At 60.2% G+C, this 111,988-nt stretch carries 104 protein-coding genes, 4 tRNA genes, 1 pseudogene and 1 riboswitch (2 of these 110 running past the window's edge); of the genes and pseudogenes, 33 read left to right on the forward strand and 76 right to left on the reverse strand.

Annotated elements, in window-relative coordinates; all coding sequences use genetic code 11:
- Together sbcB and AACQ43_RS00740 are read left to right on the forward strand one after the other, a co-directional pair.
- Window positions 1-831 carry the 3' portion of an exodeoxyribonuclease I gene (gene sbcB / locus AACQ43_RS00735; protein WP_168965434.1) on the forward strand. Its footprint begins 597 nt before the window's first position, so 831 of the gene's 1,428 nt are visible here — the last part of the coding sequence; its start codon lies beyond the left edge, outside the window; it ends in the stop codon at window positions 829-831.
- 154 nt (window positions 832-985) lie between these two features.
- The gene (locus AACQ43_RS00740; protein WP_167825122.1) at window positions 986-1,492 is read left to right on the forward strand and encodes a hypothetical protein; all 507 of its coding nucleotides are present in this window, start codon (window positions 986-988) and stop codon (window positions 1,490-1,492) included.
- Between the two features lie 72 nt (window positions 1,493-1,564).
- Here AACQ43_RS00740 and AACQ43_RS00745 read toward each other — a convergent pair whose 3' ends face one another.
- A complete protein-coding gene (locus AACQ43_RS00745; protein WP_168965436.1) occupies window positions 1,565-3,274 on the reverse strand; it encodes a glycoside hydrolase family 36 protein in 1,710 nt (569 codons plus the stop codon).
- A gap of 159 nt (window positions 3,275-3,433) precedes the next feature.
- Between AACQ43_RS00745 and AACQ43_RS00750 the strand changes: the two genes are divergently transcribed.
- The 3 genes from AACQ43_RS00750 (at window position 3,434) to cdd (ending at window position 5,542) form a co-directional block, all read left to right on the forward strand.
- On the forward strand, window positions 3,434-3,790 hold the full coding sequence (locus tag AACQ43_RS00750; RefSeq protein ID WP_011705771.1) for a CidA/LrgA family protein: 357 nt from the start codon (window positions 3,434-3,436) through the stop codon (window positions 3,788-3,790).
- Complete coding sequence (locus tag AACQ43_RS00755; RefSeq protein ID WP_011705770.1) at window positions 3,787-4,473, forward strand: LrgB family protein; 687 nt, start codon at window positions 3,787-3,789, stop codon at window positions 4,471-4,473. The genes AACQ43_RS00750 and AACQ43_RS00755 overlap by 4 nt, the downstream gene beginning before the upstream one ends.
- 187 nt (window positions 4,474-4,660) lie before the next feature.
- Window positions 4,661-5,542 (forward strand): cytidine deaminase, encoded by an 882-nt coding sequence (gene cdd, locus AACQ43_RS00760; protein ID WP_124252890.1) that lies wholly within the window; start codon window positions 4,661-4,663, stop codon window positions 5,540-5,542.
- Window positions 5,543-5,626: 84 nt separating this feature from the next.
- Here the strand turns inward: cdd and AACQ43_RS00765 are convergent, their stop codons facing one another.
- The 3 genes from AACQ43_RS00765 to AACQ43_RS00775 form a co-directional block, all read right to left on the reverse strand.
- Window positions 5,627-7,291 (reverse strand): AMP-binding protein, encoded by a 1,665-nt coding sequence (locus tag AACQ43_RS00765; protein WP_168965438.1) that lies wholly within the window; start codon window positions 7,289-7,291, stop codon window positions 5,627-5,629.
- A 97-nt stretch (window positions 7,292-7,388) separates the two neighbouring features.
- Window positions 7,389-7,667, reverse strand: a complete 279-nt coding sequence (locus AACQ43_RS00770) for a YfcL family protein (protein WP_011705767.1) — start codon at window positions 7,665-7,667, stop codon at window positions 7,389-7,391.
- A 110-nt stretch (window positions 7,668-7,777) separates the two neighbouring features.
- Entirely contained in the window at window positions 7,778-8,893 is a 1,116-nt protein-coding gene (locus tag AACQ43_RS00775) for an ATP-NAD kinase family protein (RefSeq protein ID WP_168965440.1), read from the reverse strand.
- Window positions 8,894-9,011: 118 nt separating this feature from the next.
- On the opposite strand from AACQ43_RS00775, the gene AACQ43_RS00780 reads away from it, so the two are divergent.
- On the forward strand, window positions 9,012-9,746 hold the full coding sequence (locus AACQ43_RS00780; RefSeq protein ID WP_016350476.1) for a TerC family protein: 735 nt from the start codon (window positions 9,012-9,014) through the stop codon (window positions 9,744-9,746).
- Between the two features lie 57 nt (window positions 9,747-9,803).
- Here the strand turns inward: AACQ43_RS00780 and AACQ43_RS00785 are convergent, their stop codons facing one another.
- The 11 genes from AACQ43_RS00785 to pspA all read right to left on the reverse strand — a co-directional run bounded on the left by AACQ43_RS00785 (window position 9,804) and on the right by pspA (window position 19,305).
- On the reverse strand, window positions 9,804-10,292 hold the full coding sequence (locus AACQ43_RS00785; RefSeq protein ID WP_168965442.1) for an OmpA family protein: 489 nt from the start codon (window positions 10,290-10,292) through the stop codon (window positions 9,804-9,806).
- Window positions 10,293-10,294: 2 nt separating this feature from the next.
- On the reverse strand, window positions 10,295-11,563 hold the full coding sequence (locus AACQ43_RS00790) for a diguanylate cyclase domain-containing protein (RefSeq protein WP_076362743.1): 1,269 nt from the start codon (window positions 11,561-11,563) through the stop codon (window positions 10,295-10,297).
- Window positions 11,560-12,141: a YfiR family protein gene (locus AACQ43_RS00795; RefSeq protein ID WP_175610091.1), complete on the reverse strand. Its 582-nt coding sequence runs from the start codon at window positions 12,139-12,141 to the stop codon at window positions 11,560-11,562. Before AACQ43_RS00795 ends, AACQ43_RS00790 begins: the two co-directional genes overlap by 4 nt.
- A gap of 165 nt (window positions 12,142-12,306) precedes the next feature.
- On the reverse strand, window positions 12,307-13,854 hold the full coding sequence (gene tyrR / locus AACQ43_RS00800; RefSeq protein WP_016350472.1) for a transcriptional regulator TyrR: 1,548 nt from the start codon (window positions 13,852-13,854) through the stop codon (window positions 12,307-12,309).
- Between the two features lie 134 nt (window positions 13,855-13,988).
- A complete protein-coding gene (locus tag AACQ43_RS00805; RefSeq protein WP_017409651.1) occupies window positions 13,989-14,327 on the reverse strand; it encodes a 4a-hydroxytetrahydrobiopterin dehydratase in 339 nt (112 codons plus the stop codon).
- A gap of 54 nt (window positions 14,328-14,381) precedes the next feature.
- Window positions 14,382-15,176: a phenylalanine 4-monooxygenase gene (phhA, locus tag AACQ43_RS00810; RefSeq protein WP_168965446.1), complete on the reverse strand. Its 795-nt coding sequence runs from the start codon at window positions 15,174-15,176 to the stop codon at window positions 14,382-14,384.
- A gap of 171 nt (window positions 15,177-15,347) precedes the next feature.
- Window positions 15,348-16,379: a YcjF family protein gene (locus tag AACQ43_RS00815; RefSeq protein WP_168965448.1), complete on the reverse strand. Its 1,032-nt coding sequence runs from the start codon at window positions 16,377-16,379 to the stop codon at window positions 15,348-15,350.
- A gap of 66 nt (window positions 16,380-16,445) precedes the next feature.
- Window positions 16,446-17,852: a YcjX family protein gene (locus AACQ43_RS00820; RefSeq protein ID WP_168965450.1), complete on the reverse strand. Its 1,407-nt coding sequence runs from the start codon at window positions 17,850-17,852 to the stop codon at window positions 16,446-16,448.
- Between the two features lie 131 nt (window positions 17,853-17,983).
- A complete protein-coding gene (gene pspC / locus AACQ43_RS00825) occupies window positions 17,984-18,388 on the reverse strand; it encodes an envelope stress response membrane protein PspC (protein ID WP_017409654.1) in 405 nt (134 codons plus the stop codon).
- Window positions 18,385-18,621, reverse strand: a complete 237-nt coding sequence (gene pspB, locus AACQ43_RS00830) for an envelope stress response membrane protein PspB (RefSeq protein ID WP_005300084.1) — start codon at window positions 18,619-18,621, stop codon at window positions 18,385-18,387. The genes pspC and pspB overlap by 4 nt, the downstream gene beginning before the upstream one ends.
- A 3-nt stretch (window positions 18,622-18,624) precedes the next feature.
- On the reverse strand, window positions 18,625-19,305 hold the full coding sequence (pspA, locus tag AACQ43_RS00835) for a phage shock protein PspA (RefSeq protein ID WP_011705754.1): 681 nt from the start codon (window positions 19,303-19,305) through the stop codon (window positions 18,625-18,627).
- Window positions 19,306-19,501: 196 nt separating this feature from the next.
- Here pspA and pspF point away from each other — a divergent pair, with 196 nt between their 5' ends.
- The 6 genes from pspF to AACQ43_RS00865 all read left to right on the forward strand — a co-directional run bounded on the left by pspF (window position 19,502) and on the right by AACQ43_RS00865 (window position 25,952).
- Window positions 19,502-20,536, forward strand: a complete 1,035-nt coding sequence (pspF, locus tag AACQ43_RS00840) for a phage shock protein operon transcriptional activator (RefSeq protein ID WP_168966454.1) — start codon at window positions 19,502-19,504, stop codon at window positions 20,534-20,536.
- A gap of 90 nt (window positions 20,537-20,626) precedes the next feature.
- Window positions 20,627-22,222, forward strand: a complete 1,596-nt coding sequence (gene sapA / locus AACQ43_RS00845) for an ABC transporter substrate-binding protein SapA (RefSeq protein ID WP_045790036.1) — start codon at window positions 20,627-20,629, stop codon at window positions 22,220-22,222.
- 2 nt (window positions 22,223-22,224) lie between these two features.
- A complete protein-coding gene (locus AACQ43_RS00850; RefSeq protein ID WP_011705751.1) occupies window positions 22,225-23,184 on the forward strand; it encodes an ABC transporter permease in 960 nt (319 codons plus the stop codon).
- 35 nt (window positions 23,185-23,219) lie between these two features.
- Complete coding sequence (locus tag AACQ43_RS00855; protein ID WP_101149247.1) at window positions 23,220-24,113, forward strand: ABC transporter permease subunit; 894 nt, start codon at window positions 23,220-23,222, stop codon at window positions 24,111-24,113.
- Entirely contained in the window at window positions 24,113-25,111 is a 999-nt protein-coding gene (locus tag AACQ43_RS00860; protein WP_005300065.1) for a peptide ABC transporter ATP-binding protein, read from the forward strand. Before AACQ43_RS00855 ends, AACQ43_RS00860 begins: the two co-directional genes overlap by 1 nt.
- A 55-nt stretch (window positions 25,112-25,166) precedes the next feature.
- Window positions 25,167-25,952, forward strand: coding sequence for a peptide ABC transporter ATP-binding protein (locus AACQ43_RS00865; protein WP_011705748.1), 786 nt, complete (start codon window positions 25,167-25,169; stop codon window positions 25,950-25,952).
- A 154-nt stretch (window positions 25,953-26,106) separates the two neighbouring features.
- Here the strand turns inward: AACQ43_RS00865 and miaE are convergent, their stop codons facing one another.
- From miaE to lrp, 8 genes are all read right to left on the reverse strand, one after another.
- Complete coding sequence (miaE, locus tag AACQ43_RS00870) at window positions 26,107-26,865, reverse strand: tRNA isopentenyl-2-thiomethyl-A-37 hydroxylase MiaE (protein WP_168965452.1); 759 nt, start codon at window positions 26,863-26,865, stop codon at window positions 26,107-26,109.
- A 184-nt stretch (window positions 26,866-27,049) separates the two neighbouring features.
- Window positions 27,050-28,570: an amidophosphoribosyltransferase gene (gene purF / locus AACQ43_RS00875; protein ID WP_011705746.1), complete on the reverse strand. Its 1,521-nt coding sequence runs from the start codon at window positions 28,568-28,570 to the stop codon at window positions 27,050-27,052.
- Between the two features lie 21 nt (window positions 28,571-28,591).
- The gene (locus AACQ43_RS00880) at window positions 28,592-29,080 is read right to left on the reverse strand and encodes a CvpA family protein (protein ID WP_011705745.1); all 489 of its coding nucleotides are present in this window, start codon (window positions 29,078-29,080) and stop codon (window positions 28,592-28,594) included.
- 186 nt (window positions 29,081-29,266) lie between these two features.
- Window positions 29,267-30,562 carry a serine--tRNA ligase gene (serS, locus tag AACQ43_RS00885; protein WP_168965454.1) on the reverse strand — a complete coding sequence of 432 codons (1,296 nt, stop codon included), beginning with the start codon at window positions 30,560-30,562 and terminating at the stop codon, window positions 29,267-29,269.
- Between the two features lie 339 nt (window positions 30,563-30,901).
- Complete coding sequence (locus AACQ43_RS00890) at window positions 30,902-32,239, reverse strand: replication-associated recombination protein A (RefSeq protein ID WP_168965456.1); 1,338 nt, start codon at window positions 32,237-32,239, stop codon at window positions 30,902-30,904.
- Window positions 32,240-32,312: 73 nt separating this feature from the next.
- Window positions 32,313-32,921 (reverse strand): outer membrane lipoprotein chaperone LolA, encoded by a 609-nt coding sequence (lolA, locus tag AACQ43_RS00895; RefSeq protein WP_042066569.1) that lies wholly within the window; start codon window positions 32,919-32,921, stop codon window positions 32,313-32,315.
- Between the two features lie 77 nt (window positions 32,922-32,998).
- A complete protein-coding gene (locus tag AACQ43_RS00900; protein WP_168965458.1) occupies window positions 32,999-35,521 on the reverse strand; it encodes a DNA translocase FtsK in 2,523 nt (840 codons plus the stop codon).
- Between the two features lie 201 nt (window positions 35,522-35,722).
- Entirely contained in the window at window positions 35,723-36,214 is a 492-nt protein-coding gene (lrp, locus tag AACQ43_RS00905) for a leucine-responsive transcriptional regulator Lrp (protein WP_005300047.1), read from the reverse strand.
- Between the two features lie 149 nt (window positions 36,215-36,363).
- Between lrp and AACQ43_RS00910 the strand changes: the two genes are divergently transcribed.
- The 3 genes from AACQ43_RS00910 to AACQ43_RS00920 all read left to right on the forward strand — a co-directional run bounded on the left by AACQ43_RS00910 (window position 36,364) and on the right by AACQ43_RS00920 (window position 39,450).
- Entirely contained in the window at window positions 36,364-36,594 is a 231-nt protein-coding gene (locus AACQ43_RS00910) for an alanine dehydrogenase (protein WP_075384527.1), read from the forward strand.
- 600 nt (window positions 36,595-37,194) lie between these two features.
- The gene (trxB, locus tag AACQ43_RS00915) at window positions 37,195-38,145 is read left to right on the forward strand and encodes a thioredoxin-disulfide reductase (RefSeq protein ID WP_168965460.1); all 951 of its coding nucleotides are present in this window, start codon (window positions 37,195-37,197) and stop codon (window positions 38,143-38,145) included.
- A gap of 57 nt (window positions 38,146-38,202) precedes the next feature.
- Window positions 38,203-39,450 (forward strand): response regulator, encoded by a 1,248-nt coding sequence (locus AACQ43_RS00920; protein ID WP_011705738.1) that lies wholly within the window; start codon window positions 38,203-38,205, stop codon window positions 39,448-39,450.
- Window positions 39,451-39,560: 110 nt separating this feature from the next.
- On the opposite strand, the gene AACQ43_RS00925 is transcribed toward AACQ43_RS00920, so the two are convergent.
- Window positions 39,561-40,031 carry an outer membrane lipoprotein gene (locus AACQ43_RS00925; protein WP_011705737.1) on the reverse strand — a complete coding sequence of 157 codons (471 nt, stop codon included), beginning with the start codon at window positions 40,029-40,031 and terminating at the stop codon, window positions 39,561-39,563.
- A gap of 19 nt (window positions 40,032-40,050) precedes the next feature.
- On the opposite strand from AACQ43_RS00925, the gene aat reads away from it, so the two are divergent.
- From aat to infA, 3 genes are all read left to right on the forward strand, one after another.
- Window positions 40,051-40,758, forward strand: a complete 708-nt coding sequence (gene aat, locus AACQ43_RS00930; protein WP_017409664.1) for a leucyl/phenylalanyl-tRNA--protein transferase — start codon at window positions 40,051-40,053, stop codon at window positions 40,756-40,758.
- Window positions 40,755-41,471, forward strand: a complete 717-nt coding sequence (locus AACQ43_RS00935; protein ID WP_011705735.1) for an arginyltransferase — start codon at window positions 40,755-40,757, stop codon at window positions 41,469-41,471. The genes aat and AACQ43_RS00935 overlap by 4 nt, the downstream gene beginning before the upstream one ends.
- Before the next feature lie 69 nt (window positions 41,472-41,540).
- A complete protein-coding gene (infA, locus tag AACQ43_RS00940; RefSeq protein WP_005300033.1) occupies window positions 41,541-41,759 on the forward strand; it encodes a translation initiation factor IF-1 in 219 nt (72 codons plus the stop codon).
- A gap of 69 nt (window positions 41,760-41,828) precedes the next feature.
- Here infA and clpA read toward each other — a convergent pair whose 3' ends face one another.
- Both clpA and clpS read right to left on the reverse strand, forming a co-directional pair.
- Window positions 41,829-44,081 carry an ATP-dependent Clp protease ATP-binding subunit ClpA gene (gene clpA / locus AACQ43_RS00945; RefSeq protein WP_118881399.1) on the reverse strand — a complete coding sequence of 751 codons (2,253 nt, stop codon included), beginning with the start codon at window positions 44,079-44,081 and terminating at the stop codon, window positions 41,829-41,831.
- A gap of 59 nt (window positions 44,082-44,140) precedes the next feature.
- The gene (clpS, locus tag AACQ43_RS00950) at window positions 44,141-44,458 is read right to left on the reverse strand and encodes an ATP-dependent Clp protease adapter ClpS (protein WP_005300028.1); all 318 of its coding nucleotides are present in this window, start codon (window positions 44,456-44,458) and stop codon (window positions 44,141-44,143) included.
- A gap of 228 nt (window positions 44,459-44,686) precedes the next feature.
- On the opposite strand from clpS, the gene cspD reads away from it, so the two are divergent.
- Window positions 44,687-44,905: a cold shock-like protein CspD gene (gene cspD / locus AACQ43_RS00955; RefSeq protein WP_005300025.1), complete on the forward strand. Its 219-nt coding sequence runs from the start codon at window positions 44,687-44,689 to the stop codon at window positions 44,903-44,905.
- A gap of 107 nt (window positions 44,906-45,012) precedes the next feature.
- Here the strand turns inward: cspD and folD are convergent, their stop codons facing one another.
- Window positions 45,013-45,876 (reverse strand): bifunctional methylenetetrahydrofolate dehydrogenase/methenyltetrahydrofolate cyclohydrolase FolD, encoded by an 864-nt coding sequence (gene folD, locus AACQ43_RS00960; protein WP_168965462.1) that lies wholly within the window; start codon window positions 45,874-45,876, stop codon window positions 45,013-45,015.
- A gap of 203 nt (window positions 45,877-46,079) precedes the next feature.
- On the opposite strand from folD, the gene AACQ43_RS00965 reads away from it, so the two are divergent.
- From AACQ43_RS00965 to AACQ43_RS00980, 4 genes and pseudogenes are all read left to right on the forward strand, one after another.
- Window positions 46,080-46,156, forward strand: a tRNA-Pro gene (locus AACQ43_RS00965).
- Between the two features lie 35 nt (window positions 46,157-46,191).
- A tRNA-Arg gene (locus AACQ43_RS00970) sits at window positions 46,192-46,268 on the forward strand.
- 49 nt (window positions 46,269-46,317) lie between these two features.
- A tRNA-His gene (locus AACQ43_RS00975) sits at window positions 46,318-46,393 on the forward strand.
- 127 nt (window positions 46,394-46,520) lie between these two features.
- Window positions 46,521-47,119 (forward strand): annotated as a pseudogene (locus AACQ43_RS00980) (IS481 family transposase); the annotation flags it as partial.
- A 174-nt stretch (window positions 47,120-47,293) separates the two neighbouring features.
- Here the strand turns inward: AACQ43_RS00980 and AACQ43_RS00985 are convergent.
- The 27 genes from AACQ43_RS00985 to AACQ43_RS01115 all read right to left on the reverse strand — a co-directional run bounded on the left by AACQ43_RS00985 (window position 47,294) and on the right by AACQ43_RS01115 (window position 83,552).
- A complete protein-coding gene (locus tag AACQ43_RS00985) occupies window positions 47,294-47,782 on the reverse strand; it encodes a hypothetical protein (protein WP_126882635.1) in 489 nt (162 codons plus the stop codon).
- A 166-nt stretch (window positions 47,783-47,948) separates the two neighbouring features.
- The gene (locus tag AACQ43_RS00990; RefSeq protein WP_211162435.1) at window positions 47,949-50,564 is read right to left on the reverse strand and encodes a glycoside hydrolase family 19 protein; all 2,616 of its coding nucleotides are present in this window, start codon (window positions 50,562-50,564) and stop codon (window positions 47,949-47,951) included.
- 40 nt (window positions 50,565-50,604) lie between these two features.
- The gene (gene tssI / locus AACQ43_RS00995) at window positions 50,605-52,653 is read right to left on the reverse strand and encodes a type VI secretion system Vgr family protein (RefSeq protein WP_168965464.1); all 2,049 of its coding nucleotides are present in this window, start codon (window positions 52,651-52,653) and stop codon (window positions 50,605-50,607) included.
- 10 nt (window positions 52,654-52,663) lie between these two features.
- A complete protein-coding gene (locus AACQ43_RS01000) occupies window positions 52,664-52,951 on the reverse strand; it encodes a type VI secretion system PAAR protein (protein WP_017411057.1) in 288 nt (95 codons plus the stop codon).
- A gap of 257 nt (window positions 52,952-53,208) precedes the next feature.
- Window positions 53,209-54,639, reverse strand: coding sequence for a VasL domain-containing protein (locus AACQ43_RS01005; protein WP_168965466.1), 1,431 nt, complete (start codon window positions 54,637-54,639; stop codon window positions 53,209-53,211).
- A gap of 46 nt (window positions 54,640-54,685) precedes the next feature.
- Window positions 54,686-58,171, reverse strand: a complete 3,486-nt coding sequence (tssM, locus tag AACQ43_RS01010; RefSeq protein WP_168965468.1) for a type VI secretion system membrane subunit TssM — start codon at window positions 58,169-58,171, stop codon at window positions 54,686-54,688.
- 41 nt (window positions 58,172-58,212) lie between these two features.
- Entirely contained in the window at window positions 58,213-59,658 is a 1,446-nt protein-coding gene (gene tssA, locus AACQ43_RS01015) for a type VI secretion system protein TssA (protein ID WP_168965472.1), read from the reverse strand.
- An 8-nt stretch (window positions 59,659-59,666) separates the two neighbouring features.
- Window positions 59,667-60,272: a type VI secretion system-associated protein VasI gene (gene vasI, locus AACQ43_RS01020; protein ID WP_168965474.1), complete on the reverse strand. Its 606-nt coding sequence runs from the start codon at window positions 60,270-60,272 to the stop codon at window positions 59,667-59,669.
- The gene (gene vasH / locus AACQ43_RS01025; protein WP_168965476.1) at window positions 60,272-61,810 is read right to left on the reverse strand and encodes a sigma-54-dependent transcriptional regulator VasH; all 1,539 of its coding nucleotides are present in this window, start codon (window positions 61,808-61,810) and stop codon (window positions 60,272-60,274) included. The genes vasI and vasH overlap by 1 nt, the downstream gene beginning before the upstream one ends.
- A gap of 2 nt (window positions 61,811-61,812) precedes the next feature.
- Window positions 61,813-64,455, reverse strand: coding sequence for a type VI secretion system ATPase TssH (gene tssH / locus AACQ43_RS01030; RefSeq protein ID WP_168965478.1), 2,643 nt, complete (start codon window positions 64,453-64,455; stop codon window positions 61,813-61,815).
- Window positions 64,456-64,475: 20 nt separating this feature from the next.
- Window positions 64,476-65,255, reverse strand: a complete 780-nt coding sequence (gene icmH / locus AACQ43_RS01035) for a type IVB secretion system protein IcmH/DotU (protein ID WP_010634228.1) — start codon at window positions 65,253-65,255, stop codon at window positions 64,476-64,478.
- A gap of 22 nt (window positions 65,256-65,277) precedes the next feature.
- Window positions 65,278-66,612, reverse strand: coding sequence for a type VI secretion system baseplate subunit TssK (gene tssK / locus AACQ43_RS01040; protein WP_029301183.1), 1,335 nt, complete (start codon window positions 66,610-66,612; stop codon window positions 65,278-65,280).
- A 2-nt stretch (window positions 66,613-66,614) separates the two neighbouring features.
- Window positions 66,615-67,130, reverse strand: a complete 516-nt coding sequence (gene tssJ, locus AACQ43_RS01045; protein WP_168965480.1) for a type VI secretion system lipoprotein TssJ — start codon at window positions 67,128-67,130, stop codon at window positions 66,615-66,617.
- Complete coding sequence (tagH, locus tag AACQ43_RS01050; RefSeq protein WP_168965482.1) at window positions 67,130-68,380, reverse strand: type VI secretion system-associated FHA domain protein TagH; 1,251 nt, start codon at window positions 68,378-68,380, stop codon at window positions 67,130-67,132. Before tagH ends, tssJ begins: the two co-directional genes overlap by 1 nt.
- Before the next feature lie 56 nt (window positions 68,381-68,436).
- Complete coding sequence (tssG, locus tag AACQ43_RS01055; protein WP_128272053.1) at window positions 68,437-69,435, reverse strand: type VI secretion system baseplate subunit TssG; 999 nt, start codon at window positions 69,433-69,435, stop codon at window positions 68,437-68,439.
- Window positions 69,399-71,165 carry a type VI secretion system baseplate subunit TssF gene (gene tssF / locus AACQ43_RS01060; protein ID WP_168965484.1) on the reverse strand — a complete coding sequence of 589 codons (1,767 nt, stop codon included), beginning with the start codon at window positions 71,163-71,165 and terminating at the stop codon, window positions 69,399-69,401. The genes tssG and tssF overlap by 37 nt, the downstream gene beginning before the upstream one ends.
- A 3-nt stretch (window positions 71,166-71,168) precedes the next feature.
- Window positions 71,169-71,600: a type VI secretion system baseplate subunit TssE gene (tssE, locus tag AACQ43_RS01065; RefSeq protein ID WP_011705714.1), complete on the reverse strand. Its 432-nt coding sequence runs from the start codon at window positions 71,598-71,600 to the stop codon at window positions 71,169-71,171.
- Between the two features lie 6 nt (window positions 71,601-71,606).
- Entirely contained in the window at window positions 71,607-73,085 is a 1,479-nt protein-coding gene (tssC, locus tag AACQ43_RS01070; protein WP_043163044.1) for a type VI secretion system contractile sheath large subunit, read from the reverse strand.
- Between the two features lie 38 nt (window positions 73,086-73,123).
- The gene (gene tssB / locus AACQ43_RS01075; protein ID WP_049048588.1) at window positions 73,124-73,627 is read right to left on the reverse strand and encodes a type VI secretion system contractile sheath small subunit; all 504 of its coding nucleotides are present in this window, start codon (window positions 73,625-73,627) and stop codon (window positions 73,124-73,126) included.
- Window positions 73,628-74,300: 673 nt separating this feature from the next.
- Window positions 74,301-75,674: a tetratricopeptide repeat protein gene (locus AACQ43_RS01080; RefSeq protein ID WP_168965486.1), complete on the reverse strand. Its 1,374-nt coding sequence runs from the start codon at window positions 75,672-75,674 to the stop codon at window positions 74,301-74,303.
- A gap of 135 nt (window positions 75,675-75,809) precedes the next feature.
- Window positions 75,810-76,193: a DUF6630 family protein gene (locus AACQ43_RS01085; protein ID WP_248280948.1), complete on the reverse strand. Its 384-nt coding sequence runs from the start codon at window positions 76,191-76,193 to the stop codon at window positions 75,810-75,812.
- A 285-nt stretch (window positions 76,194-76,478) separates the two neighbouring features.
- Window positions 76,479-77,468 (reverse strand): type VI secretion system immunity protein, encoded by a 990-nt coding sequence (locus AACQ43_RS01090; protein WP_076362875.1) that lies wholly within the window; start codon window positions 77,466-77,468, stop codon window positions 76,479-76,481.
- 9 nt (window positions 77,469-77,477) lie between these two features.
- Window positions 77,478-78,797, reverse strand: coding sequence for a type VI secretion system polymorphic nuclease effector (locus tag AACQ43_RS01095; RefSeq protein ID WP_168965490.1), 1,320 nt, complete (start codon window positions 78,795-78,797; stop codon window positions 77,478-77,480).
- Window position 78,798: 1 nt separating this feature from the next.
- Window positions 78,799-81,030 (reverse strand): type VI secretion system effector VgrG, encoded by a 2,232-nt coding sequence (gene vgrG, locus AACQ43_RS01100; protein ID WP_168965492.1) that lies wholly within the window; start codon window positions 81,028-81,030, stop codon window positions 78,799-78,801.
- Window positions 81,031-81,307: 277 nt separating this feature from the next.
- Complete coding sequence (gene hcp1 / locus AACQ43_RS01105; protein WP_010634822.1) at window positions 81,308-81,826, reverse strand: type VI secretion system effector Hcp1; 519 nt, start codon at window positions 81,824-81,826, stop codon at window positions 81,308-81,310.
- Between the two features lie 1,036 nt (window positions 81,827-82,862).
- A tRNA-Ser gene (locus AACQ43_RS01110) sits at window positions 82,863-82,950 on the reverse strand.
- Window positions 82,951-83,096: 146 nt separating this feature from the next.
- Window positions 83,097-83,552: a YbjN domain-containing protein gene (locus AACQ43_RS01115; protein ID WP_161969062.1), complete on the reverse strand. Its 456-nt coding sequence runs from the start codon at window positions 83,550-83,552 to the stop codon at window positions 83,097-83,099.
- 158 nt (window positions 83,553-83,710) lie between these two features.
- Between AACQ43_RS01115 and AACQ43_RS01120 the strand changes: the two genes are divergently transcribed.
- A complete protein-coding gene (locus tag AACQ43_RS01120) occupies window positions 83,711-85,048 on the forward strand; it encodes a flavohemoglobin expression-modulating QEGLA motif protein (protein ID WP_168965494.1) in 1,338 nt (445 codons plus the stop codon).
- A 68-nt stretch (window positions 85,049-85,116) separates the two neighbouring features.
- On the opposite strand, the gene AACQ43_RS01125 is transcribed toward AACQ43_RS01120, so the two are convergent.
- Both AACQ43_RS01125 and AACQ43_RS01130 read right to left on the reverse strand, forming a co-directional pair.
- Window positions 85,117-85,698: a thymidine kinase gene (locus AACQ43_RS01125; RefSeq protein ID WP_076359622.1), complete on the reverse strand. Its 582-nt coding sequence runs from the start codon at window positions 85,696-85,698 to the stop codon at window positions 85,117-85,119.
- Between the two features lie 86 nt (window positions 85,699-85,784).
- Window positions 85,785-87,365, reverse strand: a complete 1,581-nt coding sequence (locus AACQ43_RS01130; RefSeq protein WP_076359624.1) for a Na+/H+ antiporter NhaC family protein — start codon at window positions 87,363-87,365, stop codon at window positions 85,785-85,787.
- A gap of 86 nt (window positions 87,366-87,451) precedes the next feature.
- Window positions 87,452-87,623, reverse strand: a riboswitch (Lysine riboswitch).
- Window positions 87,624-87,944: 321 nt separating this feature from the next.
- Between AACQ43_RS01130 and AACQ43_RS01135 the strand changes: the two genes are divergently transcribed.
- Window positions 87,945-88,349 (forward strand): H-NS family histone-like protein, encoded by a 405-nt coding sequence (locus tag AACQ43_RS01135; protein WP_011705701.1) that lies wholly within the window; start codon window positions 87,945-87,947, stop codon window positions 88,347-88,349.
- Between the two features lie 66 nt (window positions 88,350-88,415).
- On the opposite strand, the gene AACQ43_RS01140 is transcribed toward AACQ43_RS01135, so the two are convergent.
- From AACQ43_RS01140 to AACQ43_RS01160, 5 genes are all read right to left on the reverse strand, one after another.
- Window positions 88,416-88,979: a cob(I)yrinic acid a,c-diamide adenosyltransferase gene (locus AACQ43_RS01140; RefSeq protein ID WP_168965496.1), complete on the reverse strand. Its 564-nt coding sequence runs from the start codon at window positions 88,977-88,979 to the stop codon at window positions 88,416-88,418.
- Window positions 88,976-89,206, reverse strand: coding sequence for a DUF3820 family protein (locus AACQ43_RS01145; protein WP_005299948.1), 231 nt, complete (start codon window positions 89,204-89,206; stop codon window positions 88,976-88,978). The genes AACQ43_RS01140 and AACQ43_RS01145 overlap by 4 nt, the downstream gene beginning before the upstream one ends.
- A gap of 1 nt (window position 89,207) precedes the next feature.
- Window positions 89,208-89,879, reverse strand: coding sequence for a 7-carboxy-7-deazaguanine synthase QueE (queE, locus tag AACQ43_RS01150; RefSeq protein WP_168965498.1), 672 nt, complete (start codon window positions 89,877-89,879; stop codon window positions 89,208-89,210).
- A 61-nt stretch (window positions 89,880-89,940) separates the two neighbouring features.
- Complete coding sequence (gene queC, locus AACQ43_RS01155) at window positions 89,941-90,648, reverse strand: 7-cyano-7-deazaguanine synthase QueC (protein ID WP_017410180.1); 708 nt, start codon at window positions 90,646-90,648, stop codon at window positions 89,941-89,943.
- A 22-nt stretch (window positions 90,649-90,670) separates the two neighbouring features.
- Window positions 90,671-91,357, reverse strand: a complete 687-nt coding sequence (locus tag AACQ43_RS01160; protein WP_211162437.1) for a tRNA-uridine aminocarboxypropyltransferase — start codon at window positions 91,355-91,357, stop codon at window positions 90,671-90,673.
- Here AACQ43_RS01160 and rrtA point away from each other — a divergent pair.
- Window positions 91,287-91,865 carry a rhombosortase gene (gene rrtA, locus AACQ43_RS01165; RefSeq protein ID WP_236662836.1) on the forward strand — a complete coding sequence of 193 codons (579 nt, stop codon included), beginning with the start codon at window positions 91,287-91,289 and terminating at the stop codon, window positions 91,863-91,865. The two genes, AACQ43_RS01160 and rrtA, sit on opposite strands and share 71 nt — an antisense overlap.
- A gap of 47 nt (window positions 91,866-91,912) precedes the next feature.
- On the opposite strand, the gene pyrF is transcribed toward rrtA, so the two are convergent.
- The 6 genes from pyrF to cmk form a co-directional block, all read right to left on the reverse strand.
- Entirely contained in the window at window positions 91,913-92,614 is a 702-nt protein-coding gene (gene pyrF, locus AACQ43_RS01170; RefSeq protein WP_168965503.1) for an orotidine-5'-phosphate decarboxylase, read from the reverse strand.
- Between the two features lie 101 nt (window positions 92,615-92,715).
- On the reverse strand, window positions 92,716-93,882 hold the full coding sequence (gene lapB, locus AACQ43_RS01175) for a lipopolysaccharide assembly protein LapB (RefSeq protein ID WP_118881421.1): 1,167 nt from the start codon (window positions 93,880-93,882) through the stop codon (window positions 92,716-92,718).
- Between the two features lie 9 nt (window positions 93,883-93,891).
- A complete protein-coding gene (locus tag AACQ43_RS01180) occupies window positions 93,892-94,176 on the reverse strand; it encodes a LapA family protein (RefSeq protein WP_011705692.1) in 285 nt (94 codons plus the stop codon).
- A gap of 156 nt (window positions 94,177-94,332) precedes the next feature.
- Window positions 94,333-94,617 (reverse strand): integration host factor subunit beta, encoded by a 285-nt coding sequence (ihfB, locus tag AACQ43_RS01185; RefSeq protein WP_011705691.1) that lies wholly within the window; start codon window positions 94,615-94,617, stop codon window positions 94,333-94,335.
- A 95-nt stretch (window positions 94,618-94,712) separates the two neighbouring features.
- A complete protein-coding gene (rpsA, locus tag AACQ43_RS01190) occupies window positions 94,713-96,383 on the reverse strand; it encodes a 30S ribosomal protein S1 (RefSeq protein WP_011705690.1) in 1,671 nt (556 codons plus the stop codon).
- 93 nt (window positions 96,384-96,476) lie between these two features.
- Complete coding sequence (gene cmk / locus AACQ43_RS01195) at window positions 96,477-97,169, reverse strand: (d)CMP kinase (protein WP_011705689.1); 693 nt, start codon at window positions 97,167-97,169, stop codon at window positions 96,477-96,479.
- A gap of 249 nt (window positions 97,170-97,418) precedes the next feature.
- Here cmk and ribA point away from each other — a divergent pair, with 249 nt between their 5' ends.
- Window positions 97,419-98,012, forward strand: coding sequence for a GTP cyclohydrolase II (gene ribA, locus AACQ43_RS01200; RefSeq protein ID WP_010634253.1), 594 nt, complete (start codon window positions 97,419-97,421; stop codon window positions 98,010-98,012).
- A 78-nt stretch (window positions 98,013-98,090) separates the two neighbouring features.
- Here the strand turns inward: ribA and cysB are convergent, their stop codons facing one another.
- Both cysB and AACQ43_RS01210 read right to left on the reverse strand, forming a co-directional pair.
- Entirely contained in the window at window positions 98,091-99,065 is a 975-nt protein-coding gene (gene cysB, locus AACQ43_RS01205) for an HTH-type transcriptional regulator CysB (RefSeq protein WP_010634254.1), read from the reverse strand.
- A 73-nt stretch (window positions 99,066-99,138) separates the two neighbouring features.
- Entirely contained in the window at window positions 99,139-100,014 is an 876-nt protein-coding gene (locus tag AACQ43_RS01210) for a LysR family transcriptional regulator (protein ID WP_076359642.1), read from the reverse strand.
- 93 nt (window positions 100,015-100,107) lie between these two features.
- On the opposite strand from AACQ43_RS01210, the gene AACQ43_RS01215 reads away from it, so the two are divergent.
- Window positions 100,108-101,316 carry an MFS transporter gene (locus AACQ43_RS01215; RefSeq protein WP_168965505.1) on the forward strand — a complete coding sequence of 403 codons (1,209 nt, stop codon included), beginning with the start codon at window positions 100,108-100,110 and terminating at the stop codon, window positions 101,314-101,316.
- Between the two features lie 46 nt (window positions 101,317-101,362).
- Here AACQ43_RS01215 and AACQ43_RS01220 read toward each other — a convergent pair whose 3' ends face one another.
- From AACQ43_RS01220 to AACQ43_RS01235, 4 genes are all read right to left on the reverse strand, one after another.
- Window positions 101,363-101,917: a VOC family protein gene (locus AACQ43_RS01220; protein ID WP_168965507.1), complete on the reverse strand. Its 555-nt coding sequence runs from the start codon at window positions 101,915-101,917 to the stop codon at window positions 101,363-101,365.
- Window positions 101,911-102,675, reverse strand: a complete 765-nt coding sequence (locus AACQ43_RS01225; protein ID WP_146061895.1) for a DNA repair protein — start codon at window positions 102,673-102,675, stop codon at window positions 101,911-101,913. The genes AACQ43_RS01220 and AACQ43_RS01225 overlap by 7 nt, the downstream gene beginning before the upstream one ends.
- Window positions 102,676-102,863: 188 nt before the next feature.
- On the reverse strand, window positions 102,864-103,589 hold the full coding sequence (gene nfsA, locus AACQ43_RS01230; RefSeq protein ID WP_168965509.1) for an oxygen-insensitive NADPH nitroreductase: 726 nt from the start codon (window positions 103,587-103,589) through the stop codon (window positions 102,864-102,866).
- Window positions 103,590-103,677: 88 nt separating this feature from the next.
- A complete protein-coding gene (locus AACQ43_RS01235; protein WP_016350432.1) occupies window positions 103,678-105,615 on the reverse strand; it encodes a putative bifunctional diguanylate cyclase/phosphodiesterase in 1,938 nt (645 codons plus the stop codon).
- Window positions 105,616-105,781: 166 nt separating this feature from the next.
- Here AACQ43_RS01235 and AACQ43_RS01240 point away from each other — a divergent pair, with 166 nt between their 5' ends.
- From AACQ43_RS01240 to AACQ43_RS01255, 4 genes are all read left to right on the forward strand, one after another.
- Window positions 105,782-106,483 carry a DUF2982 domain-containing protein gene (locus AACQ43_RS01240; RefSeq protein WP_076359648.1) on the forward strand — a complete coding sequence of 234 codons (702 nt, stop codon included), beginning with the start codon at window positions 105,782-105,784 and terminating at the stop codon, window positions 106,481-106,483.
- 73 nt (window positions 106,484-106,556) lie between these two features.
- Window positions 106,557-107,495 (forward strand): LysR family transcriptional regulator, encoded by a 939-nt coding sequence (locus AACQ43_RS01245; RefSeq protein ID WP_146061892.1) that lies wholly within the window; start codon window positions 106,557-106,559, stop codon window positions 107,493-107,495.
- Window positions 107,496-107,549: 54 nt separating this feature from the next.
- Complete coding sequence (locus AACQ43_RS01250) at window positions 107,550-108,584, forward strand: response regulator (RefSeq protein WP_076359652.1); 1,035 nt, start codon at window positions 107,550-107,552, stop codon at window positions 108,582-108,584.
- A gap of 8 nt (window positions 108,585-108,592) precedes the next feature.
- Window positions 108,593-109,024 (forward strand): PAS domain-containing protein, encoded by a 432-nt coding sequence (locus AACQ43_RS01255; RefSeq protein ID WP_005346525.1) that lies wholly within the window; start codon window positions 108,593-108,595, stop codon window positions 109,022-109,024.
- 60 nt (window positions 109,025-109,084) lie between these two features.
- Here the strand turns inward: AACQ43_RS01255 and ltaE are convergent, their stop codons facing one another.
- The 3 genes from ltaE to AACQ43_RS01270 form a co-directional block, all read right to left on the reverse strand.
- The gene (gene ltaE, locus AACQ43_RS01260) at window positions 109,085-110,104 is read right to left on the reverse strand and encodes a low-specificity L-threonine aldolase (RefSeq protein ID WP_146061890.1); all 1,020 of its coding nucleotides are present in this window, start codon (window positions 110,102-110,104) and stop codon (window positions 109,085-109,087) included.
- A 90-nt stretch (window positions 110,105-110,194) separates the two neighbouring features.
- Window positions 110,195-110,896 carry a short-chain dehydrogenase gene (locus AACQ43_RS01265; RefSeq protein ID WP_168965511.1) on the reverse strand — a complete coding sequence of 234 codons (702 nt, stop codon included), beginning with the start codon at window positions 110,894-110,896 and terminating at the stop codon, window positions 110,195-110,197.
- Between the two features lie 81 nt (window positions 110,897-110,977).
- Window positions 110,978-111,385, reverse strand: coding sequence for a helix-turn-helix domain-containing protein (locus AACQ43_RS01270; RefSeq protein WP_011705676.1), 408 nt, complete (start codon window positions 111,383-111,385; stop codon window positions 110,978-110,980).
- Window positions 111,386-111,499: 114 nt separating this feature from the next.
- Between AACQ43_RS01270 and AACQ43_RS01275 the strand changes: the two genes are divergently transcribed.
- Window positions 111,500-111,988: the 5' portion of an aldo/keto reductase gene (locus AACQ43_RS01275; RefSeq protein WP_168965513.1), read on the forward strand. 411 nt of this gene lie beyond the right edge of the window; only the first 489 of its 900 coding nucleotides appear in the window; it begins with the start codon at window positions 111,500-111,502; the stop codon falls past the right edge of the window.

Below are 111,988 nucleotides of genomic sequence, written 5' to 3' on the forward strand. Positions count from 1 at the left end.
AAAAAGGCCCAGCCCAAGCTGTTCGGCTACCTGTTTGACCTTCGCAACAAGAACAAGGTGAAGGCCCTCATCGACGTGGTGACCATGAAACCGCTGGTGCACGTCTCCGGCATGTTCTCCCCCTGGCAGGGGTGCGCAAGCTGGGTCTCGCCGCTCGCCTGGCACCCCAGCAACCAGAACGCGGTGATCATGGTGGATCTGACCCGCGACCCCACCCCGCTCATCGAGCTCACCAGCGAGGAGATCCGCGAGCGCCTCTACACCAAGAAAGAGGAGCTGGGGGATCTGGCCGGTATTCCGGTGAAGCTGGTGCACATCAACAAGTGCCCGGTGCTGGCGCCGGCCGCCACCCTGACGGCGGAGCGTGCCGACCAGCTTGGCATCGATCGGGAGCAGTGCCGCAAGAGCCTGGATCTGCTGCGCGCCCACCCCGAGGTGCGGGAGAAACTGGTGGAGGTATTCAATCAGGAGTTTGCCGGCAACAATGACGGCGATCCGGATACCCAGCTCTACGCCGGCTTCTTCGGTCACGGCGACAAGTCCACCATGGATCTGGTGCGCGCCACCCCGGCGGATCTGCTGGGCGAGCGGGAGTTTGCCTTCACCGACGCCCGGCTGCCGGAGATGCTGTTTCGCTACCGTGCCCGCAACTGGCCGCACACGCTGAGCGAAGCGGAGCAGAAACGTTGGCGACTGCACTGCAGCGACTACTTCAGCCGCCGTCTGCCCGACTATGTACCGCGCCTCGAGGCGCTGGCCGAGCAGAATCAGGGTAACGAACGGAACTTTGCCATCCTCAAGAGCCTCTATCACTACCTCGAAAATCTGTGAGATGTGACCCGCCTCACGGTTAAATGACTGTACGCTCCCCCGCCCCGCGACATAATGGGAAGGGGAGCAAAGACTCCTGATGTTTCAATTATTTGTGCGCTAACATTGCACTCACGGCCGGTTGGCCTATCGACCCTTGGGGATGCCTCATCCGATGCGTTCAGGATTATCCGGTTTTGGTTTGCTCATCTGCGCCCTGCTGCCATCGGCCAGCATGGCGGGTGTGCGTTTTGATGTCCCCGACTATCTGCTGCAGTTGCCGCAGCAGACCTATCAGCTGATCGAGAGCAACTTCAGCCGCCTCTATCAGCAGACCGACTTTACCCCCCAGATCACCAACAGCTATTTCAATCGCTCCGATCTCTACAACTTCGTCGGCGTGCCCCTGGCCATCACCCCCCAGGCCGGTTTCCAGCTGGAAGTGTTTGGCCAGCTCTACAACCGTGCCTCCCAGAGCTATGTGCACATGAGCCAGGACATGTCGCTCTATCGGATGATCCGGGCCGACATGATGGGCAACACCAACGACGAGGTGGCCCTCGGCATGGGGCTCGGCATTCCGCTCACAACGCAGCTCACCTTCAAGGCCCTGCTCTCCAGCAACGAGATCCCGGGCTATGGCGCCGCCAATTACGCCATCGGCTTCGAGTGGCGTTACTGACTCCGGCATAGCAGCGCCTTTCGCAATACATTCAGGCTCCCGTGGGAGCCTGAATCATGATTGCCAGCCTGCTCAGCGGTAGCGGATCACCCGCCCCTCGCCCCCCTGCAGGGTGAGCGCGGTACCGACGGCCCCCTCATCCCAGAAATCTTCGCCCCCTGCCGGCAGCAGGAACTCCTGAGGCTGCGCCTCCCAGTTGAAGAGGCAGAGCAGGGTGCCACCCTCGGGCAGGCTCACCTCACCGCAGGCAAAGTCCATCGATTCGAAACGGGCGCCAGGGGCTCGCGCAGCGCAGAGCTCGAGCAGCTTGCGCAGTTGCGCCGCCTGAACCTCGTCGAGATCCTGCAGCCGGTCTCCGGCCAGCATCATGCCGCCGCTTGCCACCAGCGCCGCCAGATGGAAACGGTACTCGGCAGGGCTCGCCTGCTGGCTTGGCAGATCCCGCAGGCAGATGCAGTCGGGATCCAGCGCCCACAGTCGGTCGTTCTGCCAGGCGCGGCAGAAGGTCTCGCGAGCGATCTGTCGATAACGATGGCCATTGCGCTCCACGTCATCGCTCACTCGCATGCCGTGCACCAGGCCGAGGCTTGGCCAGATGGGGGCGTTGCAGCCAAGCAGAAAGATCCCCTCGCCCGCCCCGCGCAGGATGGCGGCCATGCCGCGCCGGTAGGCCTCGACCCGGGTGGCATCCGGGTCATGGAAGCGACCGCCGTGGATGGCCCCCCAGAAGTTGGCGTCGAGTTTGAAGTAGTGGATGCCCCACTGTTCGCGCAGGGTGCGAAACACCCGTTCGAGGTGAGCCTGCACCTCGGGGTGGGTGCCATCCAGCACATACCAGGGGGTGCAGCGCCAGCCGCCGTAGGTAACCCGCTCGGAGGGCAGCGGCAGCCCGTCATCCCCCTTCACGAACCAGTCGGGGTGATCCTGAAACACTTGGGAACCGGGCTCGGCGATAAAGGGGGCCACCCAGAGCGCAGGCTCGCAGCCAGCTCCTTTGATCTCGGCGGCCAGGGACGCCACCCCCTGCTCGAACTTAGCCGACGGGGTAAGCCAGTCGCCCATCTTGGCCTGATAACCGTCGTCGATCTGCACGTAGCGCAGCGCCGGGAATCGCTCGGCACGCACCTGCAGGTTCTCGCGAATGTCGGCGGCGCTCACGTCCGCGTAGTAGTGATACCAGGAGCACCAGCCGCTGGGGCGCTCGCCAACCTGACCGATCAGCGAGCCATGCTCAGCCTCGATCCGCTGTGCCAACTCGGCCAGCAGTGCCTCCCGATCTTTCCCCTCAAGGCAGAGCAGCGCCTCGCTCTGCCAGAACTGGCCGGCAGGGAGCGCACGCCCCTCACCGTTCATCAGGATCTGCAGCCGGCCATCGGGGTAGAGCCGAAACTCCCCGCCAAAGCGCTGACAACTGGCAAAGGCGAGCAGCAGCCAGCCCTTGTCATGCTCCACCAGCAGCAGGTTGTGCACCGTGTGATAACCCTGATCATCGGTGATGCGATAGACACCGGCATCGGGACAGCGACCGACCGGTTGCGGCGCTTGCCAGCTGCCCATGGTCTGGGCCAGCATCTGGAAGCCTTCGCCGTAGATGGCGCACGCGGGCGAGAGACCGAGCTTGCCATCAAACAGCGTCCAGTGCTCGACCCGGGCCTCGCTGCTGCCGGTGTTGTCGAGCCGCACCCGGCACAGGGGCCCCTCCCACTGGCGAGTTTGCAGCAACGAAGGGGGCAGATGGTGGTCGTCCGCCAGCTGGCGCAGGCGGGACAAGAGAGATGTCATGGCGACTCCTTGTGGTTCGAATAGGGTTCTATCTGAAAATCTTCAATTAAATCAGCCTCAAACGAACTGATTTCAGCTGTTATTGTTTTAATGCCGCGACCCGGCCTCTCTGGTAGACTGGCGTATTCCTTAGTTCACCGTTACCAAGATGGGGCTACTGTGATCGCGCAACGTGCCTTGCTGTACCTTCGTGACTTTCTGGTCATCGTCGCCTGCCTGCTGGCGGGCAAAACCCTGGCAGCCATCCTGCCGTTCGCCTTCCCCGGCAGCATCATCGGCATGCTGCTGCTGTTCGTGCTGCTCTCCCTTCAACTGGTGAAACTGCACTGGGTTGAGCAGGGCGCCGGCCTGCTGCTGCGCCACATGGGGGTCTTGTTCGTGCCGGTGGCAGTCGGGCTGGTGGCCTGGCTGGAGCCACTGCGCCAATCTTTCGGCCTCATCATGCTCTGCATCGTGCTCGGGATCGTGCTGATCCTCGGCACCGTCGGCCGCCTCTACCAGAGGATGAACAAATGATCTTCTGGCTGGCCATTCCCTTGACCCTGGCGCTCTATTTCGCCACTCGGGCCCTCTATCGCAAGTTGCCCTGGCCCATCATCAACCCGGTGCTGGTACCCACCGCCGTCATCATCGGCCTGCTGCTCTGGTTCGATCTGCCGCTGGAGCAGTACGAGAGCGGCACCCGCCCCATCACGGCGCTGTTGGAGCCGGCGGTGGTGGCGCTGGCTCTGCCCCTTTATCAGCAGGCCCGCCAGATCCAGGCCAGGCTCAAGCCCATCCTAATCTGTACCCTGAGCTCGGTCTTGATCTCGGTCTGCACTACCTTGCTGATCGGTCATTTTATGGGCGCCGATCCGGCATTGCTGGCCTCCCTCGCCACCAAATCCATCACCACGCCGCTCGCCATGAGCGTCAGCCAGTCCCTGGGCGGCATTCCCGCCATCGCCGCCGCCGTGGTGGTGGTGGTGGGGATCGTCGGCGCCCTGATCGGCTTCCCCCTGCTCAAACTGATGCGGGTCACCGACCCCGAAGCCCAGGGGCTGGCCATGGGGGCCTGCGCCCACGCCATCGGCACCGCCACCTCCGCCGAGCAGGGCATCACCCAGGGGGCCTTTGCCTCGCTGGCCATGGTGGTGTGCGGCATCCTCACCGCCGCCGTCGCCCCCCTGCTGTTTGCCATCTACCACTGGTTGAGCTGAAGAGCACCCTTTTCCGCGATGGCGGGCCTGCGGGCCCGCCGATGTGCGACCTGCCGCACAATTTGCACAAGACAAACGTTTCCATTACCATCCCTCTCCGTTTGCCCGTCAGGGCGTGAGCACGCTCACACATTTGCCCGAGCTTGCTCCCTACAATGGCCCCCCAATTGGCCTTTGAGGACACATTATGCATCCCCGTTTTGCCAAGCCACTCGATACCCTGTCCGCCCCGCTCAAGGCGGCGCTGCTGCCCATGCTGGGCGATGATTTCCAGGCTCGCTTCACCCCGGATCAGGTCGCCACGTTGAAGGCCGCCACCGGTCTTGACGATCGCGCCCTGCGCCTGGCCCTGCTGCCGCTGGCCGCCGCCTGCTCGGTGGCCCCCATCTCCAAGTTCTTCGTCGGTGCCATCGCCTGCGGCCTGAGCGGCAACTGGTATTTCGGCGCCAACATGGAGTTTGCCGGTCAAGGTCTGTTCCACTCGGTCCATGCCGAGCAGTCCGCCATCTCCAACGCCTGGCTGGGTGGCGAGACCGGCATCTCTGAAATCACCGTCAACTACACCCCCTGCGGTCACTGCCGCCAGTTCATGAACGAGCTGAGCACCGCCAAGACCCTCAAGGTTTCCCTGCCGGATGACTTGAGCGCCCTGCAATCCTTCCTGCCCCACTCGTTCGGCCCGGCGGATCTGGACATCACGGACGCGCTGATGAGCCCGCAGGCCCACGACGAACTCACGCTTGAGAGCGATGATCCGCTATGGCAGGCCGCACTGGCCGCCGCCCGCCAGAGCTACGCCCCCTACAGCCAGGGCTATGCCGCGGTGGCGCTGCAGTTCGCCGACGGTCGCATCTTCTGCGGTCGCTACGCCGAAAACGCCGCCTTCAACCCCAGCCTGCCACCGATGCAGATGGCCTGTGCCCACGCGGTGCTGGGCGGCGAAGATCTCGCCACCATCCGCCGCGCCGTGCTGCTGGAGAGCAAGGATGGCCAGATCAGCCAGCAGGACTCCGCCCGCGCCACCCTCAAGGCGCTCGGCTCGGTCGAGCTGGAGTATCAGGCGGTCTGACCTGCCGTTGCCTGAAACAACAAGGGGAGCCAGTGGCTCCCCTTGTTGTTTCGTGGTGATCGACAGCAAGCCTGCCGAGCCCCGTCAGGACTCCCAGATGATGCTCTGGGAAGAGGACCAGGCGTCGCCGATATCGGCATACTTCTGCTCCAGCAGGTGGCGGCGGATCTTCATGGTCGGGGTGAGCACCCCGTTCTCGATGTTCCAGGGGCTCTTCACCACCAAGATGCCGCGAATTTTGGCGTGGGACTCCAGCTGCTCGTTGACCCGGTTGCGGGCCGCCTCCAGCTGGGCGTTGACCTGATTGCGATCCCCCTTCATGGCGCGCTCCGCCAGCTGCACCAGCGCCACCGGCTGCGGCATGCCGTAGCCAATCACGCACAGCTGTTCGATGATGGGCTCCTGGCCGAGCAGCCCCTCGATGGGCACCGGCGCCACATACTTGCCCTTGGCGGTCTTGAATACGTCCTTCATGCGGCCGGTGATGGTGAGATACCCCTCCCGATCCAGCTTGCCCATGTCGCCGGTGTGCAGCCAGCCCTCTTCGTCGATGGCTTCACGGCTGTGCTCGGGATCCTTGTAGTAACCCAGCATCATCCCCTCGCAGCGACAGAGGATCTCCCCTTCGTCGGAGATCTTGATGGTGACCCCCGGCCCCGCCTTGCCGACCGTGCCTATCTTGTCGGCCCTAAACGGGTAGTTGAGGGTGGAGAAGGCGTGGTTCTCGGTCATGCCCCAGGCTTCGGTGATCTCGATGCCGATGCTGTGATACCACTCGAGCAGGGCCGGTGCCACCGGCGCCGAGCCACAGCCCAGCACCCGCGCCTGATCCAGCCCCAGCCCCTTTTGCAGCTTGCGCTTGATGAGGCCCGACACGAACGGGATCTTGAGCAGCAGCTCGAGTTTCTTCTGGGGCAGTTTTTCGTGGATCTTGATGCGGAACATGGCCCACAGCCGTGGCACCGAGATGAACACGGTGGGACGGCAGCGCTTGACGTCCTCGATGAAGGTATCGAGGGATTCGGGGAAGGCGATCTCGGCGCGGCCATAGAGGCTGCCGCCATAGACATAGACTCGCTCGGTGATGTGGGCCAGCGGCAAGTAGGAGAAGCCGCGATCCTGCTCGCACAGCCCGACCGCCTCCACCAGCTTCTCGCACGACCAGGCGTAGCGCTCGACGCTCAGCATGGCCCCTTTCGGCTTGCCGGTACTGCCGGAGGTGTAGACCAGGCTCAGCAGGGAGTCCGGAGCCTGCACCGGGCTGTCCGGGATGGGCTCGTGCTGCTCCAGCAGATCGTCCCACTGGTGGGCCGCCGGCATGGTGTCATAGGGAAAGGCGATGCGCAGCAATTCGGCGGGCACCCCCGCCTCCTGGCTCTTCCAGTCGTCGAGCTTGCCGACGAAAATCGCCTTGGCCTCGCTGTGACGCAGCACGTATTCGATGGTGTCGACGTTGGCGGTGGGATAGATGGGCACGCTCACGTACTGCCCCATCTGCATGGCGAGATCGGCGATAAACCACTGGGCGCAGTTCTTGGAGAGCAGCGCCACCTTGTCGCCGGCCACCAGCCCCAGCTGACGCAGCGCGGTCACCATGCGGCGGGCCTCGTCAGCCACCTCACCCCAGGTGAAGTCCAGGTATTCGCGGTTGATGGTCTGACGCAGATAGACTCGGTCAGGACACTGCCGCTCCCATTGGTAGAGCATTTCGAGCGGCAGTTTATTGGCAATACGCGAGGAGGAAGCCATAGTTTAATCCCTGAAACAAAAGGCGAAACTTATTATTAACCTTTCACTAACTTCAGGGAAGAATAAACTCAAACTTCTGTTTGAACTGTGTAACCGATCAAGCTTCTGCTTGTTGTTGCAAACGAATCCACATTGCCTGCACCAGCTTCTCATCCTGCTCGGAAAGCTCACCCTGCAGGATGGCCTCGTTCAGGCTGCGCAGCACATAACTCTTTACATCCCGCACCAGGGTCTTGCCTTCCAGCTCGGCCCGCGCCACCGCCAGCGAGATGTGGCCACGCAGATAACCCCCGGCAAACAGCTCATCGTCGGTCGCCGTGGCCACCATGCCGTCTATCAGTCCCAACAACTTGTGCTCAAAATCATGAATCGTCATTTAACGCAGCCTCATTTTCCGGGGTTGCCGGCAAAATAATTCGGGGGAGTGGAACCGCGATCCGGTTGATCACGGCTCTCTGGCGCCAGGCCAGCCGCATCCTTGATGTCCTATTCCGGGTTGGCCACCGGGTAGATGACCTGATCCTTGTATCCCGTGGTGATCCGCAGATAACCACTTAACGACCGGTTCAGCGCCGGGTCATCGGTATCCACCAGCAAGGGCCTGCCCGCAAGGGCCGCCAGCTTGGCTTTGGTGGCCAGGACCTGGATCTGGTCCCGCCCGACAGCCCGCAACACCTCTGGACTCAGTTGCTGATTTCCGCGCCCGAACAGATGTCCCTGACCACCGATCAGGGTAATGATCAGCCGGCAGCGACGGCCACGGATCCGGGTCAGGATCTCGGCGGCGGACAGATCCTGCCCGATAAGCCGGCCATTTTCCACCAGATCCACACCGAGCAGGGTATTTTCGAGGCCGAGCTCCGCCATGCAGGCCGCCACCGTGCTGCCGGAGCCCATCAGATAGAGGGTATCAGGCTCCATCTGCTCGACCACGCCGGCGGCGATGTCTGCAAGCACCAGCTCTTCAGACTCGCGCCCCCCCTGCTTGACCGCCTGCACATAGCGCAGATCGCCGGGCACCTGCAGCTGGCCGTAATGGCGGGCGCGCACCTTGCCGGCGCGAAACGCCTCCTCGTCGATGTCCATCACCTCGGCATCCACCAGACTCAGCAGCTCGCCGGCAATCATCCGGGCCGCCACCCGGCCGCTGGCAGCGGGCGTCACCCCATAGACCCCGGAGTGGATCTTGCAACCGGCCGGAATGCCAAGCACGTGACACGCCTCCCCCACCGCCGCGCAGATGTCCCGCGCGGTGCCGTCACCGCCGGCAAACAGCAGCAGATCGACGCCCGCCTCGCGCATCCGTTCGGCGGCGATGCGAGTATCGGCCGCCGTGGTGGCTGCTGCCGCGGGCTGATGGACAATGCGGCAAGGCAGGCCGAGCTCGCCGGCAAGCTCGGCCCCCATCTCGCCCGCCACCGTCAGCAGCTCGAAGCGGTCCGCCAGTTCACACAGCGGTAGCAGCGCCTGCCGGGTCCGCTCGCGGGCCTTGGGGATGGCGCCACGGGCCAGCGCCTCGGCCACCATGCCGTCACTGCCCTTGAGACCGACCGCGCCGCCGATGCCGGCGACCGGATTGATGATGAGTCCTAAACGAAACATGTGTCCCTCCCGTTGGATGGCCGCCATTTTTATCTTTTCCTGCCACTGGGACAAGCCATAACCCCCTGTTAGAATGCGCGGCTTCAACCCTCAATCAAAGTTCAACCAAGGTTCAATCATGCTGGAATGGATTGCAGACCCCTCCGCCTGGGTCGCGCTCGCCACCCTGACCCTGCTCGAGATCGTACTGGGCATCGACAACATCATCTTTATCTCCATCCTGGTCGGCCGCCTGCCGGAAGCACAGCGCCAGAAGGCGCGGATCCTGGGGCTGGGTCTCGCCATGGGTACCCGCATCCTGTTGCTGCTCTCTCTGGCCTGGGTGATGCGTCTCACCGAGCCTCTGTTCACCGTGCTGGGCGAAGCCATCTCTGGCCGCGATCTCATCCTGCTGCTGGGGGGTCTGTTCCTCATCGGCAAGAGTGCCCACGAGATCCATGCCACCCTGGAGGGCGCCGCCGAGCCTGAGAGCGTGAGCGCCGCCGCGTCCGGCTTCATCAGCACCCTGATCCAGATCGCCATTCTCGACATCGTCTTCAGCCTGGATTCGGTCATCACCGCCGTGGGCATGGCGGATCACGTGCCGGTCATGGTGCTGGCCATCATGATCGCCGTCTTCATCATGATGTTCGCCGCCAAGGCCATCGGTGATTTCGTCGACAACCACCCCACCATCAAGATGCTGGCCCTTTCTTTCCTCACCCTGGTCGGTTTCGCGCTGATGGCCGAGGGGATGGATCTGCACATTCCGAAGGGCTACATCTACTTCGCCATGGCCTTCTCGCTGACGGTGGAGATGATCAACATCCGCCTGCGCAGTCACCACGACCGCGAAAAGCTCAAACAGGAATAACCGCGAGCCACAAAAAAGAGCGCCATCAGGCGCTCTTTTTTTATCTACACAACCATGTCATTCATTGCTGATGACAATCGCCACGCGGCGGTTCTCAGCTCGACCGGCAGCCGTCTTGTTGTCGGCGATCGGATCGCGTTCACCACGGCCCCGGATGTCCAGGTTGGCCTGCGGCATACCCACCGAGACCAGCACATCGGCCACCGACTGCGCCCGCTTGTACGAGAGCTGATCGTTATAGTCCGCCGCCCCGTTGGAGTCGGTATGACCATCGATCCGCGCCCGGTTCAAGCCAACCTCCTGCAGGGTTTTGCCCAGTTTTTCCACCACCACACGGGTCTTGGCGGTCAGGGCACCGGCGTTGTTGGCAAACAGCACACGGTTGGAGAAGTCCAGAGTCCAACCCTCATCGGTCAGGCGAAAGCCTTGCTCCTTGAGTACGGCGATCTGCTCTGCGGTCAGGCCATGGGGGGCACTTTGGCACCCCGCCAGCACGCTCAACAGCAGGCCGGTCAAGCCGGTTTTCATCAGGACATGGATCTTCATTGTTATTTTTCCTCAGCAGAGACATCAAATTCCAGCTGGTCATGGAGCGCAAGCTCCCGACGCAGCCGTTTGGCTTGGTACATGGCATGGTCCGCCTGCTGCAGCAGATCGGCGGCGGTCAGCCCCTGATCCGGATACAGCGCGATCCCGATGCTGACGGCAGCCACCAGCTGGCTGCCATCCCCCAGTACCACGGGGTCTGCCATGGCCTGCTGGATGCGGGCAACCACATCTTCCGCCTCGCCCACCTGGGACAAGGGGGTCAGCAGGATGGCAAACTCGTCACCCCCCAGACGGCATACCAGATCCATCGGCCGCAGCTGATGTTGTACCCGTCTGGCCAGGGCGATCAGCACGTCATCCCCGGCGGCATGGCCCAGGGTGTCGTTAATCTGCTTGAAGCGATCACAATCGAGGTAGAGCAGTGCAAAGCGCTCATCATGCAGCCGGCCGGTGGTCACCGCCTGATCCAGACGAGCCTCAAACAGAGCACGATTGGGCAAGCCGGTCAAGGCGTCATGGGTGGCCTGGTGCAGCAGGCTGGCATTCTCCCGCCGCTGGTGAGCCTGCCAGGCTTCCAGTTCGTCGAGCAGGGAGTTGAAATCCTGGCCGAGCGCGTGCAGCTCGGCAATGTTGGCCTCCGGCACCCGCATGGCGAGGATCCGCTGGCGGCTGACGCTGTGGGCCACCTGGGCCAGCTCTTTGAGCTGTGCCGTGAGGGAGTTTTGCATCCGGCGCGCCACGTAAAGGGCCCCCAGGGTGCTGAGCACCAGGCAGAGCAGCATGGCCAGCAGGGTCTGCAACAGGAACAGCAGCAGGTATTGGCCGTGCCCCACCAGATGAATGCGGGCGATCTCCACCCCGCCCCGCAGCATGGGCTGATCCACCGGCCCCGGCAGGATGAGCCGCGCCAGATACTGCTCAAGACCGGACCAGGGGGTGCTCATGGCCCGGCTCCAGCTGGCCAGCAGCTGGCCGCTCGGCAGATAGATGCTGGCCCGCGCCACATCCTCGTGGGTGGTGATGGCCTGCAGCGCCTCGCGGGCCGCCTCTTCGTCGTGGAACACCACGGCCGCTTCGCTGGTATAGCTGATAGCCCGTGCCACCAGCTCCAGGTTGTGATCCGCATAGAGCCGCAGCGCCAGCAGGGCGATGCCAGTCAGCAGCAAACCGGCCATGCAGACTGCCGTCAGGGACGTCACCAGGTGGGTGCGTCCCAGACTCTGTCGCAAGGTGAGGCGCTGGTTGGGGGGGCGAAACAAGCCTATCATGAGCCCCCCTCATTGGCCTTGGCCAGCTTGAGCACGGCGGGGTGTACCCGCACCCCGCTCCTGGCCAGGGCATCCAGATTAACCCGAAAACGGATCCGCTCCTTGCCGATCTGCAGGCAGAAGACGGAGTCGGCCACGCACTCGGTGCTGTGTTCACTGATGCTGAGAATGGGGTAGCCGCGCAGATGCTCGAACAGCGGCAGCCGTCGCTCGGGGGACAACACCCCCAGATAGAGCACGTCACACTGGGGGCCGATTGCCTTGTCCTCGACGTCGTAGCGATGGACGCTGACCGGCCGGCCGTTGGCCTGCTGCTTGATGGAGAAGAGTGCCGTGGCATACTCCGTCGGCGCTGCCACGCACAGGCGCAGCTCGCTCGGCTCGGTCGGCCAGCGGGTGTAGCTGAGAATGTCGAGCACGGTCTGGCGCACCTGCTCGGCCCGCAGCTCGGCCGAGGTCAAGGGGGGCGGCTCGGTGGAGAGAGCCAGCGTGCAAACCAGCGGCGCCAACCACACCAGGATCCGGATCAGTGAAAAAGAGTGCATCATGCCTGCGCTTAAGCCCACATCAGCACCCATGAAGGGCGGTTGCCCGCGAGGGGTGAGCCGGATGGAAATAGTATTGAACTTATCAGCAGCATGACAAGGCGCAGCCGACAGAGCAAGGGGCTGAGCGGGCCGGCATCACAATAATGACGAGGGCCCACCCGTGCGTGAGCCCTGCAATAAAGTGTATTCATGGGGTTACTTCTTGTTGATCCCGTATTCCCGCAACTTGTTGGCGATGGCGGTGTGCGACACGCCCAGCCGTTTGGCCAACTGGCGGGTGGAGGGGAACGCCGGGTAGAGCCGCTCCAGCAGCCGGCTCTCGAAGCGCTTAACCGCCTCATCGAGCCCCCCTTCGAACCACTCGTCGATGAGCGGCATGGCGTCGGCTGCCACCGGCAGATCCACGTGCTCAGGGCCGATCTCGTCCCCTTCCAGCAATGTCATGGCGCGGTAGAGGCAGTTGCGCAGCTGGCGCACGTTGCCCGGCCAGCGGTAGGCGGTCAGGTATTCCGCCATGTTGCGGGTAAAGCGCGGGCGCGGACGCTGCAGTTCACTGGCAAAGCGGGAGACGAACTGCTGCGCCAGCGCCATGATGTCCGCCTTGCGCTCGCGCAGCGGCGGCAGCGCCAGGCTCAGCACGTTGAGGCGATAGTAGAGGTCTTCCCGGAACTTGCCCTCGTGCACCAGATCCAGCAGCTGCTTCTGGGTGGTGCAGATAAAGCGCACGTTGACCTTTACCTCCTGCTCGTCACCAACCCGGCGGAACACACCATCTTGCAGAACCCGCAGAAACTTGGTCTGCAGATGGGGGGACATGTCGCCGATTTCGTCCAGCATCAGGGTGCCGCCACTCGCCAGCTCCAGTACCCCGCGCTTGCCCTCGGTGTTGTTGCCAAAGGCGCCAGGGGCGTAACCGAACAGCTCGCTCTCGGCCACGTTGTCCGGCATGGCCGCACAGTTCAGCGCCATGAAGGGATGGCTGGAGCGCAGGCTGGCACCATGGCAGGCGCGGGCCAGCAGCTCCTTGCCGGTGCCGGTCTCGCCGACGATGAGCAGCGGGGCATCCTGCATCGCCAGCTTGCTCGCCTGGGCCAGCACCTGTTTCATCTTCTGGCTCTCGGCCTGCAGGTGTTCAAAGCCCCCTACTTCCACCGCGTGCAGCGCACTGAAGTGCATGCCGACCCGACGGGCAGATTTGAGCACCACCACGGCGCCGGCCAGGGCCTGTCTGCCCTTCTCTTCGGCCACGAACAGCGGCATCAGGTCCGCCAGATACTCTTCGCCATTGATGCTGAGCTTGCAGGTCTGCGGCCGGATCTCGCTCGCTTCCAGCCAGCGGCTGAAGGAGAAGCCCTTGACCAGGGAGCCGAGCGCCGCGCCACGCACCTCCTCCACCGGCAGGGCCAGGGTGGTGAGGGCGGACTGGTTGGCCTGGGTCACCTTGCCCTTGGCATCGAGGGAGAAGACCAGATCCGGCAGCGCCTTGAGCAGCGCCTCAATCTCGTGGTGTTCGCGCTCGGAGGGCATGTAGGGGATGGTCTTGACGTCATAGACCCCGGGAATGCGGCGGATCTCCGGCATCAGGTGCTGGAAATCACGAAACTCCAGCTCGGGAAAGTTGAGATAGATGATGCCTGAGGTATCGATTTCGATGCCGCGCAGATCGATGTTGTGCTCCACCAGACGGTCGAGCAGTTCCCGGGTCAGGCCCAGGCGGTCTTCACAGCTGACTTCAAGACGCATTCGGGACACACTTCCTAGCTAACTCTATGAATGACCGGATAATACAGACTCGATCCCGCCAGTGCGAGCGCCAGCCCATAAAAATGCGGGCCCGCCCCGCTTTCACCGGGCAGGCCCGCGCCATCTACAGACGTTTATTTGAGCAGCTGGTCGGTGCGTGCCGCCATGATGAAGTCGTTGCGGTGTAATCCGCCTATCTTGTGGGTCCACCAGCTTACTGTCACCTTCCCCCATTCGGTCAGGATTGCCGGATGATGAAACTCCGCCTCCGCCAGTTCACCCAGCCGGTTGGTAAAGGCGAGCGCCTCCTTGAAGTTGCGAAAGGTGAATTCGCGCCGCAGCTGCAGCTCACCTTTTACCACCAGCGGCTGCCAGTCGGGGATGAGGCGCATCAGTTCGTTCAGCTCCTGCTCGCTCACCTTGGGGGCATCGGCGCGGCACGCTTCACACTGCTGGCTGGCCAGTTCGGACATGGGACTCTCCTTGTGTATCGATGAAAAGGGGGTAATCAAACACCGGCGGGCGGCTCAGCTCGCCTGCTTGCCGCCAGCCGGTGCAAAACGGGGGGGACGCAGCCCCAGACGGCGCGCCTCAGCCACTATGGCCATGATGTCCTGCTCCGCCAGACGATAAAGCTCGCCAAGCTCGGGCAGCACGAAATAGGTGGGCTGCATGATGTCGATGCGATACGGGGTGCGCAGCACCTCGATGGGATCAAAAGGTTGCAGCACCGGTTGGCCACCAAGGGCATAGGCGGTCTCGCCGATGGAGGAGAGAATACCGCCGCCATAGATGCGCAGCCCGTCCGCCGTGGCCAGCAGGCCAAACTCCACCGTGAACCAGTAGAGCCGTGCCAGAAAGACCCGCTCCTCCTTGCCAGCCCGCAGGCCAAGCTGGCCGTAGACATGGGTGAAGTGGGCGAAGGCGGGGTTGGTCAGCATGGCGCAGTGGCCGAAGATCTCGTGAAAGATGTCGGGCTCCTGCAGGTAGTCGAGCTCGTCTCGACGGCGAATGAAGGTGGCTACCGGAAACTGGCGATTGGCCAGCAGGGCAAAGAAGCGGTCAAAGGAGATGAGCGCCGGCACCGCCGCCACCGACCAGCCGGTGGCCGGTTGCAGCACGGCGTTGATCTGGGCCAGCTGGGGGATCCGATCCCGGGGCAGGTCGAGCCGCGCCAGCCCGGCCTGGTACTCGTCGCAGGCCTTGCCCTCGAGCGCCGCCAGCTGGCGCGCGATCAGGATCTGCCAGGTGCCGTGCTCCTCGTCCGAGTAGTGGATCGTGCCCGCTTCGTCCGGCTGGTGGGCGGTGTAGAGACTTGCCATGGGTGACTCCATCCTCTGGGTTGCAACCCGCCATCCGGGCGGTCAGGCGCCATTGCGCGATGGGATCACTGTAACGGTTTGTCCCGCAAAAAAGCAGCCGACCCAAGGGTCGGCTGCGGCGGACAATTGTAAATAATTTGTGACAACCACAATCGAGCCCTGGCCGGCCGCTCACCCCTTGTTGAGGTAGCCCGCCAGCTGACCGATCAGCCGCTTGCGCAGCTCGCCGAGCCTGGGTTTCTCGTCCGCGCACCAGGGCAGCGGGCGACACGCTTCTATGGTGCGCAGGCCGAGGCGGGCGGTGAGCAGGCCGGCCCCCACCCCTTGCGCCGCGCGGGCGGAGAGCTTGGCGGTGAGCTCGGCCCCCAGCAAGTCCATCCCCACCTCGGTCACCAGCTCGGTGGCGCCGGCGTAGAGCATGTTGCGAAACACCTGACGGATGAGGCGAATGCGGCTCCAATAGCCGAGCTCGATGGCATAGACATCGGCGATATCCTCGATCATCCGCAGGTTGCGCCACAGCATCAGCATCATGTCGACGGTGGCGAGCGGGCTCAGGGCCACCAGCACGGCGGCCTCCCCCGACCATTTGGCCACACGCGCCTGGGCCAGCTTGTCGCGCTCGCCGAGCACCAGCTGGCTGTAGAGGGTCAGCACCTCCCGATCGCTGTGGCTCTCATCGAGCTGGGCCAGCCAGGTCTGATACCCTTCGCGCCCCTTGTCACCGCTACGCTCGGCCAGCCCTTCGCAAAAGGCCTGGCCCTGGCCGACCCCCTGATGAGCCAGCAAATCTTCGGCTCGCGAGCGCACATCCTGGCGCCGTTTGAGGGTACGCAGCCGCAGCCACTCGCGCCCCACCACGCCGGCGGTGCCCGCCGCCACCAGCGCCGAGGCCGCCAGCCAGGCGCCGCCCCACAGCGGAGTAGTGAGAAATTGCTCGTAAAGGAAGGCGCCATATTGGCCCAACGAGAGCACACCGACCGCCCCCAGCCCCCAGGCCAGCAGCCGATGACGGCGACGCGGCTTGATGACGAGGGCGCTCTCCACCTCGGTGAGCTCTTCCAGCTCATCGAGGCGCTCGAAGCTCGCCTCCTCCAGTCGCTGGGCTGGCGCCGGCGTCCGCTCCTTCTCGGCTGCCGTCAACGCGGGCTCCAGGATCACCTTGCCCTGCAGCGGTGGCCGCGCTTTTATCTGATCGTTCATCGCCTTGTTCTCCTGAAAACAGTCTCCCGGGTACGGCACAGGCAACAAACCCGTGCCGCACACCGCTTATTCGAGGTGATCCCCGAGCAGAAACTCCAGCGCCGCATCGAGCCGGATATGGGGCAGCGCCTGATGGGCGCTCATGGGCAGTGGACGAAACGCCTGAAAATCAAAGCCCTGATTGTTCCACCACTGGGCGGGGGGAATATGGGACGGCACCTCGCCTGGAAACAGCAAGAGCGATTCACCGCTCAGGCTGGTGCCACGGATGGCGGGGAACTCGCGGCCATCGGCCACTCCCTTGCCCACCTCGGTCGCCTTGATGGCGGCCAGCGCCAGACACTCGGTGGCAATCCCCTCAAAGCGGGCCTGGCCGCGGCCGCTGCGCACCAGATGCTGCAGCAGGGAGACCATGGGGCCATGCTGCTCCGGGGTAACGTGATCGGCCTTGCTAGCCACGAACAGCAGCTTGTCGATGCGCGGCGAGAAGAGCCGCCGCCACCAGTTACTCTTGCCGTAGGCAAAGCTCTCCATGATGCGGGCGATGGCCTGCTGCATGTCGCCAAAGCTGGCAGCCCCGGCATTGAGCGGCTGCAGGCAATCCACCAGCACGATCTGGCGATCGAAACCGGCAAAGTGCTGCTCATAAAAACCCTGCACCAGGTGCTGCTTGTACTGCTCGAAGCGCTGCTTGAGGGTGGCGTAGAGGGTGCCTTCGGCGGGCTCGCTGGCAGGCATCGCCCACACCCAGGGCACGAACTGCAACATGGGGGCACCGGCATACTCCCCCGGTAGCACGAAGCGACCTGGCTGGATCAGGTGCAATCCCAACTCTTGTTTGCAGGCATGCAGATAGTCGGTGTAGCGCTCGGCCAGCTGGGCCACCGGCCGCTCCTCGAAGCCCTGATCCGCCTGCCACTCGGGTGCCAGCCAGCCGGCGGCAAGGGTCTGCAGCTCGGGGCGGCGCAGCTGCTCGCGCACCTGCTCGCTCCACTGCTCGTAGCTCATCTCAAGCAGCGGCAAGTCGAGCAGCCACTCCCCGGGATAGTCCACCAGATCCACGTAGAGGGTGGAGATCTCCCCCAGGTGCTTGCGCAGGGGATGGCGGGTGCGATAGCGAATTTCGAGGCGTACCTCGGCCACGCCGCGGGTCGGCTCGGGCCAGGCCGGCGGATCGCCAAACAGGGCGTCGAGGCCGCGTTCGTAGGCAAAGGTGGGAATGTGGGCATTTTGCTGGGGCACCCGGCGGGCACCGAGGATGCGCCCCTGGCGCAGGGCATCCCACAGGGGCAGGCGGCCGTCGATGGCCGCGTGTTCCAGCTGGTTGACCAGCGCCGTGATGAAGGCTGTTTTGCCGCTGCGAGAGAGGCCGGTGACTGCCAGCCGGATGTGGCGATCCCGTACCCGATTGACCACATCGTTCGCCCTGTGCTGCAGGCGATTGAACTGCTGTTCCAGTTTATTGAGTATCAAGGCTTGTCCTGTTCTCCCGTTCATCCAGAGCGAAGGGGGATGGCCGCTGCCACCCCGCGCCATGGCCCCCTGGCGCGGTGCCCGCCATCAAAGGCCAGGACGTGCCGGCGGGGCCATCGCGCCGCTCAGGGTTACAAGTTGCGAAACTCCCGCTGCAGGGTGAACTCCTTGGAGGTCACCAGCTTCTCGATGCGCTGCAATCTGGGCTCCAGCCCATCCAGCTCCTGGCCAATGCGGACAAGGGCCTGATGAGGAGTGATGCCCGCCTGCCAGCTGCGCGCCTTCATCCTCACCTCGGCAAAGTCGGCATCCTCCTGGGCGTAGAGGGTGACTGGCTTCTTGTCGAGCAGAAACCAGGCGGCCACGTAGGCGGTGAAGGTGATGAAACCAGCGAAGATGAGGCCGCTGATGGCTAACAGCCGCACGATCCAGGTTTCCACCCCGAAGTACTCTGCCAGACCGGCACAGACCCCGGCTATCTTGCCGCGCTGGGGGTCACGATAGAGGTTGCGCCCTTCACGACTGATGCTGCTCATACCTTGTTCCTCCAGCCCGGGACTTCCGCATCCAGAATCGACTCCAGGGCGCCTACCCGCTCCTGCATCTTCTCGGCACGTACCAGCAGTCCCTGCAGCTGTTCACGCTCACCATCGGCGAGACCGGCACCAATGCGCCCCTTGGCGCGGTAGTGCAGCACCAGCCAGATGGGGGCCACCACCACCATGAAGACCACCATGGGAACCATCAATACACCCAGCAGATCTTCCATCTGTTACTCCCCCTGTTTCGGCGTGGTATCGCCTTGACCCAGCTTCTGGCGCATGGCCTCAAGCTCTTTGCTGATCTGATCGTCCGCTTCCAGTTCGGCAAACTGCTGGGCCAGCGCCTTGTCAGATTGTCCCAGATCGGCGCGGGCCTCCATCTCGTCGATGCGGCGCTCCATGCGCTCGAACTTGCTCACCACCGCCTGGCTGTCGCCACGGGCGACCTGGCTCTGCACGTTGAGACGGCTGCTGGCCGCTTCGCTGCGAATGGCCATCGCCTTCTGACGGGCACGGGCATCTTCCAGCTTGGCTTCCAGCTGACGGATCTCCTCCCCCAGCTTGGCGATGCCGCTGTCCACCGCCTGCTGCTCGCGCTCGAGGCCGTCGGCCAGCTCGGCCTGCTTCTTCTTCTCGATAAGCGCCGCGCGGGCCAAGTCTTCCCGTCCCTTGCTCAGGGCCAGCTCGGCCTTGCCCTGCCACTCGGCGACCCGCTCCTGATGGCGGCTGACCTGGCGGCCGATCTCTTTCTGGTTGGCGAGGAAGCGGGCCAGATTGGAGCGCTCCTTCACCAGCTCGTCTTCCATCTCCTGGATGATCAGGCGCACCATCTTCTGGGGATCTTCTGCCTTGTCGAGCAGGGCCGTCAGGTTGGAATTGATGATGTCGGCCAGGCGGGAAAAAATACTCATGATTGTACTCCTGTGGTTGGCATACGTTGTTTCTCCATTGACAATGGCAACTTGTGTGCCAATCTGGAACAGAATTTAACTTGTTGATTTATATGGGGCAGATAAGTCGAGTTTCAAGATGCGCCACACAAGTAATGATTAGAATCACCAACTTTTGGTAAGATTGACCAGCTTTCAACGATTCACGGGGATGACTATGACCACGGCCACGGAAAGCCTGTTGGGGGAATCCAACGCATTTCTCGAGATCATTGAGCAGGCCTCCCGCCTGGCGCCGCTGCGCAAGCCCGTGCTGATTATCGGCGAACGGGGGACCGGCAAGGAGCTCATCGCCCACCGCCTACATTATCTCTCGGCGCGCTGGGATCAAAGCTTTGTCACCGTCAACTGCGCCACCTTGAGCGAGAGTCTGCTGGAGACCGAGCTGTTCGGCCACGAGGCGGGCTCCTTCACCGGCGCCGCCAAACGCCACCAGGGCCGCTTCGAGCGGGCCGACGGCGGCACCCTCTTCCTTGACGAACTGGCCACCACCAGCGCAAGGGTGCAGGAAAAACTGCTACGGGTCATCGAGTACGGCGAGTTCGAGCGGGTGGGCGGCGCCAAGGCCCTCAAGGTGGATGTGCGACTGGTGTGCGCCACCAACGAGGATCTGCCGGCGCTGGCCGACAAGGGGCAGTTTCGCCACGACCTGCTCGACCGGCTCGCCTTCGACGTCATCACCCTGCCCCCCCTGCGGGAGCGGCGCGAAGATATTCTGATGCTGGCAGCGCACTTCGCCCACGGCATGACCCGGGAGCTCGGCTATCCGCTGTTTGCCGGTTTCTCGCGCAAGGCGACCCAGTTACTGCTGGATTACCCCTGGCCCGGCAACGTGCGGGAGCTGAAAAACGTGGTGGAGCGCAGCATCTACCGCCAGGGCAACCCCCAGTTGCCGCTGGCCGAGCTGGTGCTCAACCCGTTCGATTCCCCCTGGCGCCCCCGGGCCCCGGTGGCGGTCACGGCCCCCCTCCAGCTGGGGCAGGCGCCGGCGGTGACACCGGACTCCCCCGCCTTGCCGCTGGATCTCAAACAGGCGGTGGCGGGCTACGAGATTAATTTACTCAAGCAAGCGCTGCAGCAATCCCAGTATAATCAGCGCAAAGCCGCCCAACTGCTGGCCCTGAGCTATCACCAGTTCCGCGGCATGCTGCGCAAATACCAGCTGCTGGACAGTGACAACGATGCGGATTAATCACCCGGGCAGCCTGCCCCAGAGCGGCGCCCACCCCTTGCCGGCCCCGTTGCCGGCAACTTCGTATAAAAACATGGTTCGACAATGAGAATGCTCAAACCCTTGCTGCTTGGAATGCTGGTGCTGCTCACCGGTTGTCAGAAACAAGACGACGCGTCCAGGACGGGACTCATCTATTGTGCGGAAGGCTCCCCCCAGACCTTCAATCCCCAGGTCTCCAATTCCGGGGTGACCCTGGATGCCAGCTCACGCCCGCTCTACGACCGTCTGCTGGAGGTGAACCCCAACACCCTGGCGCTGGAGGGAGGGCTCGCCACCCGCTGGACCGCCAGCGAAGACGGCCTCTTCTATACCCTGACCCTGCGCAAGGGCGTCACCTTTCACCACACGCCCTGGTTCAACCCCTCTCGTCCCCTCAACGCCGACGACGTGGTGTTCACCTGGCAGCGGCTGCTCAACAAGCAGCACCCCTATCACGACGTCTCCGGCGGCGAGTACCCCTACTTCTACAGCCTGGGGCTGGATCAGCTGATCAAGCGGGTCTACAAGAAGGGCACGGATCAGGTGGTATTCGAGCTGAACCGACCCGATGCCTCCTTCCTCGCCACCCTGGCCAGCGACTACGCCATCGTGCTCTCCGCCGAGTATGCCGGGCAGTTGCAAAAAGCCGGCACTCCGGGGCTCATCGACAGCCGTCCGGTGGGCACCGGGCCGTTCAGCTTCAAGGAGTATCGCCACAACGAATACGTGCGCTACCTGCGCCACCCCGGTTACTGGGGCGGCGAGGCCAAGATTGAGCAACTTATCTACGACATCACCCCCAAATCGTCCAAGCGGCTGGCCAAGCTGCTGACCGGAGAGTGCGACGTGATGAGCACCCCCTCCGCCAGCCAGCTGTCGGTGATCGACAAGGATCCCGACCTCAGCCTGGCGGTGCAGTCCGGCATGAACGTCGCCTTCCTCGCCCTCAATACCCGCAAGGCGCCGTTCAACAAAGTGCAGGTGCGCCAGGCCATCGCCAGCGCCATCAACATCGACAACCTGCTGCAGGCGGTCTATTTCGAAACGGGCCAGCCCGCCAACAGCCTGCTGCCGCCGCTCTCCTGGGGTTACAACCCCTCCCTGCCGATGCGCCAGCCGGATCTCAAGCGGGCGCGCCAGCTGCTCAAGGAGGCAGGTCTCGAACAGGGGTTCGAGATGCAGGTACTGGTGCAGCCGGGCTCGCGCGCCTACAACCCGGATGCCCTCAAAACCGCCCAGCTGATGCGAAGCGATCTGGCCAAGGTCGGCATCAAGCTCAAAATCGTGCAGCAGGAGTGGCCGGTCATCGAGGCCCGCCTCGCCCAGGGCCAGTACGACAGCCTGCTCTCCGGCTGGATTGCCGACAATGCCGACCCGGACAACTTCTTTCGCCAGCTGCTGAGCTGCGCCGCCGTCGAGCGCGGCAACAACTACAGCCGCTGGTGCAGCCCGGCGTTTGATCAGCTGCTGGACGACGCGGTGACCACGCCCCAGCTGGCATTTAGGCTGCGCAACTACTACTACGCCCAGACCCTGCTCAACGAGCAGATGCCGCTCATTCCGCTGGCCCATGCCCTGCGCACCCAGGTCAGCCGCAGCGACATCGAGGGGCTCTCCCTGATGCCCTTTGGCGGCACCGTCTTCAACCAGGCCTATCGGGAGTAAGCATGTTTCTCTATATCCTGCGTCGCATCAATCTGCTGCTCATCACCCTGCTGGCGCTGACCTTCGTCGCCTACCTGCTGGACGTGCGCCTCATCGGCCAGCAGGCCAGCTTCTGGAGCGGCTACCCCGACTTCCTGCGCCGCATTCTGGACGGGGATCTGGGGCTCTCCAGCGTCTCCGGCCTGCCGGTACTGGACGAGATCCGTCACTACTTCCCCGCCACCCTGATCCTCTGCGTGGCGGCCTTCGCCATCTCGCTGCTGGTGGGCATTCCGCTCGGCACCCTGGCGGCCCTCTCCCAGGGCAAGCCGCTCGATCTCACCATCATGACCGCCGGCCTCATCGGCTACGCGGTGCCGGTGTTCTGGCTGGCGCTGCTGGTGGTGATGTTCTTCTCGCTGGATCTGGGCTGGCTGCCCGCCTCCGGCCAGATCAGCCTGCTCTATGACGTGCCCTCCATCACCGGCATCGCCCTCATCGACGTGCTGATGAGCCACGAGCCCTGGCGCCAGGCCGCCCTGCACGACGCTCTGCGCCACCTGATCCTGCCCTCGCTGGTGCTGGCGGTGGTACCCACCACCGAGGTGATCCGCCACGTGCGCAGCTCCCTCATCGACGTGATGAAGCAGAACTACATCAAGGCGGCGGCCAGCCGCGGCCTCTCCCGTCGCCAGATCGTCTGGCGTCACGGCCTCAAGAACGCCCTGCCACCGGTGCTGCCGCTGCTGGGCCTGCAGCTGGGCAGCGTGCTCACCTCCGCCATGATCACCGAGGTGGTGTTCGAGTGGCACGGTATCGGCCGCTGGCTCATCAACAGCATCGCCCTGCAGGATTACGCCGCCATCCGCGGTGCCACCCTGGTGGTGGCCAGCTTCGTCATCTTCATCAGCGTCAGCACCGAGCTGCTCACCACCATCATCTACCCGGCGCGGCGCAAAGAACTCTATGCAAAACAAGACTGAACGTGCTCATGGCATGACCCGGAGCCAGGAATCCTATGCAAGACAAGACTAGCCTCTACCCCGAGCTCAAGATCCTCTCGCCGCTGGAGCAGACCTGGGCCTCCTATCGCCGCAATCCGCTGGCGATGGCAGGGCTCTGGTGCTTCGTGATCCTGCTGCTCATCACCCTGTTCGGCCCCCTGGTGGTGCCCTACGGCATCGACGAACAGCACAGCGCCCGTTTGCTGCTGGCACCCTCCTGGGCCAACAGCGGCAACATCGATTATTTCCTCGGTACCGACGATTTGGGCCGCGACATCCTCTCCCGGCTGGTGGTCGGCGCCCGGCTCACCTTTGGCAACGCCCTGCTGGTAGTGGTGATCGCCATGGTGGTCGGCACCGCCATCGGCATCCTCGGCGGCATGAGCAAGGGGCTCAAGTCGAGCGTGTTGCACCACCTGCTCGATACCCTGCTCTCCATCCCCTCCCTGCTGCTGGCCATCATCATGGTGGCCATCCTGGGGCCGGGTCTGTTCAACACCCTCATCGCCATCACCCTGGCGCTGATCCCTCCCTTCATCCGGGCCACCTACAACGCGGTCCACACCGAGATGCAAAAGGAGTACATCATCGCCAGCCGGCTCGATGGCTCGCCCCCCTTGCGCATCATGCGGCTGGCCATTTTGCCGAACATCGTCGAGACCCTGGTGGCCCAGACCACCCGCACCCTGTCGGCAGCCATCCTCGACATCTCGGCGGTGGGCTTTCTCGGCCTCGGCGCCCAGTCACCGCAACCGGAATGGGGCGCCATGCTGGCCGACTCGAGCGATCTCATCTATCTCGCCCCCTGGACCGTGACCCTGCCGGGCATGGCCATCCTGTTCAGTGTGCTGGTCACCAATCTAGTAGGTGAAGGCATTCGCGAAGCACTCAAAGAGGGGAACGACTAATGCCTCTGCTCGACATACGCAATCTCACCATCGAGATCGACACCCCGCAGGGCAAGGTCAAGGCGGTGGACAAGGTGAGCCTGACCCTGGCCGAGGGGGAGATCCGCGGCCTGGTGGGCGAATCCGGCTCCGGCAAGAGCCTGGTGGCCAAGGTGATCGTCGGCATCCAGAAGGACAACTGGACGGTGCGCGCCGACCGGATGCGCTTCAACGACATGGATTTGCTAACCATGGCGCCCCGCGAGCGGCGCCGCATCATGGGCCGCGAGATCGCCATGATCTTCCAGGACCCCATCAGCTGCCTCGACCCCTCCGAGGAGATCGGCACCCAGCTGGAAGAGGCGATCCCAACCGACTCCTTCGAGGGGCAGTTCTGGCAGCGCTTCCAGTGGCGCAAGAAGAAGGCTATCGCCTTGCTGCACCGGGTCGGCGTCAAGGATCACCGCAAGGTGATGCGGGCCTACCCTCACGAGCTGTCGGACGGCATGTGCCAGAAGGTGATGATCGCCATGGCGATTGCCAACCAGCCGCGCCTGCTAGTGGCGGACGAGCCCACCAGTGCCATGGAGTCCACCACCCATTCCCAGATCCTGCGGCTGCTGGACAAGATGAACAAGCTGGGCAACACCACCATCCTCATCATCAGCAACGACATCGCCGCCATCGCTAACCTGACCGACACCATCAACGTGATGTATTGCGGCCAGATGGTGGAGGTGGGCACCCGGGAGCAGATCCTGGAGACGCCGCACCACCCCTATACCGATGCGCTGCTCAAGTCGATCCCCGACTTTGACAAGCTGGTGCGCCACAAGTCGCGGCTCGAAACCCTGCCCGGCGTCATTCCGCCGCTGCAGCACCTGCCCATCGGTTGCCGGCTTGGCCCCCGCTGCCCCTACGCCCAGAAGCAGTGCGTGCAGACCCCGCTGATGAGCAAGATCAAGGGGCACCAGTTCAGCTGCCACTTCCCGTTGAACATGGAAGAACCCAAAAAGTGAATTCAATCCCGTATCAGAGCGTGGCAGCATGCCCTCTCACCAAGGAGCCAGGACAGTGATCGAACCCTCCCTGTTGCAGGTCAGGGGCCTGTGCAAGACCTATCAGAACCGCACCGGCCTGTTTCGACGCCGGGCGGTGGAAGCCATCAAGCCGCTCTCCTTTGATCTCGAGGTGGGCCAGACCCTGGCCATCGTCGGCGAGGCCGGCTCCGGCAAGAGCACCCTGGCTCGCATTCTGGCGGGCATGATAGAGCCGAGCGGTGGCGAGATTGCCATCGAGGGGCAGCCGATGATCCACGGTGACTATCAGACCCGCTGCAAGCTGTTGCGGATGATCTTCCAGGACCCCAACTCCTCCCTAAATCGCAAGATCCGGGTCGGCCAGATCCTGGAGACGCCGCTGCGCCTCAACACCGAGATGACCGAGGAGGAGCGTCGCGACAAGGTGGTGCAGACCCTGCGCATGGTGGGCATGCTGGCGGACCACGCCCTCTTCTATCCGCAGATGCTCTCCGCCGGTCAGCAGCAGCGAGTAGCGCTGGCACGGGCGCTGATCCTCAACCCCAAGATCGTGGTGGCCGACGAGGCGCTCTCTACCCTGGATATCTCGGTGCGCTCCCAGATCATCAACCTGCTGCTGGAGATGCAGGAGACCATGGGGCTGAGCTATGTGCTGGTAGCCAACGATCTGGGGGTGGTGAGCCACATCAGCGACGAGGTGCTGGTGATGCACGAAGGGCGGGTAGTGGAGCGCGGCAAGACTCTCAAGGTGTTCGCCGATCCTCAGCACGAAGTGACCCGGCGCCTCATCCAGAACTACAACAACGAATACCGCCGCTGATCCGCGCCCGGCGGCTCGCCGCCGGCCCTTGCCCGCCGTTGTCGCGCCTGAAAAAGAGACAAAAAAATCCCGGCTCAGGGGCCGGGAATTGCGCTCAAAAATGAATGCGTCGCTCGTAGTAGGAACGCTGCAATGGTAGGCAGCGCCCTGCCCGTCAACAACTGTCAGATCTGACAGGAAGACCGCTATGGAACCGGAACTGCGGATCCGGCGAGCGGATCAGCTCCGCCTCCACCTGGCCGAAGAAGGCCACCCGTTCACTGATGTCCTCCCCCGCATATTGCTCGGCCAGCGCCAGATAGTCCTGATAGTGGCGCGCCTCGGAGCGCAGCAAGGAGACATAGAAACGGCCCAGCTCCTCGTCCAGATGGGGCGCCAGCTTGGCAAACCGCTCGCAGGAGCGCGCCTCGATATAGGCGCCGATGATCAGCTTGTCGACGATGGTGGCGGGTTCGTGGGTGCGCACATGCTGCATCAGGTTGCGAGCATAACGGGAAGCGGTCACCGGACCGTAGGGAATGCCGCGGGCCTGCATGATCTCCAGCACCTGCTCGAAGTGGTGCAGCTCCTCCTGGATGAGTCGCACCATGGGAAACAGCAACGGATTGCGGGACAGCTCCTCGAACACGGTGCGATCAGACTCCCCCATGCTGCGCTTGCCCAGGATCTCGGCTTTCTCCGGAATCGCGTCCAGTTCTCGATAGAACTCCAGCTTGGGCAACAGATGACGCTTGCCCTTGGGCAGGCAGTAGCGGCGCACCAGGCTGTGGGCGGTGAGCGCGGCCTTGTTCTCGCAGTTGGCGTGATCGATGAGCAGGGTCGGCAACCAGGCGGGATCCCGCGCCATCTCGATCCACGCATCCGGGGTCTCGCAGTGCAAAAACTGGCGCACGGGGGCTAGCAGGTCATCCATCTGAATTCTCGTCTGTTCGGGTTGATACGGCGGCGGCCCATGCTAGCGGATCCCGCCGCCACTGCCCATAGCTGCGGATACAAACGCTGCTTTTTCAAGCAGATGCGGGCCCTTTTCGGCGAGCGGAAACAACAATGGGGGCCAGGGCCCCCATCTCGTTGCAACACGTCAGCTTGGAAAACGTTTAACTACCTTCGTTAAAAATTTCCAGGTTGCTGGTGCCTTCCTGCCACTCGCGCACCGCCTTGTTGTCATCGCTGCGCATGGCGTTGAGGTGGTCGAGGTAGGATTGATCCACGTCGGAGGTGACGTAGTGGCCGTTGAACACCGAGGTTTCGAAGTGGCGCAGTTCGGGGTTGATCTCCCGCACCGCCGCTTCCAGATCTTCCAGATCCTGGAAGATGAGACCGTCGGCGCCAATCAGCTTGCACACCTCTTCCACTTCCCGGCCGTGGGCGATCAGCTCGTTGGCGGTGGGCATGTCGATGCCGTAGACGTTGGGGAAGCGAATTTCCGGCGCCGCCGAGGCGAAGTAGACCTTGGCTGCCCCCGCTTCACGGGCCATCTGGATGATCTGCTCGGAAGTGGTGCCGCGCACGATGGAATCGTCCACCAGCAACACCTTCTTGCCCTTGAACTCGGAGCTGATGGCATTGAGCTTGCGGCGCACCGACTTCTTGCGCTGGGTCTGGCCCGGCATGATGAAGGTACGGCCGATGTAGCGGTTCTTCACGAAGCCCTGACGGTACGGCAGGTCCAGGGTGTGGGCGATCTCCAGCGCCACGTCGCAGGAGGTCTCGGGGATGGGGATGACCACGTCCACGTCGAGATCTTCCCACTCGCGGGCAATCTTCTGGCCCAGCTTGCGACCCATGTTGAGGCGGGCGGCGTAGACCGACACCTTGTCGATGCACGAATCAGGGCGGGCGAAGTAGACGTATTCGAAGATGCAGGAGCTCATCTGCGGGTTCTCCGCACACTGCTCGGAGAAGAGCTGGCCCTGCTCGGTGATGTAGATGGCCTCCCCCGGCGCGACGTCGCGCACCGTCTCGAAACCGATGGCGTCAAGTGCCACGCTCTCGGAGGCGAGCATGTACTCCACCTGCCCCTGCTCGTCGACCCGGCGACCCAGGATCAGCGGGCGAATGCCGTTGGGGTCGCGAAAACCGATGAGGCCGTGGCCGATCACCAGGGAGACCACAGCATAGGCACCGCGGATCTGCTGGTGCACCTTGCGCACCGCCGAGAAGATGTCTTCCGGGCGCAGCGCCATCTTGTCGCAGAGATCCAGCTCGTGCGCCAGCACGTTCAGCAGCACCTCGGAATCCGAGGTGGTGTTGATGTGGCGACGGGCCACCTTGAACTGCTGCTCCTTGAGCTCCTTGGCGTTGGTAAGGTTGCCGTTGTGGGCCAGCACCATGCCGTAGGGGGAGTTCACGTAAAAAGGTTGGGCTTCAGCGGCACTGGAGCTGCCTGCGGTGGGATATCTGACATGTCCTATGCCGATATGCCCTTTCAAGCGCTGCATGTGACGCACTTCAAACACGTCCTTCACCAGGCCGTTGGCCTTGCGTTGCCGGAAGTTTCCACTGTCAATGGTCACGATCCCGGCGGCATCCTGTCCCCTGTGCTGCAACACCGTCAAGGCGTCGTAGAGGGCCTGATTGACGGGGGTGGTGCCAACTATACCGACAATACCACACATGTCTTTGCTACCTCGAAGTCACTATACCTGTTTAAGAAAACTCGATGAGTTCAGCATGAACCCGAAAAACCACTGGATGACCGGCTTGAACTCGGGCACCAGCTTGGACGCCGTCCACCAGTCGCTCTGAGAGAGATTGGTGAAGGTATCCATGAAAAAAAGCAGGGCACTAACGATCAGTACCCCGCGAATAGCGCCAAAACAGATGCCGAGCACCCGATCGGTGCCGGACAGCCCCGTCTTGTCCACCAGCAGCCCCACCACGTAGTTCACCACGCTGCCGAGGATCAGGGTCGCCACGAACAGGGCGGCGATGGCCAGGCCGTTGCGTACCAGCGGGTCGCTGAACGAGGTGAAGTAGATGGCGAGATCCGAATAGAAATGGCTGGCGATGAAGAAGGCGACGAACCAGGTGACAAGGGACATGGCCTCCTTGACGAAGCCGCGCACCAGGCTGATGAGAGCAGAGAAACCGACGATGCCGATGATGGCGTAATCAATCCAGACCATAGAAAAAGATGTCCTGCGAAATTGCGGCGCAGTCTAACAAAAACGATTGCGCAATGCTTGATAAAAATGTGTTAACGGTTCAAACAGGCGGTGAACCAGCGCATTCACGACCCATTGAAACGGTTGACCGACGCCAGAATGCACAACGCCATGGCATGCCATGGCGTTGTCGTCTGCAATGAGCGCTTACCCGATGTGGGTCAGGCCGCCCATGTAGGATTGCAGCGCCGCCGGGATGGCGATGCGGCCGTCTTCCTGCTGGTAGTTCTCGATCACCGCCACCAGGGTGCGACCCACTGCCAGGCCGGAGCCATTCAGGGTGTGCAGCAGCTGCGGCTTGCCATCGATGCGCACGCGAGCCTGCATGCGGCGTGCCTGGAAGTCGGTGCAGTTGGAGACGGAGGAGATCTCGCGGTAGGTGTTCTGGGCCGGCAGCCACACTTCCAGATCATAGGTCTTGGCGGCGCAGAAGCCCATGTCACCAGTGGAGAGCGCCATCACGCGATACGGCAGCTCCAGCAACTGCAGCACCTTCTCGGCGTGACCCGCCATCTCTTCCAGCGCTTCCCAGGATTTTTCCGGGTGAACCAGCTGTACCATCTCGACCTTGTCGAACTGGTGCATGCGGATGAGACCACGGGTATCACGACCGTAGGAGCCCGCTTCGGAACGGAAGCAGGGGCTGTGGGCGGTCATCTTGATGGGCAGTTCCTGCTCGTCAAAGATCTCGTCGCGGGCCATGTTGGTGAGCGGTACTTCGGAGGTCGGGATCAGGGAGAACTTACGTACCTTGCCCTCTTCTTCCCCTTCGCCGTCGATGCCGGTATTGAACAGGTCCTGGGAGAACTTCGGCAGCTGGCCGGTGCCGTACAGGCTGTCAGGGTTGACCAGATAGGGCACGTAGCACTCGGTGTAACCGTGCTGCAGGGTGTGCAGGTCCAGCATGAACTGGGCCAGGGCACGGTGCAGACGGGCAATCTGGCCCTTCATCACCACGAAGCGGGAGCCGGAGAGCTTGACGCCGTTCTTGAAGTCAACGCCCTTGGCCGCTTCACCCAGATCGATGTGATCGCGTACCGGGAAGTTGAACTCGCGCGGGGTGCCCCAGCGGCGCACTTCCACGTTGTCGTTCTCGTCACGACCGACCGGGGTGGTGTTGCTCGGCAGGTTGGGGATGGCGTCCGCGATGACCTTCAGCTCGGCCAGCAGGGCATCCAGCTCGACCTTGCTGGTCTCGAGCTCTTCGTTGATCTTGGTGACCTCGGCCTTGAGCGGGGCAACATCTTCGCCGCGACGGGCAGCCTCACCGATGGATTTGGAGCGGGCGTTGCGCTCGGCCTGCAGCTCCTGGGTACGGGACTGCAGATCCTTGCGTTTCTCTTCCAGAGCATTGACAGCCGCTACGTCCAGAACGTAGCCACGTGTCGCCAGACGAGCGGCAGCTTCGGCGATATCGCTGCGCAGATATTTGGGATCCAGCATGGTTTACCTACTTTTTTAAAATGGGATCTGGGCCTGAGTCATCATGACGGGCTGGAAAACAGATCCGGAAGTTAACATCGGTTGGCACACCCCTGTCGTCTTTCAGAATCGGGCCTATGGTGAGCAGGCCTTCGAAATCAAGAAGATGGCACCAGGCCAAGACAAGCGGGGTCAGAGGGCCAGTGTATCAGACCGCCCCCCCGCCCGAACAGGGACTATTGCGCCCGTTTTGCCCTGTTTTCCGGGGGATGACGACCTGGATCAAATCGGCTGACCAATTAACGCGCAACCAGGCAAGACAGACCCGGGAGAGCCTCGCTACCAGCCGCCATCGCACCACTATTTGTCCCGTTGCCGCGGGCTCTGCCGATCCAGTTCATGCAGATAGTCGAGCTTCTGGCCAATCTGCTTCTCCAGCCCCCGCTCGGTGGGCTGATAGTATTGCTTGCCGGCCAGCTCGGGCGGGAAGTACTGCTCGCCGGCGGCATAGGCACCTGGCTCGTCGTGAGCGTAACGGTACTCGGCGCCATAGCCCAGCTCGCTCATCAGCTTGGTCGGTGCGTTGCGCAGGTGCGGCGGCACCTCGAAGTCAGGCAGGTTCTTGGCGTCGTGAAGCGCCGCCTTCCAGGCGGTGTAGACCGCATTGCTTTTGGGGGCGCAGGCGAGGTAAACGATCGCCTGGGCGATGGCCCGCTCCCCTTCCGCCGGCCCGATGCGGTGGAAGCAGTCCCAGGCCGAGAGCGCTACCTGCATGGCACGCGGGTCGGCATTGCCCACGTCCTCGGAGGCAATCGCCAGCAGCCGGCGGGCAACATAGAGCGGATCGCAACCGGCGCTCACCATGCGGGCATACCAGTAGAGCGCCGCATCCGGCGCCGAGCCGCGAATGGACTTGTGTACCGCCGAGATGAGGTCGTAGAAGTGATCGCCCCCCTTGTCGAAGCGAGCCACGTGCTCCCCCACCACGGCGGCCAGCAGGGTACTGTCAATAAGCTTGTGGCCGCTGCCATCGGGCTCGGCCATGTCGGCCAGCAGCTCCAGGTAGTTGAGGGACTTGCGCCCGTCCCCATCCACCGCCTTGGCCAGCGCCTCCTTCACCCCGGGGGCGAAGGTTAGCGCCGGATCATTGAGCCCACGAGCGTCCTGCATCGCCTGATCGATCAGGGTGAGGATGTCCTCCTCCTCCAGTCGCTTGAGCAGATAGACCCGGGCCCGGGAGAGCAGCGCGTTGTTGAGTTCAAACGAGGGGTTTTCGGTGGTGGCGCCGATAAAGGTGATGGTGCCGTCTTCGATGTGAGGCAGGAACACATCCTGCTGGCTCTTGTTGAAACGGTGCACCTCGTCCACGAACAGGATGGTGCGCACCCCGCGCCAGCTGTTCTCCTTGGCCTTGTCGATGGCGGCGCGGATCTCCTTGATGCCGGAGGTGACCGCCGAGAGCCGCTCGACCTCGGCCTGGCAGTAGTGGGCCATCAGTTCGGCCAGCGTGGTCTTGCCGGTGCCGGGAGGCCCCCACAGGATCATGGAGTGGCAGTGGCCGGCTAGGATCGCTTTGCGCAGGGGCTTGTCAGGCCCCAGGATGTGTTGCTGACCTATGTACTGCTCGAGGGTTTGCGGCCGCATCCGGGCCGCCAGCGGACGAAAGTCCGACGAGAAATCCAGCGACAAGTTGCTCATCTGTATTGACCCCCAGCGTCACGCCCATCCATTGGCAGACGGACCGACGCGAAATCCAGCGACCGCCTGCTCATCAGCGCTGATCGTCCAGCGCGACCCCCGCAGGCGTCTTGAAGACAAACTCATTGCCCTTTAGCACCGGCTTGCGGTTGAAGTTGCTCAGGGTGAACTCGCTCCACTGACCCTGGGCCTCTTTCACGTCGAAGCGGCTGATGTTGTTCTGCCTGTCGAAGGTGATGCGGAAGGAGGCGATCAGCTCGTCCTGGTTGCGACTGGTGACGGTGTAGACATCCCCTTCCTGGGTCACGTCATAGTTCTTCCAGAGGCTGTTGTCGTTGCCGGCGATCAGCACGAAGGGGGTGTTGAGCACGGCATCCTTCATCTTGAGGGCGGTGACCTGCTCGACGAAGGGATCATAGACCCAGACATCCTTGCCATCGGCCACGATCAGGCTCTCGTCCGGCGAGGTGGTGTGCCAGTTGAAGCGATTGGGGCGTTGCACCAGCAGATCGCCACCGGCGCGCTGCAGCTCCTTGCCCTTGCTGTCATAGACGGTCTGGGCAAACTTGGCGGAGAAGAGGCTCACCCCCGCCAGCTTCTGCTTGAGATCGCTGGCCGCATCGGCCCACACCTGGCTGCTGGCAACCAGCAGCACAGTGCCCATCAACAGTTGTTTTTTCATCATGCTTTTCATAACGGCTATCTCGATAAAAAGCTACGCCCGCAGGGGGCATGGCCAGGATGATAGAGGAGTGAGGCTTAGTCCCGTACCGGTGGCGGGGCCAGCACATCGCGCTGACCATTGCCGCCCGGGGCGCTGACGATGCCCTGGTTTTCCATCTGCTCGATGAGACGGGCCGCCCGGTTGTAACCAATCTTGAACTTGCGCTGCACGCTGGAGGTCGAGCCGCGGCGCGACTCCACCACGAAGGCCACCGCCTCGTCGAACAGGGGGTCGAGCTCTTCGTCGTCACCAGCGCCATATTCGCCGCTGCCGCCCTCGCCGCCGGATTCACCGGAGAGGATCTCCTCGATGTAGTTCGGCTCGCCGCGCAGTTTCCAGTCCGCCACCACCTTGTGCACCTCGTGGTCGTCGACAAAGGCGCCGTGCACCCGGGTCGGGTTGGAGGTTCCGGCCGGCATGTAGAGCATGTCGCCCATGCCGAGCAGGGATTCGGCGCCGCCCTGATCGATGATGGTACGGGAGTCGATCTTGCTCGACACCTGGAACGAGATACGGGTCGGGATGTTGGCCTTGATGAGACCGGTAATGACATCCACCGACGGACGCTGGGTCGCGAGGATCAGGTGAATACCGGCCGCCCGCGCCTTCTGGGCGATACGGGCGATCAGCTCCTCCACCTTCTTGCCGACGATCATCATCATGTCGGCAAACTCGTCCACCACCACGACTATGTGGGGCAGTTTCTCCAGCTCAGGCGGCATCTGATCCATGGAGTCGCCCGGACGCCACAGCGGATCCAGCAGGGGTTCACCCTCCTCGATGGCCGCCAGCACCTTGTCGTTGTAGCCCTTGAGGTTGCGCACCCCCACCGCCGACATCAGCTTGTAGCGACGCTCCATCTCGCCCACGCACCAGCGCAGGGCGTTGGCGGCGTCCTTCATGTCGGTCACCACCTCGGTCAGCAGATGGGGGATCCCCTCGTAGACCGACAGCTCCAGCATCTTGGGGTCGATCATGATGAAGCGCAGATCGTCCGGCGTCGACTTGTAGAGCATGGAGATGATCATGGTATTCACCCCCACCGACTTACCGGAGCCGGTAGTACCGGCCACCAGCAGGTGGGGCATCTTGGCGAGGTTAACCACCACGGGTTCGCCGGCGATGTCCTGACCCAGCCCCATGGTGAGCGGGTTGCGGCTGTCACGGAAGGCGTCGCAGTCGAGGGTCTCGCGCAGATAGACGGTCTGACGCACCCGGTTGGGCAGCTCGATCCCGACGAACGTCTTGCCCGGGATCACTTCCACCACCCGCACGCTGCTGGCCGACAGAGAGCGTGCCAGATCGCGGGAGAGGTTGGTGATCTTGCTCGCCTTCATGCCAGGCGCCAGATCCAGCTCGAAACGGGTGATGACGGGGCCCGGATAGACACCCACCACCTTGGCCTGCACGTTGTAGTCGGCCAGTTTCGCCTCCACCAGCCGGCCCATGCGCTCCAGCTCGTCCTTGCTCATCATCTGGGTCTTGGCGGGCGGACGGTCCAGCAACTCGATGCTCGGCAAGGGGGGCAGCCCAGGTTGCAGGCGGCGCTTGGGCTTGCCGGGGGTGGGAGCCGCCGGCGCAGGCGCCTCTTCATCCCCTTCCGCCCAGGGCAGGTCGAGATCATCGTCCTCGTCATCGGCCGTAACCAGGGCAGGCTGACGACGGGCGCCGTTGGTGGCGGCACGCTTGGCCTTGGCCACGGGGGCAGGCTCGTCATCTTCATCGTCAAACTGCGGGTCGAACTGGAAGGTATCCTCATCAAGCTCGGGCAGCCACTCATCGGACTTGGCCTTCTGGCTCTTGGCGCTGGCCTTTTCCTTGGGACGACGGGTCCAGCTGGAGTGCGGCTCATCTTCCTCGTCATCGAGCTCGATGGCCCCCACGCCCCCTTCCAGCAAGGGATCCGGCCCCTCAACGCGAGGCTGGCGCCAGCCACCGGTCAGCCAGCGGCCGAGGGTGGTGGGAAAATGGTAAACGGCGCTGACCGAACCGGTGCAGGCAGCGCCGATCCGCTCGACGATGGTCAGCCAGGACCAGCCGGTGAACAGGGTGATACCGGTGGCCACGAAGCAGAGCAGCATCAGGTTGGCACCGACCCCGCCAAACAGCGGCACCACGGCGGAGGAGATCACGTCCCCCACCAGGCCGCCGGCGGAAAAATTCTGCAGATCATTGAAGTTCATGCTGGCGATGGCGGACATGCCGAGCACGGTCAGCACGAAGCCGACGATGCGCACCGACAGGGTGAGGTAATCCACATCGAGCAGGCGGCTTGGGCGCCAGAACAGGCTCCAGCCCAGCAGCACGACCAGGGGAGGAACCAGATAGGAAAACGCCCCGAAGGTAAACATGGTGATGTCGGCGAGCCAGGCCCCCGCGCTGCCGGCGAGGTTTTTCACCTCCCCTTGCCAGGAGGTCTGGGACCAACCGGGATCGGCGGGGTGGTAGGACAACAGGGCAAGCAAGAGATAGGCAGCCATCAGGGTGATGGCGATCAAGACGGCTTCGAAGATCCGTTGTGTACCTGATAAAGGAGTAAACAGCTTTTTATCGGCCAAACTCCGGCTCCTTTCTGAAAACATGTAATGCAGGGGGATAAGGGGGCCTAGTATCCCTGAAAAGCCCACCGGTTGTCAGCCAGTGCCTGGCGTGGCGGCCATATTCATAACCGACTCGATAAGAAGAAACGAGCGGACCGGCCGCTCGTTTCTGAATGTCGTGACTTGTCGCAAGGCTGGCAAGCCACAGCATAACCCGACTCAACGGGTGCTGATCACCAGACGACTGCTCTGTTTGACCTCTTCCATCACCACATAGGTGCGAGTGTCGTTGACACCGGGCAGACGCAGCAGGGTTTCCCCCAGCAGACGGCGATAGGCCGACATGTCGCTGACTCGGGTCTTGAGCAGATAGTCGAAATCGCCGGAGACCAGATGGCACTCCTGGATCTCCTCGAGCACCTGAACAGCCTTGTTGAACTGTTCAAACACATCGGGGGCACCGCGATTGAGGGTAATTTCCACGAATACCAGCAGAGACGCGTCCAGATAATGAGGGTTCAGAATGGCGGCATACCCTTCGATATACCCTTGTCGCTCGAGGCGACGAACCCGTTCCAGACACGGTGTAGGACTCAGGCCAACTCGTTTGGACAACTCAACGTTCGAAATTCTGCCATCCTTTTGCAGCTCATTCAGAATGTTGCGGTCAATCCTGTCCAAATCCTTTAGCCGACTCTTAGCTTCCATCATTTATTCCATCCTTTGGCTATTTTTTGGTAAGAATCACCAGTCATTTTATAATTATGGTCACAAATCCTGTCAATACCTGAATATGCAAGGCGCAAATGTTGCCAAACTAGCTTGCAACATAAACCACCAATCGATAGTCGAGGGATAGCATGATTATCGGTGTACCTAAAGAAATAAAAAACCATGAATACCGCGTAGGCATGGCTGTGGCCAGTGTACGTGAACTGACAGCACGAAACCATACTGTTTTCGCCCAAAGCGGCGCAGGAAGCGGCATTGATTCAGGTGGTGCAGATTATCGCGCTGCCACTGTCGCTATTTTGTCCTGCATTGCAGCAATTTTCACCGCGGCCAGCGTATCCATCAGACTCAAAACATAACGCCTCCCCTTCCCTGCGTCTTCGTCGCAACTGCCCGGCAATGATTTGGCATTGGCCCTGCAGGATAACGGGGGTTCGCCATCGTGAATGTGCCCATCGGGAGAGCAGCCAACACGCGCTTTCACCTCGTGTCAGTGCGCAGCCGTATTAGGTGACCCCGTACTCATGAGGCAGCCATGGCCTGAGGCGCTGTGCGACAAAGCACCGGCAGCGAGGGCCACTGCGCCAAAACTTGTCAATCGCGTCTAGATCGCCGCCACACCAGCGGACAGGATCAGCCTGGCGGGCAACGCCCGCTGGTAAACGCGGCTGCAAGCTCCCTTCCCCACCTTATCAATAGAAATGCGTGCCACGTTCGGGAAGCGCCAGCGGATACCAGCTGCGACCTCTCACATCACCATGGCGAGAGAGCCATTACGCTCCTTATCAAGGCGCGCCAAACCCGGTTGTGGAGCCTTCCGCGACAGGACAGGTTTTCAGCCCTTTCTTACTCCCCTCCCACCCCACCAGCCGATTGACGCAATCGACTCACTGGCCTTTGACCCCTTATCACGAATTACCTACAATCGCGCAAACTCATCACGTCTCGGAAATCACATCATGAGCCAAGTCACTCATAGCAAACTGCTGATCTTAGGGTCAGGCCCGGCGGGCTACACTGCCGCCGTCTATGCCGCCCGTGCCAACCTCAATCCGCTGCTCATCACTGGCATGCAGCAAGGCGGTCAGCTGACTACCACCACCGAAGTGGAGAACTGGCCCGGTGACCCCGAGGGGCTGACCGGTCCGGCCCTGATGGAACGCATGAAAGAGCATGCGGAGAAGTTCGACACCCGCATCCTGTTCGATCACATCAATGAAGTGCAGCTGACCCAGCGTCCGTTCCGCCTCAAGGGCGACAACGGCGAATACACCTGTGATGCACTGATCATCGCCACCGGTGCCTCCGCCAAATATCTGGGCCTGCCTTCCGAAGAGGCCTTCAAGGGCCGCGGCGTCTCCGCCTGCGCCACCTGTGACGGCTTCTTCTATCGCAATCAAGAAGTGGCCGTGGTCGGCGGTGGCAACACCGCCGTGGAGGAGGCGCTCTATCTGGCCAACATCGCCAAGAAGGTGCACCTCATTCACCGTCGCGACGAGTTCCGCGCCGAGAAGATCCTGATCAAGCGTCTGCACGACAAGGTGTCCAGCGGCAATATCGTGCTGCACACCCACCAGACTCTGGATGAAGTGCTGGGCGACGACATGGGGGTGACCGGTGTGCGTCTGCGCAACACCCAGAACGACACCACCACCGACCTGCCACTGATGGGCGTCTTCATCGCCATCGGTCACCAGCCCAACACCCAGATCTTCGCCGACCAGCTGGATATGCAGAACGGCTATCTGAGGGTGCGTGGCGGCCTCGACGGCTTCGCCACCCAGACCAGCATCGAAGGGGTCTTTGCCGCCGGTGACGTGGCCGACCACACCTACCGCCAGGCCATCACCTCGGCCGGCACCGGCTGTATGGCCGCCCTCGATGCCGAACGCTATCTGGACGCGCAATAAGCACAAGGGATATAAAAGGCATGCCGCGAGGCATGCCTTTTTACTTTAAGGAGCCGGATGAAACAGAAAATATTGATAGTCGAGGACAGTCTGACCATTCGACGGATGCTGATCCAGGCCATTGCCCAGCAAACCGGGCTGGAGATCGATGCATTCGATACCCTGGAGGGGGCCCGCCACTGTCGGGGAGAAGAGTACGTGGTGGCACTGGTGGATCTGACCCTGCCCGATGCCCCCAGCGGGGAAGCGGTCAAGGTGTTGCTGGAGCGAGGCTTGCCGGTGGTGATCCTCACTGCCGATATCAGCGAGGAGAAGCGCGCAGCCTGGCTGGAAGCAGGGGTGCTGGACTATGTGATGAAGGATTCACGCCACTCCCTGCAATACGCCGTCAGCCTGGTTCATCGCCTCTACCTCAACCAGCGCATCGAAGTGCTGGTGGTCGATGATTCACGCACCTCCCGCCACCGCACCATGGCCCAGTTGCGCAAGCAGCTGCTGCAGGTGCATGAGGCGAGCCACGCCCGCGAGGCCCTGGCCCAGCTCGAACAGAACCCGGCCATTCGGCTGGTGCTGGTCGACTACTACATGCCAGAAATTGACGGGATCAGCCTGGTGCGCATGCTGCGCGAGCGTTACAGCAAGCAGCAGCTCGCCATCATCGGCATCTCGGTGTCGGACAAGCGCGGCCTCTCCGCCCGCTACCTCAAGCAGGGGGCCAACGACTTCCTCAACCAGCCGTTCGAACCGGAAGAGCTGCAATGCCGGGTCAGCCACAACCTGGAAGCGCTGGAGCAGTTCAACAGCATCCAGGAGTCGGCCAATCGCGACTACCTGACCGGGCTCTACAACCGGCGCTACTGGTTCAATGAAGGACAGAAATGGTTCGAGGAGCACCAGCGTCAGGAGACGCCGCTTGCGCTGTGCGTGCTCGATGTGGATCACTTCAAGCAGGTCAACGATCACTGGGGTCATGCCATCGGCGATCAGCTGCTCTGCCACCTCACCCGGCTGCTCACCCAGTTCTTCCCCGATGCCATGATCGCCCGTTTTGGTGGCGAGGAGTTTGCCCTGATGGTGCCCCACTGCACCGTGCCGGTGCTGCTCAAACGGCTGGAGGGGCTGCGCCAGCAGATGCGCCAGCAACCGCTGTCCAGGGAGACGCCGCTGTTTGTACGCGCCAGTTTCGGCGTGATCAAGGTCGGGCGCGGTTCCATGGACGAGGCACTGAGCGAGGCGGATCGCTTGCTCTATCAGGCAAAGAACACCGGCCGTGACAAGATAGTGTCGCAGGACTCATCGGCCTGACGTTACCTCGCCAGATGTTCTCCGTGTAGTACCCGCCCGACAGCTTGCCCAGCCGGCAGCGTGTCGGGTCACTTCTCCCCCCTTGATGACCGCCTGAGCCAGCGCCTGCTTCAATAGGTCTTGTCGACCCGCACACCATCGTCGAAATAGAGGATGCGCACCTTGTCGCCGTTCATGAACACCATGGCCGGATCGTAATCCTGAATGACGTTCACCAGCCCGTTTTGCTCGTTGCGAATAAGCAGCTCTACCAGCTTGTTCTCCACCACGGTGCCGCCCGATTGATACTGCTGCGCCGCGGCCGCCCCCGCCAATGCGCCGACCGCAGTAGCGATTTCACGGCCATGACCGCCACCAAACTGGTTACCAAGCAGACCGCCCAGGACGGCGCCACCCAGGGTTTTCCAGCCGGAGTGTTCTGATTCCAGAATTTGACGCTGGGTGATGTTGCGCACCGTCTCGACCTGGCCAAACACCACCTGATTCACGGGTCTTGCCGTATTGCGCTCGTAGACCTGCGCCCAGGCAGGCGCAGTGACAAAGCAAAACAAGCTGGATACTATCAGGATAATGGCCTTCATCTATGAACCTCGTTACCTTATGTCTCGCTATCTTACCCAATTGGATGATGAGCTGTGCTGGTTTCCCGACCCCGAACATGCCCTGGAGGAACCCAACGGCCTGCTGGCGATCGGCGGGGATCTCTCCCCTGCCCGCTTGCTGGCAGCTTACCACAAGGGGATCTTCCCGTGGAATGAACCCCACCAGCCGCTGCTGTGGTGGTCACCGGATCCCAGAGGCGTCATCCGGCCGGAACAGCTGCACATCGGTCGCACCCTGCGCAAATTTATCCGTGGTACCTCATTCGATATTTCCATCGATCGCGCCTTTAATGAGGTTATAGCGGCCTGCGCCGCGCCCCGTCGCAGTGCCAGTGGAACCTGGATTAGCACACCCATGATCGACGCCTATCGACAGTTGCACCGCCTTGGCCATGCCCACTCCATCGAGATCTGGCAAGAGGGCAAGCTGCAAGCCGGCCTCTATGGCCTCTCCCTCGGCCGGGTATTCTGCGGCGAGTCCATGTTCAGCCGCATCGACAACGGCGCCAAACTAGCTATGGTGGCGCTCTGTCGGCACTTCGCCCGCCATGATGGCGCCTTGATCGATTGCCAGATGCAGAACGATTTTTTGGCCACCCTAGGAATAGAAGAGTGGCCGAGACGCCAATTTTTAACGACGCTGGCACAACTGAGCCGACAACCGCTGGCAGCCAATTGCTGGCAAACGGGGAGCATTCTGTTATGACCGAAGAAGTGATCCTCAAGGTAGGGCTGACCCCGAAGCACCAATGCAGCTATCTGGGTCATGAGCAGGAGCAATTGCTGGTGTTGATGGATCACAGCCTGCTCAATGCCAGCGGCTACGAACGCCTGCTGACGGCCGGCTTTCGGCGCAGCGGCAACGACATCTATCGTCCCCACTGCCCGGCCTGCAATGCCTGCCAGTCCCTGCGCATCCACAGCGAGCGCTTCGTGCCAAGCCGCAGCCAGAAGCGGATCCGCCAGCTCAATCAGGATATCGAACTGGTACTCAGCTACGACGACAAGCCCGAGTACTATCAGCTCTATGAGCGCTACATTCGCGAACGCCATCATGACGGCAGCATGTATCCCCCCAGCCGCACCCAGTACAAGGGCTTCCTGCACTGCGACTGGATGCCGCCCCTCTATCTGGAAATGCGCAAGGATAACCGGCTGATCGGGGTCGCTACCACGGATCTGCTGCCCCATTCCCTCAGCGCCATGTACACCTTTTTTGACCCGGCCCATGCGGATCGTTCCCTCGGTACCTTCGCCATTCTGAGCCAGTTGGAACTGGCCAGAAGAACCGGCCGCAGCTGGCTATATCTGGGCTATCTGGTGGAGGAGTGCCGCAAGATGAATTACAAGCGCCAGTATCTGCCCCATGAACGGTTGATACAGGGGGAATGGAAAAATATCGACAGCAAGCCCGAGTAAACTTTACACATAGCCTTAAATCCGGCATGATCCAGCGGATTTTTTGTTGTGGCTTATCAAGAGGATTCAATGGCTAAAGAAGACAGTATTGAGATGCAGGGCACTATTCTCGAAACCCTGCCCAATACCATGTTCCGTGTGGAACTGGAGAATGGTCACGTGGTTATCGCTCATATTTCCGGCAAGATGCGCAAAAACTACATCCGTATCCTGACTGGGGACAAAGTAACGGTAGCTCTGACTCCGTACGATCTCTCCAAGGGACGTATTGTTTTCCGCTCTCGCTAAGCCAGGAATTCAGCAAAAAACCCCAACCTTCCGGTTGGGGTTTTTTGTGGTTTTCCAACAGCGCCAGGCTTAGTGGGAAACAGCTTCAACATTGACCTGATAGTCAAAGCTGAGGCTGTCATTTATCAACTCAACCTTCACTACCCCCCCATCGACCAAGGATCCGAACAGGATCTCATTGGCAAGGGGTTTCTTGAGGTGTTCCTGGATGACCCGCCCCATGGGTCTCGCTCCCATGGCCCTGTCATATCCCTTCTCGGCCAACCAGTGGCGGACACCCTCGGACACTTCAAGAGACACGCCCTTGGCATCCAATTGTACCTGCAACTCGACGATGAACTTGTCAACCACCTGATGTATCACCGTCATATCCAGATGGTTGAACCAGATGGTGTGATCGAGCCGGTTACGAAACTCCGGGCTGAACGTCTTGTTGATCACCGCCATGGCATCGTGGCTCATATCCTGCTGCTGGAAGCCGATGGATTTGCGCTGGGTCTCCTGCACGCCGGCGTTGGTGGTCATCACCAGGATCACGTTGCGAAAATCCGCCTTGCGCCCGTTGTTGTCGGTCAGGGTGCCGTTGTCCATCACCTGCAGCAGCAGGTTGAACACATCCGGATGCGCTTTTTCGATCTCGTCCAGCAACACCACTGAGTGCGGGTGTTTGAGTACCGAATCGGTCAGCAGGCCTCCCTGCTCAAAGCCCACATAACCGGGAGGTGCCCCGATCAGGCGGGAGACGGTGTGGCGTTCCATGTACTCCGACATGTCAAAGCGCAGCACCTCGACGCCGAGCGCCTTGCCCAACTGCTGAGTGACCTCGGTCTTGCCCACCCCGGTCGGGCCGGCAAACAGGAAGCAACCCACCGGGCGACGCTCATTGCCAAGGCCCGAACGTGACAAGCGAATGGAATCAGTCAGCACCTCGATGGCCTTGTCCTGACCAAATACCACCATCTTGAGATTGCGCTCCAGATTTTTCAGCACTTCCTTGTCGGAAGACGAGACTGATTTCTCCGGGATGCGGGCAATCTTGGCCACAATGGCTTCGATCTCCTGCACATTGATCACTTTCTTGCGCTTGCTCGCCGGCAGCAGCCGTTGCCCGGCACCGGCTTCGTCGATCACGTCGATCGCCTTGTCAGGCAAATGGCGATCATTGATGTACTTGGCAGAGAGCTCCACCGCGGCGCGGATGGCCTTGACGGTGTAGCGCACCCCGTGGTGAGCCTCATAGCGACTCTTGAGGCCCATCAGGATGCGGGTGGTGTCATCCACACTGGGCTCGACGATATCGATCTTCTGGAAGCGACGCGCCAGAGCACGGTCCTTCTCAAAGATCTGGGAGTATTCCTGATAAGTGGTGGAGCCGACACAACGCAGCAAGCCATTGGAGAGCAGCGGCTTGATGAGGTTGGCCGCATCCAGCTGACCACCAGAGGCAGCACCAGCCCCTATGATGGTGTGGATCTCGTCGATGAACAGGATCGCCCCTTCCTGGCGCTCGATCTGCTTGAGCAGCACCTTGAGGCGCTTCTCGAAATCGCCGCGATACTTGGTCCCCGCCAGCAGCGATCCCATGTCCAGAGAATAAATGGTGCTGCCCGCAATAACCTCGGGCACATCGCCCTTGACGATACGATAGGCCAGCCCTTCGGCGATGGCAGTCTTGCCTACCCCGGCCTCACCGACCAGCAAGGGGTTGTTTTTGCGACGGCGGCAGAGCACCTGGATGGTACGGTTGAGCTCCTGATCCCGCCCGATGAGCGGATCGATACGCCCTTCCAGCACCAGCTGATTGAGGTTGGTGGCAAAGCTCTCTATCTGGGCGGCAGACACATCATCGTCGGACTCGGCATTGTTGCTGCTGTTGTCCGGCTTGCTGTCTTTGCGCACGCCATGGGAAAGGAAGTTGACCACGTCCAGCCGGCTGATCTCGGCCTTTTTCAGGAAGTAAGCGGCCTGGGACTCCTGCTCGCTGAAAATGGCAACCAGCACGTTGGCACCACTGACTTCCGTGTTGCCCGATGATTGGACATGGAACACGGCGCGTTGCAGCACCCGCTGGAAGCCCAGAGTGGGCTGGGTTTCACGATCTTCATCGTCACGGGGAATAAGCGGGGTTGTTTGACTGATGAATGCGCTGATCTCTTTGCGCATCAGCTCCACGTCAGCACCACAAGAACTCAGCGCCTCATGGGCTGAACTGTTATCCAGCAGGGCTAACAACAGGTGCTCGACAGTCATGAATTCGTGGCGCTCGTCACGGGCCAGTTTGAAAGCCTCGTTCAGCGTCTTTTCTAGATCTTTATTCAACATAGGCACCTCCCCTAGTACAGCAACAATGTGGTGTCGTCATCGCCATCAAGTCATCAGATTCAAGCCTTTTCCATGGTACACAGCAGTGGATGTTCGTTGTTACGTGCATAGGTGTTGACCTGGACCACTTTGGTTTCGGCAATCTCGGCGGTGAACGTGCCACAGACTCCCTTACCACTATAATGCACGCTCAGCATCACCTGAGTGGCCTTGTCCAAATCCATACCAAAGAACTTTTGCAGCACCTCCACCACGAACTCCATCGGTGTGTAGTCGTCGTTGTTCAGGACGACCTTGTACATGGGTGGCGGTTGCAGCTTGGTTTTCTCTGCTTCTGCAATCTCTTCATTAGCAAAGAGTTCTTTCTGCTTGCTCATAATCGCGCTTTGGTACCTCTAGATTACTACCGCCTAACACAAGATTGTCAATAGACTTGTTAACCAGATCACATCAGTTGTTAACAACTCCTTGACTCGCTCAAAAGTTAGACTAGATTGGTTACTTGCTAATCGGCGCCCGTCTGCTATGGGCTATGTTACTAGTTATAAAGGGCTGGCGCAGGTTACTCAACGACTTCAAGGTAATCAATAAAAGGATGTAGATGTATGGCAACCGGAACAGTCAAGTGGTTTAACAACGCAAAAGGATTTGGGTTTATCTGTCCGGAAGGAGGTGGTGAAGATATCTTCGCCCACTACTCCACGATACAAATGGAAGGCTACAAGACGTTGAAAGCAGGTCAAGCAGTCAACTTTGAACTGCAGCAGGGGCCGAAAGGCAATCACGCCTCTGTCATTGTGCCAAACGAAGCACAGAACATGTAAGAGTCGAACTGGATAAATAAAAAAACCGGCAAGCCGCAAGGTTGCCGGTTTTTTTATTGCTGCAATTTACAGGAGAAATTCGTTCCCCCGAGCAGACTAGAAGGAGATCATTGCGCGTTGTCGTGATAGTCCTGACAGGCACTCAGGGTATTTTCCATCAGGCTGGCAACCGTCATGGGGCCAACCCCACCCGGCACCGGCGTGATGAAAGAGGCATGATTGCGCGCGGTCTCAAACTCCACGTCACCGACCAGAGAGCCGTCCGCCAACCGATTGATACCCACGTCGATCACCAGTGCCCCCGGTTTGACCCACTCACCCGGAATGAAGTTGGGTTTGCCAACCGCCACCACCAGCAGATCGGCACGGCGAACCTGATCTTCCAGATCCTGGGTGAAACGGTGACAGGTGGTGGTAGTGCAACCTGCCAGCAGCAGCTCCAGCGTCATCGGCCGACCGACGATGTTGGATGCCCCGACCACCACCGCATGCAAACCGTGCGTTTTAACGCCGGTCGCGTCAATCAGGGTCATGATGCCTTTGGGTGTACAGGGGCGCAGTGCCGGGATACGCTGCGCCAGCCGACCCACGTTGTAGGGATGGAAACCATCCACGTCCTTGTCAGGGCGAATACGCTCCAATACCTGAGTCGTATCGCAGTGAGCCGGCAAGGGGAGTTGTACCAGAATACCGTCAACGTCTGCGTCTTGATTCAGCTTATCGATCAGTGCCAGCAACTCTTCCTGGCTCGCCGTCGCATCCAGATCGTAAGAGCGGGAGATAAAACCCACCTCTTCACAGGCGCGACGTTTGCTGCCGACATAGACCTGCGAGGCAGGATCCACCCCGACCAGGATCACCGCCAAGCCCGGCGCCCGTTTTCCTTGTGCCAACCGCTGTTGGACTTGCGCTGCGACCTGATTGCGAATCGTTTGCGCAACCTGTTTTCCATCAATGATTTTGGCAGACATCGTTCTTCACTCACCATGTGTTCAACTGCCGCGCATTGTCGCATTTTTTTGCCACGGGTGTTAGCGGCTCTCGCATGGAGGGCAATAAGTAGGCATTTGAATTCATTGGTGGAAAAATTCGTTGACGCTGGCTTTCCCGCTTGGGTATGATGCCGGCCCGTTGCCCAGTACAGCCGCTGTCGCTATGCTGGAGACGAGATTTTCGGTGATTAGCGCAGCCCGGTAGCGCATCTGGTTTGGGACCAGAGGGTCAAAGGTTCGAATCCTTTATCACCGACCAGGTTTTCGACATGCCGCCAGGCTTGTCGAGGCAATGCGCCCTTAGCTCAGTCGGATAGAGCAACGGCCTTCTAAGCCGTGGGTCGCAGGTTCGAATCCTGCAGGGCGCGCCATTGATGGCATGCATCTCTCCGATGCAGGCATTAATGGATATTTTCAGTGGTGGCTGTAGCTCAGTTGGTAGAGTCCCGGATTGTGATTCCGGTTGTCGTGGGTTCGAGCCCCATCAGCCACCCCATTATCTCCTTGCACAAAACATTTAATTTTATTATTTAAATCCAGCAGCCCACCCCTTTTTGCGTCCGAATCGTCGGTACGGGCGGTTTTTGTGGCGTGCATTTACTCTCCCACTTGTTATACCGCGCAAAAACCATAGTGAACAGGCGATTTCGCCCGATGGTGAGCAAATTCGCCTGCTCGAACGCTTCAGTCCCGAGTTCAGAGAACACCATATTGAGGTTCACTACACCGGAGAGCGGATAGCGGATAGCGGTCGATACCTTCGCTTATTCGCTTAAGAGGATTGGTGAGGTGTACCTGCAAGCTGTTTGGGTTGCTACAACCAACACACCTGACGACGACGCTACCGCAGCAAGCAGCCAGTGACCCCATCCATGCTGAAACACACAGCTGCTCTTCGAAGTTCATAGGTGCAGTTTTATAGTGTCTCGAAAGTTCTATCGGTGCCCTTACTATCATCCTTACGAGCTGTTCCTGCGTCTGAAAGGGATTCGCCACCGGAAAACCAAGGTAAGCAACAGCTTTATCGCGCGGCTACATCGACCCCTACTCGATGGTCACTGCCCGGACGAACCCGTGGAGCAGATGCATACAGGTCTGGACAGCTACCTAGAACACTACAACAAACAGTGGTCTTGTCAGGGCCTAATGATGGGGGGACAGGTCCCCTTATTGCATGCTCAAGAAGGTTCTGAAATTGGTTCCGAAGAAGGTGCGCTCTTAGAGTGGTGTAAGCTAGACACCGGTTTGAGACCGGTGTCAGGTGGTAACTATATTTGTGCATGCTACTACCAGCTTACCAACTGCCAGCAATACTCTTTAACATGCAGCTAAACAGCTATGAAAAAGGTGTGCACCTCATATTCTCACTGGATGTCTATCGCACCTTGCCAACCTCTTAACCATATCTTTCTTTCATATATTTCTTTACCGATATTGCATTGTTAAATTTATATGTTCCATCACCGGCTCCATCCTCTGTTCCACTTAAAACTGGATCCAAAGTCTTTGCCTTATCAACAGTATATTCTCCACCTGCGTTCTTTTTATAAATCTTAACTTCAAAATTTGTCTCATCAATCCCTTCTGCCTGATGCTTATTATGCCATGAAACTATAGTTCCTATATGATTAACACCTTTCAGAGTAAAGAAAAAAATGCTCCTGAGATTCGGGTAATCGCCGTTCTCACATATTTTATCCAACTCATAATGTGATGATTTATCATATATGACCATAGATAACGGGCAGTTTATGTCATCATTTTTCTCAATTTTAACGCTCGCTGTATCATTACTTATTCTATAGGGCCCTTGAATAATATCAGCGGCATTCACAAAGAAAGAAAAAAACAGAAAAACAAAGAATAAAAAATCATATCTTTTCATTATATCCCCACAGTTTCTTACTCACTATTATCAACACCTACAGGATGAGATCATAAATATTTTCGAGCCACCCATATAAAAAACACGAAAACAGCCCCAAAAGAGAGCGGCCAGTTCAAGGCATGTCAAGGCTGCTTGCGAATCAACCAATAGATATGGTCTTAGCTCACTCTCTCGCCCCATCAATACCAATAACTGCAGCAACCGCATTAAACCTCTTTAATCTATCTTCATAACCAGCATCTCCTCCATTTACAATTTTTGTAACCTCTTTGACTGTCCCTGTGCATGCAGTTGAATGCAAATTAAAGCTTTTTTTGTATATAAACCAAAAAAAGTATGCAGATGATGCAGCATATCGAAGTGTCAGTATGTCATCCGGTGAAGCCAAAAAGTCTTTTTGGTCTGAGGGGTTTGCTACATTATGAGCTTCGGTGAACTTTATGTATGCATCCTTGTGTGTTATTTGAATCAACCCTCTGCCTCGATATTTATATCCATCACCAGAACTCTCATCACCGTTTCTACTTCCCGGTCTGTTGGCGTAGACATAGTTTCCTAAAGCCACAGGATTGAATGCATAATCGCTCTCATGAGTCCACAACTTCGGTCTTAACCTTCCCTCCTTTGCATCATCTAATATAGGATCGTAGTTTTTAGATCCCCCTTTACAGCCAAAAATTTTCCGCATGCCTTTAGGACTATAACGAAGATTCTCACTTACAGGTTTAAAGTTTGACTCATGACCTACTTGGGATAAGAAATGGGCTATGGCTCTTTCTTCTTTCATACCATAAGTCTTGGCATATTCATTCAGGAATGGAAGTATAGCCTCACAGCTAGATTTATCTTGATTAAGGTTAGCTGCAAAAACCATTTCTAGAGTGATAAGGTCGCCTCCTTTGGTATCCATCACTAATCCCATCATGCCAGCAGGATGAATAAACCAAGGTTTGGTATCCCCCACCACAGCAGCAGCCTTCTCTATCCAAGCCATTTTATTGGTAACTTCCAGTACATATTTGCACAGGTTCGGCATGTTTTTCAGCTCTTGCTCGAGCCTTGGCCACGTATCGCGCTTTACCCATTCACTTTCGTGCTTGATAAACAACTTTCGCACTTTGTCTGCGACCATTTCTTTGGCCATCGCCGTCTTGATTTCATCGGCACTGATACTGCCATCACCATCACGATCTGTCACCAGCTCTTTGTAAAGGGTACTGAAAAAGTCTCCCCCCTCCTTGCCGTCAGTATCAGCCTTGTCCAGGAATCCGTCGGGATCCGAGCCGCCATCAACCAGTGTCGCACCCAGTCTGGCCCATTCATGTTGGCTCACCAAACGGGTGTCACCACTAATAAGCACATACTGATCTTCGGCCACCTTCACAAATTTGTCGGCACCATGGGTCACGATATCCGGAGTATTTATCGGTTTGGGTGCCTCCAGTGGGCCAAAGTCTCCCACCTTGATGTAACCGATTTTATTATTCTCCTTGGTCAACTTATAGGTGTCTACCGGCTTCCCCTTTTTGAGCAGCAAATACTCTTGTCCCTTGGCCAACTTTCCTTCATTGCTGATACATTTACCAAGAGCCTCCTTGTCACTCTCTGTGACAAATATCTCCATATGGATTGCTTTACGATCCTCATTGAGATCAAAACCATTGGCCGTCAGTTTCGGTGTCTCATGCTCCCCCCAATGTCCAACCACCTCACCGACCTTGACAGGGATGGGATTGGTATGTCGCAGCTCCACTTTGTCGTAAACAATGGGGGTATGCCGAACGGCATCGCTGGGTTGACCCAACATCTCTTTGGCAATCCAATAACGATCACCTTTCGAGGCATTGGGTACAACATTCCCTTTACCATCGGTAAGTTTGCCTTGCGCAACCTCCCAGACCTCAATCTCGAGATACTCCTTCATATTGGAAAATACGACGGGCTGAGCTGTGGTTCGTGCTACTTTGCTCGTTTTTGGCAATCCTGCTGTTACAGCTTCACCCTGATCTTTACTTTTACGCAGATAGCTGTTGCGACTGACAGGATAGAGACAAGGAATATCTTGCTTGGCCATCATCCAGCTGGGCTCAATCTTGCGTTCTTCCTTGATAAATTGTGAAGCTACATAAAACTCTGACGGATCATCGCTCTTTGGAGTCGCATAGCTGACTAGCTGGTAAGAATAAGGCTCATTATTCAGATTCATCCGCTGCGATGGTGATCCAATCAAGGTAACGTCAGCTCCCTTGCGAGCCGTACCGAGCTTGTCTTCTTTCTGAAACTGCAGACTCGCAGTAGCCTTGTATATAGTGACACCGCTCCCTGTCAGCACATAACGTTCAGGCTCACCCTGATAAGCGTTTTTGCAGGCTATATGCATATAGAGGCAATAGAAGGTAAGGGTATTGCGCTTTGGCTGCTGCTGTCCGGAAACTTCTTCTGTGGCCTCATAGTGATGCCGGACCAAGCAAAATGAAGGGGAGGTATGCAGAGTAATTGGCTCACCAGGCTTTTCCTTTTCCGGCTCCAACGTCACGGCAACGGGATCGGACGCGATGCGGTAGGCCACTATATCTCCATCGGCAATAGCTCGTACGGCGCCCCCTGGATGCCAACCTCCCTTATCGCTTAAATGAATGCCGCCATGCCAGATACGGTTGCCGCCGAGCAGGAAAGTGCCACCCGGCTCACCATTGAGCATACCGATGAACTCTTCAAGTGAGGCAACTTCTTTGGGAGCATCACCGCCCCCCACTTGCATTGGATATAGGATTTTCATCTTATTTTCTTTTCACTCGTAATCGTACGAACTATGGCCTCTAGCGGGATGGCACGAAAAAGGTCTGCGCAGGCCCTTGCTCCTTGAGCAGCGCCTCCATCGCCTTCTCGGTGGCAATCGCCTTGACCAGCTCGACCAGTTCGGGGGTTTTCACTACTTCCACGCCTTTGGGGATGATGGGAGGCTGACCAGCCCAGCCAGAGCCTGAGCCTGCGCTGCCGCCGGCATTGAGCTTGATGGCGGGGCCCACCAGCTTGACGCCGCTCGGGTCCACTTTCACAAAGCTGCCGCCTCCCTTGAGGGTGATCTCGGAGCCCGCCTCCAGCACCAGCTTGTCGCCCACCTTGATATGCACTTCCTGCCCGGCTTCCACCAGCAGGGACTGCCCCAACTTCTGGTGCAGGCTGGCATCCACCGTCAACGAGTAGTCGGCCTTTATCTGGTCGCGCTTCTCACCCTCCACCGTCAGGTGATCGTTGGCCTTAATGCGGGTCACCCGCTCATTGTCGATATCGGTGTGCTGGTCGTGCTTGATGTGCCAGGCGGCGTCGTTCTCTATCAGCACGTTCAGGTCTTTCTGACCGTGGATGTAAATCTCTTCCTGCCCCGCCTGGTCTTCAAAGCGCAGTTCGTTGAAACCCTCCCCCTGATGAGTCTCGGTACGCAGCACGGTGCGGGTCTTGTTGGCTGGCAGCTCGTAGGGCGGGCGGTTGGTGGCGTGATAGGTACGACCAGTCACGATGGGCTGGTCGGGGTCCCCCTCCAGGAATGACACGATGACCTCGTGGCCGATGCGCGGGATGGCCATCATGCCGTACTGACCGCCGGCCCAGCCCTGGGAGACTCGTACCCAGCAGGAGCTCTGGTCGTTGGAGCTGCCGTAGCGGTCCCACGGGAACTGCAGCTTCACCCGGCCGTGCTCGTCGCAGTAAATCTCCTCACCGTCGGGGCCCACCACCATGGCGATTTGCGGGCCATCCACCATCGGCTTGTGGGGTGCCTCGGGGCTGCCGATGCGCGCCCGCCAAGTGGTGCTGGCTTTCACCACCCCGAATTCGTTGTGATAGACGGTCGGGCCGCTGCCCCCCTCCTCTTCCAGCGCCTGCGGCTGCAAGCCGGTGTGCTGGATGCGCACGATTTGCCAGTCGGTGTTGAGCGCCCCGTTCGGGTGTTCGGTGAGTGAGAAGGTCTGTCCCGGCAAGAGGGCTGCGCTGTTGGACTTGCCATTGCCCGCCACCGCGTCATTGCGCAGCGCATCGAGCCGATGTTGTGCAAAGGCCTTGCCGCTGCCGTCCTGCTTGTAGCGGCCCGGATAGTCGAAGTGCTGGTAGGTATCGCGCTGGTGCTCGAGCTCACTGCCCTGCTTTTTGTGAGAGAGGCCGTAGGCAGGCGTCTTGAAGCTGTAGTCTTTGAGCTCCACATCCGAGGGGCGAACCACCTCCCGGTAGTGGAACTGGCGCACATAGGGGCCTTGCTCGAGGGAACGGTTGCCGAGGTTGAAGAAGAGCTCGGGGCCAGCGGTCAGGGCGGCCGCGTCATCGGCAAACACGATGCGGTGCTTGCCCGCTTCAAACTCGTGGAAGTAGAACATCCCCTCTTCGGCGGCGAGGCGGTTGAGGAACTCGAGGTCGGTTTCCCGATACTGAACGCAGTATTCCCGCTTGGCGTGCTCGTTTTTGAGCGCAAAGGCGTAGTCGGTGATGCCGTGCTCTTGCAACAGGATACTGAGGATTTCATCGGGCTTTTGTGCCTGGAAGATGCGGGAGTTCTGGCGAAGCGACAGCCGCCACAGGGCCGGCTGCACCATGAGCTGATAGCGGGTGCGGCGAAAACCGCTGTCACCCTGCGCGAAGTCACTGACCACCCCGCACACCCGGCGCTGCAGCTCACCGTTGTACCACACCAGCAGCTCGCACGGCTGGTCCAGCACGGCGCCGAAGTCGATATCGGGCTGGGCACTTGCCAGCTCAAGGCGCAGGTTGAATGGCCGGTTGAGCGCTTCATCCAGCGCAAACTCGGCCACCACGAAGGTGCTCTCGGGCAGGGCCCCCACCTTGACGGTAAATTGTAATCCTGTGCTGTCTGCCATGAAGCGCTCCTTAACCTGCCTGTCCGCTGCCTGAGCCAATCACCACGCCGCCGCAGCCGACGGCGGTACCGGTCACGGCGATGGGCTTGCCGTTGACCAGCACAGAGCCAACGCCGCCCGAGATGCTGCGCGGATGGGGTGGATTGTTGGGTTTGTCGTGGGGGGCCAGCGGATCGCCCTGGCGGGCCACCGGCTTGCCATCGAGGAACACATCCGGGCTGGCGGCAATCACGGGGGATGGGTGGAAACCATCGTGGTCGGTGCCGATGTCACCGAGCAATGCAATAGAAGGACACATCTGGATTCTCCGTGGGGCAACCATGGTGCAAGCGCAGCCTGGTGCAGAGACAGTTGGAACGGCGACCCAGCAGCCTCCATGCCATGGCAAAGTCGCCCACAATCACATTAAAAATCAGTCAATTACGATTCAAGCTCGCGGCATCAGACCAATCTGCTGCAATCCATTGCGCAAGACAGGGCAAGTTTCCCGGCAAACCTTGCCTTGCCAGTCAAACCCACCACATTTTGCGCAACTTTTTGCTCAGGGCGGCATTTTCAGCTATCAGAAACGCCCTGTTGCAGCTGATAGAGGCGGATGTTGAGCGCTTTCAGATCATTTTCCAGGCTTTTGAGCTCGGCAGCCGTAATGGGCTCCTGGGAGGCTTTTCTCGCCTCCAGTTCACCGAGGCGCAGACTGAACGGGATGTTCTGCATCAGGTTCTTCTGCACTTCGTAGAGCTGGGACTTGAGGTAGGAGATGGTCACCGTCTTGCGCTGGCGCTCCAGCTCCAGCAGCTGATCAAGCAGGGCATCCACCCCGGCGCGGGCATCCAGGTAGGTGGGCACGCTGATGACATCCCCCTGCTGGCCGCCAAGCTGCGTCTGCCACTGCTTGTCCAGCGCCTTGACCGCCAACGAGTCGGGATAGAGCATCGAGAGCGAGTTGCGCAGCCCCTCGCCGTAGCGATACCAGTAGAGCGGCGACGTCTGCTCAAGCCGGGTCAACTGGTTCTGGTAGCGGGCCACCAGATCGCTCTCCATGTTCTGCAGGGTCTGCTCCCCCAGCACGATGCGGGCCTGGCGAATGTCGTCATAGCTGAGTGCTCGGGGCAGCTCGGCGGCCGGCTGCACCAGACGCTGGGCCGCCACGGTCTTCTCCTGCTGCTGTTGCTGCCAGCCCAGCCACCCCATCACCGGCAGGGCGCAGCTGAGCAGGCCGCAGCCAAACCAGAACCAGGCGGGGCGCTGCCGGCGGTGCTGCTCAATCTTCAGCACGGTGGGCTTGACCTGCCCCTTCTCGCGCCCCACCAGAATGCTGCCCTGGGGCAGGTGCGGTGTCGATGCCGAAACCGTGCTGCCCTGCTCACTCTCCAGGTCGGACTTGAAGAACACCATGGGCGGGATCTGCAGATCCTCCTTGAGGCCCGGCTCGTCGGAGACGATGACGATCTCGGTCTCATCGAACAGGTGGGTATACCCCTCGATGAAATGCACCAGATTCTCGACCCGGGGAATGCGGCTCAGATCCGCGTTGTGCAGCTTCTCGCTGATGAGTTGCAGCGCCCGCTCGCAGCGATAGATCAGCCGCTTGTCCTCGTGGCTGATCTGGTACTGGCGAATGACGTCGCTGATGCGGGCGATAAACCAGTCGAGCATCTCGATGCGGGCCCGCTCCTGATGGACCGGCGGCCAGAAGCTCTCCCACTGGGTGACGATGAGGTTGGCAAGAAACTCGCACCCTTCGGTAAAACCGCTCAACCCCTGCAGGCGCGAACGGGCCAGGGTGAAGTAGATGGCGGTCTGCAGATCCACCCCGTGTTTTTCGAAGATAAGGCTGGCGAGCTGATGGATCCGCTGCCAGTCCACCTCGGGGCGCGAAGCGTGGCTGAGCTTGTTGATCTCGGCCCGCAGCGCCTCGTACTCCGGCAACATCCTGGGGTCGCGCCCCACTTTCAGGGCCTGCTGACCTTGTTGATTCTGTGACATATGGACTTCCAACGCAGGAAGGGGGCACAACGTGCCCCCGACGCGATCAATAGAGTGATTCGGGCAGTCTGAACTGGCTGAACAGGCCGCCGGTGAAGGGGTTTTGCGCGCTGTCGGTGTAGACGCGATAGGTCATGGCACCCTGATCCACCGGGAAGCGCACATCGAAGGTGGCGTCATTGACCTGGGTCAGCTCCCCCTTGTCCATCAGGCGGAACATGGCCCAGGGGCCGACGAAGCCTTCGCTGCGCGGTGAACGCTCGCGAGCGGCCGGCACCAGGGTGATCTTGCTCTCGGCTCCGTCGCGCATGGTGTTGGGCCACACCAACGGGATCTTGGTACGACGGCCATGGGCGTATTCCAGCAGCTGGCCGTCCAGGTTCAGCACGCTGCGCCGCTTGTTGGCGGTGAGCTCGATGGGCTCAAGGGCGAACTGCACCTCCAGGTTGCCCTGCTGGCTGAAGAAGATCTGACGGATGCGGGCAGCACGGTCCAGCTGCTTGACCAGCTCGGCCTGGATGGGCGAGCTGAACTCCCCTTCCATCAGGCCGCTCTCCACCATGGGTTTGAGGTTGACCTGATAGAAGCTGTCCAGCGTCCCGTTAGGCGCAAAGAAGCGCTCCATCTCGGAGAGGGGAACGTCCTTGTTTGAGCTTGGATCAAACGGATAACGGCCGGCCAGCTGGCTGTTGAAGGGGGCCAGCACCTTGTCCTGCCACTCCTGATTGAGGGAGGACATGGCAAGATCGATCACCAGTCGCGAGCTCTGCTCGGAGAGCTGACCCACCCAGCGATCGAGCGGGGCTGGCAGACTGCGGGCATATTGCTGCAGGGCGAACACCGGATCGGCGTACTTGTTGGTCATGCGCAGTTGCACCGCTTTCAAGGCAGACTGGCCCGGCTCGGTGGCGTTGACGATGAGCTCGAGATAGTGCTGCAGCTCCACCAGCTTCTGGTTGACCTCGGAGATGAGCGGCCCCTGCTCGCCGCGACCGCTGAGCGCCGCGTTGGTGGCCATGAAGGGACGACCGATGCGGGCGCTGATGGCTTGGGCCGGATCCCCTTCCACGTCGGAGATCTTGCGAATGCGGGTGTTGTCATCCAGCGAGGCCAGTACCCGCTGGAACGGCTGATCGTTGCCGGTGATGGCAGCGAGCACGTCCAGCGCCTGCTCCGGGCTCTCCAGGGTCTGCACGTCCAGATTGGTCAGCAGTTTTTGCCACTGGTTGACGTAATCGGTGACGTAACGGTCGTTGACCTGACGGGTGATCTCCTTGCGATCGGCCTCGCTCAGCTGGCTCAGCTTGCGCTGGCCCAGTACCCAGGCATCCATCGCGGTGAGATCGATCAGCGCCTTGTCTTGTTTCAGGAAGAAATCGTTGAAACCGGGCCAGGTGAGCAGGCGCGGCACCTGGCCGGCGTTGTCGCTGCGCAGGGCAAACACGGTGTCGAAGGTGGGGCCCACCTCGTCACGGACGTTGAGATCCGGCGGCAATACATCACCCGCCTTCACCACCAGATTCTGGTAGACCCGCTGATACATGGGCAGCTTGCCGAGCTCGCGCTGGGCACCGTAGACCGGCTCCTTGAACGGCACGAAGGCGGTGATGGCGGCCTGATCCCGCTCAGCCCTGGCGCCATACCAGTTAGTGTGGTCGAGAGCATAGTCCAGGTGCCCCATCAGCTGCTCCTGCACCGCCCCCTGCCCCGGGAAGGCCTTCTGCCAGCGGCTCGCCATGTACTGCGCCACCAGCTCCTTGTTGCGACCAGACGCATCGTCCAGCATCCGCATCACCCGCAGGATAGCGAGCTTCTCCTCGCTCCCCGCAGGCGCTTGGTTGAGATCGGCCAGCAATCCCTGCATCTGGGCCGGCAGGAAGCGCAGGCTCAACAGTTGCAGGTAGGAGCCTTCCACATAAGGACCAATCTCGTCCCCCTGATAGAGGCCGAGGTCGGCCACCAGCGGCATCCGCTCGCGGTAGTTGCCAAAGGAGAGGGTCGCCTCGCGAATGAGGTTGAGGCGCGGCAGCTGGCTCACCCCGAAAGCGTGGGCGTCGGCCACCTCATTGGTCTCCATGAAGGCCTGGGCCTTGGTCAGTACGTTGCGCCCCGCCTCCTCGTTGACCCGGTAGAAGTAGTGCCAGCCACCGATGAGGGCGGCCGAGAAGAGCGACAGACAGCTGAGGCCGATGGCCATGCGGCGCCGGCGATAGAGGGTGTGCAGCCGGTTTTCGCCGGCCAGATGGGCCTCCGGGAAGATGATGGAGGAGAAGAGCTGGCGCACGAAATAGGTGTTGGACTCCCCGCGCAGGGCCGAGTGGATGGGCTCTGGCAGGTTGTAGCGGCGGGAGGCCGCCTGGGCAAACGCATCGAACGGTACCCCTTGCTGATAGACGGAGCTGACATAGACCCCGCGCACCAGCAGCGGCTTGCTCTCCTCGATGGCCAGGGTCTCGGCCAGCAGGCTGGTCACGTAATCCTTGAGGCCCGCCAGCTGGCGCACGAACGAGAACAGCGCGTTGCGCTGGGCGGCATCGAGCCGGCTCAGCATCAGTTCGGGCAGATTCTGGTTGAGGTTGTCCACCCACTGATCCCAGAACAGGGCCAGATCCTGCTGCCAGTCGGCGCCCGGCTTGAAGGTCACCCCCAGCACGGCCTCGCGGGCCTCCTTGTCGAGCTGCTGGTAGATCACCTCAAAGCCGCGCAGCAGATCGAGCTTGGTAAAGGTGACATAGAGCGGCAACCGGGTATTCATGGTGGCCGACACCTCCTGCAGGCGCGAGCGCATCAGCTGGGCATAGGCCTTGCGTTCGGCCACGCTGGCGTGGGAGAGCCAAGCCAGATCGACGGTCAGCACCAGGCCGTTGAGGGGCTGGCGACGGCGGTGTTCATTGAGCCAGCCAAGCAGGTGCAGCCAGAGCCGCTCATGCTTGCGCGCCTGCGGATCCAGTTCGGCTTCGCTCTGGGAGAGCAGCACACCGGCGGGATCCAGCATCACGGCCTGTTCCCCCAACCAGCAATCCACCAGCTGATCCTGCGCCACGTCCCGCAGCTCGGTATCGAGTCTCGGGTTGAGCTTGTTGGCCGGGTTGGCGCGGTGAATGAGGCTGCTCTTGCCGCTGCCGGGCAGCCCCAGCACCAGATACCAGGGCATGGCGTAGAGCGCCCCCTTGCCCAGATGGGTATTCAACGCCTGCAGCCAGCGATCGAGGAACAGCGCCTGCCTGTCGATGAGCCCCTTGACCGGGTCCTGCTCCAGCACCACCTCGTGCTGACGCTCGGCCTTGAGCTGCTGCATCTTGCGCCACACCCGCCAGGAGGCCACCCCCAGCAGCAACCAGAGCCAGAGCAGGGTGAACACCACCCGCCCCCACAGCGGCTCGAACGGCTTGGCGCCACGCACCTCGAGACGAGGGCCCAGCCACCACACCAGGATGAGAGCCAGCCCCCAGAGCACAGCACCGAGCAGGGGCCAGGAGGGTTTCAATTTCGGCAGCTGTTGCCGCAGAAAAGTAAAAATGGTTTTGAACATAAAATGTGATCCAACTCCGACTCAATGACTCACTTCGGCATTCATTTCGACAACGGCGCCGCCAGGCTCTCCAGGCGGTTGACCAGCCCGGGCTCCCAGTGCGACAACCCGAGGCGACTGGCCTCTTGCCACAAGTGTTGATAGTGCTGGCGCGCAAGCGCCTCCATGCCTTCCTGCGCCAACAGCTCCGCCTGCACCAGCAAGGCGTGGAAGCGATCTCTTGGCTCTTTCAACTGCGCAATCCGCTCATCGAGCAGGGCGAGCGCCGCCGCGACCCCCTGCTCGCCGTGGCGCTGGGCGACCTCCTCGGCCAGCCCCGCCTCACCACTGCCCGCACTGCCGCCCTTGGCCGGTTGCAGCCAGCGGCCGCACTCGGGGGAGAGAAACGGCGAGCCGTCGCTAAAAGCGAGCTCCCGCAGGGCCGGCAGGCGCTGCAGAAAAGTCCCGAGCTCCTCGGCGATCGCCTGGGCCACCGCCCCAAAGCCGAGCTTCTGGGCCACCTCTGCCGAGAGCCTGTGCCCCTCGAACCAGTAAGGCGCCAGGGTCAGGCTCTGCTCGATGCGCTGCCAGAGCCCCTGATCAGGAGCGTTCATGGCGGCGCGGTACTCGTCCACCATGTCCGCCGACATGGGCGCCAGCGGGGTTTTATTGCCCGCCCCGCTCATGGGGACCGCCGTGATCCCGGCCCAGACGGCGTGACGGCGCAGCCGATAGCCCACCGCCGCCTCCGGCTGGCGCTCGATGAGGAGTTCCGCCACCTTGAGCTGGGTCTGGCGCCAGGCGCGATCGTTGGAACTGTCGATGTCGACGCCAGCACTGCTGCCACCGCCGCTGAGTACCATGGCGCCGGTACCGCTGGCGGACGACACCACCGAGGCCGGGGTGCCCGCTGCCGCCGCGTCGCTGCTCTGCGGCTGCCCGGCGGCATTCGCCTCGGCCTGTGCCACCTGCTGGCGCTGGGCCCGCTTCAGCCCCATCACCAGCGGGTCGAGAAGCTCCCCCTTGTCGGGACACTGCGCCAGCCAGACCCGCTCCAGCTGCTCTGCCTGGGCCAGCAGTTGGGCCAGCTCGGCCGCCGAGGCGCTCTCGCAAATGCGCGGCAGGGCCCCTTCGAAGCGCTTGACGATTTGCACCATCAGCCGCTGTTTCTGGCTGGCATTGCCGGGCCAGGCCAGCAGCCAGTAAGCCTGGATCCAGGCCTCCAGCAGGCTGATCGCCGCCCCCAGCGGGGTCGCCTTGGCCGGGTGCTGCAGGCAGCGCAGCAGCTGGGCCAGCACCCGCATGTCCTTGGTGCGGCTCTCCAGCAAGCCAAGGCAGGCCTCGGCCACCGCATTGAGATCCACCTGGCTGTGAGCGAGGGATCCCAGCTTGACCAGTTCGGTTTCCACGTAGTCCCAGCGCGGCTCGTCAGCCAGCACGGCGCCTCTGATCTGTTCATCCGGCAGGCTGGTGAGCAGGCGTGCACACCAGGGGTGTTGATAGCTCATCGTCCCTCCTACCAGCGGCACTGCTGACGCAGCGGTACCAGCGCCTCTTTCAGGCCGCTCAGGTCGACCCGCAAGAGGGCGCCGTTGTCGGCCCGCACCTGCAGCTCGCGATGGCCCAGCCAGCGCTTGAGCTCCTCGATGGCCGGCAGACCGCGGCCATATTCCAGCAACAGACCCTGATCCCGGATAAACCAGCTCTGGGAGCCGGCACTTGGCTGACCATCCAGCTCGACCTGCACTTTCTCGCCGCTCCAGGGCTGATCCAGCCGCAGCCGGATATGGGTGATGCTGTCGACGCAGCCGATGGAGAGCGTCGCCCCGCGCAGTGCCGGGCGGGTGAGGGTTTCACTGCCACTGCCGGCGTCACTTTGCAGCAGGAAGGGCGCACTCGCTGGCGTGCGGGCCTGCTCCTGGGCCCAGATGGCCTGCCAGGCCGCCGACTTGGGGGCGGCCCCTTCGGCGGCACTGGCCGCGCCATTGCCGATGGCGTCGTAGCAGGCGAGTCGCACCAGCGGCGAGGGCTCCTGCCGGCAGGCCTGCCAGCGCGCCATGTCCAGCGGGACCTCGGCCGCACTGGTGACCAGCAGCAGCGGTAACAAGCCGAGGATGCTCATCAGTTCACCTCCAGTTTCTGGCACTTGTGATCCAGGGTGCGTTTGGGAATGTTGAGGCTCTCGGCCACCAGCATCCGATTGCCCTGGAAGTGGCGCAGCCGCGCCTCAATGACGGAAGCCTCGTACTGCTGCATGGCCCGGCGCAGATCGCGGATGTGGTTGTAGTCGTCCATGGTGCCGGGCAACTCGACGCAGACCCGCTCGCGCAGCTCCGGCGGCAGCGCCTCCAGCCCCACCTCCTCCCCGTGACGGGTATGGGCACAGGCCACCTCCAGCAGGTTGCGCAGCTCGCGCACGTTGCCGGGGAAGTCATAGGTCTGCAGCTGTTTCAAGAACTTGCGCTGCAGCCCCACCAGGGTCTTGCCATCCTGGGCGGCAAACTGGGCCATGAAGTGCTGGCAGAGCAGCGGCACGTCATCCATGTGCTCGCGCAGGGGGGCGATCAGCAGCAGGCACTGACAGAGACGGTGGTAGAGGTCGGCCCGAAACTGCCCCTCCTCCACATGACGGGTGAGCGGCTGATGGGTAGCGGCGATGAGGCGAAAATCGGAGTGATACTCCTGCTCGGCCCCGAGCGGCCGGTAACTGCGGGTTTCCAGCACCCGCAGCAGCTTGGCCTGCATGGCAGCCGGCATGTCCCCCACCTCGTCCAGAAACAGGGTGCCGCCGTTGGCCTGAGCCACCAGCCCGGTCTTGTTGGCAAGGGCGCCGGAGAAGGCTCCCTTCTGGTAACCGAACAGCTCGCTCTCGATGAGGTTCTCCGGGATGGCGGCGCAGTTGATGGCCACAAAGGGCTTGTTGGCGCGATCGGAACACTGGTGCACCAGCCGGGCTACCACCTCCTTGCCGCTGCCGGTCTCCCCCTGAATGAGCACAGTGAGCTTGTGCTGGCCAGCCTGGTTTATCTGCTCGCGCAGCCCGCGGATCACCGCCGACTGGCCGACCAGCTGATCGCCGAGCAGCTTCTCGTGTTGACGCAGCCGCTCCCCCTCGCCCTTTATCTGGCGCAGGGAGTCGCGCAGTACCCCCTGATCCCGCCGGCTGCGACCGAGATCGCGAATGAGGGTGAGCTGGTTGCAAAAGACCTGTGAAAGCTGGGCCAGCTCGGGGCCATCGACCCAGGCCCGCAGCACTTCCCCTTCATCCATCAGGGCCAGCACGGCAAACGGCTTGCCGTTGCCATCCAGCAGCGGATAGGCGTGCAGCCCGCACTGCTGGCCAAGGTTGGCCAGCAGTGCGCGAAAACCGGCGTGCTCGATGCGGGCACCGCCGTAGAGGGAGTCCCAGGTGCGGGACTGGGCCTTGTGCAGCACATAGGCAAGGGGGTGGGAAAAATCGTCCACCGCCAGCCCCAGCGCCACTTCCTTCCCCCTGACCCAGCCTTGGCACTCCAGCTGACGGCCGCTCACATCCAGCATGCCGAGCAGCAGCCCCTTGGGCTGGAAGCTGGCATGAACGGTCGAGCTCCACCAGTGGCACAGGTGCGGCTCATCGCGTTGGGCGGTGAGGGCCAGGGCAAATGCGAGGGCTTGCTCCATACTCAAGCCCCCACCTCGGCCACGAACTGGTGATCGGCCACGGAAAAGTGGACGCGCTTGATGGGTTCACCGGCCGAGAGGCGCTGCAGCAGTTGCAGGGAGACCGGCGGCAGCAGGGCGCCGTCGATGACGGATTCGAGCATGCGGGCACCGTTCTCGCTGCGATTGGCCCGCAGCAGGATCTCTTCTGCCACCTCGTCGTCCAGCACCACTTCGGCGCCGAAGCGCTCCTTGAGCAGCTTGACCAGCCGGTTGAGCTTGCCGCCCACGATCTGCACCAAGGTGTCGTGACCGAGCGGCAGATAAGGGATCACCTCCATGCGCGCCAGCAGGGCCGGCTTGAAGAAGGCGGCGAGCTCCGGATAGAGGGCGTCCAGCAGCACGTCGGGCTGCTCGGCCTGGTCGACGATGGTCTGGAAACCGAGGTTGGAGGTGAGGAAGAAGACCACGTTCTTGCAGTCGATGATGCGCCCTTCCCCATCCGCCAGCTCGCCCTTGTCGAACGCCTGATAGAAGAGGTTGAGCACGTCCGGGTGGGCCTTCTCCACCTCGTCCAGCAGCACCACGGAGTAAGGTTTCTGCCGAATGGCCTCGGTCAGCACGCCCCCCTCGCCGAAACCGACGTAGCCGGGCGGCGAGCCGATCAGGCGGGAGACGGTGTGCTTCTCCTGATACTCGGACATGTTGATGGTGGTCAGGTACTGGCGACCACCGAACATCAGCTCGGCAATCTGCAGCACGGTTTCGGTCTTGCCGACCCCGCTCGGCCCCACCAGCAGGAAGGCGCCGAGCGGACGGCCGGGACGACGCAGGTCAGCGCGGGCGGTGAGCAGGTGCTTGTGCAGGTGGGCCACCGCCACATCCTGCCCCTTGATAAGTTCGCCGAGATACTCCGGCAGACGGGTCACCACATCGAGCTCCCCCTGGGAGATGCGATTGAGGGGCACCCCGGTCCACTCGGCGATGACGGCGGCAATCTGGGTCTTGTCGACGTGGGCGGAGACCAGCACTTCCCCCTGCTGCAGCTCGGCCAGCTCGCGCTCGAGGGTAGCCAGCTGCTCGGCAGCGGCCTGCGGATCGAGCGGCGCATCGGCGAGATCCAGCGCCTCTCTGGCCAGCAGCTCATCCTGCTGATCGGCCAGCAGGGCTGCGCGCAGCTCGACAATCTGGTGCACCAGCCCCTGCTGTTGCTGCCACCGGGCCTCCTGCTCGGCCAGTTCTTCGCGGCAAGCCTGCTGGGCCGCCTGCAACTCGGCCAGACGCTCTGCATTGTCACCAAGACCTATCAGGCTCTGGCGCTCCAGCTGACGGATCTCCAGCTCGCGCTGGCGCAGCGCATTTTGCAGGTGGCTGACCGCGCGCGGTGGGGTGGTGAGGTTGATGGCCACCCGGGCACAGGCGGTATCGAGCACGTCAATCGCCTTGTCCGGCAGCTGACGGCCGGAGATGTAGCGGGCGGAGAGCTGGGCGGCAGCCTGCAGCGCCTCCTCGTCGATCAGCACCCCGTGGGCCTTCTCGTAGATGCTGCGCAGGCCGCGCAGGATCACGGTGGCCTCGTCGGCATCGGGCTCACCGACTTTCACCAGCTGGAAGCGACGCGACAGGGCCGCGTCTTTCTCCACGTATTTCTTGTACTCGCCCCAGGTGGTGGCGGCGATGGTGCGCAGCTCGCCCCGGGCCAGCGCCGGCTTGATCAGGTTGGAAACATCCAGCCCGCCGGCCTGGTTGCCGGCCCCTATCAGGGTGTGCGCCTCGTCGATGAACAGGATGACAGGCTGCACGGCGTCCTTGACCTCCTGCATCACCCCCTTGAAGCGCTTCTCGAACTCCCCCTTGACCGAGGCGCCGGCCTGCATGGCACCGAGATCCAGGGTCATCAGCTCGACCCCGCGCAGCTTCTCGGGCACCTGACCCGCCACCATGCGCAGAGCCAGCCCCTCGATGAGGGCGCTCTTGCCGACCCCGGCCTCACCCACCACGATGGGGTTGTTCTTGCGACGACGGGAGAGGATGTCGATCATCAGGTCGATTTCGTGATCCCGGCAGAGCACGGGATCCAGGCTGCCCTGGCGGGCCTGCTCGGTCACGTTGACGGTAAAGCGGGCCAGCAGGCTGGCATCGGCCGGCAGGGCTGCCTGTGCCGTCTTGCCGCCGGGGATAGTGGTGACCTGCGTCTCGGCGGACTCCTTGACCCACTCGTCGAACTGCTGGCGCAGCAGCTCGCGATTGACCTTGGCAAGCAGGCGAGTCACCGAGCCCGGCAGATAGCGCTGGGGGGTCATCAGCAGCACCAGCAGCATGACGCCGCTGCGCAGCTGGGCATGTTGCAGCTCGGCGGAGGCGAGCAGCCAGCTGTCTTGCAGCCACTCCACCAGCATGGGCGAGAAGGAGGGGTAACCCTGGCCATAGCTGCCGTCGGCAGCGGACGGTTGCAGCAGGGTCTTGAGCTCTTCCACCTCCACCTCGGCCACTTTCAGGATCTGGCGCACGTCGCTCAGCGGGGTCTCCAGCATCTTGAGCAGCAGATGCTCGATACGGATCTCGGCTCCCTGGTGATTGACGCAGAGGGCCGCGGCCTCCTCCAGCATGTGACGGCAGATGGGGTTGAGTCTTTCCACCAGTACCGGTAGCTCTATACGAATCAAGGCGTGCTCTCCTTAGGTATTTATTTTAATAATTCGCCCAGTTGACGCAGCACGTCCTGGGTCTGGTTATTGAGTTGGTGGTGATAGAGGCCAAAGATCAGCGCCAGGATCAGCGCGCCGCCCATGAACAGGCTGCGCAGGGAGACCTGCTTGCGCAGCTGGTAGCGGGAGGCCTGCTGGCCCAGATCGAGGTGAAACACGCTGGGCGCCTCGCCACCGGCCTCGGGGGCCAACTGCTTGTGCAGCTGGCGCACGATGCGCTCGAACTCCCCTTGTCCCTTGCTCATCACCTTGTAACGCCCCTCGAAACCGAGGCACAGACAGAGGTAGATGAACTCAAGAATGTCGCGATAACGCACCGGGTCTTCCTGCAGGCGGGCCAGCAGCACGAACACCTTCTCGCCGCCCCAGGTCTCGTTGTGAAAGCGGGTCAGCAAGGAGTGCTCGGACCATTCGCTTTGACTCCCCCAGTCGCGGCCCATCACGGCCTCGTCGATGAAGGTGCAGAGGATGTAGCGAAACGACAGCACCACCCCGTTCTCGTAGCCCTGGGCCATCAGCTCCTGCTCGATGGCTTGGATCTCGGTCACCACCCGCTGATAAAGCTCGGGCACCCGGTCGTAGCGCGACAGCAGGCGCACCCGCTGCACCAGCCCCAGCAAGGGGGTCACCGCATCGATCATCGGGTTGATGCTCTGGCCGCGCAGGCGGAACCAGTAGTCCGAATCCATGTCAAGCTGCTCGGCATGATCGAACAGCAGGTCGCTGAGTTGCTCGTTCTTGATAATGTCCGTGGTCATCTCTGCTTATTCCTTGGTGCGATCACTGGCTGCGAATGGCCCAGAGCTGCATGTCGAGCTCGGGGAAGTCGCCGGCGATGTGGAAGGCAAGGGTGTTGCCCACCGCCAGCATCTGCCAGGCCGGGCTCTGCCGGTCGAGCTGGAAGTAGCTGTAACCGGCGTGATAGGGCAGCTGGCGCGGCGCCACCGGCAGCGGCAGCAGCGGAATGCCGGGCAGTTGCAGGCTGATGAGCTCGCGGATCTTGTCGCTGGAGGCCACCTTGGTCTGCTGCAGCAACTGCTTGCGTAGCTGCTCCTGCGGCATGCGGGCACGCACCGCCAGCACGAAGTCGGCACTTGTCATCAGCTCGCTCTCGTTGACCATGGCCACCATGATGCCGTACTGGTGCTTGCGCAGCTGGATGGAGACGGCGCGCGGCGACAGCACGGTACTGAGCGCCTGGCGCAGGGCCAGCATCACCGGCTCGAAGCTCACCTGCTGATCGTCGTGGCGATAGGCGGGGAACTCGGGCGGCAGGCGGGACTCGTCGGTAAAGGTCATCAGCTCGCCGCACAGCTGCACCAGCGCCTCATGCAGCCGCTCGGGGTGCAGGGTGCCAAGGCGCGCCAAATGGGAGAGCTGGGGCTGGGCCCGGTTGAGCAGTTGCAGCATCATGAACTCGGCCACGTCGGCCACCCCCTGCTGACCCGGCGCGGCGATGCGCTGGGAGAGGCTGCGGGCCCGCTCGGCCACGAGGCCGGCCGACTCGCCAAGGAAGCGCTTGAGAGTCGGGATGGCGGAGACGCTGATGCTGCAGGGCATGAAGTTGGGATCCAGCACCAGACCGCCGTCCGGACGCTTGTCCAGAATGCGGGCAATCGCCAAAGAGGCGTAGGCGCTGCGATCTTCCCGCTCCAGCATCAGCCGCAGGCTGACCCGCCCCACTTCGAGGGAGACCACGTCCCCCCCTTCGCTGTGCAGATCGCGCACGTCGTGGCGATGGGCCTGCAACCGGGTGGCCACCTGACCGCCCTGATTGACCTCGTTGACGCCGCTCACCGAGAGCGGCAGCGCCAGATAGACCTTCTGGTTGGCCACCGAGGCGTCGGTGACTTCCAGCGGGGTCGGTAGCACGTCGTCATTGGGGATGTTGAATACGGTACCGTCCGGCAGGATGCCGGTGGCCCCCACCAGGGCGATGCGACCAAACCCCAGGTAGTCCTCGTTGATGGCGAGCGACTGCAAGCCATAGAAATAGTCGGACAGCGCGCTCAGGCGAGCGTGCAGCGCGTAATCCGAATGTCTTTGTTGTTGCTGGAAGTGCTGGGGCTTGATGAACAGCCCCTCACGCCAGATAACCCGATTTCGACTCGACATGGTTATTCTTCTTCTTTTTGCAGTTCCACTTCATCCAGGCGCAGGTGCACCAGGATTTGATAAGCCGTTCCCTTGCTCTTGATCTTGATGACCTTGCGCCACTCGGCGCTGTCGGGGTCGGCGTAGCGTGCGATCACCCCGATGTAACGGGTCTTCTCGTCGAGCCTGATGGGGGGCAGGTATTTGAACTGGCCCGGCAGCAGGGTGTAGTCCTGGTGGTCCAGGTAGTTCTTGCCAAGGGCCTTCTCCACGTCCGCGGTCACCTGGTCGTAGTCGGTGGCAAGCAGCTTGGAATCCTCCGCCAGCAACACCACCTGAAACTCGATGGGCGCCGCCTCCCCGCTCTCATTGGGGTTGACGTCAGGCTCCGCCAGCAGACTCAGCCCCAGGGTAGAGGGCTGATCATTGTTGCTGCCCACCTGGATATCCGGGTTCATGGCCACGTCTGCCATCTTGCCCATGGTGGTACAACCTGCCAGGGCCAGCAGCGCGGCGCCCAGCATCAGCGCTCGAATCATCAAATCAGTCCCTGTTGCTGACGCACGGCCTGGTCATAGGCCTGGGCATATACCTGGTGAAACAGCTTGTCGAACCCCTGCTGACGGGCGGAGGTGAGCTCGCGGTAGTAGTGCTGATACATGTCCCAGGCCCAGCCTTCGTCGGCCGTGCCCGGTGCACCGCTGCGGCGGTATTGCTCGAAGCGCCCCAGCAGCGCCTGCGGTGAAAACGCCTGCAGGATGCTGTCGAGCGCCGCGCCGATGGCCTGCTGGTTCGCCACGTGGTGGATGCGCACGTTGTGCAGGCTCTCGGCCACCGCCGCCGGTGCGCTCAGGTGGACCGGGCTCTTCTGCTCGGCAAACAGCACCGCCAGGGTCTCGTCATAATCAAGGCCCAGGCGCAGCGGGTTGTCCTCGATGGGACGCAGGTGCTTGTCCGCCAGCGCCGCCTGTTCGTTTTGCAACTGCAGCAGCCCCTCCACCATGGCCCGCACCGTCTTGCCCATCTCTTCGAGCATGTCGTGGGCCTGCTGGGTGTCCTGCAGTTGCAAGGGTTGGCCCAGGCCACGCATCAGCGGGGTCAGGGCCACATGATCGACGCAGTCCAGCGACAGCGGGTAATCGGGATGGTTCTCGATGGCGGGCATATCCAGAAATTCTTGGTTCATGGTGTTCTCGACAGCAGAAAAAGGGGCAAGAGGGGGAACGTCCACATCCGGTTGTGAACGCAGTGAAGCCTGCAGGCGACCGTCCGCCAGCGGACCATCCATCAACGGATTGGGCGCCCTGCGCTCCTGCTGCAATGCCAGCAAGGGATCGGCCGCCAGGGTGCGCGGATCGTCAGCCGGTACGACGGGCTCATCGCTGGTCAGCCACTCGTCGAGCTGCTCGGTGGGGCGGTTGCCCAGCACCTGTTGCAGGCTCTGCTCGGGGGTGATGGCCCCCAGGTAGGCGCGCAGCCGGAACGGGCCAACCACGAGCTCGTCCCCCTGCTCCAGATGCACCTTGCGGGCCCGCCCGATGGGTGAGGTGGCACCGTTGATATAGGTCTGGCCGCTCAGATCGCACAGGCAGAAGCGACCGTCGTTGAGCTCGATGCGGGCGTGGGCGGGCATGACAGCCCCCAGCCTGTCGCGCAGTTGCCAGTCATCCTGTTCGGAGGCTCCCAGAGTTCCCCCCATCTCATCGAAGCGGTACTGCACCTGCTGGCTGCCGTCGAGCTGTTCGCTGTTGAGCACCACCAGGGAAAGTTGCTGGTTAAAATCGTCCACAGTTACTCCTGCACTGATTCCTGTAGTTAAATTTTCTGCGCTGCTGATGTCTGCACTCATTCCTGCACGCAGATGGTCACGAACGGATCACTCGGCGGCTGGCCGAGAAAGGTACTCCACCCCAGACGGGCACTCTGCTCCTCCCCCAGCCTCAACCCCCTCGCCTGCTCCTGGCCGAATCCCAGACGCAGATCCCAGGCCAGCTGATCGCGCAGGATGAAGGAGACGAAGGTCACCAGGGCGTGAAAGTGCTCCCCGTTCGGCAGAAAGCCGAGAAACTGGCCAAAGCTCAGGTTGTTGATCTTCAACAAGAACTTGCCGGCACAGTCATTCACCTTGTCACCGATGACAAAATCGCTCCCCAAAGTGGCGCAGGCGCCGCCGAGGCGATTTTGCTGATCCTCATGAATAGGCACCTTGCGCCACTGCCAGGCGCTCACCTGCACGTCGGCCAGATCGAAGCAGTGGGCCACCAGACCGGCCACCACCTCGGGGGAGCGGCTGGGGCTGGCCAGCATGCCTGCATAGGAGAGCATCTTGGCCCGGTTGACCGGCAGGCTCTGACAGACCGCCTCGTTGCCAAGCCCCACCAGGGCGAACATCAAACGGGAGAAACCATCCTCGCCGTTGTCCTGAAACCGCACGTGGTAGCGATACTTGCGCCAGATCCGGTGCAGCAGGGTCAGCAGACGGTGGTGGAAGAAGTCCAGAAACAGGCCGAGCTTCTGCTCCCCCTGGGCGTACTCCCACGCCAGCGAATCGAGGTAATAACCGGGCATCGGCGACTGGCTGCCGTGCAGGCCGAGGAAGGCCACCTCCAGCTCATGGCGCCCCTGCCCGTCCCGGCCAATCTGCAGCACGTCGCTGGTGGGGAACCCCAAGGAAGCGGTCGCCTTGAAACGGATGTTCTCGTCACCGGGGAGGTAGTCGAGCCCTCGCTCCTGATCGGCGCCATCGAGCCGGTTGAGCAGCTCAACCAGCTGGAAGAAATTGAAGCGGGGCGCCTCCCGGGCGGCGCTCACATCAGGGAGTGCTGACCGATCTGGACTGGCCATTGGTAGCGCTCCTTGTTGTCGAGATTGACCACCTCAAGCAGGTGGAAGGCGTTGACGCTGGCATATAGAGAGAAGAAGTGGGCCAGCACGGTACTGAACAGATAGAGCTCCCCTTCGCTGCCGAAGGCGGACTGGCGGATGGAGAGCACCGACTTGAGCCCCCGCACCGGCATGCCGCGCACCAGCCGGTCCACCGGCTTGGTCTCGATCTCCTCGATCCCCGCCAGCCGCTTGCGCGAGGCCTGCTCGGCCTGCTTGTCGTGCAGCGCCGGAAAATCGTAGGTGCGCAGCACCTGCACCAGGGCATCGCGGCGTAGCAGGGAGACATAGTTGAGCGACAGGTTGGATATCAGCGTCCAGTGCAGACTGCCGTCCAGGGCCGGGCGCAGCGGCCGGGTCGGCCGGATCAGGTTGCGGAAGGTGGCAAACGAGGGCGAGCTGCCGGTCGGTACGCAGACGCTGCCCACCTTGAGACGGGCAGCGCGGGAGCGGTTGGTGCAGGTGAGTGTCACCGAGATGGATTCATCCAGTTCGACCGTGGTGGTTTCATCCCCGCGCACGAACGAGAGGCTGTGCTCGAAACCATCCCCGCTCACCGCCTCCTTGACCCGCACCCGGTAGTAGAGCGCCAGCCGCTGTTTGGCCCGCTCGATCTGGTGCTGGAAGCTTTCGAATGGCTGATAGATGCGCGGCGTACCGCGCGAGCGGCCGAGGTTTCCCTCGACCCAGCCCTCCACCTGATCCACCGAGAAGATCTCGAAGCTGTCGGCGTGGCGATAACTTGCCTTGAGGGGATACTCCGCCTGACGACCGTTAAGATTGACCGGCTCGCTGTCATGCTGGAACAGATTGATGGCCGGCACGCAGTTGAGCATGAAGGAGTCGGGCCGGATCTTGAGCTCCGCCGGCAAGGGCCGATCGAAGCAGAAGTGCACCTTGAATTCGCTCACCGGCAACGGCTGTTTGGGCCAGTCGCCACCGGAGAGTTCGAAGAAGAGGAAGCTTTCCGGGAAGCAGAAGTACTCCTGCAGGATCCGGTAGCCGGAATAGACGTTGTTCGGATAGGGCAAGAGTGCGTCATCGCGCTCGAAGCCGACCGATTTGAGGGCCTTGGCCTCCTGGCGAAAGCGCTTGCCGTCGATCTCCAGCTCGATATGGGAGAGCTGGTTGGAGAGCCAGAAGTAAAGCTCATAAGCGGTGTAGCTGTCACCACCAAGGAAAAAGCGCAGCTTGTCCAGCTGCAGTTCGCTGAGCGGCAAGGGGGCATGCAGGGCGATGTCCAGCGAGATGGTGGAGAGATCGTTGCCGCTCTGGGCCGCGATATGGCGGATATCGGCCGGATAGACCCAGGTATCGTGACAGGTCTGGAAATGACAGGTCACCTCGTCCAGGGGCAGACTGTCGAGCTGGCAGCCTTGCTTGACCAGCGCCGGCTGGGCGATGGCGCCCGGAATGACCGAAAACTGCATGATGGTCATGCTGGGCACGGGACGCAGGTAGTTGGGCCAGAGCATGTTGAGCAGACCGTGGGTCAGCTCGGGAAACTCATCCTCAATCTTGGCGCGCAGGTTGCCCGTGAGGAAGGCGAATCCCTCCAACAGGCGCTCCACGTCCGGATCGGTATTCTGCTCCGACAGAAAGCGGGTGAGCTCGGGATAGGCGTCGGCAAATTCGCGCCCTTGCAGGCGCAAAAATGCCAGTTCATCCCTGAAGTAATGTTCCAGCGACATTGATCAGACCATGCGGTAGTGACGGTGACTGTCCATATGGACGTTGAACGAGGTAACTTGCTCGATATGCTCCAGCCGCACGTGGGCCGTCACCTGAAACGACATCTCAAGCGGACTCGCCTGATAGTCGGGTGAACGAACATCAACATGCACGATCCGTGGTTCATAACGACGGATGCATTGCCGGATCGCCTCCCGGATCCGCCCCTTGATATCCGCACTGCCCTGGGTGGCGTCATTGAGATCAATGACCCCCAGATCGGGTGCACTGCGGCAATTGCCGGGACGGGTGTTGAGAACCTGCTCGAGCTGTCGTTTGACAGATGCGATCAGTTCCTCAGACTCCGAGCGGGGAGAGGAGCCAAGCCCCTCCCCCCGGATACGATCAAACAGGCTGGCCGCATTTCCTCTATCCCAGGAAGAGAGATGCGGCATCGGGCCTTATTCCTTGTCCAGACGACCTACCAGAGAGAGCTCGAAGCTCGCCCCCATGTACTTGAAGTGCGGACGCACTGCCATGGCGACCTGATACCAGCCCGGCTCCCCCTCCACATCCAGCACCTTGATCTGGGCGGCACGTAACGGACGGCGGCTGCGGACCTCTGCCGGCGGGTTTTCCTGGTCTGCGACAAACTGCCGGATCCAGCTGTTCAGCTCACGCTCCAGATCCTGACGTTCCTTCCAGGAACCGATCTGCTCGCGCTGCAGCACTTTGATGTAGTGCGCCAGGCGATTGATGATGAACATGTAGGGCAGCTGGGTACCCAGCTTGTAGTTGGTCTCGGCCTCCCGACCTTCCTTGGTGTTCGGGAACACCTTGGGTTTTTGTACCGAGTTGGCGGAGAAGAAGGCGGCGTTGTCGCTGTCCTTGCGCATGGTCAGGGTGATGAAACCCTCTTCCGAGAGCTCGTACTCGCGACGGTCGGTGATCAGCACCTCGGTCGGGATCTTCGCTTGCAGCTGACCCATGGCCTCGTAGACGTGCACCGGCAGGTCGTGGATGGCACCACCACTCTGCGGGCCAATGATGTTCGGGCACCAGCGATACTTGGCGAAGCTGTCGGTCAGGGAAGTGCCCATCAGGTAGGCGGTGTTGCCCCACAGGTAGTGATCGTGATCCGAGCTGATGTCTTCCTGATAGTTGAAGCCCTTGATGGGGTTTTCGGTCGGGTCGTAAGGCAGACGCGCCAGGAAGCGCGGTGCGGTCAACCCCAGATAACGGGCATCTTCTGATTCACGCAAGGCGCGCCACTTGGTGTAGGCCGGCCCTTCGAATACCGATTTCAGATCCTTGATGGAGGACAGGTCGGTAAAGCTGTCGACGCCGAAGAAAGATGGCGCCACAGAGGAGATGAACGGCGCATGGGCCATGGCCCCCACCGCACTGACGTATTGCATCAGCTTGATGTCGGGTGCGCTGTGGGTGAAGGCGTAATCACCGATCACAGCCCCCACCGGCTGGCCACCAAACTGACCATAACCGCTGGAATAGACATGCTTGTAGAGGCCGGACTGGGTGATTTCGGGTGAGAACTCGAAATCTTCCAGCAGCTCTTCCTTGGTGGCATGCAGCACCTGGATCTTGATGTTCTCGCGAAAATCGGTGCGATCCACCAAGAGCTTCAGGGAGCGCCAGGAGGACTCCATCTCCTGCAGCTCCTTGGCGTGCAGGATGACGTCCATCTGCTTGCTCAGCTTCTTGTCGAGCTCGACAATCATGCTGTCCACCAGCGCCTTGTTGACCGGATCGCTGGTGGTGCCGCTGTCCAGAATGTTGGCGATCAGGGCTGCAACGCCCTGCTTGGCGACGCTGTAGCCCTCATCCACCGGGGTAATGCGGGCCTGCGCCATGATTTCGTCCAGCAAGGACGAGGAGGCGGCACTCGCCCCCGCTTGAACCTGTTCTTCGACCAAAGACATGTTTGTTCCCTTCTCGTTCAGTCAATCCAACCCGGCGATCACTCGGCAGGCTTAATCAAATCCAGCTCCTTGAGCAGTTGCTCACGAGCTTCATCACTGGACAGCAGATCCTGCAAACGATTGCGGAAGGCAGGAATATTCCCCAGTGGCCCCTTCAGAGCAACCAGCGCTTCGCGCAGCTCCAGCAGCTTGCGCAGCTCAGGTATTTGCTGGGCCACGCGGTCAGGGGTGAAGTCTTCCAGAGACTGGATATTGATCGAAACCGGCAACGCATCCTGGCTGTTTTCTTCCAAACGATTGGGAACGGAAAACGTCAGTTCCAGTGCGGATTCTTTCATGACGGACGAAAAATTATTCTTGTCGATGGAGACGGTCTGACGCTCCTCGATCGGGGTATCTTCGGTACGGCCCTTCATATTGCCGACGACCATCATGGTCAACGGAAGTTCAACTTCTCCCTGCTGCCCACCGGTCGCCGGTACATATTTGATATTGATACGTTCTTTGGGCGCAACGGTAGCGCCATCGATATTTTTTCCCATGCTCTAAATACCAAGTTATGGATCTACAGAGACCCAAAAGCTTATAGCCGATGGACTAACCAACAACTGTCAAAAATGACAGTTGACGATATGGGTGGATATCTCAAGGAAAATCCACAGGCCAACAGATATGCTTTTGATATGAATAGAGCAAAGCTCTAATAATCAAAAACATAATATTCACGTTTGTATTTATACAACCCGAAGTGCCTCTACTCTTTGCTAGAGGTCATTTTGGCTTAAGGCGCCATTTGCGGCAGATGGTATATTCACAGGCAATGACACGTCAATAAGCCATTAATAATGCAAGTAGCACAAAAATAAAATTCATAACAAAAACAACAACTTAAATTTAAATTGAGATCTTTAAAAACATTTGATGCATATTGCAGACACCAAATAAACAAAAACAATTTAACCTTTCAATCGTTAAAAATGGTGTTTTTTCACCATTAAGCACTTGATGCGTCACTTACTGTCGAAAATATAATACCCCCATGCGTCAGAATGTGCCGCGATAGAACGCAATAGGGTTCCATTACATAAAAGGACATGATAAGCAACTTTCATCAGCTATACAGAACCCATTGAAAAGCCAAGAGAACAATGCATTGTCATCGTAATGACATCATTGAAAATGATGAGTTGCTAGATTGTCAGGCAATTTCTCTGTTTAACCAGGCAACAATTCCAGCTGATTTTTATGTTGTGAAAACCAATGCTGCGCCAATTTTTGTCCAACACTTTTTTCTTTTTCCGTCATGCCTTTTTCCAGTTCATCACGGGCGTTGACAGACTCTTGATTACCATCAGTTGCCGCCAACAAATACCATGCATAAGCATGCACTCTGTTGCGTGGTGCTCCCAGCCCCTGTTCACGCATGATCCCCATGCGATATTGGGCGATTCTGTGCTGGGCATTGGCGGCCAATCGATACTGTTTGAGCGCCTGCACATAATCTTCCTTGCCGCCCAATCCCAACCGCAGCATCTCGCCATAGGCATAACGGGCATCGACGTTACCCTGTGCTGCAGCCAGTGCAAAATACTGACGAGCGGTCACGAGGTCCCCCCGTTCTTGCTGCCATTGCGCCAATGCAAGCTGAGCCTGGCTCAATCCCCCTTCTGCGGCACGCATCAGCCAATACTCTCGCCCTGCGGCATCACTCTGCTGCAAGCTCAATTGATATTCGGCTTCGTGGGAACCACTTCCTGCTGCCAGCTCCAGCCAATAACGGCCAAGCGCAAGATCCTGATTAACCTGCTTGCCGGCCAAATAGGCTTGCCCCAACCACAGTTGGGCCGGCGCAGCACCGCCATTGGCGGCTCGCTGATAGAGGCTGAGAGCCTCTTCAGGTGGTGCCTTGCGTGCCAACACCAACAAGGCTTCCGGCTGCTGTTGAGCGGCGGCTTTCTCATACCAGCGCAGGGCAAGATCGGGGCGCTTGCTCACCCCTTTTCCCTGCTCATAGCGAGTGCCAAGCTGGAATTGGGCATCCCGATTGCCTTGTTCGGCGGCTTTCTCCAGCCATTTGACGGCTTCCTCATCGGATCCCGCCTGACCTGCATACCATTGTCCAAGTATCAACTGGGCACTCGCATGATCGCGCTTGGCCGCCTGCTCGAACCAGTCGAGACACTCATTGGCCAGCTTGCCCTTATGCTGCTGCCGACACTCCATCCCCAGCCGATAACTGGCATCCGGATTCCCCAACTTGGCCGAGCGCTGCCACCAGCCACTGGCCTGCTTGGGACTCTTGGGCTCCCCCAGACCAGCCTGATACCAGTTCCCCACTTGCAGCGCAGCTTTACCCCGCATGTCAGCATCTGCCGCCAGGGGGCCCGCCTGCTCGGCCGCCTGTTTCATCCAGCGCATCGCCTCGGGATAATCCGGCTTGGCCGCCAAACGATTGGCCAGCTCATATTGCGCCTTGCCTTGGCCCTGCTGAGAGGCTTGAAAGAGGTCAGATTCAGTCCGTGGTGTCGTAGTGGAACAAGCAGCGAGCCAATGGCTCGCCAGTACCAAACATAATGTGCGGTATGTCATCGTTTGTATCTGCAAATAATGAAGATGGAAGGGTGGCTGTGTACATAATGCTTGCTTACAACCAGATAGACTTTCTATTGCTTATCAACTTTTAAATAGACCTTATTCTGAACATTCCCATGGCGCCCAATAATCTTATTGCTCGTTCACATGATCCAGCTTGACCAGGTCCAAACCCAGCTTGCGCCCCTCGTTTAACAGTTTATCGAGAACATCCGTTCGACAAATAAATCCTGTATATTGATCTGCATCTATATCCCAAAGCACGACTTCATATCCTCGCGCTTGCAGCCATAAGTCATAAAGCACCAACATGTGCCAAACCGATGTATCCTCACCCTGTTCGGAGCAAATAAAATGTTCCTTGATACCGTGAATATCCGCCAATGCGTTGCCCTGCAACTCAACTTCCTCGACGTCTCGCCAGTCAATATTGAGACACACCCAATGTTCATCAGAGTTGAATTCAACAAGTGCTGACACAATGCCACCCTGTAGATCATCAGTATGGGTATTCATCAGCGCGCTCAATCTGCCGACTCTGATCTCTTCAGGCAGAGGAGATAGTAAAATTGATAGAAGCCATTTCTTTCTTCGTCTTTCGACATAGACCATGGGAATCAACAGGGGTGACAAGATAATGGCGGATAGGAGCAGAAATAGTTTTTTTATCGCCTTCACCTTTCTTTCTCGATTTTTTCATACAGAGCCAAAGGGGCCAAGCAATACCACGGCAGCACCAAAACGATGCTCGGTTCGCGATGTATCGATCACGCAGACAATGCATGATCGATACACTGCGGACTACTCCTGTACCCAGAACAACATGTCATCCTTGTTGACATGGGTTTGGGAAGGTAAGCGCTGCCCTTTGCGAAGCTGCCACTGCTCATCGGTCAGGTTGCAGCGCCAGTTGCCATCCTGCTCCACCACTGAACCCGGCATGGCAATAGGATGTTGGGCTACTCGCAATGCCTGCCATTTCTCTGCAATACCATTGGCTCTGGCATAATCGACCAGATCCTTGGGGTAATAGCGCATATCTCGATAGCTGCTGTCATCCAGCTCATAGAGCAGGGTGACCAGCGCCGCTTCAAAAGCCCAATAGCCAAAGTAGATGGCATGCTTTGCCTTGTGCCTGTCGTGCCAATAGCACTCTTTACACCCCTTGTACCATCCTTTGAGATATTGCTTGATGCTCGCCTGACGCTCAACCTTGGTTGGATTCACACCATCTCCCTTGATGGCATCAAATAGCGGGCGGTACACCTCTGGAATATAGGATTCTGGACCTCGAGGGAAGCCAGGATAACCCAGGCGGGCCAACAGTACGCTCCACAGCGGGTCGTCGTCCCCTTCCGGATTCTTACTGATATAACGCACCAACTCGGGCAACATCTCATCCTGGCCATAGAGGATGCTTAATGAGAACATCCAGAGCAGATATTGATAGGCATCTTGCTCCCAGTAATAAAACTGTTCATCTGGAAACTCTTTTTTATGGCGCAGCAGTTCTTTTGTTACTATCGAGAGGCATGCATTGATCTCTTCGTGGGATACGCCACCAGAATAAAGGAGAATTGCATGTTCCAAGTTGTCCATGAACATGCTTTCACTGGCCATGGAGCGGGTAGGACGTCGATGTGGATCACTCCAGCGTTCATGTAAGGGATCGTTTATTTTAGCCCACCAACTTTGGTCAAAATATGATGACTCTTTATAATCCTCTATCTGCTCTAAAAAAAACGGCTCAGATAATAGTGGATCTCGACGCTGCTCAATAAACGAACTCATTCACTGCTCCTACTTGATCGAAATCGTACCTACGGCATTGGCTGACTTATCCAGCTTGGTTATCTGTATCACTTTACCAGATTCATCGACAATCATTAGCCAAGCCTCATAACCTTCATTTTTAAGATCTTTTAATATTTTCTTGTCCGTGATCTCATCGGGCAATCGCTTGTCTATCCACTGGCCGCTCATCTGCTTGCCCGACCCCTTGGTCATCGACAACAACTGGGTGCTCTTGGTGCCATCCCCGTCGATATACTCCCCCCCTGCCGTCCGAAACTTGGTCTCGGTCACCACGTAGGGAGGTGGAGGATTGGTATTCTTGTAGATACCATCGATGCCCCGCCCTCTGGGCTTGTCATTCAGGCTACGTACCCGACGATGTTCTGGCAACAGGTTCTCGAACTTGTGATTCGCCATCCAGTTGTCGCTGATGATCTCGCCATAAATCCCTTTCTTGGAGCGGCTCAGGATCTTGAGATCTACTTTGACCACATCGTCCGGCAGCGGGTGGATAACGGTACCACCGGGCACGGCCTTGTAACCAGGGGCATGCTTGACCGCCTCTTTCTCCAATCCAGCGGCAATTTCATCGAGGGATTTGAGCACGGGCCCCATGGCGACAGGCAACATCTGACCCGCCTGTGACTGCATCTGCAACACCAGACGCTGGGATTGCTCAAGCCAGATCCTGACTGAAGCAGGAGCCAATCCCTTTATCTTGCCGATCAAGCTGGTCAACGACTTGACGGCATCGTTCAGATAACCCAGCAGCACACTGACCGCAATCTGTCCTCTCAACCCACGGATCTGGCCAGCAAATTCTTTCAGTACCTTGTCGAGACGCGAGATACCCAGCACTTTCTTGACCTTGGGATCACTGAGAAACGTCAGCACGGGCGCCATTGCGGGTCTGATCGCCTTGCTGGCATCCCCACCCGCCTTGCGGACAAACAGGAAGATGATCTTCAACACCCCCTTGAGGGCTGAACCCAGCGACGGGATCAGCCCTATCAGGGTAAAGCTGAGGAAAACCCACTTCTCCGGCTGCTTGGGATCACGGGAAATATCCCGGGCATTGGCAATCAGATCACGGCAATCCAGTACCTGATCGACGACCGGAATAAGACCCAGCACCGCATTGGCGGCGATTTGTCCTGCACTTTGATTGGGGTTGAAATCCCCCTGCAGGGCCTCCCAAATCCACTGCAGGCTTGAAGCAACCCCCTTTTTTACCGCCTCTGCACTTTGTTTGACATAGGCCGCGCCACCAGACACCGCCTTATCCAGGTGCTCATAGAGCTGCTCAAACAGATCGTTACCGAACATATCAGCCCTCGTCGCTCAGACTGTCGAGATGGCCGGTGAGGGCCGAGATGGATTCACGGGGCAGATCGGCAAAAGTGTCCTGCAGGTCATAGGTCACTGAGGCGGTGCCAGCAGGCACATTCTCGAGCAGCGCCATACCCTCACCATCCAGCGTGCCTTCCCGCACCGAACCATCACTCAGCACGGCCTTGTAGGGGGTGCCCGCCAGCGGCATCAGCTCGGAGTCGAGGTGATAAAACTTCATCCAGCGTGTGTGAGGGCTGTCCAGCATGCCCTCCATGCTCTTGGGTACCTTGCCAGCCCAACCGGATCCAGAACCGGCATTGCCACCCGAGTTCATCTTGATGGTGGGGCCGACCAGGGTGACGCCGCCGCCATCAACCTTGATAAAGCAGCCACCTACCTTGACGGTAATTTCAGAGCCGGCTTCCAGCACCACCTTGGCACCGGCTTTTACATGCACTTCCTGCCCCGCCTGGGTGAGCCAGCGCTGACCAAGTTTTTGATGCATGGAGGCATCCACGGTCAGCGAGTAGTCAGCCTTGATATGGTCCCGCTTCTCTCCTTCAACGGTCAGATGATCGTTGCCAAGACTGGGCGGGGCCCCCTCCTCACCCGGTACCTTCCTGACACGGGTCACCCGCTCGTTGTCGATATCCCGATGCTCGTCGTGTTTGATGTGCCAGGCGGCGTCGTTCTCGATAAGCACGTTCAGATCTTTCTGACCGTGGATGTAAATCTCTTCCTGCCCCGCCTGGTCTTCAAAGCGCAGCTCGTTGAAGCCCTCACCCTGGTGGGTTTCGGTGCGCAGCACGGTGCGGGTCTTGTTGGCCGGCAGCTCGTAGGGCGGCCGATTGGTGGCGTGGTAGGTACGACCGGTGACGATAGGCTGGTCGGGGTCCCCTTCCAAAAAGCTCACGATGACCTCGTGGCCGATGCGCGGGATGGCCATCATGCCGTACTGACCGCCGGCCCAGCCCTGGGATACACGCACCCAGCAGGAGCTCTGGTCGTTGCTCGAGCCGTAACGGTCCCACGGGAACTGCAGCTTCACCCGGCCGTGCTCATCGCAGTAAATCTCCTCCCCTTCGGGGCCCACCACCATGGCGATTTGCGGGCCATCCACCATCGGCTTGTGAGGTGCCTCGGGGCTGCCGATGCGCGCCCGCCAGGTGGAGCTGGCTTTCACCACGTCGAATTCGTTGTGATAGACGGTCGGGCCGCTGCCCCCCTCCTCTTCCAGTGCCTGCGGCTGCAAGCCGGTGTGCTGGATGCGCACGATTTGCCAGTCGGTGTTGAGCGCCCCGTTCGGGTGTTCGGTGAGTGAGAAGGTCTGTCCCGGCAAGAGGGCTGCGCTGTTGGACTTGCCATTGCCCGCCACCGCGTCATTGCGCAGGGCATCCAGCCGCTGCTGGGCAAAGGCCTTGCCGCTCGGGTCCTCTTTGTAGCGGCCCGGATAGTCGAAGTGCTGGTAGGTGTCGCGCTGGTGTTCGAGCTCACTGCCCTGCTTCTTGTGGGAGAGACCATAAGCCGGGGTCTTGAAGCTGTAGTCCTTGAGCTCCACATCCGAGGGGCGCACCGCCTCCCGGTAGTGGAACTGCCGTACATAGGGGCCTTGCTCGAGGGAACGGTTGCCGAGGTTGAAGAAGAGCTCGGGGCCGGCGGTCAGGGCGGCTGCGTCATCGGCAAACACGATGCGGTGCTTGCCCGCTTCAAACTCGTGGAAGTAGAACATCCCCTCTTCGGCGGCGAGGCGGTTCACAAAATCGAGGTCTGTTTCGCGATACTGAACGCAGTACTCCCGTTTGGCGTGCTCGTTTTTGAGCGCAAAGGCGTAGTCGGTGATGCCGTGCTCTTGCAACAGGATGGAGAGGATTTCATCGGGCTTTTGCGCCTGGAAGATGCGGGAGTTCTGGCGCAAAGAGAGCCGCCACAGGGCCGGCTGCACCGTGAGCTGATAGCGGGTGCGGCGAAAGCCGCTATCACCCTGCGCAAAGTCACTGACCACCCCGCACACCCGGCGTTGCAGCTCGCCGTTGTACCACACCAGCAGCTCGCACGGCTGGTCCAGCACGGCGCCAAAGTCGATGTCGGGCTGGGCACTCGCCAACTCCAGGCGCAGGTTGAACGGCTGGTTCAGCGCCTCATCCAGTGCAAACTCGGCCACCACGAAGGTGCTCTCGGGCAGGGCCCCCACCTTGACGGTAAATTGTAATCCTGTGCTGTCTGCCATCGCTGCGCGCCCCTGAGATATCGTGCGGCCCCATCGGGTGGGACACTGCAAGCCGTGTGAGAGATCCGCCTTCGCCCCGGTTTTTCTGACACCATGGCTACCGCACGCCCTTGACGGCGTGCGGCAAGACGTAAACCCGGATTTTTTCTTGTACCCGCTCACGCCAGGCAAACGGACATAAGAAAAATGAGGGAGAAATAAGCTGACTTGGTTGAAAGCAACGGGCTATGGGTGAGGAAAACAAGGGGCACCGCACGCAGTGCCCCTGATTGGCAAATTACGCCTCGATCGGCGCACGCCAGTCGTCCGCACCGGAAGTGCCGGCAACGGTGTGTTCCCAATCAATCTTGCGGTAGGCCAGAGAGACCTGGATCAGCTGGGTGAAGTCAGACTTCGCCGGATCCTGGCAGTGCGGCATCTGGCAGTCGATGTCAACGATGGTGGCATCGGTCAGTACGGTAGAAAAGAAGTGCTCCTGCTTGCCCTCGACAGAGGTGCGGTACCACTTCAGGGTCACTTTCGGCAGCATTTCGCCGGACGCCAGAGAGTTGTACATCAGCGGTACAGCTTTGTTCAGCGCAACGGTGAACTTGAACGGCTTGTGGACACGCTGACCAGCAGGCTGACCGGATTGCGGATCGGTCGGTACGGTGACAACGTGCTGGAACTCTTGCACCAGCATCTCGTCTTCGTGACCTTGCACGAAGATATTGCCGACGGAATCAGAGGTGAAGGCACCGGCGGTGATGTTGCCCTGGGTTTTACCTTCGATGCTGATATAACATGGAGTTGGCATGGGTATGCTCCTGATTGGTTGAACGGTAATGACACTCGACCGAATCCGTTAGCAGTGACCATGCCAAACAGTTTTTTCTTTAAAAAACAAACAATTAAAATAAACTCTCACTTGCACAGCCGCCATGCGGCGCAACAAGTTGCGTAGTTGGCACATAAAACCACTATTCCTTGCACAGCCAGCACTAATAACTAAATAAATGGCAATCCATTGCGCAAGACAGAGTTTATATCTATTCCCATCACCAATTACCCAGGGTTCACTCGCTGAGCAAGAGGCTCTTTGCCAGTTAAATAGCGGGACACCACAGACTCTCACCGTGGCAAAGATAAACAGAAAGAAGCGCGCCAAGAGGTCTTCGAAAGTCAGGCCTCTTGGCGTCAGAGTAACAAAGAAGAAGAGAAGCAACGTGATGAGCGCACTGCTCAACAAAATGGGGCAGCTTGGCAAGCTTCCTTGCACAAAGCACAGCATCACCCATATAGCCAAGCAACCGACCATCAGGCCGGTTACTTGGATAGTGTGATATGGCTAGCGAGGAAGGAGCATCGCGGGGCAATCTATGACTGCCACTGACTACATGGCTTTGGCTCTATATTCCCTGCCCTTCGCATCGACAGATGTATCACCGGCCAGCAACAAAAAAGCCCGACCAGCAGGTCGGGCTTTTAAAGTGGGCAAGTGGCTCAGAATTGATTCGCGCCATCCCTGACGCTCACCCTGTGGGAGGGCTGTGACCGTCCAGCCGGGCTACCCTGCCCGCAGGTCGAGCCTGGGTCAGAACCGGGCAGGCAGTCTTCAGCCGATAAAGTAAAAGGGCCTATCGTAAGAGAGGCCCTTTTACGTTGTTTGGGTATTATGAGGAGAGGATCATTCGCCACTGCGTGGCTCATCTCTTCGAGGATGCCTGCGGCCGTTCATCGCAGCAAGCTGTTCTGCTCGAACCCGGCGAGGGTTCTCACCTACCCGCTGTGAGCATCAGATTTACTGTGCTCTCAGAAGCAAAAAACCGACCATCAGGTCGGTTTTTTTAATTTGGCGGTGAGGGAGGGATTCGAACCCTCGATACGTTGCCGTATACACACTTTCCAGGCGTGCTCCTTCAGCCACTCGGACACCTCACCAAATTTTGGTCTGTTGTTTAACGTGCTCAGCCAGCACGGTGTTCGCTGCGCCGTTGCGCTGGAACGGGGCGTAATTTAGGGGAAAGCCCCGCCGGCGTCAACGGCTTTTTGCATCAGGCGAACCGTTCGCACATTTAACGCACAAATCAGTGCACAGACTCCGGTGCAACCTGCATTTCCGGCAGATTCAGGAAGCCCAACCGCTCGCATTCGGAGACCACCTCATGGGTGGTGGCGATGGTGCTTTCGACGAACAGCAGGAACTGCTCGACCGAAAGACCGGCCTTGGTGAAGACTGTGTGGCCCACCACCAGACGCGGCAGGTTGTCATCGATGATGTCGAGGAACACCTTGAGCGACGGGTACTGCATGTTGAGACGACCCAATTCGGCCACCAACGGCAGCAAGGCGGAGGGACGCACCTCCAGCTCCGATGAAAACAGCAGCCCTTCCTCTTCGACGAAGATCCGGCTCTCCTGAATGCCTTCGACGGACTGCAGAGAGACAATGTGGATACCGTGGCACTGATCACAGACGTAGTGCTCGATACGAGCCTGCTGCAACCAACGCATTATCATTTCGGAGCTGGGGATATTCATCATTTCCACGACACAATTGGGATCAAGGGGCGCAGTCTAAACCAATTTTCCGGCAACCAAAAGCGCACTGGCCGGATAAGCACATGCCTCGCTTCTTTTTGGCAAGCCGCCTGCATATACTCAGCCCATTCCAGCGCCACACTCGCCCCACAGGGGGCTAAATGACCATCCAAGAAAAGTACCGCCTGCATCTGAAATCCCTCTCGGATGAACTATTGATCCTGCAAAAGCCCATCCGCATTCTGGATGCCATCAAGTGGCCCCGTCACCTGCAGGCCGACTTTTTGGCCAGTGGAAGACGCACGCTGCCGGCCGTCAACAAAGCCTTCTATGATGGGCTCCCCCTCGGCTTCGATCCCCGCAACAAGTATCTGGAGCTCAAGGAGCTGCGGGACAGGATCCGCCGCCGACTCGGTCCCCAGGACGAGCTTGGTCGCATCCTGCAGGAGACGGTGGATCAATACATGGTGGTCATCGAGATGCTGCGCCAGCGCGGCCAACCGGACTTCCTGCGCTACAGCCAGCTGCTGTACGGTTCGGCCGGCGATCACCTGCGCGGTGATCGCAAGACCCTCAAGGAGCTGGGCGCGAGGCTGTGCGACATCTTCTCCCTGCCCGGCGCCCGCCACCTGGTCCGCCCCTACCCCAAAGAGTTCGAGGGGGAAGCGGCGGTGGCCAAATTGCAGGGCAAGCTGTCGAACTATTTCAGTGACGGCACCGTGCAGGTCAAGCTGAGCGATGGCATCGTCTCGGACGCGGCGGCCGGCGGCGATTACATCAAGCTCAACTCCCACGCCCGCTTCTCCGAGCTGGATCTGCAGGTGCTGGAGGTCCACGAGGGCTGGGTACACGTGGGCACCACCCTCAACGGCCGCCAGCAACCCTATGCCACCTGGCTCAGTGCCGGCTCGCCGCGCATTACTGCCTGTCAGGAGGGGTTGGCGGTGCTGATAGAGACCCTCACCTTCAGCTCCTTCCCGGACCGGGCCAAGCGCATCTCGGATCGGGTGATGGCCATCGACATGGCGGAGCGCGGCGCCGACTTCATCGAGGTGTTCCAGCACTTCGTCGGCCAGGGCACCAGCGAACACGACGCCTACAAGATCACCCAGCGGGTGTTTCGCGGCGGCATGGTCGAAGGGGGCGCCTGCTTCACCAAGGATCTCTCCTATGTGAAGGGCTATGTGGAGACGGTCAACTTCATCCGCAGCGCCGTGCTGGAGGGGGTGCCCGAGATCCTGCCCATGCTGTTTGTCGGCAAGGTGACCCTGGACGACATCCCGGTGCTCTATCAGCACTATCTGGAGGGGCTCATCAGTGCGCCCCGTTATCTGCCCCCCATGTTTCGCGATCTCACCGGTCTCTATGTCTGGTTTGGCTTCGCCTCTGGCATGTCGCTGGTGGATATCGGCCGGGTGCAGCAGCACTTTCGCCAGCTGTTCCACCGCCTGCCGGTGGCCGATCCCATCATAGCCCCCGTCGACATCGAGATTGACTGAGCCGCCAGCAACAAAAAAGGCGCCAGATTGGCGCCTTTTTCTATCCACCCATCGCGATGAAGAGAGGATTATTTGAAGGCCCGTCCTTCCAGATAGTGTTTGCGGCACAGGGAGACATAACGATCATTGCCGCCGATCTCCACCTGCTCACCATCGCGCATCACTTGCCCTGCTTCATTGACCCGGGAGTTCATGTGCGCCTTGTTGCCACACCAGCAGATGCTTTTCAGCTCCTCGAACTTGTCGGCCAGGCAGAGCAGGTGGTAGGAACCGGGAAACAGTTCGCCGCGAAAATCGGTCTTGAGGCCGTAGGCGATCACCGGAATGTCTTGCTCGTCGACGAGGCGGGCCAGTTGATAGACCTGTTCCTTGGTCAGGAACTGGGCTTCATCGACAATGAACACATCGATATGCCGCTCGGCATGGCGGGCTTTTACCATCTCGAACAGATCGCAGCTATCGCTGAACACTTCGACTCTCAGCTCCAACCCTACCCGGGCACTGATCACACCGGCCCCGAAGCGGTCGTCGATGGCGGGTGTCATGGCCAAGGGATGCATGCCCCGCTCCAGATAATTGAAGTGCGCCTGAATGAGCTGGGTCGATTTGCCTGAATTCATGGTGGCAAACTTGTAGTGCAGTGAAGCCATGGTACTGTTCCGAAACTGAATTTATGGGGCGCATGCTAACCAAAGCCCCCAGTAAAACCAAGGGGCCTGGCGGCCCCTTGTATTTTTTATGCGATGGCCAGGGCCGCTTGGGACCTTGCCTTGCGCAAATGGTAGCTGGAGAAGATGACGAACCAGAGTGCACTGACGCTGAAGCCTGCCAGCACCGAGTGCATCAGCCCCATCACCAGATAGCCGAGGGCGGCGCCGAAGGCGATGGCCAAGGCATAGGGCAGCTGGGTCATCACGTGGTCGATGTGGTGGCAGCCGGCACCGGTGGCCGACAGGATACTGGTGCTGGAGATGGGCGAGCTGTGATCACCGAACACGGAACCGGCCAGCACGGCGGCCAGCATCGGCAGCATCAGCGTGATGTCACTGGCCGCCGCCATGTCACCGGCCAATGGCAACATGATGCCGAAGGTGCCCCAGCTGGTGCCGGTGGCAAACGCCATGGCGCAGGAGAGGATAAAGACCACGGCAGGCAGCACTTCGATGGGCAGGTTGCCGTTGGCAAGCGATGCCAGGTACTTGCCGGTCTCGACGTCACGCACCACGGCGCCGATGGTCCAGGCAAACAACAGGATATTGATGGCCGGCAACATGGCCATGACCCCCTGCGGCGCAGCCTTGATCCAGTTCTTGGCACCGAGCTTGAGACGCATGGCCAGACCGATGGAGACCACCAGGCTGCACAGAGCACCATATACCAGGGACGAGCCGACGTTGGTATTCTCGAACGAGCCGAGCACGCTGAACGGCTCGCCATTGGCAGCCAGCACGGCGGCGCCGGAGTCAATCATGAAGTAGACGGTGGCCGCGGTCAGGGTCAGGATCGGCAGTACCATGTCGATCATGCCGCCGTTGCTCTCCTCCGGGCTCTCCATATCCAGGCCGATGGGGCGCCCCTTGGACTCATCCCACAGCTTGCCTTCCAGCGCCCACTGCTCGTGCTGACGCATCGGGCCGATGTCGAGCTGGAACGCGATCACCACCAGCACCATGATCAGAGTGAACACCGCATAGAGGTTCATCGGGATCATCTCGACGAAGGCGGAGATGGGACTCTGCCCGGTGATACCGTGAGCCGCCATGATGCCGCCTACCAGGGCGATGATATAAGCACCCCAAGAGGAGATGGGCATCAGCACGCAGACCGGTGCGGCGGTGGAGTCCAGCAAGTAAGCCAGCTTGGCGCGGGAGATCTGGAAGCGGTCAGTCACCGGACGGCAGATGGCCCCTACCGACAGGCTGTGGAAGAAGTCATCGATGAAGAAGGCAAAGACCATCATGCCGGTCAGCGTCTTGGCCCCCTTGCGGGTCTTGGCGCGCTTGGCGGCCCACTCGGCGAAGGCCCGGGTCGCACCGGAAACGCTCATCAGGCTGATGAGACCGCCCAGCAGCAGCATGAACAGCAGCATGTTGATGTTGTCACGGTTGAGCGCCCCGTCGACCCAGAAGATCTTGAGCACTGTGTTCAACATGTAATGCAGGGAATCGAGGGGAGAAAACTGGTTCAGCAGCAGACTGCCAGTGACTATGCCCACCCCCAGCGACAGCAGGACGCGGCGGGTCAGGATTGCCAAAGCAACGGCCAGCAGGGGCGGAATGATTGACCAACCGGAGTCGGCATAGTGAATGATGTCCATGATCTCTTTGCACCTAAAGACAGCAGGTGGAGATCTACCGAGAGGATAAAGAAACAAAACCCATGGGGAGGTAATACTCCTCAGCCCCTTCAGGTAGCGCTCCATAGTGGATGACTATGGCAGTCCTGCACCTATTAGATGCAGAACCAGCAGCCCGGTATGATGGCCTGGCCACTTCGGCGCTGGCTCCTTTCCTCGTGCATCACAGGCATCACCCTCCGCACAAGTAGTCATAGGCAGCGCGCCTCTACTTAAAGGTATTCGAGGCACATTTTATCGTGCCGGCACGTTATAGCAAGTTTTTTGATTAAATCACCAAATAGCGCGGTTTAAAAAGGCATAGTGGTAGTCAAATGGTGCAAACATTATGATTTTGTCGCTATTTTCATCTATCAAGAACTCAGTCGAGTATGTTTGTTGCCAATATTTCTGAATCGGGCCTGAATCCAAAATAGAACACTTAATTTCCACTATGAATTTATTAATTCAGCTGACTTGACTTGATCATAAATGGCCGTATAAATTAGCCAAAATTACTATATCTATTTAATTCACTCTTTTGCTCGCGTGGTGAACACTATGAACGAATTTTTGAAAGTCCTGCTGAATGTCCGTAGCCTACGTGCCGCTTGCCGTGAGCTGACGCTGGAACAATTGGAAGAAGGTCTGGAAAAGCTTTCCGCTATTGTCAGCGAGCGCCAGCAGGATGAAGCCGCCGAGCGTCAGGCTCGCGAAGAACATCTGCGTAAAATTAACGAATACGCCGAAATGCTGAAAGCCGCCGGCATCGATCCGGCCGAATTGGTTGGCACCGTGGCCGTTGAACCCGCCAAGGCCAGCAAGGGCAAACGTGCTCCCCGCCCGGCCAAATACCGTTATATGGACAACGGCGTGGAAAAAACCTGGACCGGCCAAGGCCGCATGCCTTCCGTGATTGCCAAGGCCGTTGCCGAAGGTAAATCCGTCGAAGAATTTGCCATCTGATAAAGCCACATTGGCGCAATAAAAAACCTCGCATCGCGAGGTTTTTTATTGTCTGTAGCCTGGCTATCAGCCCCGCTCTGTGGCCTTGATCCAGAGCACTTCAGGGGTCGCCGTACAGGCCAGCAGGTAGCGGGCAATGGTGAAGAACCAGTCACTCAGCCGGTTCATGTAGGGCAGAATGGCCGGATTGAGCTGCTCGCTGCGGCTCAGGGTCAGCAGCAGACGCTCGCAGCGCCGGGTCAGGGTTCGCACCACATGGGCTTGCGCCGCCGCACGGGAACCACTGGGCAAAATAAAGTTGCGCAGCACAGGTAAATTGGCGCTGTAGGCATCAATTTGTTGCTCCAGCCGCACGGTCCACTCATTATTCACCTGCCAGATGGCAGCTTCCTGAGCGGCGCTGGAAAATGCCAGCTCCCCGCCCAGATCGAACAATTCCTGTTGCAATAATAACAAGTCTGCCAATAATCCGGTTTCGGCCGCAGGCACCTCGGCAATAAGAAGACCTATATGAGAATTTAATTCATCAATATAACCATAGGTTTCTACCCGCATATCGTCTTTGGCCAGTTGCAGCCCATCGGCCAGGCGAGTCATGCCCTTGTCACCCTGCCTCGTATATATCCTCATACCGACATCCTGTTAATAATGGGAACAATCATGGATTCAAGCCCGTTGAGCTTGATTTCATAGGCCAGCGCCAGCGTTTGGCCCAGTGAACCGGCGGGAAAACCGGTGCGGGCCAGCCACACCAGATAAGGCTCCGGAATATCGATGATGCGACGCCCCCGATATTTGCCGTAAGGCATCTTGTTGGCCAGGGACAACAATACCCGCTCGTCGGATAACCACTCCATCTCAATCGATATCCAGATATTTATGGGTCTGGATGGAGAGCCGCCAATTGCGGGCAATGCAGGTTGCCATCGCCAATTGAGTGGCCCTGGTTTTCTGGCTGATGGGTTGCAGCGCGATCACCACGTTTTCACGCAAGCGGGCGGTGGCCAGCAGCGCATCGAGCTCCTCCACATGGCGCTCGGTGGCCACCGGATGCTTGATTTCGTTGGCCCGCTCGAGGGCAGAGACCAGCACCGGCAGCCCTCCCTTCATATTGATCTTGGGGGATACGGTGACCCAGGTCTGCTCATGGGTCTGGATCTCGCTGGTACCGCTGGTTTCGATCTGCACCTGATAACCCGCCTCAATCAGGGCGGCAGAGAGATCCTGCAGATCATAGAGGCAGGGTTCCCCACCCGTGATCACCACGTGGCGCGCCTGATAACCGAGCTGCTGGAAGCTGGCCAGGATCTGCTCCGTGCTCATCTTGCTCCAGCCATCGGATTCGTTGGAGCAGTCGAGTACCGCCTGTACCCCCACTTCACGAGCAGGATCGACCACCCAGGTATGACGAGTATCGCACCAGGGGCAGCCCACCGGGCAGCCCTGCAGGCGAACGAAGATGGCGGGCAGGCCGGTGAAGACCCCCTCCCCCTGGATGGTCTGGAATATCTCGTTGATTGGGTAGTGCATCTTGGTCACGGCTGGTTGCAAAAGTCGCGGATTATACCCCAAGCATGGCCGAGACGCAGGTTCAGCATCCGCTTTTCTCGCCCAGCCCGGTTTTTTGGTGCAAGCGCGTCGTCACGCCCGCTTTGTCGGCCAGGTACTGCTGCAGGCCGCGGCTGCGCAGATCGCAGGCAGGACAGGCACCGCAACCGTCGCCGGCAATGCCGTTGTAGCAGGTGAGCGTCTGCTGGCGCACGGTGTCGAGGTGGCCGTAGTGATCCGCCAGTGCCCAGGTCTCGGCCTTGTCGAGCCACATCAGCGGGGTCTCGAAACGAATGGCGCGATCCAGCCCCAAGGAGACAGCCTGATTGAGCGCCTTGACGAACTCGTCGCGGCAATCGGGGTAACCGGAGAAATCGGTCTCGCACACCCCGGTGATCACGGCCTCGGCACCCACCTGGTAGGCGTAGATGGCGGCCAGGGTGAGGAACAGGATGTTGCGGCCCGGTACGAAGGTATTGGGCAGACCGTTGTCCTGCAGCTCGAAGCTCACCGGGATTTCGTCCCGGGTCAGGGCCGAGATGGCCAGCTCGCCCAGCATGGTCACGTCCATCACCTTGTGGGCGGCGATGCCAAGCTGGCTGGCCAGACGGCGCGCCGTCTCGATCTCTTCCCGATGGCGCTGGCCGTAATCGAAGGTGATGGCGTGCACTTCGTCATAACGGGACAAGGCCTGAACCAGGCAGGTGGTGCTGTCTTGACCACCACTGAATACCACGACGGCTTTTTTCACGAATAACTCTCCTCTGGGCAGTTCAACTGCGCCGGCCCTGGGCAAAATCGTGCCACTGCCGGTTCAAATGGATAAAAAGGGTCATCAGCGGGGCGAAGCGATCGGGCGCCCTCTCCCACTGGGACAACAGATGGTAGCCCGCTTCCAGGGTCGACAGCGCCTCTGGAAACGGCTTCTTGCGAATGGAATATTGCCCCGCGACGGCGTCCAGCTTTATCCGCGGCAGCTGCTGCAACTCAGGGTTGCAGTGCAACATCCGGTAGGCCTTGCGCCAGGTTCCATCGAGCAGCAAAAAACAGACCCGGCGAGCCGGCTCGGCTGCCCCCCTCTCCCGCACCCTGGCAAGCGAGATGGCCTCCTCATCCGGCCACAGCAGATAACACTGCAGCGCGGGATCGGCCAGCAAGGCCGCCAGCTCGGGAACGTCGGCCACCTGTTCGCCCACATGCAGGCGGGCCTGCGTCAGCGAGGCGGCCAGCAGGATGGCGGTACCCTTGGGATGCCCGACTTCACTCGGATGCTGCAAAATATGGAGAGGGGCGCGATGCGGCACCTGCCGAATATAATCACACAGACAGGCTTTGAGGGCTCTGGTGCAACGTGTACAGTAGCGGCTCTTGTTGTCGTCGGACTGTTTCATGTTGTCAGAAAAATCAGGATTGCTCTGGGTCATCACGCTTTCACTCGCCAGTTTGCTGCTCTTTTTCATCGTGCCGAATCACCAGCTCTCCTTCGATCGCACCCTGATAGCCCAGGGTGAAGGGTGGCGCATCATAACAGGCAATGTGGCCCACACCAATCTGTGGCACCTGCTGCTCAATCTGAGCGGGTTGTGGGTACTTTACAGCCTGTTTCGCGAATACCTGACCGGTTTTAGGCTGCCGCTGCTGCTGTTGCTGCTCGGCTCCGCCGTCGGGCTCGGTATCTGGTGGTGGTGTCCGCAGACCCAGTGGTACATGGGATTATCGGGCGCGCTGCACGGCCTGTTCGTCTGGGGGGCGCTGCAGGATATCCGCTATCGCCGCTACTCCGGCTGGCTGATGCTGGCAGGGGTGGCGATCAAGCTCGGGGTGGACTTCTACAGTGCGGGAGAGAGCCCGGTGTCCGCCCTCATCGGCGCCAGGGTACACATTGAATCACATCTGATTGGCTCGGGCGCCGGCCTGCTGCTCGGCCTGCTCCCGATCACCCTGCGCGAGCCCGCTCCCAAGGAGTGAGCCGCCTCTGATGCAATGCCGGCCCCATCGGGCCGGCATCCTGTCCATTATCGATTTGCCAGCTCTGTATTGATGCCTGCCAGCATAGCGGCAGGATCGGCCGCCTGGGTGATGGGGCGGCCAATTACCAGATAGTCGGCCCCCGCCTCCACCGCCGCCAGCGGTGTCATGACCCGGCGTTGATCCCCGGCTGCCGAGCCAGCGGGACGGATCCCCGGCGTCACCAGCTTGAAGTCGGCACCGAGCAGCGCCTTCAATTCACGCGCCTCTTCGGCGGAGCAGACCACCCCATCGAGCCCCGCCTCCTTGGTCAATTTGGCCAGCCGGATCACCTGCTCGGCCGGGCCGACAGTGAGCCCCAGCGGCGCCATGTCGGCCTGCTCCATGCTGGTCAGCACGGTCACCCCGATAAGCAGCGGCGCCTTGTCGCCATAAGGCAGCAACGCCTCCTTGGCGGCCCGCATCATCCGCTCGCCACCGCTGGCGTGCACGTTCACCATCCAGACGCCGAGCTCGGCACTGGCGGCTACCGCCTTGGCGACGGTGTTGGGAATGTCGTGAAACTTCAGATCCAGAAAGACATCAAATCCCTTGGCAACCAGCTGACGCACGAACTGGGGGCCAAACAGGGTAAACATCTCCTTGCCTACCTTGAGACGGCACTGGGCCGGGGAGATACGTTCAATGAAGGCGAAGGCATCGGCCTCGCGCTGATAATCCAGCGCAACCAGTACTTTGGGATCTAGCATCTCACTTCCTATCGATGGTTATTCGCCGCCCGGAGCTTGGCCCCGGCTCGACCTGAAAACACCAGGCCGCAGGAGCCTGGCTCATGATCTTGTGGTGACTCTTACTCCCCGTCCAGGCCGCGGATCGGCTTGATGGACCCCCACTGGCGGCAGGAGGGACACTGCCAGAACAGGGAGTGGGTGGCAAAACCGCACTGCCGGCACTTGTGGGTAGATTTGATCTTGATCTGCTCGCCAACCAGCTGCTGCAATAGCTCAAGGCTCTCCTTGGCAGGCCCCTCCTCTGCGCTCGCCAGCTGGAAGCCCACCAGCTGATAGAAGCCCTTCATGGAGGGATGACGGCGCAATTGACGCAGCACCAGCGCACGGGCCTGACTCAGGCCGTCACGCTCCTCCACCAGCTTGGCCAATGCCAGCGTCACGCTGACGCCGGCATGATCCTCCACCGCCTGTTCCAGCAGGGGAATGAGATCGTGGGCACGGCCCAGGCGCTGATAGCACTCGTTGAGGGAGGGAATGGCTTCGGAGGCAAAGTCGATATCCTGCTCGAACACTCTCAAGAGATCCTTGCTGGCCTGCTCGAACTCCCCTGCTGCCATGGCCAGTTCCGCCAGACGCAGACTGGCACGGGCACAGGCGGGGTTGACGCTGAGCGCCCGCTTGAGCTTGGCAAGCCCGGTGGGGTTGTCCCCTTCACGCAAGGCGCTCTCTGCCTGCTCGCAGTAAAAATGGGAAATGGGTTCGGCCAGCTTCTTGCCCTGAAACTTCTGCAGCCGTACTGCCACGTCGATGGCCTTGTCCCAATCCCGCAGTTGCTGATGAATGATCAACAACTGGGCCAGCGCCGTCTCTTCATAGTCGCTGTCATCGCACAGCTCATTCCAGAGCGCCTCGGCCCTGTCCAGCAGGCCGGCAGCAAGAAAGTCGCGCGCCAGCTCCTGCAACGCCAGCTGGCGCTGTTCCCGGGTCAGCTGGCGGGTGACCAGGTTCTGGTGGATCTTGATGGCACGATCAACCTCGCCACGCTGGCGAAACAGGTTGCCAAGGGAGAGGTGGGTTTCGATGGTTTCGCTGTCCACTTCCAGCAGCTGGATAAAGAGATCCACCGCCTTGTCTGATTCATCGGACAACAAATAATTGAGACCCGCCACGTACTGGCGGGAAAACTGGTTACTCTGTTTCTGGGTGTCCTGGCGAACACTCCTGCGCCCCATGTACCAGCCGTAACCGGCAGCAATGGGCAACAGCAGGAAAAGCAGTTCAAGCATCGAGGGACATTATTCCTTGGCAGCCGACCGAGCCAGCTCCAACTCGCGGGATTGACGGCGCATGGTGCGATTGAGGGTGCGATTCTGCATCTTCAGACGCAGGAACAAGAGACCGAATACCAGCCAGCCCAGCAGGAAGCCACCACCAAAAAAGAATCCCAGCAACATGGAGAGTGAAAACTCGCCCTGGGCAATCAGATAGTTGAACTGCACCAGCTGGCCATTTTGCGAACCGACGGCCAGGGTCAGAATAAACACCAGCACCAGTGGAATGAGGGCCAAGATACGCTTCATAGGAGCTCCCTGTCAGTATCTAATGAAAGGCTGATTATCCTTAAAATCACCGGCAGACTCTAGAGCGAATGGGAAAAGACTTGGAGAAACCGGACAATTGCCACAAGGCAAACCATAAAAACAAAAAAGGCATACCCAAGTATGCCATTTTCTGCATTATTCAGCGATGTTCACTCGCTCGCGTAACTCTTTGCCAGGTTTGAAATGGGGAACATATTTCCCGGTCAATTCAACCTTGTCCCCGGTTTTGGGGTTGCGGCCCACGCGGGGGGCACGATAGTGCAGTGAAAAACTTCCAAATCCGCGGATTTCAATCCGGTCGCCGTTTTGCAAAGTCGATGCCATCTGCTCAAGGATCTCCTTGATGGCAGCTTCGACATCCTTGGCCGGCATATGCATGCGGCTGGCAGCCAATTGTTCGATGAGATCTGATTTGGTCATAACGTTAAATCTCCTTCCCCGATCACATGCAATATTCATTACGCCAATGATAAAAAAGGGCGGCGTGACACGCCGCCCTTTTCTTGCATCAAGGATTATTCACCCTTGGCGGCTTTGAACGCTTCAGCCATGGCATTGCTGAACACAACTTCTTCTTGTTGGTTCAGGCTGTCGATAGCAACACGCTCATCAGCCTCGTCCTTAGCGCGGACAGACAGGCTTACAGTGCGGTTCTTGCGATCAACGCCCATGAACTTGGCTTCAACTTCGTCACCAACAGACAGCACCAGAGTGGCGTCTTCTACGCGGTCACGAGCAGCGTCGGAGGCACGCAGGTAGCCTTCTACGCCGTCAGCCAGTTCGATCACGGCACCCTTGGCATCAACCTCGGTAACCTTACCCTTCACAATAGCACCTTTCTTGTTGTCAGACAGGTACTTATTGAACGGGTCTTCTTCGATCTGCTTGACGCCCAGGGAGATGCGCTCGCGCTCCGGGTCCACTTGCAGAACAACGGCTTCGATCTCGTCGCCCTTCTTGAATTCACGCACGGCTTCTTCGCCCTGGTTGTTCCAGGAGATGTCAGACAGGTGAACCAGGCCGTCGATGCCGCCATCCAGACCGATGAAGATACCGAAGTCAGTGATGGACTTGATCTTGCCGGAAACACGGTCGCCCTTGGCGTGAGTTTCGGCAAACAGCTGCCACGGGTTGGATTTGCACTGTTTCAGACCCAGGGAGATACGACGACGCTCTTCGTCGATGTCCAGAACCATCACGTCAACCACGTCGCCAACGTTAACAACCTTGGACGGGTGGATGTTCTTGTTGGTCCAATCCATCTCGGATACGTGTACCAGGCCTTCCACGCCTTCTTCGATTTCAACGAAGCAGCCGTAGTCGGTCAGGTTGGTCACGCGGCCAGACAGACGGGTGGTCTCCGGGTAACGCTTGGCGATAGCAACCCAGGGATCTTCGCCCAGCTGCTTCAGACCCAGGGATACACGGGTACGCTCACGGTCGAACTTCAGAACCTTGACTGCGATCTCGTCGCCAACGTTGACGATTTCGGAAGGATGCTTAACGCGCTTCCACGCCATGTCGGTGATGTGCAGCAGGCCGTCAACACCGCCCAGATCTACGAATGCACCGTAGTCGGTCAGGTTCTTGACGATACCCTTAACTTCTTGACCTTCTTGCAGGTTAGCCAGCAGGCTTTCGCGCTCGGAGGTGTTCTCGGTCTCGATCACGGCACGACGGGAAACAACAACGTTGTTGCGCTTCTGGTCCAGCTTGATGACTTTGAACTCGAGTTCTTTGTTTTCCAGGTGAGCGGTGTCACGGATCGGACGCACGTCAACCAGAGAACCCGGCAGGAAGGCACGGATGCCGTTCAGTTCAACGGTGAAACCACCCTTGACCTTGCCGTTGATGATACCGATAACGGTAGCTTGCTCTTCGTAAGCTTTTTCAAGCTGCAGCCAGGCTTCGTGGCGCTTGGCTTTTTCACGGGACAGCTTGGTTTCGCCGAAACCATCTTCGATAGAGTCCAGAGCCACGTCAACGGAGTCGCCTACGTTGATTTCCAGCTCGCCCATGGCGTTCTTGAATTCTTCAGCCGGGATAGCGGACTCGGATTTCAGACCGGCGTCAACCAGAACGAAACCATTTTCGATAGCAACGACAGTACCCTTGACGATGGAACCTTGACGGGTTTCAACGGCGTTCAGGGACTCTTCAAAGAGTTGAGCAAAAGATTCGATCATTGTTTATGTCACAAATGAAACATCCACTTGCAATCCGGCACAAGCGGGGTTGTTTTAAATTATCTGCGCCATCCATGGTGCAGACGACTGATATCAGTTTGTACTGACATCACCAAGTTGTTGCTCTGCATAGGCAAGCACCGTTACCAGCACTTCGTCTATGGACATGGCAGTTGAATCCACCACGAGAGCATCTTCTGCCGGTTTAAGGGGGGCAACGGCGCGATTTCTGTCGCGATCGTCACGCTCCCGAATCTCGGTTAAAAGACGCTCAAAGTTAACATCAAAGCCCTTATCTTGCAACTGCTTATAGCGGCGGGCAGCCCGTTCTTCGGCGCTGGCGTCGAGGAAAATCTTCACTTCGGCCTCGGGGAAAACCACGGTACCCATGTCACGACCGTCGGCGATGAGGCCGGGGGCTTGGCGAAATGCTCGCTGACGACGCAACAGGGCTTCGCGCACCCGCGGGAAGGCGGCAATCTTGCTCGCGGCATTGCCCACTTCCTCGGTACGGATGGTACGGGAGACATCCTCCCCTTCCAACACGACCTTCACCTGCTCGGCATCGACCTGGAACTGCACGTCCAGATTGGCGGCCAGGGGAACCAGCGCAGCTTCGGCATCGAGCTCTACATCGTGATGCAGGGCGGCCAGGGCCAGCACCCGATAGATGGCGCCGGAATCGAGCAGGTGCCAACCCAGTTTTTCAGCCAGCAACTGACACAGGGTGCCCTTGCCTGCACCACTCGGGCCATCAATTGTCATCACGGGGGCCATCTGCGGCATAACGTCTCTCCTGCACACTTGTTGCACACATCCCGGGAGGGATGGGGTAATGGGCGCCGATTATACCCAAATGTGCCGAGCCTGGCAGTCGTCGTGGCACACATTTGCGCAAAACCAGTCGCAACTGTCCTCTTTGTGTACCGCCAGGCAAACCATTAAGTTGTGCAAGGTTTTGTTCTTATGGTTGTTCCGCACAAGGCGCGCTAAACTGGCCGCCCTTTTTTAAGCAGCTGTAGTAAGGAGCAACCTATGAGCAGCGTTACCCTCGTGGCCAAATCCAAGTTGCCGACCCCCTGGGGCACTTTCACGCTGGTAGGCTTTCAGGAAACCGGCACTGGCAAGGATCACGCCGCACTGGTGATGGGCGATATCACGGGTGATGAGCCGGTGCTGGGCCGCATTCACTCCGAATGCCTGACCGGCGATGCCCTGTTCAGTCTGCGTTGCGACTGCGGCTTCCAGCTGCAGGCTGCATTGGAAAACATCGCCAAGGCAGGACGCGGCGTCTTGCTGTACGTGCGTCAGGAAGGGCGCGGCATCGGCCTGCTCAACAAGATCCGGGCCTATCATCTGCAGGATCAAGGCGCCGACACCGTCGAGGCCAACGTGGCGCTCGGCTTTGCCGCAGACATGCGCGACTACACCATCTGCGCCGACATGCTCAAGCAGCTGGAGGTGAAATCCCTCAAGTTGATGACCAACAACCCGCGCAAGATGAAGGCGATGGAATCCTTCGGCATTCCGGTGGCGGAACGGGTACCTCTGCAGGAAGGGCGCAATCCCCACAACGAGTTCTACCTCTCGACCAAGGCCAACAAGCTGGATCACATGTTCAAGAAGTGATCCCGCCTCGCCGCTCATCGCCATGAAAAACGCCTCCCATCGGGAGGCGTTTTTTGTTGCTCTCGTATCGCCGCAGCGCTAGCGGATGGGCAGCTCGATATCGGCAAACATGGCATCCACATCGTCGCTGGAGCGCAGCGCGATGGCACGCTCCACCACGTCCCGGGTCAGATGGGGGGCAAAACGGGTCATGAAGTCATACATGTAGGTACGCAGGAAAGAGCCCTTGCGAAAACCGATCTTGGTGGTGCTGTGGGCAAACAGGTGGCTGGCATCGAGCGCCACCAGATCGGTATCGACCTGAGGATCCAGCGCCATGGTCGCCATCACACCGATACCCACCCCCAACCGGACATAGGTCTTGATCACGTCCGCATCGGTGGCAGTGAAGACGATGTTGGGCTCAAAACCGGCCCGGTTGAAGGCGGTGTCGAGTTCGGAGCGGCCGGTAAAGCCGAACACATAGGTCACCAGCGGGAAGCGGGCGATGTCGGCGATGGAGAGCTTGCCAACTTGGGTCAGCGGATGGCCCTTGGGCACGATCACGCTGCGGTTCCAGTGGTAGCAGGGCAGCATGATGAGATCTTCATACAGGTGCAGCGCCTCGGTGGCGATAGCAAAGTCGGCCTGGCCCTTGACCACGGCTTCGCTGATCTGGGTCGGCGTGCCCTGGTGCATGTGCAAGGAGACCTTGGGAAAGCGCTTGATGAAGCCCTTGATCACATCAGGCAGCGCATAACGGGCCTGGGTGTGGGTGGTCGCAATGTGGAGCGTGCCCTGCTCGGGGTGAGTGTGCTGACTCGCCACCGACTTGATGCTCTCCACCTTGCCCAGGATCTCGTTGGCAATCTTGATCACATCCCGGCCAGCCGGGGTGATCTGGGTCAGATGTTTGCCGCTGCGCTCGAAAATCTGGATCCCCAGCTCATCTTCCAGCATGCGCACCTGTTTGCTGATCCCTGGCTGAGAGGTGTAGAGGCTCTCTGCCGTTGCCGACACGTTCAGTCTGTGGTTGGCAACCTCAACGATATAACGCAATTGTTGGAGTTTCATGATGTTAGGCTCTAAAGGCGACTTGAACTAATACTAACAAACTTTTGCCTGATAGCCCTTCCTTCTTGGCCATTTATGGCTGTGCCTGCGCCAGCAAAAAATCCCGCAAGGCACGGTTGGCCATGGAGAGCGGATCCCCCCGCCGCCACGCCACGCAGAGATCGAGGAAGATCGGGGGGGCAAACGGGATCCCGGTCAGGGCAGGCTCTTCGTCCAGCGCCATCCGCAAGAAGGTGGTCACCGCAAAGCCCTGCTTCACCACCGCCTTGAGCAACGGGATGAGGTTGCTCTCAAAGGCGATATCAGGCTCACAGCCCAGCCCCTGGGCCAGCGCTTCCATGTGCTCGCGGTGATAGAAGCCGCGGCGAAACATCGCCAGCTCCTGGCTGAAGAACTCGCTCAGCGACACACTCTGGGCCTGGCGCAGCGGATGCTCCTCCCCCACCACCATCAACATCTCTTCACGCAGCAACTGGGCCCCTTCCAGCGCCGGCGGCAAATCGCTGGTGATGAGGATGGCAAGATCCAGCGAGCCGTCCACCATGCGGCTCAATAGCTCGCGAGTGCCCGCCTCCTCCACCCGGATCTTGAGGCCGGGGTAGCGATGCTTGAAGGCCATCAGGATCGGCGGAAAGTAATAAGAGCCCATCATGTAGGGGATGCCGATGCGCACCTCTCCGCGCTCCAGCCCCTTGAGCTCGGCCATCTCGGCTTCGGCCTGATGCATCTGGCGCAGCAGGCGCTCGGCATGGCGGCAGAGCACCTCCCCTTCCGGGGTGAGCCGCACGTTGCGATCCTGGCGGTCGAACAAGCGCAGCTCGAGCTGCTGCTCCAGCTTGGCGATGGCCATGCTGATGGCGGGCTGCGCCACATGCAACCCGTTGGCCGCCTTGGTAAAGGAGCCGGCATCCCGCACCGCCAGCAGATAGGTAAGCTGTTTCAGGTCCATATCAATTTGGTTTATCAGATGGATAACTTAAATATATTATATTTATGCTCTGGCGCGCACTAACCTGCAACAAAGCTGTCAGGACAATTGCATATGATCGAAGTCGGTAGTCGTGAATGGATCCGCGCCACCCTGGCCCTCAGCCTGGGCTCCTTCCTGGTGTTTCTCAATCTCTATCAAACCCACCCGCTGCTGCCGCTGCTGGCCGAGGTGTTCTCCGTCAGCTCGCTGTCGGCCGGCTGGACCCTGGCTGGCTGCACCGCTGGGCTCGCCGCCTCGCTGCTTGTCTGCGCCCGGCTGGCGGATCGCTTCGGCCGGCGCCGGATCATGCTGTGGAGTCTGGCCGGCGCCATCCTGCTCTCCCTGCTCATCAGCCTGGTCAGTCAGTTTGAACTGCTGCTGCTGCTGCGAATCCTGCAGGGTGTTCTGCTGGCGGGGATGCCCGCCACTGCCATCGCCTACATGGGGGAAGAGTTCAGCAAGCGAGCCCTGCTCTCTGCCGTCGGGGTCTACATTGCAGCCAACTCGCTGGGAGGCATCGCCGGCCGGGTGGTCGGCGGTCTGCTGGCCGGCTGGTTTGGCGACTGGCAGCACACTTTTCTCGGCATCGGCCTCATCAGCCTGGCGCTGCTGCCCCTGGTCATCTGGCTGCTGCCGCCCCAAACCCGTTTCGTGCCCGTCATCGCCAAGCCGGGCCAGTTTCGCCAGGCCATCGCCAGCCACCTCGGTAACCCGCTGCTGGTGGGGGCCTACCTCATCGGCGGCCTCAACTTCATGGTGTTTCTGAACCAATACAGCTACCTCACCTTCCTGCTGGCCAGCCCCCCCTTCTCCTTGCCGACCCAGTGGCTCGGCATGCTGTTTCTGACCTATCTGTCGGGGACGGTTGCTTCTTCCCTCAGCGGCCGCTGCGCCCATCGCTGGGGGGCACAGCGCCTGTTGCTGGTCGGCATAGCCCTGATGGCACTCGGCAGCGCCTTACTGCTGGGCGGCTCGTTCGGCGCCATCCTCTCAGGCCTGCTCATCTCGAGCTTCGGCTTTTTCCTTGCCCACGCCTGCGCCAGCGCCTGGGTCGGCCAACATGTGGAGCACAACCGGGCGCTCGCCTCATCGCTCTATCTGGTGGGTTACTATCTGGGGGCCAGTCTGGGAGGGCTCTATCTGCACCCCTTTTGGGAGCAAGGGGGACTCGGGGGATTGGTGCTCGGCATCGAGCTGGTACTGGTCATCACGGCGGGGTTGAGCCTCTGGCTCGGCCACTTGAAGGGGCGCCCCGCCCGCCCCCGCATCTGCCATCCCTGATGCTATCTCGGCTATGAGACGGGGCCGGTCAAGCTACCCCGTCGCATCAAACCTGGTCGTAGTAGCCGGCAGGCACCGGCACCACGGCGCCGCTCACCAGCTCTTCCTCGATCACCTCGGCCAAGGTGCGCAGATGGAATTTGATCTGCCCCGAGGCCAGCATCACTGCCACGTCAGGATTGCGCTCATCGCGCAGGTTGCCGGTTTTGAAGGGCACCTCGGGATGGGCTGCCAGCAAGGCGTCCAGCGAAGGCACCACCAGTTCGATATGTTCCAGCCCCGCCTGGTGGCTGCGACCCGGTTTGGGCGCCGCCAGCTCGATGCAGGGCACGATGCCGTGGGTGTGGGGCACCGGTTGATGCAGGCGGTAGGTGGCGATGGGCCGTCCGCCGATCATCCCCTCCACCAGCAGGTCACCTTGGCTTGCCAATTGTGCCTTCAGGGCCTGGTACTCCGGCAGGGTGGCGGCCCGGTAGCAGAGGTGGTCGACCTCGATGGCAGCGGGATGGATGGCGAGGGCGTCCAGCTCGGTCAACAGCTGGCAAACAAATGGGGCCATCGGCCCCAGTGTGGTATCGAGTGAGTGCGACATAATCACCATTTCTTCTTGGGTTGGAACAGGACATCCAGCTCGTCCGCCTCTTTGTCCTTGATGCTTTGCAGCTCTTTCTCGCTGTGCTCCTGCAGGTGGGCATCGAGTCCGGCCAAGCCCTGCCGCATGTCCTCTTCACGAGCCATCAGGTAGGGATCCTTGTCGGTGACGCTGGCCAGGGCCGAGAGCCCCTTGGTGTAGAGCTGCCGGCAGGTGCCGAACTGCCCCTGGATCTGGGCATCCATGGCCCGTTTCACCAGATTGGCGATGTTGACCTTGAGCTGCATCAGCTCGAGGCGGCGATCCTCTTGGGCAAAGCCTTGCGGATCTATCTTGCCCTTGTTGTGTTCGACCCGCAGCACGGCCCGCATCTTCTTGACCAGCTGCAACATCTGGATGGCCTGACGATCCGACTCCGGGGTCTTGAAGTGCCCTTCATCCTGGCTGTTGTAGTTCTCCTGCACGTTCTTGATCTGGGTCTGCACGTCGGCAATGCGCTGCTTGAGCTGGCCGCTTGGCATCACCAGGGCGATGGCACGATAGGCATCGAGGATCCGGTGCTGCAGCAGCAACACTATGTTCTTGGAGAAGGGCACCAGGTTGACGTTGAGCAGCATCTCTTCGGTTTCATCCACCACCGACTTGTGGCGGGCGATGGCGTGACGCTTGTCGGCCTCTGCCTTCTGTTTATATTGCTGCACCACGTTATAGGCGATGACCAGAAACAGGAGTGCGCCAATAGACAGCAATACCAGGGTTAAAATCATAGGAAGTCCAAACTCCTGTCCCAATCCAATTGCGTGATCCTACAACAGCTTACCTAGTTAAGGTAGTCCGCAGCGCAGGGCTTGCCCCCGATTTGTTGTGCCCAGACGGGCAGGAGCATCAGGGAAAGCCAGGATCACGCGGCGCTGGCGACACCGCCATTACCCCTTAGTATCGCCCATCGGGCCCATTACTTGAGGTTGAACCCCCTGGATCGCAGGAAATCCTGCATGAAGGGGCGCGCCTCCTTGCCCAGGATGCCCCGGATCTGGCCGCTCCAGCTCTGCTGCTTGTTGTTGCTGCTGCGGGACTGGTAGTAAGCCTCGATCTGCTGGTCGTAGCTGGCAAGCAGGTCGCGATCCAGTTCGGTCTGATAGCGGTTTTCATGCACAACCAGGGCGCGGGGCAAACGGGGTTTCTGTTCAGGCGCCTGGGCGGGGTGGCCAAGGCAGAGGCCAAACAGCGGGATCACCTGATGTGGCAGCCCCACCGCCTCGCTCACGGCGGCCGGATTGTTGCGGATCCCGCCGATATAGACGCCGCCAAGTCCCATGGACTGGGCTGCCAGCAGCGCATTCTGGGCCATCAGGGCACCGTCGATGGCGCCGATCAGCAGTTGCTCCACAAAGCCGGTCTGGGCATCCGGCACCACTTCACAGTGGCGATGGTAGTCGGCACAAAAGAGCAAGAACTCGGCGGCCTGGGCCACGTAGGCCTGGTGCCCCGCCAGCTCGGCCAGGCGGCTGCGAAGTGCCTTGTCGGTCACCCGGATGATGCTGTTGGCCTGCAGGAAGCTGGAGCTGGCAGCGGCCTGGGCCGCGCTCAGGATCTGGTCGAGTTGAATGTCGGTGATAGGCTCGGCGGTGAATTGACGAATGGAGCGATGGGCGAGAATAAGGTCGAGAGTCGGGTTCATGTTGCCTCCAGAGACGAAGCCCACACTCTACCCAAAAACAGCGAGGGGCCCAAGGCCCCTCGCATTAGCACCGTCACAGAGTCATCCGCTAGCCTGCCAGCGGATAGCGGCCGGCCTTGCAGCTGACCATGAAACGGCTCTCTTCCACCTGCGCCACCGTCATCGGCTTGCTGAACAGGAACCCCTGAAACACGTGGCAGCCCTGGGTGCGCAGGGCGGCGAGCTCGTGCTCGTCCTCCACTCCTTCGGCCATGATGCCAAGACCCAGGCTGGTGGCCATGGCGACGGTGGCGCGGATCACCGGCAGATTGAGACCCACCACGAAGGAGCGATCCAGCTTGATGGTGTCGATGGGCAGCCGGTTGAGATAGGCCAGCGACGAGTAGCCGGTACCGAAATCATCGATGGCAATCTTGATCCCCTGCGCGCTCAGGGCATCGAGGATCTCGATGCACCCCTTCATGTCCAGCATCAACACCGTCTCTGTCAGCTCCAGCGTCAGCAGGCTGGCCGCCACCCCGAACTCCTTGAGCTGCTGGGCCACCAGTTCAGGCAGGGCGGAAGAGAGCTGGAAGCCGGAGAGATTGACCGACACCGGCACGTTCACCCGCCACTCCCGTTGCCAGTGGGCCATCTGGGCCAGCGCCGTCGACAACACCCAGCTGCCTATCTCACGGATCAGCCCCATCTCTTCCGCCAGCGGGATGAACTCCACCGGTGAAACGTGGCCCAGCACGGGATTGTGCCAGCGCAGCAACGCCTCGTAGCCGAGTAGCTTGCCCTGTGCCACATCCACCTGAGGCTGGTAGCAGAGGCTCAGCTCCCCCCGCCCGATGGCCTTGGCCAGAAACTGCTTCAGGGTCAGCTTGCGATGCAGAGTCTGCTGCATGCTGGGGGTGAAGCGCTGCCAGCGCAGCCGGCCCATCTGCTTGGCCTGGTACATGGCCATGTCGGCGCGGGTGATGAGGTTGTCACCGTCGTCCGCATCGTCCGGATAGATGGCGATGCCGATGCTGCCGCCGATGGTCACCTCGGGCACGCCGCTCAGCTGCAGCGGCTTGGTCATCTGGGAGAGCATGAGGTCGGCCACCTCCTGCGCCCGATCGCTCGAGTGGCTGAGCGGCACCAGGGCAGTGAATTCGTCGCCACCGAGCCGCGCCAGCTCCACATCGCGCGGACAGATCTGCTTGAGCCGGCCGGCAACCCGCTCCAGCAGCCGATCACCGGCCTTGTGGCCGTAGTTGTCGTTGACCAGCTTGAAGTTGTCCAAGTCCATGAACACCAGCGCAAAACGCCCACCCAGCCCGCAATAGGCCTCCAGCGATTTCATCAAGCCATAGCGGTTGAGCAGGCCGGTCAGCGAGTCGTGCCACGCGAGGTGGCGGTGTTCGAGCTCTTCCAGTTTGCGGTCGGTGATGTCGCGCATGGTGAGCAGGATCTGCGCCCCCTGCTGAATGTGGCGAAACTGGTACTGAAACCAGCGCATCCCCTTGAGGGTACGGCACTCCCCCTCGGCCACCACCTCATCGAGGCGGGAGAGCTTCTGGTAGAAAGCCTCGTCATTGCCGGAGAAGAGTTGGGAGAGGTAGCGGATCTGGTTGCCGAAACACATGTCGAAATGGTGGTTGCCGCTCTCCAGCTGGCCCTGATTGTCAAACAGACAGGCCAGGGTATCTCCGGTAGCGAGCGAAGACTCCTGATAGAGGGTATCGGCGTCGATCACCGCCTCGGTCATCATCATCAGCCGACCCGCCAGCTGGATGCCGGAGAGACGCAGGTAGATCTGCTTTTTCACGCCCTTGGGGGAAAGCGTCCACCACTCGCTGTAGCTGCGCCCCTGCTGGAAATCCCCGAGGTAGCGCTGCAGCAACAGATCGATGGCCTGTGCCATGTCGGCCGAGAAGTCGCGCGATTGCAGCTCGCCTAGCGAGCTCGCTTCCCACACGCTCAAGGCAGCGCGATTGGCCCAGTAGATGTGGTGATGCCGGATGTCATAAACCCAGATTGGGGTATGCAACACATCCATCCCGTTCAATAACCGTTCGTCTAGCGTATTCATCTAATATGGTGATTCATGATGTGTGATCACAGGGAAACCCAGCGACGGAGGGCCCTCCCGGGCACCCGGTGCTGGTACAAAATCGGATCCAGCCCATAATGTGAAACAAGCATGCGCAAAGGGCTGACTTCATATGAAAACGCTACATGTGAAACCCATGGTCAGAAAAAACGGACTCACGTTGGTATTGTTGGGCATCATAGTAACCATTGCTATGATTTTTATACTTTTTTTATTCGGTGAACAACCACTAATCCCCCTCGTCTCCGGCCTACTGGCCGGTCTGATGATGATATTTATCGGCTCATTGAAGTTGATTGAGCCTCACTTCAGTCTCTCGCTCTGTCACGATTGTCTGCAATATCACCATAAATACGGTGGTTGGATCCTGAAATGGAGAAATATTCAGCGAATAGACCAGCCGCGCATTCATCTGGGCTGGGATCTGGTCCCCCTGCCCTATATCGGTTTGAAAATAAAAGATTACGACGATTTTTTGACATTGATCACACCCAGATTGGCAGTACGCCTGCTGACCGAGCAACGCAGCGTCTTGCTACAGGCACTGCGTAGCGAACAGCCGGCCTGCAGCGGCGGTGGGGGTTCCTGTGCCTTTCAGGGCGAGGGGTTGCTGGAGGAGAGCCATTTTCGCTCTCCCTCCGGCCAGCGCTATGAGGGGGTGATCGCCATGCTGGCCAACCGCATGACCCGGCTGCGCGAGCTGCTCGGCTACGATCTGCTGGTACCGGACAACAGCCTTGACCGGGATCCGGTCGAATTTGTCCGGCTGTTGCACCAGTACCAGCGGGAGTCGAATCTAATCCAGATCAATTAAACGCCGGATTGAGCTTGCCAAGGCGGGCGCCTCTTCTTAAGGTCACTGGCTTGTTACACCCAGAACACCGCTTATGAAGTACATCGAAGAGTTCTATCTGTTCGTCAAGGTGGTGCAAGAGGGAGGTTTCTCCCACGCGGCTGCCGCACTGGGCATGCCAACCGGCACCATCAGTCGACGTATTTCTCAGCTGGAAGAGCAGCTCGGCTGCTCCTTGCTACACAGATCCACCCGCAAACTCCGCCTCACCGACGAAGGGCTGCGCTACTACGAGCGCCTGTGCACCCCGTTGGCCGCGATCGAGCAGGCTACTGGCGAGATCCAGGGCAAAGAGGCCGACATCAACGGGGTGATCCGTCTGGCGGCCCCCATCGCCCTCTCCAACACCATCCTGGTCGACATGCTGGCGGACTTTGGCCTGCACTACCCCGAAGTGCAGTTCGACATAACCCAGACCAACGACCACCAGCATCTGTTCGACAACGACCGGGATCTGGTGTTCTTCAACGGTGAGCTGCCGCAATCCTTGCCCAATGCACTCTGCCTTGGCCACATCGAATACGGCCTGTTTGCCTCCCCGCTCTATCTGGAGAAGATGGGCATACCGGCACATCCCGCCCAGCTGGAAGAGCACGCGCTGATCTACTGCTGGCCACACCAGCACTGGCAGTTGACCGATCGGGACGAGCAGACGGTACAGATCAAGCGTACCGCCAAACTCACCGTCAACCAGACCCAGGCCGCCGTGCGGGCAGCCAGACGCCACCTGGGGATCGTCAATGCCCCACTCCACTACGTGCACCCCTTCCTGCAGGATGAGCAACTGGTCCCGGTACTGCCCGACTGGAAAACCGGCAACCGGCCCTTCTATATGTTGCGCTGTCAGCCTCAGTTTGCTCCGCTGCGTGTTAAGATGTTTGCTGAATTTGTTGAAAAATATTCAGCGCGCTACCGGAATCGCCAATGGGACAATCAATTTTCACCTGCGACCAGCCTGTCCCATTGCATCTGACCGTTGGCGGGCCACACTTATAGCAATCCTCGTTGACCAGGCCAGCCTAACACTATGAATGTATTGATATGTGATGACTCAGGATTCGCCCGTAAACAGCTGGCCCGTGCCCTTCCCGCAGACTGGGATGTGACGCTGCATTACGCCGCCAACGGGCTGGAAGGGATAGAGCAGGTGCTGATGGGTCATGGGGATCTGATCTTTCTCGACCTGACCATGCCGGAAATGGATGGCTACGGCGTGCTGGAGACCCTCCAGCGGGAGGGTCTGCGCAACAAGGTCTTCGTTGTCTCTGGCGATATCCAGCCGGAAGCCTATCAGCGGGTGATGGGGCTGGGAGCGCTGGATTTCATCAAGAAACCCGCCGCACCGGAAACCCTCAACGCCCTGCTGAAACAGCATGATCTGTGGCAGGCCAAAGGCACCGCTACGGCACATGACATCCGGCCCGCCGGCCAGAGTGTCAGTGATGTCGGCAGTCTGGATACCGGCATCAAGATCAGTCCCGAGGTACGCGACGTCTATCAAGAACTCGCCAACGTCTCCATGGGCCAGGCTGCCGACCTGCTGGCCCGCCTGCTCAACGCCTTTGTGGTACTGCCCATTCCCAACGTCAACGTGCTGGAAGTGTCCGAGCTGCACATGGCCCTCTCGGCCGCCGCCGACTCGGATACTCTCTCCGCCGTCTGCCAGGGCTTCATCGGAGCCGGTATCGCCGGCGAGGCGCTGATCCTGTTCCACGACTCCAGCTTCAAGGATCTGGCCCGGCTGATGAACCATCAGGGCGTGCTCGATCGCAATGCCGAGCTGGAGCTATTGATGGATACCGCCAACGTGTTGATCGGCGCCTTTTTGCGCGGTTACGCCAGCCAGCTCGACACCCCCTTCAGTCAGGGCCATCCTGTGGTACTCGGCCAGCACAGGCCCATCAACGAGCTCATCAACACCAACAAGAGCCGCTGGCGCCGCACCCTGGCCATCGAGATCAACTACCGGGTCCAGGATTACGCAGTGCAGTGCGATCTGCTGCTGCTGTTTACCGAAGATTCCATCGCCACCATGAACAACAAAATCATGCACATGCTCTAGGAGTGACCATGGAAATCCGTGAATTTCATTGGCTGATGAACATAGTCCAGAACCTGGATGTGGGGCTGGTGGTGCTCGACAAGGAGTACAAGGTGCAGGTGTGGAACGGCTTCATGGAGAGCCACAGCGGCCGGTTGGCCGGCGAGGTGCGCGATGGCGTGCTGTTCGAACTCTTCCCCGATGTGGATCGGGCCTGGTTCGAACGCAAGGCCAACATGGTGTTCAAGCTCAACAACCGCGCCTTCAGCACCTGGGAGCAGAAACCCTATCTGCTGCGTTTTTCCAACTACCGCCCGATCACCGGCTCCGCCCCCCACATGTTCCAGAACCTGACGCTGGTGCCGCTGGCCGATTTTGGCGGTCAGGTGACCCACATCGCGGTAATGATCTACGACGCCACCGACGAGGCCATGCTGATGAGCGGCCAGCGCCAGGCGTGACCCGCTTTCTTCTCAACAATAAAACAGGGCGCCTTGGCGCCCTGTTTTATTGAGTGAACCTTAACGTGCGGCAAGGTACTCGGTGAAGGCATCGATCACCTCGTCGATGTCGTCATCGGTGATCTGCAGGTGGGTCACCAGCCGCATCTCGCCGTAACCGGAGAAGAGGATCCCCCGCTCCTTCATGAAGGCAAGCAGGGGGCCGCTCTGCTCTTTTGCCAGCTGCAGAAAGACCATGTTGGTCTGCACCTGGGCCAGCTCCAGGGTGATACCAGGCAAGGCGGCCAACCCTTCGGCCAGCCGTCTGGCACGGCGGTGATCGTCCGCCAACCGGGCCACATGCTGCTCGAGGGCAAACAGACCGGCCTGAGCCAGGATCCCCGCTTGGCGCATGCCGCCGCCCAGCATCTTGCGCAGCCGTCTGGCACGGGCGATGAAGGCACGAGAGCCCACCAGCAGCGACCCTACCGGTGCTCCCAGCCCCTTGGAGAGGCAGATGGAGATGCTGTCAAAGGGGGCGGCCAGCTCGTCTACCCCATGACCGCTCGCCACGGCGGCGTTGAACAAACGGGCACCATCCAGATGCAGTTGCAACCCGCGTTCATCGACGAACTTGCGCATCGTCTGCAGGTAGTGAAGGGGAAGCACCTTGCCGTTATGGGTGTTTTCAAGGCAGATCAGCCGGGTCTGCACAAAATGGGCATCATCAGGGGCGATCGCCGCGGCGACATCGGCCACTGCCAGCGAACCGTCGGCCTGCATGGGCACCGCCTGCAGCGCGACCGAGCCCAGCACGGCGCTCCCCTGTGCCTCATAGCGATAGATGTGGGCCGCCTGGCCGACGATGGCCCCTTCTCCCCGCTGACAGTGGCTCATCACCGCCAGCAGGTTGGACATGGTGCCCGAGGGAACAAACAGCGCGGCCTCCTTGCCAAGCAGCTCGGCCCCGCGGGCCTCCAGTGCATTGACGCCGGGATCTTCCCCGTAGACATCATCCCCCACCTCGGCATGCAGCATACTCTGACGCATGGCATCCGTGGGCTGGGTGACCGTATCACTTCGTAAATCGATATAGCGCATGACATCCCTCCTGAAGCAGGAGGATGACGTTAGCCAGCAGGAGCTGACTTGGCAAGCGGGCCGTTTCCGGAATGTGAAGCCGGTGACGGCTTACCAGGGCAGCGGCTGGCCCTGCAGGTCGAGGAAGCCGCCGGACTGGGCCGGCGACAATTGGTTGATGAGATCAAGCAGACGCGGCGCCACCAGCGCCGGATCCTGCAAGGTCTCGGCCGCCAGTTCGTCGAGGAAGGGTTGATTCATGGGGGTAGCCATCAGCCCCGGGTGCACTGTGACAACCCCGGCAGCGGGGAAGCGCTCCCGCCACTCGTGGGCCAGCGTTATTGCCCCCATGTTGAGCGCCGCCTTGCTCATCCGGTAGCTGTAACGACTGCCCGTCTCGTTGGCGCCAAGACTGCCGGCAAGATCAGAGAGAGTGCAAAGCCAGAGGCGGGCATCCGCCGTCATCCGGCGGCTCAGGCAGGCGGCCAGAGCCAGCTGCGGCCAGGCGTTGGCCAGCAAGCTGTCGCACAGCCACCTGGGGTTGACCTCCTCCACCCGCCGCTCCGGCATGAAGTTGATGTCGTGCAGCAGGCCGATGGTGTTGATCACCACGCTCGGCAACGGCGCCGTGTCATAGAGGGTGAACAAGGCATCGAAGGAGAGCACATCCACCTCCTGCAACGGGAAATAGCAGACGGGATCCACGCCCTTGGGCAGCTGCCTGCCGGCCAGCACCAGCTCCTCGCCACGGGCGGATAGCTCATGTGCCAGCGCCGTGCCCAATCCGCCGCTGCCCAAGATCAGATAGCCCATCACCCTCTCCCCGCTGTCCTCATCTGCTTTAGAGGGTATCAGAATAATCCCCGGCCGTTGCCCGGCCATCCCCATCCAGGCTCACGCCTCATGCAGGTGTTTGCCAAATTCGCGCGCCCGCGCCAGATCCAGAAATCCGTCAGCCTGCTTGTGACTGCGCAAGAACTGGTAGTAAGCGAGCAGGGTAACCAGCTCGTCTTCTGCGGGCAGACGCTGCTGCGGCAACTGTTCCTGCAACAGGGTGCCGGCGGCGCTCAGCGCTTCTCGGTCCACCACTTCCGCCTGCCGATAAAGGTAGCCGCAGCCGGTGGCGAGCCACTCCAGCGAGCAGTTGGCAGCCATGGCAATCTGGTTGGCCTTGCCAAGGCCGGGTTCGGCCCCTTTCAGATATTTACGGATCAGGGCCTCGCTCAACCCCACCTTGCGGGCAAAGGCACTGATGCTGCCCGTCCCGATCAGGCTCTGCAAGCGCTCGGCAAAACCGTCCATTTCCTTCCCCTTCAGAACCAAAGTTCGAATTAACAAAAGCCGCATTATTGCCTTGCCAGCCAGAAGAGACCAAGATGCTGGCAGCATTTTTCCCTTATCCGCCAAGGAGCCACCATGCCCGTATCCCGCCTCTCCCTGCATCCACAGGGCCCGACCTTCTCTCGCCTCATCATGGGCTACTGGCGCCTGATGGAGTGGCAGCTCTCCCCGAGCGCCCTGCTGGACCTGATGAAGTACCACCTGGATCTGGGGGTCACCACCATCGATCACGCCGACATCTATGGTGGCTACCAGTGCGAAGAGGCCTTCGGCAACGCCCTGCGCCTTGAGCCCTCTCTGCGCAGCCGGATGGAGATCGTCAGCAAGTGCGGCATCGCCCTCACCGCCAAGCCGGAACACGCGCTGAATCACTACAACACCGGCAAGGCGCACATCATCGCCAGTGCCGAGGCCTCCTTGCAAAAGCTCGCAACCGACCATCTGGATCTGCTGCTGATCCACCGCCCGGATCCCCTGATGGATGCCGACGAGGTGGCCGATGCCTTCATTACCCTCAAGCAGGCGGGCAAGATCAAGCATGCCGGGGTCTCCAACTTCACCCCT

The sequence above is a fragment of the Aeromonas sp. DNRA1 genome (assembly GCF_963888745.1).
Taxonomy (GTDB): Bacteria; Pseudomonadota; Gammaproteobacteria; order Enterobacterales; family Aeromonadaceae; genus Aeromonas; species Aeromonas hydrophila.

What these genes read in the sequence shown, in the direction of transcription:
- tssK (WP_029301183.1), bottom strand. Translation starts at nt 66,612, where the DNA reads ATGTCGAGTCGAAATCGGGTTATCTGGCGTGAGGGGCTGTTCATCAAG.
- AACQ43_RS01135 (WP_011705701.1), top strand. Translation starts at nt 87,945, where the DNA reads ATGAACGAATTTTTGAAAGTCCTGCTGAATGTCCGTAGCCTACGTGCC.
- AACQ43_RS01255 (WP_005346525.1), top strand. Translation starts at nt 108,593, where the DNA reads ATGGAAATCCGTGAATTTCATTGGCTGATGAACATAGTCCAGAACCTG.
- AACQ43_RS01080 (WP_168965486.1), bottom strand. Translation starts at nt 75,674, where the DNA reads ATGACATACCGCACATTATGTTTGGTACTGGCGAGCCATTGGCTCGCT.
- AACQ43_RS00780 (WP_016350476.1), top strand. Translation starts at nt 9,012, where the DNA reads ATGCTGGAATGGATTGCAGACCCCTCCGCCTGGGTCGCGCTCGCCACC.
- vasI (WP_168965474.1), bottom strand. Translation starts at nt 60,272, where the DNA reads ATGAGCATCCTCGGCTTGTTACCGCTGCTGCTGGTCACCAGTGCGGCC.
- AACQ43_RS01120 (WP_168965494.1), top strand. Translation starts at nt 83,711, where the DNA reads ATGACCATCCAAGAAAAGTACCGCCTGCATCTGAAATCCCTCTCGGAT.
- AACQ43_RS01160 (WP_211162437.1), bottom strand. Translation starts at nt 91,357, where the DNA reads ATGAAAAAGAGCAGCAAACTGGCGAGTGAAAGCGTGATGACCCAGAGC.
- pspC (WP_017409654.1), bottom strand. Translation starts at nt 18,388, where the DNA reads ATGAGCAGCATCAGTCGTGAAGGGCGCAACCTCTATCGTGACCCCCAG.
- AACQ43_RS01145 (WP_005299948.1), bottom strand. Translation starts at nt 89,206, where the DNA reads ATGGAGTGGTTATCCGACGAGCGGGTATTGTTGTCCCTGGCCAACAAG.
- AACQ43_RS01090 (WP_076362875.1), bottom strand. Translation starts at nt 77,468, where the DNA reads ATGAGTTCGTTTATTGAGCAGCGTCGAGATCCACTATTATCTGAGCCG.
- AACQ43_RS00910 (WP_075384527.1), top strand. Translation starts at nt 36,364, where the DNA reads ATGATTATCGGTGTACCTAAAGAAATAAAAAACCATGAATACCGCGTA.
- AACQ43_RS01215 (WP_168965505.1), top strand. Translation starts at nt 100,108, where the DNA reads ATGATCGAAGTCGGTAGTCGTGAATGGATCCGCGCCACCCTGGCCCTC.
- AACQ43_RS01250 (WP_076359652.1), top strand. Translation starts at nt 107,550, where the DNA reads ATGAATGTATTGATATGTGATGACTCAGGATTCGCCCGTAAACAGCTG.
- AACQ43_RS00985 (WP_126882635.1), bottom strand. Translation starts at nt 47,782, where the DNA reads ATGAAAAGATATGATTTTTTATTCTTTGTTTTTCTGTTTTTTTCTTTC.
- tssE (WP_011705714.1), bottom strand. Translation starts at nt 71,600, where the DNA reads ATGCCGCATCTCTCTTCCTGGGATAGAGGAAATGCGGCCAGCCTGTTT.
- queE (WP_168965498.1), bottom strand. Translation starts at nt 89,879, where the DNA reads ATGCACTACCCAATCAACGAGATATTCCAGACCATCCAGGGGGAGGGG.
- AACQ43_RS00925 (WP_011705737.1), bottom strand. Translation starts at nt 40,031, where the DNA reads ATGAAGGCCATTATCCTGATAGTATCCAGCTTGTTTTGCTTTGTCACT.
- AACQ43_RS01140 (WP_168965496.1), bottom strand. Translation starts at nt 88,979, where the DNA reads ATGAGGATATATACGAGGCAGGGTGACAAGGGCATGACTCGCCTGGCC.
- AACQ43_RS01130 (WP_076359624.1), bottom strand. Translation starts at nt 87,365, where the DNA reads ATGGACATCATTCACTATGCCGACTCCGGTTGGTCAATCATTCCGCCC.
- vasH (WP_168965476.1), bottom strand. Translation starts at nt 61,810, where the DNA reads ATGGAGCAAGCCCTCGCATTTGCCCTGGCCCTCACCGCCCAACGCGAT.
- lrp (WP_005300047.1), bottom strand. Translation starts at nt 36,214, where the DNA reads ATGATGGAAGCTAAGAGTCGGCTAAAGGATTTGGACAGGATTGACCGC.
- AACQ43_RS01225 (WP_146061895.1), bottom strand. Translation starts at nt 102,675, where the DNA reads ATGATTTTAACCCTGGTATTGCTGTCTATTGGCGCACTCCTGTTTCTG.
- clpS (WP_005300028.1), bottom strand. Translation starts at nt 44,458, where the DNA reads ATGAGCAAGCAGAAAGAACTCTTTGCTAATGAAGAGATTGCAGAAGCA.
- phhA (WP_168965446.1), bottom strand. Translation starts at nt 15,176, where the DNA reads ATGGCAAGTCTCTACACCGCCCACCAGCCGGACGAAGCGGGCACGATC.
- AACQ43_RS01180 (WP_011705692.1), bottom strand. Translation starts at nt 94,176, where the DNA reads ATGAAGCGTATCTTGGCCCTCATTCCACTGGTGCTGGTGTTTATTCTG.
- rrtA (WP_236662836.1), top strand. Translation starts at nt 91,287, where the DNA reads ATGTTGTCAGAAAAATCAGGATTGCTCTGGGTCATCACGCTTTCACTC.
- trxB (WP_168965460.1), top strand. Translation starts at nt 37,195, where the DNA reads ATGAGCCAAGTCACTCATAGCAAACTGCTGATCTTAGGGTCAGGCCCG.
- AACQ43_RS01245 (WP_146061892.1), top strand. Translation starts at nt 106,557, where the DNA reads ATGAAGTACATCGAAGAGTTCTATCTGTTCGTCAAGGTGGTGCAAGAG.
- pspA (WP_011705754.1), bottom strand. Translation starts at nt 19,305, where the DNA reads ATGAGTATTTTTTCCCGCCTGGCCGACATCATCAATTCCAACCTGACG.
- pyrF (WP_168965503.1), bottom strand. Translation starts at nt 92,614, where the DNA reads ATGCTAGATCCCAAAGTACTGGTTGCGCTGGATTATCAGCGCGAGGCC.
- infA (WP_005300033.1), top strand. Translation starts at nt 41,541, where the DNA reads ATGGCTAAAGAAGACAGTATTGAGATGCAGGGCACTATTCTCGAAACC.
- tssB (WP_049048588.1), bottom strand. Translation starts at nt 73,627, where the DNA reads ATGGGAAAAAATATCGATGGCGCTACCGTTGCGCCCAAAGAACGTATC.
- AACQ43_RS01235 (WP_016350432.1), bottom strand. Translation starts at nt 105,615, where the DNA reads ATGGATGTGTTGCATACCCCAATCTGGGTTTATGACATCCGGCATCAC.
- AACQ43_RS00880 (WP_011705745.1), bottom strand. Translation starts at nt 29,080, where the DNA reads ATGGTCTGGATTGATTACGCCATCATCGGCATCGTCGGTTTCTCTGCT.
- pspF (WP_168966454.1), top strand. Translation starts at nt 19,502, where the DNA reads ATGACCACGGCCACGGAAAGCCTGTTGGGGGAATCCAACGCATTTCTC.
- AACQ43_RS00990 (WP_211162435.1), bottom strand. Translation starts at nt 50,564, where the DNA reads ATGAAAATCCTATATCCAATGCAAGTGGGGGGCGGTGATGCTCCCAAA.
- cspD (WP_005300025.1), top strand. Translation starts at nt 44,687, where the DNA reads ATGGCAACCGGAACAGTCAAGTGGTTTAACAACGCAAAAGGATTTGGG.
- cdd (WP_124252890.1), top strand. Translation starts at nt 4,661, where the DNA reads ATGCATCCCCGTTTTGCCAAGCCACTCGATACCCTGTCCGCCCCGCTC.
- AACQ43_RS00765 (WP_168965438.1), bottom strand. Translation starts at nt 7,291, where the DNA reads ATGGCTTCCTCCTCGCGTATTGCCAATAAACTGCCGCTCGAAATGCTC.
- AACQ43_RS00850 (WP_011705751.1), top strand. Translation starts at nt 22,225, where the DNA reads ATGTTTCTCTATATCCTGCGTCGCATCAATCTGCTGCTCATCACCCTG.
- AACQ43_RS01270 (WP_011705676.1), bottom strand. Translation starts at nt 111,385, where the DNA reads ATGGACGGTTTTGCCGAGCGCTTGCAGAGCCTGATCGGGACGGGCAGC.
- tssG (WP_128272053.1), bottom strand. Translation starts at nt 69,435, where the DNA reads ATGGCCAGTCCAGATCGGTCAGCACTCCCTGATGTGAGCGCCGCCCGG.
- cysB (WP_010634254.1), bottom strand. Translation starts at nt 99,065, where the DNA reads ATGAAACTCCAACAATTGCGTTATATCGTTGAGGTTGCCAACCACAGA.
- cmk (WP_011705689.1), bottom strand. Translation starts at nt 97,169, where the DNA reads ATGCCGCAGATGGCCCCCGTGATGACAATTGATGGCCCGAGTGGTGCA.
- AACQ43_RS01220 (WP_168965507.1), bottom strand. Translation starts at nt 101,917, where the DNA reads ATGGTGATTATGTCGCACTCACTCGATACCACACTGGGGCCGATGGCC.
- tssJ (WP_168965480.1), bottom strand. Translation starts at nt 67,130, where the DNA reads ATGATTCGAGCGCTGATGCTGGGCGCCGCGCTGCTGGCCCTGGCAGGT.
- purF (WP_011705746.1), bottom strand. Translation starts at nt 28,570, where the DNA reads ATGTGTGGTATTGTCGGTATAGTTGGCACCACCCCCGTCAATCAGGCC.
- tssF (WP_168965484.1), bottom strand. Translation starts at nt 71,165, where the DNA reads ATGTCGCTGGAACATTACTTCAGGGATGAACTGGCATTTTTGCGCCTG.
- AACQ43_RS00815 (WP_168965448.1), bottom strand. Translation starts at nt 16,379, where the DNA reads ATGAACGATCAGATAAAAGCGCGGCCACCGCTGCAGGGCAAGGTGATC.
- AACQ43_RS01265 (WP_168965511.1), bottom strand. Translation starts at nt 110,896, where the DNA reads ATGGGCTATCTGATCTTGGGCAGCGGCGGATTGGGCACGGCGCTGGCA.
- sapA (WP_045790036.1), top strand. Translation starts at nt 20,627, where the DNA reads ATGCTCAAACCCTTGCTGCTTGGAATGCTGGTGCTGCTCACCGGTTGT.
- aat (WP_017409664.1), top strand. Translation starts at nt 40,051, where the DNA reads ATGTCTCGCTATCTTACCCAATTGGATGATGAGCTGTGCTGGTTTCCC.
- AACQ43_RS01085 (WP_248280948.1), bottom strand. Translation starts at nt 76,193, where the DNA reads ATGAATACCCATACTGATGATCTACAGGGTGGCATTGTGTCAGCACTT.
- tssI (WP_168965464.1), bottom strand. Translation starts at nt 52,653, where the DNA reads ATGGCAGACAGCACAGGATTACAATTTACCGTCAAGGTGGGGGCCCTG.
- pspB (WP_005300084.1), bottom strand. Translation starts at nt 18,621, where the DNA reads ATGGAAGATCTGCTGGGTGTATTGATGGTTCCCATGGTGGTCTTCATG.
- lolA (WP_042066569.1), bottom strand. Translation starts at nt 32,921, where the DNA reads ATGAAAAAACAACTGTTGATGGGCACTGTGCTGCTGGTTGCCAGCAGC.
- AACQ43_RS00775 (WP_168965440.1), bottom strand. Translation starts at nt 8,893, where the DNA reads ATGTTTCGTTTAGGACTCATCATCAATCCGGTCGCCGGCATCGGCGGC.
- AACQ43_RS00935 (WP_011705735.1), top strand. Translation starts at nt 40,755, where the DNA reads ATGACCGAAGAAGTGATCCTCAAGGTAGGGCTGACCCCGAAGCACCAA.
- vgrG (WP_168965492.1), bottom strand. Translation starts at nt 81,030, where the DNA reads ATGGCAGACAGCACAGGATTACAATTTACCGTCAAGGTGGGGGCCCTG.
- clpA (WP_118881399.1), bottom strand. Translation starts at nt 44,081, where the DNA reads ATGTTGAATAAAGATCTAGAAAAGACGCTGAACGAGGCTTTCAAACTG.
- AACQ43_RS00740 (WP_167825122.1), top strand. Translation starts at nt 986, where the DNA reads ATGCGTTCAGGATTATCCGGTTTTGGTTTGCTCATCTGCGCCCTGCTG.
- hcp1 (WP_010634822.1), bottom strand. Translation starts at nt 81,826, where the DNA reads ATGCCAACTCCATGTTATATCAGCATCGAAGGTAAAACCCAGGGCAAC.
- AACQ43_RS01125 (WP_076359622.1), bottom strand. Translation starts at nt 85,698, where the DNA reads ATGGCTTCACTGCACTACAAGTTTGCCACCATGAATTCAGGCAAATCG.
- ltaE (WP_146061890.1), bottom strand. Translation starts at nt 110,104, where the DNA reads ATGCGCTATATCGATTTACGAAGTGATACGGTCACCCAGCCCACGGAT.
- icmH (WP_010634228.1), bottom strand. Translation starts at nt 65,255, where the DNA reads ATGACCACGGACATTATCAAGAACGAGCAACTCAGCGACCTGCTGTTC.
- AACQ43_RS00770 (WP_011705767.1), bottom strand. Translation starts at nt 7,667, where the DNA reads ATGACGATTCATGATTTTGAGCACAAGTTGTTGGGACTGATAGACGGC.
- lapB (WP_118881421.1), bottom strand. Translation starts at nt 93,882, where the DNA reads ATGCTTGAACTGCTTTTCCTGCTGTTGCCCATTGCTGCCGGTTACGGC.
- ihfB (WP_011705691.1), bottom strand. Translation starts at nt 94,617, where the DNA reads ATGACCAAATCAGATCTCATCGAACAATTGGCTGCCAGCCGCATGCAT.
- AACQ43_RS01005 (WP_168965466.1), bottom strand. Translation starts at nt 54,639, where the DNA reads ATGTCACAGAATCAACAAGGTCAGCAGGCCCTGAAAGTGGGGCGCGAC.
- AACQ43_RS00920 (WP_011705738.1), top strand. Translation starts at nt 38,203, where the DNA reads ATGAAACAGAAAATATTGATAGTCGAGGACAGTCTGACCATTCGACGG.
- AACQ43_RS00805 (WP_017409651.1), bottom strand. Translation starts at nt 14,327, where the DNA reads ATGTCCGAACTGGCCAGCCAGCAGTGTGAAGCGTGCCGCGCCGATGCC.
- miaE (WP_168965452.1), bottom strand. Translation starts at nt 26,865, where the DNA reads ATGGATGACCTGCTAGCCCCCGTGCGCCAGTTTTTGCACTGCGAGACC.
- nfsA (WP_168965509.1), bottom strand. Translation starts at nt 103,589, where the DNA reads ATGAACCCGACTCTCGACCTTATTCTCGCCCATCGCTCCATTCGTCAA.
- ribA (WP_010634253.1), top strand. Translation starts at nt 97,419, where the DNA reads ATGAGCAGCGTTACCCTCGTGGCCAAATCCAAGTTGCCGACCCCCTGG.
- AACQ43_RS00795 (WP_175610091.1), bottom strand. Translation starts at nt 12,141, where the DNA reads ATGGGTGCTGATGTGGGCTTAAGCGCAGGCATGATGCACTCTTTTTCA.
- tssC (WP_043163044.1), bottom strand. Translation starts at nt 73,085, where the DNA reads ATGTCTTTGGTCGAAGAACAGGTTCAAGCGGGGGCGAGTGCCGCCTCC.
- AACQ43_RS00860 (WP_005300065.1), top strand. Translation starts at nt 24,113, where the DNA reads ATGCCTCTGCTCGACATACGCAATCTCACCATCGAGATCGACACCCCG.
- tssA (WP_168965472.1), bottom strand. Translation starts at nt 59,658, where the DNA reads ATGAGCTATCAACACCCCTGGTGTGCACGCCTGCTCACCAGCCTGCCG.
- AACQ43_RS00745 (WP_168965436.1), bottom strand. Translation starts at nt 3,274, where the DNA reads ATGACATCTCTCTTGTCCCGCCTGCGCCAGCTGGCGGACGACCACCAT.
- AACQ43_RS01095 (WP_168965490.1), bottom strand. Translation starts at nt 78,797, where the DNA reads ATGTTCGGTAACGATCTGTTTGAGCAGCTCTATGAGCACCTGGATAAG.
- folD (WP_168965462.1), bottom strand. Translation starts at nt 45,876, where the DNA reads ATGTCTGCCAAAATCATTGATGGAAAACAGGTTGCGCAAACGATTCGC.
- AACQ43_RS00855 (WP_101149247.1), top strand. Translation starts at nt 23,220, where the DNA reads ATGCAAGACAAGACTAGCCTCTACCCCGAGCTCAAGATCCTCTCGCCG.
- AACQ43_RS00785 (WP_168965442.1), bottom strand. Translation starts at nt 10,292, where the DNA reads ATGAAGATCCATGTCCTGATGAAAACCGGCTTGACCGGCCTGCTGTTG.
- AACQ43_RS00755 (WP_011705770.1), top strand. Translation starts at nt 3,787, where the DNA reads ATGATCTTCTGGCTGGCCATTCCCTTGACCCTGGCGCTCTATTTCGCC.
- serS (WP_168965454.1), bottom strand. Translation starts at nt 30,562, where the DNA reads ATGCTGGATCCCAAATATCTGCGCAGCGATATCGCCGAAGCTGCCGCT.
- tyrR (WP_016350472.1), bottom strand. Translation starts at nt 13,854, where the DNA reads ATGCGTCTTGAAGTCAGCTGTGAAGACCGCCTGGGCCTGACCCGGGAA.
- AACQ43_RS01115 (WP_161969062.1), bottom strand. Translation starts at nt 83,552, where the DNA reads ATGATGAATATCCCCAGCTCCGAAATGATAATGCGTTGGTTGCAGCAG.
- AACQ43_RS01240 (WP_076359648.1), top strand. Translation starts at nt 105,782, where the DNA reads ATGAAAACGCTACATGTGAAACCCATGGTCAGAAAAAACGGACTCACG.
- AACQ43_RS00790 (WP_076362743.1), bottom strand. Translation starts at nt 11,563, where the DNA reads ATGATAGGCTTGTTTCGCCCCCCCAACCAGCGCCTCACCTTGCGACAG.
- AACQ43_RS01000 (WP_017411057.1), bottom strand. Translation starts at nt 52,951, where the DNA reads ATGTGTCCTTCTATTGCATTGCTCGGTGACATCGGCACCGACCACGAT.
- rpsA (WP_011705690.1), bottom strand. Translation starts at nt 96,383, where the DNA reads ATGATCGAATCTTTTGCTCAACTCTTTGAAGAGTCCCTGAACGCCGTT.
- AACQ43_RS01210 (WP_076359642.1), bottom strand. Translation starts at nt 100,014, where the DNA reads ATGGACCTGAAACAGCTTACCTATCTGCTGGCGGTGCGGGATGCCGGC.
- tssM (WP_168965468.1), bottom strand. Translation starts at nt 58,171, where the DNA reads ATGTTCAAAACCATTTTTACTTTTCTGCGGCAACAGCTGCCGAAATTG.
- AACQ43_RS00890 (WP_168965456.1), bottom strand. Translation starts at nt 32,239, where the DNA reads ATGAGCAACTTGTCGCTGGATTTCTCGTCGGACTTTCGTCCGCTGGCG.